This is a genomic window from Sphaerisporangium sp. NPDC051011 (assembly GCF_040653595.1).
GTDB lineage: Bacteria > Actinomycetota > Actinomycetes > Streptosporangiales > Streptosporangiaceae > Sphaerisporangium.
The window spans coordinates 229,255-342,887 of the sequence record NZ_JBFAGG010000002.1 but is presented as its reverse complement, the minus strand read 5'-3'; the positions used below and the strand labels follow the sequence as shown (position 1 = coordinate 342,887).

The 113,633-nt window shown below is 70.8% G+C and carries 105 protein-coding genes, 1 tRNA gene, 1 pseudogene and 1 riboswitch (2 of these 108 only partly in view); of the genes and pseudogenes, 61 read left to right on the top strand and 46 right to left on the bottom strand.

Annotated features, from left to right (window positions below; all coding sequences use genetic code 11):
- Positions 1-211, top strand: the 3' end of a protein-coding gene (locus tag AB0H21_RS05720; protein WP_358512257.1) for a DUF1360 domain-containing protein. Its footprint begins 332 nt before the window's first position; 211 of the gene's 543 nt are visible here — the last part of the coding sequence; its start codon lies off the left edge, out of view; the stop codon is at positions 209-211.
- Between the two features lie 255 nt (positions 212-466).
- A complete protein-coding gene (locus AB0H21_RS05715; protein WP_358512255.1) occupies positions 467-616 on the top strand; it encodes a GPGG-motif small membrane protein in 150 nt (49 codons plus the stop codon).
- Between the two features lie 188 nt (positions 617-804).
- Here AB0H21_RS05715 and AB0H21_RS05710 read toward each other — a convergent pair whose 3' ends face one another.
- Positions 805-1,539, bottom strand: coding sequence for a metallophosphoesterase (locus tag AB0H21_RS05710; protein ID WP_358512252.1), 735 nt, complete (start codon positions 1,537-1,539; stop codon positions 805-807).
- Positions 1,536-1,817 (bottom strand): BON domain-containing protein, encoded by a 282-nt coding sequence (locus tag AB0H21_RS05705; RefSeq protein ID WP_358512249.1) that lies wholly within the window; start codon positions 1,815-1,817, stop codon positions 1,536-1,538. Before AB0H21_RS05705 ends, AB0H21_RS05710 begins: the two co-directional genes overlap by 4 nt.
- Before the next feature lie 329 nt (positions 1,818-2,146).
- Here AB0H21_RS05705 and AB0H21_RS05700 point away from each other — a divergent pair, with 329 nt between their 5' ends.
- The 5 genes from AB0H21_RS05700 to AB0H21_RS05680 all read left to right on the top strand — a co-directional run bounded on the left by AB0H21_RS05700 (position 2,147) and on the right by AB0H21_RS05680 (position 7,096).
- Positions 2,147-2,443, top strand: a complete 297-nt coding sequence (locus tag AB0H21_RS05700; protein WP_358512246.1) for a hypothetical protein — start codon at positions 2,147-2,149, stop codon at positions 2,441-2,443.
- Positions 2,444-2,475: 32 nt separating this feature from the next.
- Positions 2,476-3,474: an SDR family oxidoreductase gene (locus AB0H21_RS05695; protein WP_358512243.1), complete on the top strand. Its 999-nt coding sequence runs from the start codon at positions 2,476-2,478 to the stop codon at positions 3,472-3,474.
- 281 nt (positions 3,475-3,755) lie between these two features.
- Entirely contained in the window at positions 3,756-4,934 is a 1,179-nt protein-coding gene (locus AB0H21_RS05690) for an ROK family transcriptional regulator (protein ID WP_358512240.1), read from the top strand.
- 229 nt (positions 4,935-5,163) lie between these two features.
- On the top strand, positions 5,164-6,321 hold the full coding sequence (locus tag AB0H21_RS05685; RefSeq protein WP_358512237.1) for a DUF5931 domain-containing protein: 1,158 nt from the start codon (positions 5,164-5,166) through the stop codon (positions 6,319-6,321).
- A 142-nt stretch (positions 6,322-6,463) separates the two neighbouring features.
- Entirely contained in the window at positions 6,464-7,096 is a 633-nt protein-coding gene (locus tag AB0H21_RS05680; RefSeq protein ID WP_358513022.1) for a response regulator transcription factor, read from the top strand.
- Between the two features lie 34 nt (positions 7,097-7,130).
- Here AB0H21_RS05680 and AB0H21_RS05675 read toward each other — a convergent pair whose 3' ends face one another.
- From AB0H21_RS05675 to AB0H21_RS05665, 3 genes are all read right to left on the bottom strand, one after another.
- A complete protein-coding gene (locus AB0H21_RS05675; protein WP_358512235.1) occupies positions 7,131-7,421 on the bottom strand; it encodes a YiaA/YiaB family inner membrane protein in 291 nt (96 codons plus the stop codon).
- A gap of 140 nt (positions 7,422-7,561) precedes the next feature.
- Positions 7,562-7,774 (bottom strand): hypothetical protein, encoded by a 213-nt coding sequence (locus AB0H21_RS05670; RefSeq protein WP_358512232.1) that lies wholly within the window; start codon positions 7,772-7,774, stop codon positions 7,562-7,564.
- Positions 7,775-7,819: 45 nt separating this feature from the next.
- Positions 7,820-9,109, bottom strand: coding sequence for a PP2C family protein-serine/threonine phosphatase (locus tag AB0H21_RS05665; RefSeq protein WP_358512230.1), 1,290 nt, complete (start codon positions 9,107-9,109; stop codon positions 7,820-7,822).
- A 362-nt stretch (positions 9,110-9,471) separates the two neighbouring features.
- Between AB0H21_RS05665 and AB0H21_RS05660 the strand changes: the two genes are divergently transcribed.
- From AB0H21_RS05660 to AB0H21_RS05650, 3 genes are all read left to right on the top strand, one after another.
- On the top strand, positions 9,472-9,822 hold the full coding sequence (locus tag AB0H21_RS05660; RefSeq protein ID WP_358512227.1) for a type II toxin-antitoxin system RelE/ParE family toxin: 351 nt from the start codon (positions 9,472-9,474) through the stop codon (positions 9,820-9,822).
- Positions 9,823-9,824: 2 nt separating this feature from the next.
- Complete coding sequence (locus AB0H21_RS05655; RefSeq protein WP_358512224.1) at positions 9,825-10,172, top strand: helix-turn-helix transcriptional regulator; 348 nt, start codon at positions 9,825-9,827, stop codon at positions 10,170-10,172.
- Between the two features lie 75 nt (positions 10,173-10,247).
- Positions 10,248-10,559 (top strand): type II toxin-antitoxin system Phd/YefM family antitoxin, encoded by a 312-nt coding sequence (locus AB0H21_RS05650; RefSeq protein WP_358512221.1) that lies wholly within the window; start codon positions 10,248-10,250, stop codon positions 10,557-10,559.
- 16 nt (positions 10,560-10,575) lie between these two features.
- Here the strand turns inward: AB0H21_RS05650 and AB0H21_RS05645 are convergent, their stop codons facing one another.
- Complete coding sequence (locus AB0H21_RS05645; RefSeq protein ID WP_358512219.1) at positions 10,576-12,225, bottom strand: ABC-F family ATP-binding cassette domain-containing protein; 1,650 nt, start codon at positions 12,223-12,225, stop codon at positions 10,576-10,578.
- A gap of 149 nt (positions 12,226-12,374) precedes the next feature.
- Here AB0H21_RS05645 and AB0H21_RS05640 point away from each other — a divergent pair, with 149 nt between their 5' ends.
- The 4 genes from AB0H21_RS05640 (at position 12,375) to AB0H21_RS05625 (ending at position 14,787) form a co-directional block, all read left to right on the top strand.
- Positions 12,375-13,226, top strand: coding sequence for a metallophosphoesterase (locus AB0H21_RS05640; RefSeq protein ID WP_358513021.1), 852 nt, complete (start codon positions 12,375-12,377; stop codon positions 13,224-13,226).
- A complete protein-coding gene (locus AB0H21_RS05635; RefSeq protein ID WP_358512215.1) occupies positions 13,223-13,912 on the top strand; it encodes a 4'-phosphopantetheinyl transferase superfamily protein in 690 nt (229 codons plus the stop codon). The genes AB0H21_RS05640 and AB0H21_RS05635 overlap by 4 nt, the downstream gene beginning before the upstream one ends.
- Positions 13,913-14,036: 124 nt before the next feature.
- Positions 14,037-14,366, top strand: a complete 330-nt coding sequence (locus AB0H21_RS05630) for an antibiotic biosynthesis monooxygenase (protein WP_358512212.1) — start codon at positions 14,037-14,039, stop codon at positions 14,364-14,366.
- Between the two features lie 61 nt (positions 14,367-14,427).
- Entirely contained in the window at positions 14,428-14,787 is a 360-nt protein-coding gene (locus AB0H21_RS05625) for a hypothetical protein (protein ID WP_358512209.1), read from the top strand.
- On the opposite strand, the gene AB0H21_RS05620 is transcribed toward AB0H21_RS05625, so the two are convergent.
- The 4 genes from AB0H21_RS05620 to AB0H21_RS05605 form a co-directional block, all read right to left on the bottom strand.
- Complete coding sequence (locus AB0H21_RS05620; protein ID WP_358512203.1) at positions 14,777-15,019, bottom strand: hypothetical protein; 243 nt, start codon at positions 15,017-15,019, stop codon at positions 14,777-14,779. The two genes, AB0H21_RS05625 and AB0H21_RS05620, sit on opposite strands and share 11 nt — an antisense overlap.
- Positions 15,020-15,190: 171 nt before the next feature.
- Entirely contained in the window at positions 15,191-16,234 is a 1,044-nt protein-coding gene (locus AB0H21_RS05615; protein ID WP_358512200.1) for an SAM-dependent methyltransferase, read from the bottom strand.
- An 85-nt stretch (positions 16,235-16,319) separates the two neighbouring features.
- Entirely contained in the window at positions 16,320-16,916 is a 597-nt protein-coding gene (locus AB0H21_RS05610; protein WP_358512197.1) for a DUF305 domain-containing protein, read from the bottom strand.
- 247 nt (positions 16,917-17,163) lie between these two features.
- Positions 17,164-17,901: a lytic polysaccharide monooxygenase gene (locus tag AB0H21_RS05605; protein ID WP_358512194.1), complete on the bottom strand. Its 738-nt coding sequence runs from the start codon at positions 17,899-17,901 to the stop codon at positions 17,164-17,166.
- A 409-nt stretch (positions 17,902-18,310) separates the two neighbouring features.
- Here AB0H21_RS05605 and AB0H21_RS05600 point away from each other — a divergent pair, with 409 nt between their 5' ends.
- The 3 genes from AB0H21_RS05600 (at position 18,311) to AB0H21_RS05590 (ending at position 22,334) form a co-directional block, all read left to right on the top strand.
- Positions 18,311-19,546 carry a hypothetical protein gene (locus tag AB0H21_RS05600; RefSeq protein WP_358512192.1) on the top strand — a complete coding sequence of 412 codons (1,236 nt, stop codon included), beginning with the start codon at positions 18,311-18,313 and terminating at the stop codon, positions 19,544-19,546.
- Entirely contained in the window at positions 19,543-20,766 is a 1,224-nt protein-coding gene (locus AB0H21_RS05595; protein ID WP_358512189.1) for a pitrilysin family protein, read from the top strand. Before AB0H21_RS05600 ends, AB0H21_RS05595 begins: the two co-directional genes overlap by 4 nt.
- Before the next feature lie 701 nt (positions 20,767-21,467).
- Positions 21,468-22,334, top strand: coding sequence for a nucleoside-diphosphate kinase (locus tag AB0H21_RS05590; protein ID WP_358512186.1), 867 nt, complete (start codon positions 21,468-21,470; stop codon positions 22,332-22,334).
- Here AB0H21_RS05590 and AB0H21_RS05585 read toward each other — a convergent pair.
- Together AB0H21_RS05585 and AB0H21_RS05580 are read right to left on the bottom strand one after the other, a co-directional pair.
- Positions 22,317-23,495, bottom strand: a complete 1,179-nt coding sequence (locus AB0H21_RS05585; RefSeq protein ID WP_358512183.1) for a peptidogalycan biosysnthesis protein — start codon at positions 23,493-23,495, stop codon at positions 22,317-22,319. The genes AB0H21_RS05590 and AB0H21_RS05585 overlap by 18 nt on opposite strands.
- Positions 23,495-24,385 (bottom strand): GNAT family N-acetyltransferase, encoded by an 891-nt coding sequence (locus AB0H21_RS05580; RefSeq protein ID WP_358512180.1) that lies wholly within the window; start codon positions 24,383-24,385, stop codon positions 23,495-23,497. Before AB0H21_RS05580 ends, AB0H21_RS05585 begins: the two co-directional genes overlap by 1 nt.
- Positions 24,386-24,715: 330 nt before the next feature.
- Here AB0H21_RS05580 and AB0H21_RS05575 point away from each other — a divergent pair, with 330 nt between their 5' ends.
- The 4 genes from AB0H21_RS05575 to AB0H21_RS05560 are packed head-to-tail and all read left to right on the top strand — an operon-like array spanning position 24,716 to position 31,061.
- On the top strand, positions 24,716-25,810 hold the full coding sequence (locus tag AB0H21_RS05575; RefSeq protein WP_358512177.1) for a hypothetical protein: 1,095 nt from the start codon (positions 24,716-24,718) through the stop codon (positions 25,808-25,810).
- Positions 25,807-27,684, top strand: coding sequence for an aminotransferase class I/II-fold pyridoxal phosphate-dependent enzyme (locus tag AB0H21_RS05570; RefSeq protein ID WP_358512174.1), 1,878 nt, complete (start codon positions 25,807-25,809; stop codon positions 27,682-27,684). Before AB0H21_RS05575 ends, AB0H21_RS05570 begins: the two co-directional genes overlap by 4 nt.
- 16 nt (positions 27,685-27,700) lie before the next feature.
- Positions 27,701-29,839, top strand: coding sequence for a DUF4910 domain-containing protein (locus tag AB0H21_RS05565; protein ID WP_358512171.1), 2,139 nt, complete (start codon positions 27,701-27,703; stop codon positions 29,837-29,839).
- Entirely contained in the window at positions 29,832-31,061 is a 1,230-nt protein-coding gene (locus AB0H21_RS05560; RefSeq protein ID WP_358512168.1) for an MFS transporter, read from the top strand. The genes AB0H21_RS05565 and AB0H21_RS05560 overlap by 8 nt, the downstream gene beginning before the upstream one ends.
- 11 nt (positions 31,062-31,072) lie before the next feature.
- Here AB0H21_RS05560 and AB0H21_RS05555 read toward each other — a convergent pair whose 3' ends face one another.
- Both AB0H21_RS05555 and AB0H21_RS05550 read right to left on the bottom strand, forming a co-directional pair.
- On the bottom strand, positions 31,073-32,248 hold the full coding sequence (locus tag AB0H21_RS05555; RefSeq protein WP_358512165.1) for a hypothetical protein: 1,176 nt from the start codon (positions 32,246-32,248) through the stop codon (positions 31,073-31,075).
- A gap of 209 nt (positions 32,249-32,457) precedes the next feature.
- The gene (locus AB0H21_RS05550; RefSeq protein WP_358512162.1) at positions 32,458-32,601 is read right to left on the bottom strand and encodes a hypothetical protein; all 144 of its coding nucleotides are present in this window, start codon (positions 32,599-32,601) and stop codon (positions 32,458-32,460) included.
- A gap of 753 nt (positions 32,602-33,354) precedes the next feature.
- On the opposite strand from AB0H21_RS05550, the gene AB0H21_RS05545 reads away from it, so the two are divergent.
- The 4 genes from AB0H21_RS05545 (at position 33,355) to AB0H21_RS05530 (ending at position 37,864) form a co-directional block, all read left to right on the top strand.
- A complete protein-coding gene (locus tag AB0H21_RS05545; RefSeq protein ID WP_358512159.1) occupies positions 33,355-34,680 on the top strand; it encodes an MFS transporter in 1,326 nt (441 codons plus the stop codon).
- 279 nt (positions 34,681-34,959) lie between these two features.
- Positions 34,960-35,721: a hypothetical protein gene (locus tag AB0H21_RS05540; RefSeq protein ID WP_358512156.1), complete on the top strand. Its 762-nt coding sequence runs from the start codon at positions 34,960-34,962 to the stop codon at positions 35,719-35,721.
- A complete protein-coding gene (locus AB0H21_RS05535; RefSeq protein WP_358512153.1) occupies positions 35,718-36,947 on the top strand; it encodes an argininosuccinate synthase in 1,230 nt (409 codons plus the stop codon). The genes AB0H21_RS05540 and AB0H21_RS05535 overlap by 4 nt, the downstream gene beginning before the upstream one ends.
- Entirely contained in the window at positions 36,944-37,864 is a 921-nt protein-coding gene (locus tag AB0H21_RS05530; RefSeq protein WP_358512150.1) for a methionyl-tRNA formyltransferase, read from the top strand. Before AB0H21_RS05535 ends, AB0H21_RS05530 begins: the two co-directional genes overlap by 4 nt.
- A gap of 80 nt (positions 37,865-37,944) precedes the next feature.
- Here AB0H21_RS05530 and AB0H21_RS05525 read toward each other — a convergent pair whose 3' ends face one another.
- Positions 37,945-38,328, bottom strand: coding sequence for a RidA family protein (locus tag AB0H21_RS05525; RefSeq protein WP_358512147.1), 384 nt, complete (start codon positions 38,326-38,328; stop codon positions 37,945-37,947).
- Between the two features lie 156 nt (positions 38,329-38,484).
- Here AB0H21_RS05525 and AB0H21_RS05520 point away from each other — a divergent pair, with 156 nt between their 5' ends.
- The 5 genes and pseudogenes from AB0H21_RS05520 (at position 38,485) to AB0H21_RS05500 (ending at position 42,106) form a co-directional block, all read left to right on the top strand.
- Complete coding sequence (locus tag AB0H21_RS05520; protein WP_358512144.1) at positions 38,485-38,676, top strand: hypothetical protein; 192 nt, start codon at positions 38,485-38,487, stop codon at positions 38,674-38,676.
- A pseudogene (locus AB0H21_RS05515) lies at positions 38,658-38,780 on the top strand (twin-arginine translocase TatA/TatE family subunit); the annotation flags it as partial. The gene AB0H21_RS05520 and the pseudogene AB0H21_RS05515, both read left to right, overlap by 19 nt.
- 125 nt (positions 38,781-38,905) lie before the next feature.
- Entirely contained in the window at positions 38,906-40,066 is a 1,161-nt protein-coding gene (locus AB0H21_RS05510; RefSeq protein ID WP_358512141.1) for a DUF262 domain-containing protein, read from the top strand.
- Positions 40,063-41,169 carry a DUF3696 domain-containing protein gene (locus AB0H21_RS05505; protein WP_358512139.1) on the top strand — a complete coding sequence of 369 codons (1,107 nt, stop codon included), beginning with the start codon at positions 40,063-40,065 and terminating at the stop codon, positions 41,167-41,169. The genes AB0H21_RS05510 and AB0H21_RS05505 overlap by 4 nt, the downstream gene beginning before the upstream one ends.
- Entirely contained in the window at positions 41,150-42,106 is a 957-nt protein-coding gene (locus AB0H21_RS05500) for a hypothetical protein (protein ID WP_358512136.1), read from the top strand. Before AB0H21_RS05505 ends, AB0H21_RS05500 begins: the two co-directional genes overlap by 20 nt.
- Before the next feature lie 159 nt (positions 42,107-42,265).
- On the opposite strand, the gene AB0H21_RS05495 is transcribed toward AB0H21_RS05500, so the two are convergent.
- The 4 genes from AB0H21_RS05495 to AB0H21_RS05480 are packed head-to-tail and all read right to left on the bottom strand — an operon-like array spanning position 42,266 to position 49,153.
- Complete coding sequence (locus AB0H21_RS05495; protein WP_358512134.1) at positions 42,266-43,507, bottom strand: cytochrome P450; 1,242 nt, start codon at positions 43,505-43,507, stop codon at positions 42,266-42,268.
- Positions 43,508-44,653 (bottom strand): acyl-CoA dehydrogenase family protein, encoded by a 1,146-nt coding sequence (locus AB0H21_RS05490; RefSeq protein ID WP_358512131.1) that lies wholly within the window; start codon positions 44,651-44,653, stop codon positions 43,508-43,510.
- Positions 44,637-45,821: an acyl-CoA dehydrogenase family protein gene (locus AB0H21_RS05485; RefSeq protein ID WP_358512128.1), complete on the bottom strand. Its 1,185-nt coding sequence runs from the start codon at positions 45,819-45,821 to the stop codon at positions 44,637-44,639. Before AB0H21_RS05485 ends, AB0H21_RS05490 begins: the two co-directional genes overlap by 17 nt.
- Positions 45,818-49,153: an amino acid adenylation domain-containing protein gene (locus AB0H21_RS05480; RefSeq protein ID WP_358512125.1), complete on the bottom strand. Its 3,336-nt coding sequence runs from the start codon at positions 49,151-49,153 to the stop codon at positions 45,818-45,820. The genes AB0H21_RS05485 and AB0H21_RS05480 overlap by 4 nt, the downstream gene beginning before the upstream one ends.
- A 300-nt stretch (positions 49,154-49,453) precedes the next feature.
- Between AB0H21_RS05480 and AB0H21_RS05475 the strand changes: the two genes are divergently transcribed.
- The 13 genes from AB0H21_RS05475 (at position 49,454) to AB0H21_RS05415 (ending at position 65,250) form a co-directional block, all read left to right on the top strand.
- Positions 49,454-51,850 carry an amino acid adenylation domain-containing protein gene (locus AB0H21_RS05475; protein WP_358512122.1) on the top strand — a complete coding sequence of 799 codons (2,397 nt, stop codon included), beginning with the start codon at positions 49,454-49,456 and terminating at the stop codon, positions 51,848-51,850.
- A 416-nt stretch (positions 51,851-52,266) separates the two neighbouring features.
- Positions 52,267-52,689 (top strand): hypothetical protein, encoded by a 423-nt coding sequence (locus tag AB0H21_RS05470; RefSeq protein WP_358512119.1) that lies wholly within the window; start codon positions 52,267-52,269, stop codon positions 52,687-52,689.
- Positions 52,686-53,705 carry a BtrH N-terminal domain-containing protein gene (locus AB0H21_RS05465; protein ID WP_358512116.1) on the top strand — a complete coding sequence of 340 codons (1,020 nt, stop codon included), beginning with the start codon at positions 52,686-52,688 and terminating at the stop codon, positions 53,703-53,705. The genes AB0H21_RS05470 and AB0H21_RS05465 overlap by 4 nt, the downstream gene beginning before the upstream one ends.
- 28 nt (positions 53,706-53,733) lie before the next feature.
- Positions 53,734-55,089, top strand: a complete 1,356-nt coding sequence (locus AB0H21_RS05460; protein WP_358512113.1) for a DegT/DnrJ/EryC1/StrS family aminotransferase — start codon at positions 53,734-53,736, stop codon at positions 55,087-55,089.
- Positions 55,086-55,988, top strand: coding sequence for a transketolase (locus tag AB0H21_RS05455; RefSeq protein ID WP_358512110.1), 903 nt, complete (start codon positions 55,086-55,088; stop codon positions 55,986-55,988). Before AB0H21_RS05460 ends, AB0H21_RS05455 begins: the two co-directional genes overlap by 4 nt.
- Positions 55,985-56,968: a transketolase C-terminal domain-containing protein gene (locus tag AB0H21_RS05450; RefSeq protein WP_358512107.1), complete on the top strand. Its 984-nt coding sequence runs from the start codon at positions 55,985-55,987 to the stop codon at positions 56,966-56,968. The genes AB0H21_RS05455 and AB0H21_RS05450 overlap by 4 nt, the downstream gene beginning before the upstream one ends.
- A gap of 19 nt (positions 56,969-56,987) precedes the next feature.
- The gene (gene lysW, locus AB0H21_RS05445) at positions 56,988-57,152 is read left to right on the top strand and encodes a lysine biosynthesis protein LysW (protein WP_358512104.1); all 165 of its coding nucleotides are present in this window, start codon (positions 56,988-56,990) and stop codon (positions 57,150-57,152) included.
- The gene (gene lysX, locus AB0H21_RS05440; protein WP_358512101.1) at positions 57,149-58,018 is read left to right on the top strand and encodes a lysine biosynthesis protein LysX; all 870 of its coding nucleotides are present in this window, start codon (positions 57,149-57,151) and stop codon (positions 58,016-58,018) included. The genes lysW and lysX overlap by 4 nt, the downstream gene beginning before the upstream one ends.
- Positions 58,006-59,049 carry an N-acetyl-gamma-glutamyl-phosphate reductase gene (gene argC, locus AB0H21_RS05435; RefSeq protein ID WP_358512098.1) on the top strand — a complete coding sequence of 348 codons (1,044 nt, stop codon included), beginning with the start codon at positions 58,006-58,008 and terminating at the stop codon, positions 59,047-59,049. Before lysX ends, argC begins: the two co-directional genes overlap by 13 nt.
- A gap of 12 nt (positions 59,050-59,061) precedes the next feature.
- Positions 59,062-59,913 carry a [LysW]-aminoadipate kinase gene (locus tag AB0H21_RS05430; protein ID WP_358512095.1) on the top strand — a complete coding sequence of 284 codons (852 nt, stop codon included), beginning with the start codon at positions 59,062-59,064 and terminating at the stop codon, positions 59,911-59,913.
- The gene (locus tag AB0H21_RS05425; protein WP_358512092.1) at positions 59,913-61,055 is read left to right on the top strand and encodes a M20/M25/M40 family metallo-hydrolase; all 1,143 of its coding nucleotides are present in this window, start codon (positions 59,913-59,915) and stop codon (positions 61,053-61,055) included. Before AB0H21_RS05430 ends, AB0H21_RS05425 begins: the two co-directional genes overlap by 1 nt.
- Positions 61,052-64,351: an amino acid adenylation domain-containing protein gene (locus tag AB0H21_RS05420; protein ID WP_358512090.1), complete on the top strand. Its 3,300-nt coding sequence runs from the start codon at positions 61,052-61,054 to the stop codon at positions 64,349-64,351. Before AB0H21_RS05425 ends, AB0H21_RS05420 begins: the two co-directional genes overlap by 4 nt.
- Positions 64,348-65,250 (top strand): thioesterase domain-containing protein, encoded by a 903-nt coding sequence (locus AB0H21_RS05415; RefSeq protein WP_358512087.1) that lies wholly within the window; start codon positions 64,348-64,350, stop codon positions 65,248-65,250. The genes AB0H21_RS05420 and AB0H21_RS05415 overlap by 4 nt, the downstream gene beginning before the upstream one ends.
- A 95-nt stretch (positions 65,251-65,345) precedes the next feature.
- Here AB0H21_RS05415 and AB0H21_RS05410 read toward each other — a convergent pair whose 3' ends face one another.
- Both AB0H21_RS05410 and AB0H21_RS05405 read right to left on the bottom strand, forming a co-directional pair.
- Positions 65,346-66,044, bottom strand: coding sequence for a response regulator transcription factor (locus tag AB0H21_RS05410; RefSeq protein ID WP_358512084.1), 699 nt, complete (start codon positions 66,042-66,044; stop codon positions 65,346-65,348).
- 385 nt (positions 66,045-66,429) lie between these two features.
- On the bottom strand, positions 66,430-66,789 hold the full coding sequence (locus tag AB0H21_RS05405; RefSeq protein WP_358512081.1) for a VOC family protein: 360 nt from the start codon (positions 66,787-66,789) through the stop codon (positions 66,430-66,432).
- Positions 66,790-68,753: 1,964 nt separating this feature from the next.
- Here AB0H21_RS05405 and AB0H21_RS05400 point away from each other — a divergent pair.
- Both AB0H21_RS05400 and AB0H21_RS05395 read left to right on the top strand, forming a co-directional pair.
- Positions 68,754-69,494 (top strand): sulfotransferase family protein, encoded by a 741-nt coding sequence (locus AB0H21_RS05400; RefSeq protein ID WP_358512078.1) that lies wholly within the window; start codon positions 68,754-68,756, stop codon positions 69,492-69,494.
- 1,042 nt (positions 69,495-70,536) lie between these two features.
- Complete coding sequence (locus AB0H21_RS05395; RefSeq protein WP_358512075.1) at positions 70,537-71,685, top strand: PLP-dependent aminotransferase family protein; 1,149 nt, start codon at positions 70,537-70,539, stop codon at positions 71,683-71,685.
- Positions 71,686-71,814: 129 nt separating this feature from the next.
- Here the strand turns inward: AB0H21_RS05395 and AB0H21_RS05390 are convergent.
- The 3 genes from AB0H21_RS05390 to AB0H21_RS05380 all read right to left on the bottom strand — a co-directional run bounded on the left by AB0H21_RS05390 (position 71,815) and on the right by AB0H21_RS05380 (position 74,253).
- A tRNA-Lys gene (locus AB0H21_RS05390) sits at positions 71,815-71,891 on the bottom strand.
- Positions 71,892-72,070: 179 nt separating this feature from the next.
- The gene (locus AB0H21_RS05385; RefSeq protein ID WP_358512072.1) at positions 72,071-72,709 is read right to left on the bottom strand and encodes a hypothetical protein; all 639 of its coding nucleotides are present in this window, start codon (positions 72,707-72,709) and stop codon (positions 72,071-72,073) included.
- A gap of 301 nt (positions 72,710-73,010) precedes the next feature.
- Positions 73,011-73,151: riboswitch (cyclic di-AMP (ydaO/yuaA leader) on the bottom strand.
- A 178-nt stretch (positions 73,152-73,329) separates the two neighbouring features.
- Complete coding sequence (locus AB0H21_RS05380; protein ID WP_358512069.1) at positions 73,330-74,253, bottom strand: LysR family transcriptional regulator; 924 nt, start codon at positions 74,251-74,253, stop codon at positions 73,330-73,332.
- Positions 74,254-74,263: 10 nt separating this feature from the next.
- On the opposite strand from AB0H21_RS05380, the gene AB0H21_RS05375 reads away from it, so the two are divergent.
- Complete coding sequence (locus AB0H21_RS05375) at positions 74,264-74,986, top strand: SDR family oxidoreductase (protein ID WP_358512066.1); 723 nt, start codon at positions 74,264-74,266, stop codon at positions 74,984-74,986.
- 477 nt (positions 74,987-75,463) lie between these two features.
- Here AB0H21_RS05375 and AB0H21_RS05370 read toward each other — a convergent pair whose 3' ends face one another.
- The gene (locus AB0H21_RS05370; protein ID WP_358512063.1) at positions 75,464-75,862 is read right to left on the bottom strand and encodes an OsmC family protein; all 399 of its coding nucleotides are present in this window, start codon (positions 75,860-75,862) and stop codon (positions 75,464-75,466) included.
- A gap of 29 nt (positions 75,863-75,891) precedes the next feature.
- A complete protein-coding gene (locus AB0H21_RS05365; RefSeq protein ID WP_358512060.1) occupies positions 75,892-76,167 on the bottom strand; it encodes a hypothetical protein in 276 nt (91 codons plus the stop codon).
- Between the two features lie 257 nt (positions 76,168-76,424).
- Between AB0H21_RS05365 and AB0H21_RS05360 the strand changes: the two genes are divergently transcribed.
- Positions 76,425-76,802: a phage holin family protein gene (locus AB0H21_RS05360; protein ID WP_358512057.1), complete on the top strand. Its 378-nt coding sequence runs from the start codon at positions 76,425-76,427 to the stop codon at positions 76,800-76,802.
- Positions 76,803-76,934: 132 nt separating this feature from the next.
- Here AB0H21_RS05360 and AB0H21_RS05355 read toward each other — a convergent pair whose 3' ends face one another.
- Complete coding sequence (locus AB0H21_RS05355; RefSeq protein ID WP_358512055.1) at positions 76,935-77,945, bottom strand: LacI family DNA-binding transcriptional regulator; 1,011 nt, start codon at positions 77,943-77,945, stop codon at positions 76,935-76,937.
- A gap of 178 nt (positions 77,946-78,123) precedes the next feature.
- On the opposite strand from AB0H21_RS05355, the gene AB0H21_RS05350 reads away from it, so the two are divergent.
- Positions 78,124-79,026, top strand: coding sequence for an amidohydrolase (locus AB0H21_RS05350; RefSeq protein ID WP_358512052.1), 903 nt, complete (start codon positions 78,124-78,126; stop codon positions 79,024-79,026).
- Positions 79,023-79,532, top strand: coding sequence for a cysteine dioxygenase family protein (locus AB0H21_RS05345; RefSeq protein WP_358512050.1), 510 nt, complete (start codon positions 79,023-79,025; stop codon positions 79,530-79,532). Before AB0H21_RS05350 ends, AB0H21_RS05345 begins: the two co-directional genes overlap by 4 nt.
- A gap of 27 nt (positions 79,533-79,559) precedes the next feature.
- On the opposite strand, the gene AB0H21_RS05340 is transcribed toward AB0H21_RS05345, so the two are convergent.
- On the bottom strand, positions 79,560-80,630 hold the full coding sequence (locus AB0H21_RS05340) for a glycerophosphodiester phosphodiesterase (RefSeq protein WP_358512047.1): 1,071 nt from the start codon (positions 80,628-80,630) through the stop codon (positions 79,560-79,562).
- A 120-nt stretch (positions 80,631-80,750) separates the two neighbouring features.
- Here AB0H21_RS05340 and AB0H21_RS05335 point away from each other — a divergent pair, with 120 nt between their 5' ends.
- Complete coding sequence (locus tag AB0H21_RS05335; RefSeq protein WP_358512044.1) at positions 80,751-81,794, top strand: LacI family DNA-binding transcriptional regulator; 1,044 nt, start codon at positions 80,751-80,753, stop codon at positions 81,792-81,794.
- A 234-nt stretch (positions 81,795-82,028) separates the two neighbouring features.
- On the top strand, positions 82,029-82,625 hold the full coding sequence (locus AB0H21_RS05330; protein WP_358512041.1) for a TetR/AcrR family transcriptional regulator: 597 nt from the start codon (positions 82,029-82,031) through the stop codon (positions 82,623-82,625).
- Between the two features lie 85 nt (positions 82,626-82,710).
- Here the strand turns inward: AB0H21_RS05330 and AB0H21_RS05325 are convergent, their stop codons facing one another.
- Positions 82,711-83,076 carry a hypothetical protein gene (locus AB0H21_RS05325; protein WP_358512038.1) on the bottom strand — a complete coding sequence of 122 codons (366 nt, stop codon included), beginning with the start codon at positions 83,074-83,076 and terminating at the stop codon, positions 82,711-82,713.
- 71 nt (positions 83,077-83,147) lie between these two features.
- Positions 83,148-84,398 (bottom strand): MFS transporter, encoded by a 1,251-nt coding sequence (locus AB0H21_RS05320; RefSeq protein ID WP_358512035.1) that lies wholly within the window; start codon positions 84,396-84,398, stop codon positions 83,148-83,150.
- A gap of 115 nt (positions 84,399-84,513) precedes the next feature.
- Here AB0H21_RS05320 and AB0H21_RS05315 point away from each other — a divergent pair, with 115 nt between their 5' ends.
- Positions 84,514-85,506: a DUF5937 family protein gene (locus AB0H21_RS05315; RefSeq protein WP_358512032.1), complete on the top strand. Its 993-nt coding sequence runs from the start codon at positions 84,514-84,516 to the stop codon at positions 85,504-85,506.
- Positions 85,507-85,543: 37 nt separating this feature from the next.
- Here AB0H21_RS05315 and AB0H21_RS05310 read toward each other — a convergent pair whose 3' ends face one another.
- The 3 genes from AB0H21_RS05310 to AB0H21_RS05300 all read right to left on the bottom strand — a co-directional run bounded on the left by AB0H21_RS05310 (position 85,544) and on the right by AB0H21_RS05300 (position 88,660).
- Positions 85,544-86,419: a carbohydrate ABC transporter permease gene (locus AB0H21_RS05310; RefSeq protein WP_358512029.1), complete on the bottom strand. Its 876-nt coding sequence runs from the start codon at positions 86,417-86,419 to the stop codon at positions 85,544-85,546.
- Entirely contained in the window at positions 86,416-87,303 is an 888-nt protein-coding gene (locus tag AB0H21_RS05305) for a sugar ABC transporter permease (RefSeq protein ID WP_358512027.1), read from the bottom strand. Before AB0H21_RS05305 ends, AB0H21_RS05310 begins: the two co-directional genes overlap by 4 nt.
- A 64-nt stretch (positions 87,304-87,367) precedes the next feature.
- Entirely contained in the window at positions 87,368-88,660 is a 1,293-nt protein-coding gene (locus AB0H21_RS05300) for an extracellular solute-binding protein (protein ID WP_358512024.1), read from the bottom strand.
- A 299-nt stretch (positions 88,661-88,959) separates the two neighbouring features.
- On the opposite strand from AB0H21_RS05300, the gene AB0H21_RS05295 reads away from it, so the two are divergent.
- The 3 genes from AB0H21_RS05295 (at position 88,960) to AB0H21_RS05285 (ending at position 92,690) form a co-directional block, all read left to right on the top strand.
- On the top strand, positions 88,960-89,580 hold the full coding sequence (locus AB0H21_RS05295) for a pentapeptide repeat-containing protein (RefSeq protein ID WP_358512021.1): 621 nt from the start codon (positions 88,960-88,962) through the stop codon (positions 89,578-89,580).
- 783 nt (positions 89,581-90,363) lie between these two features.
- On the top strand, positions 90,364-90,507 hold the full coding sequence (locus AB0H21_RS05290) for a hypothetical protein (RefSeq protein WP_358512018.1): 144 nt from the start codon (positions 90,364-90,366) through the stop codon (positions 90,505-90,507).
- Positions 90,508-90,638: 131 nt separating this feature from the next.
- Entirely contained in the window at positions 90,639-92,690 is a 2,052-nt protein-coding gene (locus tag AB0H21_RS05285) for an ATP-binding cassette domain-containing protein (protein WP_358512015.1), read from the top strand.
- Positions 92,691-92,739: 49 nt separating this feature from the next.
- Here the strand turns inward: AB0H21_RS05285 and AB0H21_RS05280 are convergent, their stop codons facing one another.
- Positions 92,740-93,162: a MerR family transcriptional regulator gene (locus tag AB0H21_RS05280; protein WP_358512012.1), complete on the bottom strand. Its 423-nt coding sequence runs from the start codon at positions 93,160-93,162 to the stop codon at positions 92,740-92,742.
- A gap of 81 nt (positions 93,163-93,243) precedes the next feature.
- On the opposite strand from AB0H21_RS05280, the gene AB0H21_RS05275 reads away from it, so the two are divergent.
- Positions 93,244-94,173 carry an aldo/keto reductase gene (locus AB0H21_RS05275; RefSeq protein ID WP_358512009.1) on the top strand — a complete coding sequence of 310 codons (930 nt, stop codon included), beginning with the start codon at positions 93,244-93,246 and terminating at the stop codon, positions 94,171-94,173.
- A 60-nt stretch (positions 94,174-94,233) separates the two neighbouring features.
- Here AB0H21_RS05275 and AB0H21_RS05270 read toward each other — a convergent pair whose 3' ends face one another.
- Positions 94,234-94,890 (bottom strand): TetR family transcriptional regulator, encoded by a 657-nt coding sequence (locus tag AB0H21_RS05270; protein WP_358512006.1) that lies wholly within the window; start codon positions 94,888-94,890, stop codon positions 94,234-94,236.
- 70 nt (positions 94,891-94,960) lie between these two features.
- On the opposite strand from AB0H21_RS05270, the gene AB0H21_RS05265 reads away from it, so the two are divergent.
- Entirely contained in the window at positions 94,961-96,277 is a 1,317-nt protein-coding gene (locus AB0H21_RS05265; protein ID WP_358512003.1) for a GH1 family beta-glucosidase, read from the top strand.
- Positions 96,278-96,308: 31 nt separating this feature from the next.
- Here the strand turns inward: AB0H21_RS05265 and AB0H21_RS05260 are convergent, their stop codons facing one another.
- Positions 96,309-97,208, bottom strand: a complete 900-nt coding sequence (locus tag AB0H21_RS05260; RefSeq protein ID WP_358512000.1) for a hypothetical protein — start codon at positions 97,206-97,208, stop codon at positions 96,309-96,311.
- Between the two features lie 383 nt (positions 97,209-97,591).
- Between AB0H21_RS05260 and AB0H21_RS05255 the strand changes: the two genes are divergently transcribed.
- On the top strand, positions 97,592-99,028 hold the full coding sequence (locus AB0H21_RS05255; protein ID WP_358511997.1) for an aldehyde dehydrogenase: 1,437 nt from the start codon (positions 97,592-97,594) through the stop codon (positions 99,026-99,028).
- A gap of 342 nt (positions 99,029-99,370) precedes the next feature.
- On the opposite strand, the gene AB0H21_RS05250 is transcribed toward AB0H21_RS05255, so the two are convergent.
- From AB0H21_RS05250 to AB0H21_RS05240, 3 genes are read right to left on the bottom strand one after another with little or no spacing between them, the layout of a single operon-like run.
- Positions 99,371-100,507 carry an acetate kinase gene (locus tag AB0H21_RS05250; protein WP_358511994.1) on the bottom strand — a complete coding sequence of 379 codons (1,137 nt, stop codon included), beginning with the start codon at positions 100,505-100,507 and terminating at the stop codon, positions 99,371-99,373.
- Positions 100,504-101,277, bottom strand: a complete 774-nt coding sequence (locus AB0H21_RS05245) for an alpha/beta fold hydrolase (protein ID WP_358511991.1) — start codon at positions 101,275-101,277, stop codon at positions 100,504-100,506. Before AB0H21_RS05245 ends, AB0H21_RS05250 begins: the two co-directional genes overlap by 4 nt.
- Positions 101,244-101,519 (bottom strand): hypothetical protein, encoded by a 276-nt coding sequence (locus AB0H21_RS05240; RefSeq protein ID WP_358511989.1) that lies wholly within the window; start codon positions 101,517-101,519, stop codon positions 101,244-101,246. Before AB0H21_RS05240 ends, AB0H21_RS05245 begins: the two co-directional genes overlap by 34 nt.
- A gap of 249 nt (positions 101,520-101,768) precedes the next feature.
- Between AB0H21_RS05240 and typA the strand changes: the two genes are divergently transcribed.
- Positions 101,769-103,622: a translational GTPase TypA gene (gene typA / locus AB0H21_RS05235; RefSeq protein ID WP_358511986.1), complete on the top strand. Its 1,854-nt coding sequence runs from the start codon at positions 101,769-101,771 to the stop codon at positions 103,620-103,622.
- A 102-nt stretch (positions 103,623-103,724) separates the two neighbouring features.
- Here typA and AB0H21_RS05230 read toward each other — a convergent pair whose 3' ends face one another.
- The 4 genes from AB0H21_RS05230 to AB0H21_RS05215 all read right to left on the bottom strand — a co-directional run bounded on the left by AB0H21_RS05230 (position 103,725) and on the right by AB0H21_RS05215 (position 107,131).
- Positions 103,725-104,963 (bottom strand): family 16 glycosylhydrolase, encoded by a 1,239-nt coding sequence (locus tag AB0H21_RS05230; RefSeq protein ID WP_358511983.1) that lies wholly within the window; start codon positions 104,961-104,963, stop codon positions 103,725-103,727.
- A 146-nt stretch (positions 104,964-105,109) separates the two neighbouring features.
- Positions 105,110-105,997 (bottom strand): polysaccharide deacetylase family protein, encoded by an 888-nt coding sequence (locus tag AB0H21_RS05225; protein WP_358511980.1) that lies wholly within the window; start codon positions 105,995-105,997, stop codon positions 105,110-105,112.
- Positions 105,998-106,029: 32 nt separating this feature from the next.
- A complete protein-coding gene (locus AB0H21_RS05220) occupies positions 106,030-106,335 on the bottom strand; it encodes a hypothetical protein (RefSeq protein ID WP_358511977.1) in 306 nt (101 codons plus the stop codon).
- 172 nt (positions 106,336-106,507) lie between these two features.
- Positions 106,508-107,131: an XRE family transcriptional regulator gene (locus AB0H21_RS05215; protein ID WP_358511974.1), complete on the bottom strand. Its 624-nt coding sequence runs from the start codon at positions 107,129-107,131 to the stop codon at positions 106,508-106,510.
- A gap of 85 nt (positions 107,132-107,216) precedes the next feature.
- Between AB0H21_RS05215 and AB0H21_RS05210 the strand changes: the two genes are divergently transcribed.
- Positions 107,217-108,059 (top strand): DMT family transporter, encoded by an 843-nt coding sequence (locus AB0H21_RS05210; protein WP_358511972.1) that lies wholly within the window; start codon positions 107,217-107,219, stop codon positions 108,057-108,059.
- Positions 108,060-108,181: 122 nt separating this feature from the next.
- On the opposite strand, the gene AB0H21_RS05205 is transcribed toward AB0H21_RS05210, so the two are convergent.
- Positions 108,182-108,775 (bottom strand): sigma-70 family RNA polymerase sigma factor, encoded by a 594-nt coding sequence (locus AB0H21_RS05205; RefSeq protein ID WP_358511969.1) that lies wholly within the window; start codon positions 108,773-108,775, stop codon positions 108,182-108,184.
- A gap of 285 nt (positions 108,776-109,060) precedes the next feature.
- Between AB0H21_RS05205 and AB0H21_RS05200 the strand changes: the two genes are divergently transcribed.
- Positions 109,061-110,134 carry a PLP-dependent cysteine synthase family protein gene (locus AB0H21_RS05200; RefSeq protein ID WP_358511966.1) on the top strand — a complete coding sequence of 358 codons (1,074 nt, stop codon included), beginning with the start codon at positions 109,061-109,063 and terminating at the stop codon, positions 110,132-110,134.
- 110 nt (positions 110,135-110,244) lie between these two features.
- Here the strand turns inward: AB0H21_RS05200 and ftsY are convergent, their stop codons facing one another.
- Together ftsY and smc are read right to left on the bottom strand one after the other, a co-directional pair.
- Positions 110,245-111,420 (bottom strand): signal recognition particle-docking protein FtsY, encoded by a 1,176-nt coding sequence (gene ftsY / locus AB0H21_RS05195; RefSeq protein WP_358511963.1) that lies wholly within the window; start codon positions 111,418-111,420, stop codon positions 110,245-110,247.
- Between the two features lie 112 nt (positions 111,421-111,532).
- A protein-coding gene (gene smc, locus AB0H21_RS05190; RefSeq protein ID WP_358511960.1) for a chromosome segregation protein SMC crosses the window boundary here: on the bottom strand, positions 111,533-113,633 show its 3' portion. 1,580 nt of this gene lie beyond the right edge of the window; only the last 2,101 of its 3,681 coding nucleotides appear in the window; its start codon lies beyond the right edge, outside the window; the stop codon is at positions 111,533-111,535.

Below are 113,633 nucleotides of genomic sequence, written 5' to 3'. Positions count from 1 at the left end.
CGCGGTCGGCGAGCTCCTGACCTGCCCGTTCTGCCTCGCGCAGTGGGTCGCGACCGCGTACGCCGCGGGCATGGTGTTCGCGCCCGGCTTCACCCGGCTGGCCGGCGCGACCATGTCCGCCGTCGCCGTGTCCGACTGGCTGCAGCTCGCGTACGCACGGCTGATGCAGGTGGCGGAGGGGGAACCGGAGAGGGGAGGGGACTCCGAGTGATGAGCGAACTCTCCCGGAACATCGCCCCCCGCCCGGACACGACGAGCCCCCGGGCGCTCCCCGGGCCCAGGTACGCCCTTCCTGTGTCCTAGCCACGGCGGCTTTCGAGTTGCGCGGGACGGACGACGCGCGGGGCGGGGCGTTGTTTGCGCTGTTCAGGACGTTGGTTGGGGGTTACTTGCCCATGAACCCCGCGAGGGGAAGAGTTGATCCGCAACCGCGTTAATGCCTGATTTGTCAGGGCAGTTGGTGCGCATGGGAACAATTCTCTGGATCATCGCCGTCATACTGGTCATCTCCGGGATCTACGTCATCCTGGCCCGTCGCGATCTCCTCTGGGGGATCGTCCTGATCGTCCTCGGCTTCCTCGTCGGCCCGGGCGGTGTGAGCATCTTTCACCCATAGCGGTACCACGACGACCGGCCCCGGATCCGGGGCCATGAGAACGCGGAAACGGCGGACCTGCGTACCCCCGTCCGCCGTCCGCCGTCCGCGGTCGTGGTACCCCGGCGACCGGCCCGTGAGAACGGGCTCCACGAGAAACGGGCCTCGTCAAGGATCCTCGGCGGGGCCGGTGAACCGGTGGCGTGACCTCAGCAGCCCTCGGGGTCGTCGCCGCCCAGGCCGTACACCGCGTAGGCCCGGCGCAGCACCGGCAGGGCCACGTTGCGGACGCGGACGCCGCCCGGCGTCACGCCCTTCTCGACCCCGGCGTGCGCGTGGCCGTGGATGAAAAGATCGGCGCCCTCGGCGTCGACCGCCTCGGCCAGCAGGTAGCTGCCGAGGAACGGGTAGATCTCCGGCGGCTCGCCCGCCAGGGTGTCCTTGATCGGCGAATAGTGGCTCAGCACGACCCGGTGGTCGGTGTCGAGGCCCTTCAGCGCCTTGTGCCAAAGGTCGGCGATCTCGCGGGTGTGCCGGACGAACGCCTTCATCTCCGTCTCGCCGAACTCGCTGGCGCACTTCCCGGCGAACCCGCCGCAGAACCCCTTGCCCCCGACGACGCCAAGGCGCGCCTCCCCGCACGGGATGACCATGGAGTCGTCTTCGAGAACCTGGATGCCCGCGTCGCGCAGCAGGGCGATGATCTCGTCCTCGGCGTCGGACTGGTGGTCGTGGTTGCCGAGCACGGCGACCACCGGGACGGGCAGGTCGCGGAACTCGTCCGCCACGATGCGGCCCTCCTCGGGCGTGCCGTGGCGGGTCAGGTCCCCGGCGAGCAGGAGCACGTCCGCGCGCTCCTCGATGCCCGCCAGCCGGGGCCGGTATCTGCCGCGGATGTCCTCGCCCAGATGGACGTCACCGACGGCGGCGACTCTGATCTTCACAGGGTCTCCTCCTCCCCCGGTTCCCGTACTTCGACGACGGTCACCTCGTTGCGCACCGTGAACCCCGGCGCGTTCTCGCCGGCGACGGCCGCGACGTGCGCGCGCCGCTCGGCGCCTTCCACCTGGCCGCGCAGGAAGAGCTGGTCGCCGCGGATGTCGACGCGGATGCCCAGCTCGTAGGTGCGCTCGTCCTCCGCGAGGGCGCGCTGGACGCGCGCGGCGACGTAGTGGGGAGCGTCGTGGTGCGAGGCGACGGAATGCGGAGCCTCGTGGGACATCTCTACCCCCTCCGATCGAGTCCTGGTCTCGCCGTGCCCGTGATGGCACCGGTGAAACCGGGGATAGGTTTGGTCCTCGCCTTTCAGGATAGAACCGCGCCTTGGCAATGTGTCCAGGACATACGCGCCTCCGGACACCGGCGGCGCGTGCGGGCCGTCCGACCTTCACCCCGAAGGCGTGAGCGCTCACGTCGCCCGATCCGGCGCCCGGACGGGAACGGCGGGCCGTCCATGGCACCGGGCGCTCGCGGGCGGGGGCGATCCCGCGGCGTACAGGAAACGACGTGCGTGACCTGCGAAGACATGCGAGCGAAGACTCGGGAGCACACATGACGTCAGATTTGTCGGGTATGGGGAGTGTCCACCGGGAAGGAGGACACAAGGAGCAGGAAACTCCTGAACAGCGGTCCGAGACCGGCAGGCCGATGGCGGCCGCGACGCCCCGGGATGTCATCCACATACGCCTCGCGTCGTTCGTGCTGTTCGTCGCGATCGCCCTGGGCGTGCTCTCGCTGATCGCGGGGGCGACCGTCCCCGCCGTGATCATCGGCGTGGTCGTGGTGGCCGCCGTCGTGGACGTCGCCATGGCTCTCCGGCGGCAGCGCCGTCTCGGCACCGGACCCTGATCCACCGGCTGAAGGGCACGAACATGTCGAGCTTGAGCGGAAAGGTCGTCGTGGTGACCGGCGCCAGCGGTGGCGTCGGCCGCGCGGTGGCACGCATACTCGGAGAGCGGGGCGCCAGGGTCGCGCTCATCGCGCGAGGGGAGACGGGCCTCGCGACCGCCGCGGCCGAGATCGGCGGCGAGGGCGGGACCGCATTGGTCTTCCCCGCCGACGTGGCCGACCAGGAGCAGGTCGAGGCCGCCGCCGACGCCGTCGAGAAGGACCTCGGGCCCATCGACGTGTGGATCAACGTCGCGTTCTCCTCGGTGTTCGCGCCGTTCCTGGAGGTCGAACCCGAGGAGTTCGAGCGGACGACCGCCGTCACCTACCTCGGGTACGTCTGGGGCACCCGCGCCGCGCTGCGGCGGATGCGGCCCAGGAACCGGGGCGTCATCGTCCAGACCGGGTCGGCGCTGGCGTACCGCGGCATTCCCCTGCAGTCGGCGTACTGCGGGGCCAAGCACGCCATCAAGGGCTTCACCGAGTCGATCCGCACCGAGCTGATGCACGACCACAGCGACGTGAAGATCACCATGGTGCAGTTGCCGGCCGTGAACACCCCGCAGTTCGACTGGGTGCTGTCCCGGCTGCGCCGCCACCCCCAGCCCGTGCCCCCGATCTTCCAGCCGGAGGTCGCCGCGCGGGCCATCGTCCACGCGGCGGAGCACCCCGCGCGGCGGGAGTACTGGGTGGGCGGCAGCACCGCCGCCACGATCATCGGCGAGCGGCTCGTACCGGGGCTGATCGACCGCTACCTGGGCAAGACGGGCTTCTCATCCCAGCAGACCGACGAGAAGAAGCCGACCGGTGTCGCCAATCTTTGGGAGCCCGCGGACCAGGATCGCGACTACGGCGCCCATGGCAGCTTCGACGCGCGCTCCAAGGACCGCAGCGTCCAGGTGTGGCTCTCCCAGAACCGCACCCGGCTGACGGCCGCCTTGGGCGGCGGCGCCGCGACGGCCCTCGCCGTCCGCGCCCTGCGCCGCCGCTGACCGACCCACGAGAACTCAAGCACCCCTGCGATGACGGACCCCGCCTCTGCCCGGCCCGGCACGGGGGCGCCGTCCACAGGGTCATCCGTGCGGCCAACCATGGCATGACATTTCGGGATTCGCCGCGCCGCCGAGCCGGTGTCGCCGTCCCTACGGACCCCGGAACGCGCTCCGCCGGGAGGGTGATGGAAGGGCCGGTACGGTCGCCGAAGACCCGGTCACGAAAAGTGGTGGGACGACCTGCTTTGACGTTCGCGAAGGGATCCGTGTTGACTGCGGGCATGTCGAGTGAACCGAGCGGGCCGGCCTTCGGCGCCGGGGCGCTGCTGTCGATCCTGCGGGACGGCCAGGCCCGCACCCGTGCCGAGCTGATGCAGATGACCGGCCTGGCCCGATCCACGGTCTCACAGCGTCTGGACGCGCTGATGCACCACCGCCTGATCACGCCCGCCGGCGACGCCATCTTCTCCGGCGGCAGGCCCGCCACGGCGTTCGCCTTCAACAGCGGCGCCCGCGTCGTCCTCGCCGCCGACCTCGGCGCCACCCATGCCCGGATCGCCGTCACCGACCTCGGGACCGAGATCATCGCCGACCGGACGGCGGACCTGCCGATCGACCGCGGCCCCGAGCCCACGCTGAGCTGGCTCGTCGAGGCGTTCACCGAACTGCTCGCCGCCCACGACCTCACGCCCGACCAGATCGCCGGGGTCGGCGTCGGCCTTCCCGGCCCGGTGGAACACTCCTCCGGGCGGCCGGTGAACCCGCCCATCATGCCCGGCTGGGACGGCTTCCCCGTGCCGGAGTGGCTCGGCTCGCGGCTCGGCGCGCCGGTGCTGGTCGACAACGACGTGAACATCATGGCGCTCGGCGAGCACTGGGCGGGGCAGCCCGAGGTGGACCACCTCATCTTCGTCAAGATCGGCACGGGCATCGGCTGCGGCATCGTCTCCGAGCGCCGCCTCCACCGGGGCGCGCAGGGCGCGGCGGGCGACATCGGGCACATCCGGGTCACCACGGCCGACGACGTCGTCTGCCGGTGCGGGAACATCGGCTGCCTCGAAGCGCTCGCCAGCGGCTCCGCCCTCGCCGGGCAGCTCCGCGCGGCCGGGCTGCGGGCCGAGGGCAGCCGTGACGTGATGGAACTGGTGCGCGCGGGCAACGTCCAGGCTGTGCGGCTCGTCCGCCAGGCAGGGCGGGAGATCGGCGACGTCCTGGCGTCGATCGTCAACTTCTTCAACCCCGCGGTGATCGTCGTCGGCGGCGACGTCTCGGAGGCGGGCGAGCACGTGCTCGCCGGAGTGCGCGAGGTCATCTACAGCCGGTCGCTGCCGCTGGCCACGCATAACCTCAGCATCCGTTCGAGCCGCCTCGGCGACCGCGCGGGCGTGGTCGGGGCGGCCGTGATGGTGATCGACCACGTCCTGGCCCCCCATACGGTCGACCGGACGATCGCGGGCTGAGCCCGGCACTCGCGTCACCGGCAGGCCGTAGGCCTTCCGAAAGCCCGGTAGGGCACGGTAGTGAGGAAAGTCCCCTGAACGCGAACCTCCCCGATTCCCTGCGCTTCCCCACCGCGGTCGCCGCCACCGCGCTCATCCGGCTGCTGATGTGACCCCGCCACGACGGGGACACATCGCCCTATAGTCGGGTCGACCGGCGACCACGCCGTACGAGCGTGATGAGGCTTATATGGGGATCGAGCACTCGTTCTGGCGTGCCATCGCGGTCTACCGGATCGCCTCGCTCGCCTACGCGGCGCTGCTGCTGGCGAGCGCCGGAGGCTACGCGCGTCCCGTGGTGGGATGGCTGATCATCGGCGTCATGGCGCTCTGGACGGCGGTCACGTCCCTCGCCTACGCGACCGCCAGGTCCCGGACGCTGCTGGTGCTCGACGTGCTGGTCACGCTGGGCTGCCTGCTCTCCTCCCCCTACATCCAGGGGCCCGGGGCCGGTCCGGCGGGGGTCATGCCGATCACCGCGACCTGGATCGGCGGCCCGGTGCTCGCCTGGGCGGTGCACGCGGGACGCCGGGCGGGCGCGGTGGCGGCGATCATCCTGTCCCTCTGCGACATCTGGCTGCGGGGCTCGGGCGGGTTCGGCCATCTTTCCGTGCCGATCAATGGATCCGTCCTGCTCGTCCTGTCCGGCGCCGTGGTCGGGCACGTCGCCCGGCTCACCAAGCAGGCCGAGGAACGCCTGCAGCGGGCCACCGAGATGGAGGCGGCGGGCCGGGAGCGGGAACGGCTGGCCCGGGGCATCCACGACTCCGTCCTGCAGGTGCTCGCCCTGGTGAAGCGGCGGGGGCTGGAGATCGGCGGGGAGGCGGCGGAGCTGGGACGGCTCGCGGGCGAGCAGGAGGCGGCGCTGCGCGAGATGGTCCGCGGCGAACCCCCGGCGGCCGGGCCCGAGGAGAGCGGGCTCACCGACGTGGGCGCCCTGCTGCGCCGCTACGGCTCGGCGACCGTGACCGTCTCCACCCCCGCGACGCCGATCCCGATGCCGTCCAGGCGGGCGCGCGAGGTGGTGGCGGCCGTCGGCGCGGCGCTGGACAACGTCCGGGCGCACTGCGGGGACGACGCCCGGGCGTGGGTGCTCGCGGAGGCGGACGACGCGCGCGTCACCGTGACCGTGCGCGACGAGGGCCCCGGCATCCCCGCCGGGCGGCTCGCGGAGGCCGAGGCGGAGGGGCGGCTCGGCGTCGCGCAGTCGATCCGTGGGCGGATCGCCGGGCTGGGCGGCGTGGTCGGCATCGTGTCGACTCCGGGCCAGGGAACCGAGGTCGAGATGACCGTCCCCGTGCCCGGCCCCGGCCCCTCCCGCCGCCTCCGCGCCAGGCTCCGCCGCTGATCGCCGGCCCGGAAGCACGCCCGCGCCCCAACCCCCTGATCCAAGCTTCTGATCCAGGGCCCGATGACCTCCCGGTCCGCGCACCGCCTAGGCCCGGCACGCCGGTCCCCGTACAGTTACGATCGTGAAGACGCTGCGGGTGATGGTGGTGGACGACCACCCGATGTGGCGCGACGCCGTCGCCCGGGATCTCGCCGAAGCAGACTACGAGGTGGTGGCGACCACCGGCGAGGGCCGTCAGGCGCTGCGCGTCGCCGCCGCCGTCCGTCCCGACGTGGTGATCCTCGACCTGCGCCTGCCCGACCTGCCCGGGGTGGAGGTCGCCCGCGGCCTCGCGGCCTGCGACCCTCCCCCGCGCGTGCTCGTCCTGTCGGCGAGCGCCGAGCAGGACGATGTCCTGGAGGCCGTCAAGGCGGGCGCCTCCGGCTACCTGGTCAAGTCGGCCGGGCGGGAGGAGTTCCTGGACGCCGTCCGGCGCACCGCCGAGGGCGAGCCGGTGTTCACGCCGGGCCTGGCGGGCCTGGTGCTCGGCGAGTACCGCCGCCTGGCCGGGCGCACCGGCCCCGACGCGGGCGGGCCGCGCCTGACCGACCGCGAGACCGAGGTGCTGCGGCTGGTCGCCAAGGGCCTGTCGTACAAGCAGATCGCCGAGCGCCTCGTGCTCTCCCACCGCACGGTGCAGAACCACGTACAGAACACCCTGAACAAGCTTCAGCTCCACAACCGCGTCGAGCTGGTCCGCTACGCGATCGAGCGAGGTCTCGACGAGGAGTGACCCGCCGGGCCCCGTCCGGCGGGTCGTCCCGGCCTCAGAGGTTTTCGACCTTGTAGGGGTCGTGCTCGGACAGCAGCCTGTCCAGCCGCGCCTGGTCCACGCGGCTGGACATGGCGCCGAGTTCCTGCCGGTCGCGTACGCACTTGGCGAGCATGAAGGCGGAGGTGACGGTGTAGAGCACGGCGATGGCGAGGAAAGCGCGCACCCAGGCGTCCACCGGGAGGTAGGCGACCCCGATCGCGACACTGCCCACCGCGATCCCGAAGGAGATGACGCATTGGGCGTAGTAGGCGGAGGTCAGAGTGGGGTGAATCGGCTTGCTCATACCGTCGATGGTCCCGCTCCCCCGGCTGCCGCGGCCTGAGTACGCGTACCCGTCCACGCCTGAGTACGGCCCCGCCCCGCACCGGCACTCGACTCAGCGGGCCCTGTTCCAGGCGGCCTGGGCGGGGCGACCCCGTCGTCTCAGTCGGGTCTGACCTTGGGGGCGGTGTCCTCGCGCTCGGTCTTCCACTCCGCTCCCGTGATCATCACGTACGCCATGCAGCCGATGGCCAGCAGCAGGCCCACGAAGAACAGCAGCCACGCCTGGGAGATACCGCCGTAGAGGGCGAGGGCCAGGAAGACGATCAGCCCCGCGGCTCCGAGGACCGTGCGGACGTTGTACCGACGTTTCATGCTTTCAGCCCTACCCATGTGAGCCGCGTCAACCGCGGGAGCGGGTCACGCGGGGCGACTCTCCGCGCAACAGGACGCCCGCCGGACGTCCGCGCCCGTGACCATGTCCCCCAGCCCCCTGTGCCCGGAGTCCCCGTGCCACTCGGCCACCAGCACGGTCGCGTCGTCCTGCAGCCCGCCCTTGTGGTATTCCAGCACGCTACGGATCAACCGGCGGAGCGTCTCCGGGATCGGCAGGCCGTCGGCGCTGCGGCGGATGATGAAGTCGACGAACCGGGCGAGGCCGAACTCCTGGCCGTGCGGGCTGCGCGCCTCGGTGATGCCGTCGGTGTAGAGGAGCACCCGGTCGCCGGGCTCCAGTTGCTGCTCGCACACCGTGATCGGCATGCCGAGGTCGAGGCCCAGCGGGTGGCACGGCGGGCAGCGCAGGGTGAGCGTGTGGCGGCCGCCCCTGATCAGCACCGGCGGGTGGTGGCCGCGGTTGACCCAGCTCAGCATGCCGGTGGAGGCGTCCAGGTCGGCGAGGATGGCGGTGACGAAGCGGGTCTCCCTGCCGAACTCCTCCAGCAACGTCTGCTCGGCCGCCCTGCTGCTCTCGGCCAGGCCGTCCCCTTCCACGCGGCGGTTGCGGCAGACGGCCACCGCGAGGTTCGCGGTCAGCCCGGCGGACACGTCGTGGCCCATCGCGTCGAAGATCGCCAGATGCGCGGTGTTCCCCGCGATGGAGTAGTCGAAGGCGTCGCCGCCGATCTCGTACGCGGGTTCCAGCGCCCCGGCGATCACCACGTCCGCGTTGGCGAAGGTCAGCGGGGGCATCAGGTTCCACCGCATCTCGGCGGCCACGTTCATGCAACGGGTCCGGGCGAGGTGCGCGTGGGAGTCGCTGTATCGGCGGGTGCAGACGATCATCAGCGCGACCAGGGCCGACAGCGACCGCATCGCCTCCAGGTACGTCTCGTCGGCGTCCGGGGTGGTGATCCGGATCACGCCGAGGCGCTCGGTGCCGTTCAACAGCGGCACCCACCAGGAGATCGGACCGCCCTCCCCGCTCGCCACGGACAGGAACCGCACCTCCTGGAAGGCCCGCCCGGCCAGCGTGGCGTCGATCTTGAGCTCGCTGAGCTCCTCGGGCGTCCGGCCGCTCGTGGCCGGACCGGTGCCGATCATCGGGCGCAGGACGTCCTGCTGCAGGTCGGTGAGGAAGATCACCGCATCCCGCAGCCCGGCGTGCGCGGCGTACTCGGCCGCCAGCGCAGGAATCTCGTCGAACCCGGCCAGGTGGCTCGCGTCCAGCAGGCCCGTCAGCATGCGCTCCATGCCGCGGTGGTCGTCCATCGAGCTCACCCCCCCGCCCGGGACATCGATGGACCTTCGGGACAATCTTTCCACTGGCCCCACCCGCTGGCGAGACATAAACCAAACCAGGGACGCCGCTTTACCGGGTAATGGCCATCTTTACCCTAACGCCGCTTGGACGCAGGGCGGGGGCCGACCCGCGTCGGAGGAGCGGCCTTCCTAGCAGGGTTGGTCCGCCACGGAGATAGCGCCTCTTCGGTTCCAGTGTGAGCTGAACTGACCAACATGTTCGGTTACCCAATGGAGTTGTTCAATTTCACGACGTCCTACTCGGACGGCGGTAGCCTACTGTCCATGTTAAGGCTATCCTTGATTTCGGGAGGGCTCTCTTGGCGTGGACGGTGAAGGTCACAGAGGAGTACGCCGCTTGGTTCAGGATGCTCCTCAAGGAGGAGTTCGACTCGGCGATTCAGGTCGCTCAGGCTGTAGCCGCTCTCCGGGAGGAGGGGCCGACGCTGGGCAGGCCGCTCGTCGACCGGCTCAAGGGAAGCTCTCTGCACCATCTCAAGGAACTGCGTCCGGGATCGCGGGGGCGATCGGAGATCAGGATCATCTTCGCCTTCGACCCCACTCGGGCCGCGCTGTTGTTGCTGGGCGGAGATAAGGCGGGCAACTGGGATCGGTGGTACAAGGAGAACGTCCCCCTGGCCGTACAGCTCTACATCGACTACACCAGCGACGAAGAGGAGTGAACATGCCGAAGAGGACTTTGGGGGACTGGGCCGACCTGGAGCGGGAACTGCACGAGGCCGGTGTCTCCCCTTCCGTGATCGAGGAAGGTGCCAGGAAGCTTCTCGCCGAGGCCCGCGGCCGTCAGCTTGCTGAGGTACGCAAGCAACTTGGGCTCGGACAAAAAAACGTCGCGACCGCCATGGGCGTGAGCGTTGCCCGTGTCTCCCAGATCGAGCACGGCGAGGTAGCATCCCTTGAGGTCATCGCTCGCTACGCAGAGGCGCTCGGGGCCCGCTTGGATCTGGTCGTCGACTTCGGCGATCGGACGGTACGCCTGCCTGTCAGCGAGAAGTCGCTGGATGCCGCTTGAGTGGGGCCCTGGTTCTGTCGCACGCAGCTCTCACGGCCACCTTCCTCCGGGGACACGGCGAGCCACACTCGACGTATGAAGGTCATCACTCGGTGTGAGCTCAGGAAGAGCTTCGCGGCCGTCATGGATGCCGTGGAGGCCGGCGAAACTTACCGCGTCACCCGCAACGGCATAGAAGTCGCCGAACTCCGGCCACTTCCGCGCAGGCAGCGCCTGACTGCAGAGGAACTGGTCGCCCGGCATCGCCGCCTGCCGCACGTGGACCACCAGCAGATGCGCCAGGAAGCCGACGAGCTCTTCGGCTCCGAGGACCGCGTCGGCGATGACGATCCCTGGGAGCGTCCCGGGCGGGAAAGCCGTCCGATTCCGGAGAGGGAGAAACGGTGAACGCGGGCGCGGATGGCTACCGTCCGGCCACGGCCTCCTCCACCCGGCCGTCCGCGACGGCGAGGTGGCGGGTCGTGTCGACCGCCTTCAGCATGCGGCGGTCGTGCGTGACCAGCAGCAGCGTGCCGGGGTAGGACGCCAGCGCCGACTCCAGCTGCTCGATCGCGGGCAGGTCGAGGTGGTTGGTCGGCTCGTCCAGGACGAGCAGGTTGACGCCGCGCCCCTGGAGCAGGGCGAGCGCCGCGCGCGTCCGCTCGCCCGGGGAGAGCGTGGCGGCGGGCCGCAGCACGTGGGCCGCCCTCAGCCCGAACTTGGCGAGCAGCGTGCGCACGTCGGCCGGGGGCATGTCCGGGACGGCGGCGCCGAAGGCGTCCAGCAGCGGCTCGTCGCCGAGGAACAGCGCGCGCGCCTGGTCGACCTCGCCGACGACCACGCCGGGCCCGAGGGCGGCGTGCCCCTCGTCCAAGGGGACGCGGCCGAGGATCGCGGCCAGCAGCGTGGACTTGCCCGACCCGTTGGGCCCGGTGATCGCGACACGCTCGGACCAGCCGATCTGCAGGTCCACGGGGCCGAGGACGAACGCGCCGCGCCGGACCACCGCGCCGCGCAGGGTGGAGACCACCGCGCCCGCCCGGGGCGCGACGGCGATCTCCATGCGCAACTCCCACTCCTTGCGGGGCTCCTCCACGGCCTCCAGGCGCTCGATGAGCCGCTCGGTCTGGCGCGCCTTGGCGGCCTGCTTCTCGGTCGCCTCGCTGCGGAACTTACGCCCGATCTTGTCGTTGTCGGGAGCCTTGCGGCGGGCGTTCTTGACGCCCTTCTCCATCCAGGCCCGCTGCGTCCTGGCCCGCGCCTCCAGCGAGGCCCGCGTGTCGGCGTACTCCTCGTACTCTTCGCGGGCGTGGCGCCGGGCGACCTCCCGCTCGGTGAGGTACGCCTCGTAGCCGCCACCGTAGACGTTGACCTGCTGCTGGGCGAGGTCGAGCTCGACGACCCTGGTGACGGTCCTGGTGAGGAACTCGCGGTCGTGGCTGACGACGACCGTGCCGGCCCGCAGGCCGGTGACGAACCGCTCCAGCCGGTCCAGGCCGTCCAGGTCGAGGTCGTTGGTCGGCTCGTCGAGCAGGAAGACGTCGTACCGGCTGAGCAGCAGGGACGCGAGCCCGGCCCGCGCGGCCTGCCCGCCGGACAGCGCGGTCATGGGCCGGCCGAGGTCGATGTCGAGGCCGAGGTCGGCGGCGACCTCTTCGGCGCGCTCGGCGAGGTCGGCGCCGCCGAGGGCGAGCCAGCGCTCGAGCCCGGCGGAGTACGCGTCGTCGGCGCCGGGCCGGCCTTCCACCAGGCCCTCGGTGGCGGCGTCCAGGTCGCGCTGCGCGGCGGTGACGCCCGTGCGGCGGCCCAGGAACTCGGCGATGGTCTCGCCGGGCCTGCGCTCGGGCTCCTGCGGGAGGTAGCCGATGGCCGCGGTCAGAGGGCTCGCCTGGACGGAGCCGCGCTCGGGGGCGGCGAGCCCGGCGAGGATGCGCAGCAGCGTGGACTTGCCCGCGCCGTTGACGCCGACCAGGCCGATGACGTCCTCGGGCGCGACGACGAGGTCGAGCCCGGAGAACAGCACGCGCTCCCCATGCCCGGCGGAGAGGTCCTTGGCGACGATCGTGGCGCTCATGCCCAAACGGTATCCGTCCCTGCGCGCCGGGGCACGCACACCCGGACCGTCCCGGCCCCCGTACGCCCGACCAACGCCCCCGTACGCCCGTCCGGCGCGCCCGGGCACGACCGCGGGAAGGCGGCGCCGGTTACGATCTCCTTGTGACGATGAGCGGCATGGCCAACGGCAAGCTCATGGCGATCAGCGATCTGCACGTCGCCTATCCGGAGAACCGCAAGATCGTCGAGAAGCTGCGGCCGGAGTCGGACTCCGACTGGCTGCTCGTGGCCGGCGACGTCGGCGAGTTCGTCGCCGACGTCGAGTGGGCGCTCGGCCTTCTCAATGAGCGTTTCGCCACCGTCGTGTGGGCGCCCGGCAACCACGAGCTGTGGACGCCCAAGGACGACCCGGTGACGCTGCGCGGCGAGGCCCGGTACCGCCACCTGGTGGAGGTCTGCCGCGGCCTCGGCGTGCTCACCCCCGAGGATCCCTACGCGGTCTGGAGGGGCCCGGGCGGTCCGGTGACGATCGCGCCGCTGTTCGTGCTGTACGACTACACGTTCCGGCCGCCGGACACCACCAAGGAAGAGGCGATGGCGTGGGCGCACGAGACCGGGGTGGTGTGCACCGACGAGTTCCTGCTGCACCCGGACCCGTACCCGAGCCGGGACGCCTGGTGCCGGGCCCGGCTGCGCGAGACGAGGGCCCGGCTGGACGCGCGTGACCCGGACATTCCCACGGTCCTGGTGAACCACTTCCCGCTCGTCCGGCAGCCGACGGACATCCTGCGCTATCCGCAGTTCGCGCAGTGGTGCGGCACGGTCGAGACCGCCGACTGGCACCTGAAGTACAACGCGGCCACGGTGGTGTACGGCCACCTGCACATTCCGCGTACGACCTGGTACGACGGCGTCCGGTTCCAGGAGGTCTCGCTCGGCTACCCGCGCGAGCGGCGCATGTACGGCCGGGAGGACGCCCCGCCGCTGCGCGAGGTCTTCCCCTCGGGGGACGCCTCGTGATCGAGCGCATCCTCCCCCCGTACGTGGCGTACGCGGAGCTCTTCCACGACCCCCCGGACGTGACGCTGTTCCCGGAGGAGGAGCTGGTCATCAGCCAGGCGGTCGACAAGCGCCGCAGGGAGTTCACGACGGCGCGGGCCTGCGTCCGGCGGGCCCTGGCCGGGCTGGGCCTGCCCCCGGTGCCGGTGGTGCCCGGCGAGCGGGGGCAGCCCGGGTGGCCGAGCGGCGTCGTCGGCAGCATCACCCACTGCCAGGGGTACCGCGGCGCGGTCCTCGGCCGCGCCGGGGAGGTCACCGCGATCGGCATCGACGCCGAGCCCAACGACCCGCTGCCCGAGGGCGTTCTGGAAGTGATCTCCCTGCCGGAGGAGCGCGGCCACCTGCGCGACCTGTCCCGGCACGGGGGCACGGCCTGCTGGGAGCGGGCGCTGTTCTGCGCCAAGGAATCGGTCTACAAGGCCTGGTTCCCGCTGACCCGGAAGTGGCTGGACTTCGAGGAGGCGTCGGTCGAGATCGACCCCGAGAACGGGACGTTCGCGGCGCGGCTGCTCGTCCCCGGGCCCGTGGTGGACGGGGTGGAGATCAAGGGCTTCTCCGGGCGGGTGCTGGTGGAGGACGGGTTGATCATCACCGCGATCGTCGTCCCGGGCCCCGAGGCGCCGGCCGTGGACGCGCCGCTCCCGTAGGCGTCCCCCGATCCCACCAAGGCGGCGTAACTTCGGATCCATCCGAGTTCGCGCAGGTCAGGAGCCGGGTAGGGAACGTTGTTGGCGTTCCGCGTCTCCGGGCCGCCGAGGGGAGGGATCAGCGATGATCAGCGTCGGTCTGCTGGTGCGCGTGCACGCCCGGCCGGGCAGGGAGCACGACGTCGAGGACTTCCTGCGGGACGGGCTGGCCCTGATCGAGAACGAGGGGCGGTGCCCCGCCTGGGTGGCGCTTCGGATCAACTGCACGACCTTCGGGCTGTTCAACGCCTTCGGGGAGGAATGCGACCGGCGGGCGTACCTGGCGGGACGGCTGGTCGAGGCGTTGCGGGACCGGTCGGACGAGCTGTTCATCCGGCCGCCGACGGTCGAGCGGGTGGACGTGCTCGCCGCCAAGCTGCCGGGCGAGCGCGCCCCGGCCTCACCGCCGGTTTAGGTATTGAATAAGAAAGTTTCCTATTGAATACTGCGCTCAGCAGGCGTTCAAAGGAGACAACATGCCCCGTCGTGCCATCACCCTGTTATCCCGCTCCTCCGCCCTCCTCGCCGGGTCCGTCCTGGCGGGCGCGGCGGTGCTCGCCACCACCGCCCCCGCGCAGGCCCGGACCCTGGCCACGATCGACATCGTCATGAGCCCGGTCCGCCTCGGCGACTACTGCATGGCCAAGGTCCACCCCGACTCGCTCATCGGCCTCTACCAGTCGACCCTCGGCTGCTACAAGCGCGGCCCCGGCAGCTCCGTCACCTACGTCGGCCAGGGCGACCCGTACCAGGCCTGCCAGTACCTCACGAACGACGTCGTCGTGAGCACCAGGCGCGGCCCGAGCGACTCGCTCGTCTGCACCGTCAACCACTGATCTGACCCGCCGGCCAGGCCGGCGAGAGCGGATAGCGGTAGTCGATGGCGCCGTGGCCCGCGTCGAACAGCTCGAAACGGATCACGTCCGGGGAGACCCCGGTGTCGAGCAGTGAGCGGCGGAAGGCCTCGGCACCGAGATCCAGGTAGTACTCGTCCCTGGTCCCCGCGTCGATCCAGATCGCGCGCATGCTCCGCATGGCGTCGGCGTACTCCGGCACCATGCGGACCATGCGGACCGGGTCCCAGTCCAGCCGGCGCCGCCACGGCTCGGGGCGGATGCAGCGCCTCGCTGTCGATCACATGCTCGTCCACGCGTCCTTCGAGATCGGCCTGCCAGGGCAGCCTGGTCAATCCTCCTGATGGTGGGCGCGGCCTTCGGAAAACCGGGATCCGGGATCGTTTCACGGCTTTCGCGCGACGATGACGTCCCGGATGATCGCCTGGTCCACGCGGTGCCGGAACCGGCGGTACGGCCCGTCGTTCAGGACCTCCAGGCCGTTCTTGGCGAAGACCTCGGCGACGTCGTCGCGGCCCGCGACGTAGGTGTTCCACGAGATGCCGACGGCCCCGCCCGGGCGCAGCAGGCCCGTCCACTCGGGGAGCGCCGCCTCGAGCAGGTCCAGCGGGCGCCGGCTGAGGTGCTGTTGCTTGTCGCGGCTGCCATGCTGCACGCCGTACGGCGCGTCGGCGACGATCACGTCGAAGGAGGCGCGGGGGAAGAACGCGCCGGCGGCGGTGGTGTCGGCGTTGACGACGGTCAGCCTGCGCTTCTCGCCGGACTTGTACTCCTCCTTCGACAGCCCGATCGAGACCTCCAGCCTGCGCGCCACCAGCTTGCGGTCGCGCCGCACCGGCACGGTCTCGGCGGTGTGCTTCATGCGCTTGCGCTTGAGGTAGGTGCGGATGAACGCGGAGTACGCCTCGAAGTCCTTGCCGTCGACGTCCAGCCCCGCCGCGTCGTAGCCGTACATCAGGGCCTGGTTGAGGGTGGTGCCCCGGCCGCACAGCGGGTCCAGGACGGCGAAGGGCCTGTCGACCATCTCGCCGGCGAAGCGCGAGGACAGGATGGTCGCGTTCAGCAGCATCTTGGTGAAGTGCTCGTTGGTCTTGCCCGCGTACTTCTGGATGGTGATCAGGTCGTCGTCGAAGCGGTCGAGCGGGCGCAGCGGGACGGGCGCGAGCGTGCCGTCCGCGTTCAGCCCGAACAGCGCGTAGAGCGACGACAGGTTGGACAGAAACCTGATCTCACGCTCGGACAGTTCCGGCGCGGCGAACGTGATGTACGGGACGCCGCCGATCGTCTCGGGCGCGATGTCCTCCAGCCGCCCGCCCAGGACCGCCCGGTCGAAGACCTCCAGCTCGGCCTCCATCAGCTCGACCGAGGCCTCGGCGTAGACCCGGTTGGCGGCCGGCATGATCAGGATCCCGTAGCGGCGTGTCGTCACCGGCCAATTCTAAGGACGTCTACGGACGCCGCCGCGCCGCCCGCGATTCACGGCGAGATCAGCGCCGGTCCGGCTCGAAACGGGTTCAGGAAGGGTTCAGTTCACCGAGCATCTGCTTGATCTGCGCCGTGCGGGACAGGTCGATGCGGTGGGCGAGGTTGCGGGCGTCGGTGTTCTTCCCGTTGCCGTACTCCTCGCGGGCCATCTCGATGGCGTTGTGCTGGTGGCCGATCAGCATGTTGAGAAACGCGGTCTCGAACTGGGCGCCCTCCATCCTGCCGAGTTCGGCGATGTCGGACGGCCGGGTCTCGTGGTGGTCGTGCTCACTCTTGGTGCGCCGGTCCCCGGTGAGGGGCTTCTTCCACTCCAGCAGCCAGGCGGTCATGGTCCGCATCTCGTAGATCTGGGTGACCGCGATGGCGTTGGCGAGGTCCCGGACCTCCTGGCGGAGGGCCCGCGTGCGCCCGAGCTCGGCCATCTCGATGGCCTGGCGGTGGTGCGGGATCATCATCTGCAGGAACTCGACGTCGACGTCGTTCTTGGCGCCGGTCGCGGGAGGGTACGGCGGCAGGGAGGCCGGCGCGGGGTAGGCGGTCGACTCGGGGGCCGCCGTGGCGGCGCCGCAGCCGGGGAGCGTCAGCAGGCTCAGGGCTGCGGCGAGGGCGAGTGCGGCGCGTTTCATCGGTGACCGGCTTCCATTGGCGGATGCGGCGTTCGCGAATTCGGTGTGCGCGAATTCGGCGTGCGGGGAAACGGGCGGGAGCGAGGCGCCCTCCGAGGCCGTGGCGGCCGGGGAGGGGACGGCCTCGCTCCCGCGTTACTCCTCGGGGCCCGCTCCGTCAATGCCGTGACGGCAGCTCCACGTCGTCAGCGACGTGTAGCGATCGCCAAGGGCACGGGCGACGGGGCCGGGCCGTGCGGGAACCGGGTCAGACGACCGCCCACAGCGCGGGGACGTTCGGCGGCTCCCAGCCCTGGAGGGCGGTGTGCGGCTGGATGCAGCGGTACCGCACGCCGTTGTACGTCACCTGGTCGCCGGCCTTGTAGGTCGTGCCCGCCGCCCACGTGCCGCTCGGGACGGTGGGGGTGGGGGTGGGGGTCGGAGTGGGCGTCGGGGTCGGAGTGGGGGTCGGGGTGGGCGTCGGGTTGCCGCCGCCACCGCCGATCTGCAGGTCGACGCAGGAGTAGAAGGCGTTCGGCGTGTCCGCGATGTTCCAGATGGCCAGAAGCTTCTGCCTGCCGCTGAAGCCGGACAGGCTCACGTTGTGCGAGACCGTCGCGCCGGGCTGCTTGCCCCCGTCGTTGAACACGGCCACGCGGGTGCCACCGATGTAGTACTCCCACGTGCTGGTGGCGTGCCGGACGGTGAGCGTCCAGTTGAAGGTCACCGAGGTGCCGACGGACGTGGCCGGCCAGGGCTTGCTCTCGTCCGCGAGCTGGGCGAAGCGGCCCACACCGCCGTTGCAGCTCCACTGGCCCTTGGGGGCCTCGACGCTCTGCGGCTCCCAGATGATCTCGCCGCAGTCGGGCACCTTGCCCTGGGCGCAGAGCGCCTGCCGGCTCGGCGGGGAGGAGATGTAGCCGTGGGCGTGCGCCGGCGATGCGGCGAACACCGTGACGCCGGCGGTGAGCAAGGCCATTGCAGCAAACATGATCGTTCTTCGCATACCACGCTCCTTTGCTGGGGGGATGCCTGGAATATAAAGGAAAGTTTCTTAACGGTAAAGGCCGTGGAACGACTGTAAGGCCTGTCGTCAAGACCACATCCGCGTTCCGCTCACCTGGCGCCACCGCCGTCACTCCGACCCCCGCCAGACTGCGAACACGGGTCGCGAGGCAGCCCAGTCAGGAACGATCCACGCCTATTTCCTGTAACCCATCCATAAGGCAGGAAAGCGGGGTAATTCACTACACACAGTAATTTCCACTCACGACGCGGCGACATAGTCGCCTGTTCCGGTCCGTCCTCCGGCGTGGACGCGATCCCGGGGCGCGTCTTGTGGGGAGGGGTGGGATCTGTCAGAGTCGTGCAAAGATCCTTACCCCCTGTCGACGCATGCCGGAGGACAGAACCAGGTGATCGGGCTGACGTCGGGCGAGCTGGAGGAGATCCTGGCCACGGTGACGGGCCAGGACATGGAGACCCCGGGCGAGGTGCTGTACGTCGCCCGCACGGATCAGCCGTCCTTCGTCGCCACCCTGCTGAGCGCCTGGGAGCGGGACGGGCGCGAGCTCGGCCCGGGCCTGGCCCACGACCTCGCCCAGTACCGCGGGCGGGTCGCGTTCTACCGGGACCTGCACGCGCGGATCGGCGCCACCTTCGGGAACCCGGTCACGTTCAAGGGCCTGGAGGTCGCCGCCCACTACCCCGAGCCCCTCGTGCGTACGATGAACGACCTGGACTACTGGGTCCCCGAGCAGGACCGGGTCTGGAGCATGGTCTCCTGGCTGGTCGAGGACGGCTGGGGCGTCCACAGCGCCACGTTCCTGAAGTTCGAGGGCCGGCTGGAGTTCATGGTCAGCATGCGCCGCCTGCCCGACGACCCGTACGGGCTGCCGTACACCGTCGAGCTGAGCACGCTGGCGATGCTCGGTGACCGGGTCGGCATCCCCGCCCGCCGCGCGCTGCCTCCCCCGTGCGAGGAGCCGGTGGCCAAGAACCTCGTCGCGCTGCTGCTGGAGCGGTTCGAGCAGCCGTTCCGCGCCCGCGACCTGGTGGACGCCGCGCTGCAACTGACCGGCGCGCCCAAGAATGTGCTGAACGCGTGCGCCCTCGCCGTCCACGAGGTCGGGTTGTGGCCCGAGTACGCCGAGCTGGCGTCGCTGCTGGAGGCAGCCTCGCTGGACGTGCCCCCGCTCCCCGGCGACCTGCGCGCGCTCACCCGGATCGGCCGGGCGCGGCGCCGCGTCACGGCGGCGCGCGGCCTGCGGCGCCCGATCGACCTGGCACTGCTGGAGTTGCAGAACCGCATGATGGCGGGGCGCTCCGGCGCGCTCGGGCGGCGCGCCTGGCAGCTCACCGAACGCAAGGTGGACAGCAGGACCGCGCTGGAGGCGGGCCTGGTGTTATTCGCCCTGCCCGTCGCGGGCGACCACTACGCCGAGACGGCCACCCTGCGCGAGCGCGGCGGCACGCTGTGGGCCGACACGCCGGTGGGCGGGTTCGTGCTCGTCCACGGCGACGAGATCGACGAGGCGGCGCTGGAGGGCGCGGAGGCCACGGGCGGCCTGGACGCCGAGGACTCCGGTATCGGCGACGACGACTTCGAAGCGGCGGCCGGCGAGGACGCCGCGAAGGGGGAGGACACGTGAGGGCTCCGGTGCGCGTGGCGCTCGGCAACGGCATCCCCGTGTGGGTCCTGCACCGGCCGGGCGCGACCGCGACCACGGCGTCGCTGTGGCTGCTCACCGGCTCGCGCTACGAGCCGGAGGCCGTGGCGGGCGGCACCCACCTGCTGGAGCACATTCTCATGCAGGCGCCCCTGCCCGGCGGCGGGCGTCCGATCGACCTGTTGGAGGGGCTCGGCGGCGAGGGCAACGCCATCACCAGCCGCGACCACCTCGTGCTGTACGCCCGGGTGCCCTCGCCGGAGGCGCCCGCCGCGCTGGAGATCCTCGCCCGCGCCATGGCCGAGCCGGACCTCGGCGAGGAGATCCTGGAGTCCGAGCGCAAGGTCGTGCAGGAGGAACTGCGACTGGCCGCCGGCGACCCCTTCGACATCGTCCACGACGTGTTCTACGACGTCGCGTTCGCGGGCCACCCGCTCGCCCGGCCGGTCGGCGGGACCGCCGAGAGCGTCGGCCGGGTGAGCCTGGACGACCTGCGCGCCTTCCACACGCGGTGGGTGCGCGCCTCGTCCGCCGCCGTGATCGTCTGCGGCGACCTGACCGCCGAGGCCGTGCTGAAGGTTCTGGAGTCCGGGCCGCTGACCGCGCTGCCGCCCGGCGGCGACCCGCCGGACCACGGCCTGCCGAGCGTCAGCGGCGGGCGGCGCAACCATCCGCTGAACAACGACTCGGCCGGGGTCGTGCTGGGCGGGCCCGCCGTGCCGTACGGCCACCGCCTGCTGCCGGCCTGGCAGGTGCTGATGGACCTGATCGGCGGGGCCAGCTCGGCGCTGCTGTTCGAGGAGATCCGGAACCGGCGCGGGCTGGCGTACGACATGTGGGCCTTCACCAACGCCTACCGCGACACCGGGGTGTGGCGTGCGTTCATCGCCACCGCGCCCGAGCACGTCGGCGAGGTCGTGGAGACGGCCACCGCGCTGCTGACCGAGCGCGCCGAGCGGGGGTGGACGGCGGCGGAGGTCGAGCTGGCCACGCGGCGCACGGCGGGGCTGCTCCAGTTGGAGACCGAGCAGTCCTTCGAGGAGGCGCTGCTGTACGGCCGATATGGGCTCATTCCCGGACACGGCGACTGGACTCTGGCCGGTCAGATCGAGGCGATCCGGACTGTCACGGCCGACGACGTGCTGCTCAGCCTTCGGACGGCGCTGGAGCCGATGGTGATCACCGTCGCCGGTATTGACTAACCACTAGGACACCCGAAAACTCGGTAAATAGCGATTTGTTCGCTGGGAGTGCACCCAGTGTTCGCACTCCTCGCTACCCGATCGGCCGAACGAAGGAGAGCACATGGACCGTCGCGCCAAGGCGATGCGCCGCCCGAAGGTGTCCAAGCCCGCCAAGGGCTGAACGTGGACCGCGAGGACAAGGCCGTACGCCGGCCCAAGATCCGCACGATGAAGAGAGGCTGAGGGTGGACCGCAAGTACCAGGCCCTACGCCGCCCGAAGATCCGCAAGCCGAAGAAGGGATGACCATGGACCGCAGAGCTATGGCCGCACGCCGCCCCAAGGTCTCCAAGCCCAAGAAGGGATGACCATGGACCGCGGAAGGTCAGTGTCACGTCGTCCGAGAATCTCCAAGTCGAAGTAGGGGGGCCCATGGACCGCATGATGCTCCAGTCACGTCGCCCCAAGATCAACAAGCCGAAGAAGGGATGACCATGGACCGAGCCATGGTGACGCTGCGCCGCCCGCGCGTGCGTCCGAAGAAAGGCTGATCATGGACCGTCGCAAGATGGCGTTACGCCGTCCGAAGATCAACGCGAAGAAGGGCTGACGGCATGGACCGCAACCGCAGAGCCGCCCGCCGGCCGCGCGTGACGCGTTCCCGCTAGTCCCGGACCCGACCCCCACAAGACCGGTCAGTAACCTTCCAAGGAGTGATGGGTGACAGCGATCGACTGGCAGCGGACCGTTCTCGTTCTCCTACCACCCGACGCGCTGGAACGTCACCTGTGCTCCTCAGTCCTGGACCTGCTGGAACGTCACGCGTTCACTCCGGTGCGCTACGACGTTCTCTGGCACCGGCCGCCCAACCAGGACGCCTGGCAAGAACGCAACATCTCTTCCGTATGGGAGGCCTACTTCTACCGGCAGGTCGACCTGGTGTTCGATCTCGGACCCACCCTCGCTCTGCTGGTAGAGGACGGGCAGGCGGACGTCTCGCCCGAGCCGCCCCACAAACGGCTGCGCGCGCTCAAGGGCGCGAGCCACCCCGCCGAGGCCGCCCCGGGCACGATCCGCCGCGACTTCCGCGCCATCAACGTGATGCTGGACATCATCCACACCTCCGACAGCCCCGAGGACTCCGAGCTGGAGGCGTCCGTCTTCTTCGGCCCCGGCCTCGGACGGCCGCTGGAGGGCGGCCAGACCGAGCTGCGCGAGCTCGTCGGCCTGCTGGAGGCGGGCATCCCCCGGGAGACCCGGGAGTACGACGACGTGCGGGCGGGGCTGCGCTCCAAGATCACCGCCGCCGTCTGGAACGACCTGACCGCCGAGGCGCGCAAGCTCGCCCCCGGGCTGGCCGCCGACCCCCGCCCCGGCGCGGGCGCCGAGCTGGCCGCGCTGCTCCCGGGCGGCGCGTCACACCCGCTGGCCGAGCTGGTCTCCTGCGAGTTCCTTCCCGACCACCCGCAGGTGGACCTCAAGCGCGCGGCGGCGCAGATGGCCGTCTACGGGCTCACCCTGGACCGCTGGGAGCACGCGGTCCTGCGGACGTCCATGACCTTCCCGCCACTACGCAGGGATTCCTGACCCCCCGAACCGCCGTGCCGGAGGCGCGGCAATGAGCACAGTGGTCGTCGCGTTCGCCACCACTCGGGCGAGCGCGGGGTCCGTGGCGCGCACCCAGCCCGGCGTCGGGACCGCCTCGCACCCGCGTGACAGCTTGGCGCGCCAGGACGCGTGGCCGTACTGGAGCCGCCGCGCCCCGGCCTCGGAGGCGACGCGCACGGGCTCGTAGAAGACGGTCGCGAAGTAGGCGTGGCGCGCCTCGTGGCGGCCGTAGTCCATGCCGGTGCTCACGCAGACCCAGACGCCGCCGTGCCGGATGAACAGGCTGTGCCCGACCAGCTCGCCGTCGCCCGGATCGTCGGGCGCGGCCAGCTCGGCGCGGAACAGCAGCGGGGTCGGCACGCCGGCGAACCCCTCCAGGCGGGCGCGCACCTTGTCCCGGTCGGCCGGACGTCCGTCGTTGTACTTGGCCGAGTGCGCGCGCTTCGACGTCACCACGTCCTCGGGGACTGAGGTCATCGGGACCGCGCGCACCCGCACGCCGGCGTCCGCGAGCGCGCGCAGCTCGCGGCGCACCTCACCGCGCCGCTTGCGCGGCAGGGACGCGAGGTAGCCGTCGAAGCCGTCCCCGGGCACCGGCAGCTCGCACGAGTAGGACAGCTCGACGCGGGAGAAGCCGTGGCGGGGCAGCACGTCCTGGAGCGCGGCCGTGGACGGCGGCGTGTAGAGGAAGGCGACGGCGCGCAGCCCTCGCTCCCCCGCCCAGGCGACGATCGCCTCGACCAGCTCGGCCAGGGCGCCGGGGTCCCCGGCCAGCGGGCCGAGCGGGTGGCACTCGTAGCCGGGCAGCATGAGCACGAGGCTGGGGTACCAGCTCTCCGGGGGCGGGGCCTGCCAGGTGGCGCGGTCCGCGCGCGTCTCGGGGCTCAGCGGCAGCTCGCCGGGGTCGCCCGCCAAGATGTACGGCAGGTCGAAGATCTCGCCCTCGGGAACGCCGCGCAGGACGCTGCCGTACAGCGCGAGCCGCGCCTCGCCGTCCTCGCGCAGGACGAAGGTGAACAGATCGCCTGGAACCCGGCCGCGCATGGCCTCCAGCCACTTCTCCGTGGCGAACAGCGGGGCGCCGGCCGTCAGCCGGTTCCAATCCTCAGGACGGCCGGGGACGGCCTCGAACGCGCGCATCAGACGCGCGACAGGCAGGCGTCGAGGGGCAGCGGCGACAGGCCGTGTTTGAGCTTGAAGGCGTGGTTGCTGCGCCCGCCCTCCAGGACGAGGCGGCCCTCGCGCAGCGCCTGCGCGACCGACTCGGTGTAGAGGATCGGGTAGGGGCTGTAGTTGGCCCGCGTGTCGTAGTCGACGCCGCAGGCCCAGGCGTGGAAGCGGGTCTCGTCGCGTAAGCAGACCGCCACGCCGACCAGCTTGGCGTCCTCGCGCACCTCGACCAGGCAGGCGTGGTCACCGAGCGCGGTGACGAAGTCCGCGAACAGGCCGGGCGGGTAGAACGCGCCGGTGCCGTGCCGGGCGGTGGTGGCGGCGCACAGCTCGGCGACCTCCATCAGGTCGCCCTCCCCGGTCTCCAGCACGCGGATCGTCGCGCCCGCGTCCTGCGCCCGGCGGCCGTTGCGGCGCAGGTTCGCCCGGCCCCTCGTCCTCGCCCCGGCGATGTAGTCGTCCACGCTCGTCATGCCGCGCAGGTCGACGGTGAAGCGGTACTCGATGTGCTCGGCGGGGAAGCCCTCGGCGATCAGGGCGTCGCGCAGCGGCGAGGTCCGGGGGACGTTGATGAAGCCGTACCAGTCGGCGCCCAGCTCACCGGCGAGCGCGCGCATCTCGCCGGTGACGGCGGCGACGTGGGGCTCGCCGGGCAGCCAGGCGTCGTAGCAGTGCCAGACGTGGCTGAGCAGGCCGCGGTCGCCGTCCGAGACGGGGTAGCGGGGGCGCAGGTGGCCGATCGGGTCGACCCCGCGCAGGAGTGAGACGGGCAGCACGGCGACGGCCCGCCCGTGGTCACGGACGACGAAATAGAAGAACGCCTCGACGCCGGTCAGCGGATAGCGCTCGTAAGCACGCAAATACCGCTGGTGATAAAACACCGGCGCGCCCGCCCTCGATACAACATCATCCCATTCATCCTCGTCAACAGCATCGACGGACTTATGTACTTCGACGGTCAATGACGCGCTCACGGCACCCCCGGCATGGATTCACGGCCCATCGACTACGACGCTTGACGCGAATGGCGTAAATGACCCCATACTAAGCTGACACCACAGCAGTGAGGGAGAAAAGCCGTGGCCCACGTCGTCTTCCATGACAAAGTCGGCGGCTCGGAGACTCTGAGCGCAACCCCTGGACGGCCGCTTACTGAGGTCCTGACGGCGTACGGCATTCCCGTAAACGCCGTGCTTACGACTCAGAACGGGAAAATCGTTCCCGAAGAGACCACGACCGTCGGGGCAGACGACGTGATCGAGATCCGGCAGGTCCGCCACTACGACCTGGACGTCACACGCAAGCCTCAACGTACCGTTTACGGCACCCCCGATCCCGTTTACGTGAAAACGGTCATGTTCGACGTAAACGGACAGCTCGAGCATCGATCCGAGCAGTTCGACCGCGAGGGCTTCATCCGGTACGTCGAGGAGACGTTCGTCCAGAGCATTCACAGCCACGCGGTGCTCCGGCCCGGCGAGAAGGTCGTCATCGGCCTCTCCGGCGGCCGGGACAGCGTCGCGTTCGTCAAGCTGCTGGAACGCGTCGGCGACCGCGTCCCCCGAGTGCCCATGACCTCGGTCACGATCACCGGCCTGCCCGACTGGGACGAGCCGGCGACGTTCGAGGCCGCCCGCGCCTCCGCCGCCGGGCTCGGCATCGACCAGGTCATCGTCACCGCCGAGGACATCGAGCGCGTCTTCAAGATGCGCCGGCCGTTCGTCGAGGCCATGAACAGCGTCGTCTCCGGCGAGCACCGGCACTACAACATGGTCGTCGGCCACCACGTGCTGCGCCGCATGCTGGAGAACTACGCCCAGGAGAACGGCGCCGGCACGGTCGCGTTCGGCTTCAACGGCGACGACCTCGTGGCCAGCATGGTCACCTGGATCACCAGCGGCTACCGCATGGGCGGCATCCCCGTCCGCGAGATCGGCGGCCTGCGGTACATCTTCCCCCTCTACCGCATCACCAAGAAGGAGCTGATGCTCTACCTGGAGCTCGTCGCCCCCGAGCTCAACCGGCAGGGCACGCCGGGCCGCTTCACCACCGGCCCGCAGGACCGCTCGATCGCCTACGCGCTCGCCGACCACCTGTACGGCCTGTGGCCGGGCGTCGACTACTACCTGTTCGAGTCGTTCGCCAACATGCAGCGCTACATGTTCCCGTTCGTGGAGCAGAAGTGCCGCATGTGCGAAGGGGTCTACATCCTCCAGGAAGGAGTACAGAACCCGCCGGACCTCTGCGACGTGTGCGAGTTCTTCGGCAAGATGGGCTTCTCATGACGCGGTGGTACACCGAGTACTTCACCGCCGACTACTGGAGCTTCGCCCGCCACGAGTACACCGCCGCGCGTACGGCCGGTGAGGTCTCGTACCTGGTCAAGACGCTGGAGGAGCACGCGCCCGGGCGGCGCGTGCTCGACCTCGGCTGCGGAATCGGCCGGCACGCCGTCGCGCTGGCCGAGCACGGCTTCGAGGTCGTCGGCGTCGACGTCAGCCGGTGGGCGCTGGACCAGGCCGAGGAGTCCGCGCGGCGGGCCGGCGTCCCGCTGACGGTGGTCCTCGCCGACCTGTTCGGACGGGCCGACCTGCCGGAGGCGGACGCGGCGGTCTGCCTGCAGAACTTCGGCTGGGGCACCGACGACGAGCAGCGCCGGTTCCTGCGCCGGGTCCGCGAGCGGCTCGTCCCCGGCGGGGTGCTCGTCCTGGACCACTCCAACGTGACCGGCATCCTGACCCGGTACCAGCCCACGGCGCGGTTCGAGGCCGAGGGCGTCGTCTACGACTTCTTCCGCTCCTACGACCCGGTGACCGGCCGCAACCAGGGCGAGCTGCGCGTCACCTACCCGGACGGCACCGTCGCGCGCCTGCTCGACGACGTGCGCCTCTACCAACCGCCCGAGGTCGCGGGGATGCTCCGCGACGCGGGCTACGAGATCGTCCGCGCGGACGCCGACTTCGCCGCCGGGTCCGAGATCCGGATCGACACCCGGTACGTCCAGTTCGTCGCCCGCGCGGCCATCACTCCCGAGCCGGCCGTCCTCGACTACACCCGCGTCACCCCGGCCCCCGGCGACCTCGACCTCCGCTGGGCCCCCGACGAGATCGAGTTCGTCCGGGACGTGATCGACCAGGTCTGGGCCGAGGTCACCCCGGACGGCCGGCCCACCACCGCGACCGCCGACCCCGTCCCGGACGGCCGTCCCGCCTCCGTGCCCGCCGACCTCGTCCCGGACGGCCGGTCCGCCTCGGCGGTGGCCGACCTCGCGCGGCATCTCGCGGTCACCGACCCGTACGGCGGCGAGCGCGCGGCGCCCGTGCTGAGCGCGCACTTCGGCGCCCGCATCACCCCGGACCGCGTGGTCGCGGGCGCGGGCACCACCACCCTCCTGCACGCCCTCGGCGCGCTCGCCGCGCCGGGGACGCTGCTGTGCACCCCGTACTCTCACCCGGACCTGCCCGGCTGGGCGGCCCGGCTCGGCGCGACCCTGCGCCCCTTCGACCCGGCCGACGACGACGCGCCCGGCACGATCTCGCGGCTGCGGCCCGCGCTCGTGCTGGTCGAACGTCCCGGCGTCGTCGGGGAGCTTCTCCCGCCGGACCGCGTCCGCGCCCTCGCCGAGGCGGCCCGGAACGCCGGCGGGCTGCTGGTGCTGGACGAGGCCTGCGCGACGTACGCCGGGCCGGAGGCCAGCGCGGTGCCACTCACCTCCGAGGTCGAGGGGCTCGTCGTGCTGCGCGGCCTGTCCAAGGGGTACTGCTGCGGCGGGCTGCGCGTCGGGTTCGCCATCTGCTCGGCGGACGCAGGGGCCGCGCTGCGCCGGGTCGCACCGCCGCTCGCGGCCTCCGCGCTTCCGCTGGAGGTGGCGATGCGCCTGCTCGAACGCGGCGACGTGCTCCAGCCCCTGCGTACGGCCCTCGCCACCGCCAAGCCCGAGCTCGTCGCGGGGCTGCGCCGTCTCGGCGTGACCGTGGAACCGGGACACCCGGCGCTGCCGTGGGTCACCGTCGAGGGCGACGTCCCGCCCGGCCTGCTCGGCAAGCCCGTACGCCCGATCTTCGGCCCGCCACGCACCCGCGTCAGCGTCCCCCTGTCGGCGGAACGCCGTACCGCCTTCCGCGCGCTGGTGGACCGGGCGGCCCCGGCGGACGGATGAACGCCGTGGCGGGCCGGTGAGCGTCCGGGGGGTCGTCGACCGGATCCACGCGTCCTTCGACACGGCTGCGGCGATGGCGGACGTCGCCGCGGTGTGCGGGTTCGACCGCTACCAGGCGTCGTCCGGCGTCATGGCGGCGGCCGAGTACGTCGCCGCCCGGGCCGAGGAGGCGGGTCTCGCCGACGTACGGCTGCTGAAGTTCCCCGCGGACGGTGGCCGCCGCTGGTGGAGCTTCCGCGCCCCCACATCCTGGACACCCCTGCACGCCGAACTGACCGCCGTAACCGGACCGTCCGGAGTGGTTTCGGAGATCGGCGCGGCCGGACCGTCCCCCTGGGGGTCGGCGACCGGGCCCTTCACCGTGTCCGCGCACTCGGACGAGCCGTTCACCGTCGCCGCATACCCAGACGAGCCCTTCACGCTGGCCGCGCATTCCGCGCCGACCGGGCCGGAGGGGGTCGAGGTGCCCGTGGTCCGCGCCGGCTCGGGGACCGCGTCGCTGCGCGGGGCGCTGGCCGTGCACGACGACCCGGCGATCCCGCTGGCGCGCGCGCTGGCCCAGGCCGAGCGGGAGGGCGCGCTCGGGCTCGTCACCGACCAGGTCTCCGAGGACGGCCAGGTGGGCAGGGTCGAACTGCGGGGCGGCACCTCGCTGCTCGCCTTCAGTGTCCCCCCGGGACGGCTCGCCGGGCTGCTCGCCCGGGGGCGCGCCCGCGTCACCGTCACCGCGCACGACACCGCGCCCATGCCCCTGGTCACCGGCCTGATCCCCGGCGACGAGGCCACCGAGACCCTGCTGTACGCCCACCTGTGCCACCCGCGCCCGAGCGCGAACGACAACGCCTCGGGCGTGGCCGCCCTGCTCGGCATCGCGCGGGTGCTGGCGGGCCCTGCCGGTGAGGCGCGGCGCGGCTTCGGCGCCCGCTCACGCCGGGGCATCCGGTTCGTCTGGGCCCCCGAGTTCACCGGCATGGCCGCCTACCTGCACGATGTCGCGGCCTCCGTCCCCATGGCCGCCGTCAACGTGGACATGGCGGGCGAGGACCAGCGGCTGTGCGGCGGGCCGCTCATCGTCGAGCGCGCACCCGACCACCTGCCCGGGTTCGTCAGCGCGCTCGCCGAGCACGTCGTCACCCTGCTCCCCCAGGCCGCGCGCTCCTACACCGGGGCCGTGGCGTGCGACACCTGGGCCTGGCGCGCCACGCCCTTCGTCGGCGCGTCCGACCACAGCCTGCTGGCCGACCGCTCGATCGGCTGCCCCGCCGTCACGCTCGGGCACTGGCCGGACCGGTTCAACCACAGCTCGGCCGACACCCTCGACAAGGTGGATCCGGAGGAACTGCGCCGCACCGCAACCGTCGCCGGAGCCACGATCGCCGTCCTGAGCACCGCCACCCCGGCCGACCGCCCCGAACTGGAAGCCATCGCCACACGCTGGGCGGCGTCCCGCCTCCTGGAGTGCCTCCCCAGCCGCGCCCCCTCTGCCGACATATCCGAAATGTCGGCAGATGGAACCGAGCGCCACACGGCCGGCGAGGCGGACCTTGATGCTCGGCACGGAGTGCTGGAGGCGGGGCGGGCGGGCGCGTTGTTGTGGCATCGTACGGACGTGGCGATGGCGGCGCTCGGGTTGATCGACGAGCTGTGCGGGGACCGCGGCGGGTCCGCGTCCCGGCGATGGATCCAGGACCTCGCCACCCACATCGCCACCTTGTTCCCAGCGTTCCCAGCGTCCCCTGCCCCGGCGGACGCGCGCGCGGGCGGGACGCCGTCCATACCGCGGCGGACCTGGGAGGGGCCGTTCAATCTGCGCGGGCTCGCCGAGGCGGCCACGCCGGATGGGCGGGAGTGGATCGGGGGACGGCTGGCCGAGGAACGGGCGCGCGGGTACGCGCTCATGCTGGCGCTGGCCCATGCCGTGGACGGCGCGCGCGACCGCGAGGCCGTGGCCCGGTACGCCGAACACGCCACGGGCCTTCCCGTCGAGGACGGGTTCGCCGGGCGGTTCCTCGACATCCTGGTGGAGGCGGGATGGGCCGCCGAAACGGCCACCGTCGACGAAGGGAAAGCGGGGCCTGATGGGGGCGCTGTAGGCGGGGTAACGGCGGGATCGGCCGCCAGGGATGGAGGTACCGGTGCGCCGGCTCATGCGTGACCCCAGATTCGTCCTGCTCTTCGCGGGCCAGGCGATCAACATGTTCGGCGACCGGGCGCTGCTCGTCGTGCTGGCCATCTGGGTGAAGGAACTGACCGGGTCGGACGCGCTGGCCGGCGTCACGTTCGTCCTGCTGTCGCTGCCGTCCCTGCTCGCGCCGCTCACCGGACTGCTCGTCGACCGGTTCCCCCGCCGCCTCACGCTGATCGTCAACGACCTCGCCGCGACCGTCCTCGTGCTGTGCCTGCTGCTGGTGCGGGACGCGGGCGACCTGTGGATCGTGTTCGCCGTCACGCTCGGCTACGGCATCTCCAACCAGATCTTCAACGCGGCGCGCGGCGGCCTCGTCCACTCCATGGTGCCCAAGGAGCTGCTCGGCGACGCGAACGGCCTTTTCGGCTCGGTCGGCCAGGGCCTGCGCATCATCGGCCCGCTGCTCGGCACGGTCATCTTCGTGACGGCCGGGCTCAGCGGGGTCGCGCTCCTCGACGCGAGTACGTTCGTCGTGTCGGCGATCATCCTGATGATGCTGAAGAGCACCCCCGACCTGGTACGTGCCCGGGACAAGGTGCCGGGGCGGCTGATGGGCGACCTCACGGCGGGCGTCCGGCACATCCTGCGCGACCGCGAGCTGCGCGGCGCGGTCCTCGCGGTCGGCCTCGCGCTCGGCGCGGGCGGGCTGCTCAACACCGCGATGTTCGCCGCCGTGGACGAGGGCCTGCACCGGTCGACGGCGTTCATCGGCATCGTCGCCACGTTCCAGGGCGCGGGCTCGATCGCCGGGGGCGTGAGCACCGGAATGCTGATCAGGCGGTACGGCGAGGCGCGCGCGGCGGCCATCGGGTTCGCGTTCGGCGCGGTCGGCATGGCGCTGGTCATCCCGACCCACGAAATCGGCATGTGCGTGGGCGCGGTGCTGGTCGGCGTCTCGATCCCGGTGTTCCTGGTCGCGACCACGACGCTCGTGCAGCGCCGCACGGAGGGCGAGCTCCAGGGGCGGGCCCTGACCGCGATGGAGGCTCTGATCGACATCCCGTTCATCGCGTCGCTGGGCCTCGGGTCGCTGATCATCCAGTTCGTGCCGTTCCGCTTCATCTACGCCATCAGCGCCGTGGCGTTCATGAGCGTGGCGGTGTACGTGCTGGTGTCGCGCCGCGGCGGGGCGGCCTCGGACCCGGAGGTGCCGGCGGCCACGACCGCGTCGGAGCCGACCGCCTCCTGAAGGCGCGCGGGTCAGCGCCAGGTCGCGAGCGGGACGAGCATCTCGTCCGGGGTGAGCGCGCCGTGCTCGAAGGCCATGCCGGGCACGGGGAGGGGGAAACGGGGCGAGGTGGCGATGGCGACGACCTCGCCGAACCGCTCCCCCACGGCGGCGGGAAGACCGGTGGACCCAAGAACGGGCAGGCCGCTGGACCCCGGACCGGACAGGCCGGTGAGCCCGAGGGCGGGGAGGTCGGCGGCAGGGACCACCAGGGCGTGGCCGTCCATGGCCTCGCGGAGCCGTTCCAGCACCTCGGCGGCGCGGCCCGCGCGCGGGTGGAGCCAGCGGGTCCGGCCCGCGCCTCCGGCGGGGAGGCGGCACAGCTCGGGGGTGTCGACGCGGGCCCAGGCGACCTCGAGCGCGGCGTCGGGCTCGCAGGGCACCTGGCCGTGGTCGGAGTGGGCGAGGACGGTCCACCCGCGCCGGGCCCAGGACAGCGCGTGCCGTTCCAGCGCCTCGACCGCGCGCGCCGCCCGGTCGTCGTAGCCGTGCCGGTGGACGTGGTCGTCCAGGTTGACGTACGTCCAGAGCAGGAGGGGACGGTCGTCGCGGTGGGCGGCCAGGACGTCCTCGACGTCGCGGGCCACGGCCTCGACCATCCGCCCGGGGTCGGCCGCGTCGGCGGACAGCGCCCGGGGGTCGGGTCGCGGGCCGCGCGAGGCGCCGGCGAGCAGCGCGGACGCCCAGGGGCTGTCGATCGCGCCGATCTCCCGCGCCTTGGCCACGGGCCGCGCGCGCGAGGCGGCGACCTGGAAGACCGTGGGCAGCGCGGCCAGGACACCGGGCGAGACGGGACTCCCGGCGGTGACGGGGATGCGAGGGGCGCGAAGGCCGTCGGCGGCGCGAGGGCCGTACGGGGTGGCCGGACCATGGGGCGCGCCGGGGATGCCCGGAGCATCGGGCCCGGCGGGGGCGTCGTGGGGGCCGGCGAGGATCGTGCCGAAGATGACGTCGGCGAGGGCGTCCTCGATGGGGGAACGGTAGGCCGCGCCGACGACGAGGTGATCGGTGAGCGGGGCTCCGGTGACAGCGGTCATCCAGGCCGTCGCGGAGGTGCTCGGGAACGTGGAGGTCAGGCATTCGAGGGCGGCGTCGCGCCACCCCGCGTGGGCGGCCCGCCACGACAGGCCGTCGACCGCGAGTACCACGATTCCCCGGGCGGCACGGTCGAGCTCGGCCAGAATCCGCCCGGGTATCGCACACAACGATTGCTTCGGATGCGGGGCGATGCCGCCCGCGTCCGCAATCGCGCATTCATTGATCAGTGCGATATCGTCCAGCAAGGGAGTCGATCTCCGCACAGTCGATTAACCGGCGCGAAGATCGACGCCGGCCGCTCGGTCGAACCGACGCTTCGTCACATATTCGGGACGCAGTCGGTGCAGGTCGTGCGGAACTTGATCGCCAGCTCCGCCTGGCGCGCGGCCAGCATGTTCTGCACCAATTCCGGCGTGAGCAGAACGGGGGTTTCGGTCGTCTTCTGTACGAGCTTGGGCGTCATCCCTACCTCCTACGGGAAATTGACGGCTGCCCAAAATGTCGGGCGAATGTAGCGTAAAATACGCCTAGATAGCTGTCAACAGGAAAATGTACGGTAAACGACCCCATAAAGCCCTGACGGCGTGACGTGGGACATCTCCGCAGGACACGCCCCACACGCCCCGAAGCCACCCCCACGATGCCCCGCCGCCGGGCCCCCGCGAATAGGCACCGGCCTTCGGTCCCGGCACGGCCGGAACTCACGGTTACCAGATGTGATCCGTTATTCGCCGGGCCGCGCGGCCCCTCCGCCGCCCGCCCTCAATAGGGAACGTCCGCATCCCCCGTCCGTGCGGTCCGAAACCCCCGGCCACGCGCCCCCGGACCCGTCCGTTTCCGTCCGACGATACGGGACGCCCCGGTCACGGACCAGAAGGACAGGACCAAAATGACAGGGCCAGAAGGACAGGGGCGCCCTGGGGCCGGACCGGAAAGAGCCGGCTCCCGCACGCCGTCCCTGCTCGGCGCGCGCCCGCCCGGCGCCGTGGCCGTGGCCGCACGACCGCCGTGCCCGCGGAACCCCCGCTCCCTTGACCCCGCGGCCGCGTGACGGCGGGCCCGGCGTGAATGTCCACGTCCGTGTATCCGGTGTAAGCGTAGGGATTATCGGGCCGGAAAAATGTGAAACACAGCGGTAATTGACGCCCAACGCCGCCTTGTGATCACAATACTGCACGATTAGCAACGCCACGCCTATCGACCCACGGAGGATCCGTTGTCCACGGAGAGTCAGTCAGACTCCGACGCGCCGGAACTCGCCGCACCACGAGACCGGGGACTCTGGTCCAACCACGACTTCACCAAGTTCTGGGTCGGCGAGACCATTTCTCTGATGGGCGTGCAAGTCACCGCGCTGGCGTTGCCTCTGACCGCCGTACTGGCGCTGAACGCGGGCCCCGAGGAGACCGGCGGCCTGCGGTTCGCCCAGTTCGTGCCGTTCCTCTTCCTGTCGCTGCTGTTCGGCGTCTGGGCCGACCGGCGCAGGAAGCGGCCCCTGATGATCGGCGCGAACATCGTCAGGTGCGTGCTGATCGGCCTCGTGCCGCTGCTCGCCTGGATGGAAGCGCTCAGCATGTGGTCGCTGTACGCACTGGCGATCGGCATCGGCATCTGTACCGTCCTGTTCGACGTGTGCTGGATGTCGTACGTGCCCACGCTGGTCGACAAGAAGCACCTGGTCTCGGCCAACGGCAAGGTCAACTCAAGCTTCTCGGTAGCCGATCTGGCCGGCCCCGGCATCTCCGGCCTGATCGTGCAGATATTCACCGCGCCGTGGGCCCTGATCATCGACTCGTTCTCCTACTTGGTCTCGGTGATCACCCTCTCGTCGATCCGCCGGCCCGAGCCGGAGCCGTCGCCCGGCGCCGAGCGCCATCTGGGCAAGGAGATCCGGGAGGGCATCGTCTTCGTGACGAGCAACCCCTTCCTGCGGGTCATCGCCGCGATCGGGTCCGCGTACAACTTCTGCTACATGTTCATCGACGGCCTCTTCGTGCTGTACTGCATTAAGACGCTTGGATTCGACCCCTTCACGCTCGGCCTCACGCTGAGCCTGAGCTCGGTCGGCGGCCTGCTGGGCTCGCTCGCGGCCGGCACCTTCATCAAGCGCTACCAGTACGGCCGCGTCTACATGGTCGCCGTCGTGATCGGGTACTGCGGCCCGCTGCTGGTGCCGCTGGTCACCGGGCCGACCTGGCTCGCCGCGGTCGTGATCGGCGGAGGGTTCGTGTTCACCCGGTTCGGCCTGTCGGTGGCCAACGTCGTGGCGCTCAGCCTCAGGCAGGCCGTGACCCCGCAGCACCTGATGGCGCGCATGACGGCCGGAATGCGCACCCTGCTGTCGGGCCTGGGCACCCTCGGCGCCCTGGCCGGCGGGTTCGTCGGCGCGAGCATCGGCCTGCGCGAGGCGATCTGGGTGGGGGCCATCGCCTCCGCCGCCGCCACGCTGCCGCTCTTCTTCTCCATCATCCCGCGGCTGCGCAAGCTCCCGGAGAGCCCCGAAGAGGCCCTGGAGTTCGCCACCGCCCAGCGCACGGCCTGACCCGCACGCGGCGCCGGTCGGCACGAGGCCCGCGCCCGGGACCCCCGCCCGGGCGCCACGGGTCCCTCTCGCCGTGCGCCGGCGCCGCCACGGGCTCCCTGTTTCACGACGGCTCTCGTAAGAGATTTCGATAGACGCGTTTCATAACTATCAGTATTGCCTTCCTGCACGGAGCGCGGCTTATGCTGCACTCCGGATCCGGCCGCCCGCCATCGGGAATCCAGTCCCTTGTCCATAAACCCATGATTCAAGCCACAGCGATACTCCAAGGAGGCGGCCATGTCGGACGTCGACACGCTGCTACTCGATCTGGAAACGCATCTCGCCACGAGTGTGAGCGAGGAATCCATTGCGCGGGCGCGGCGTAATTTCTCCTACCTGGGCCACGCCAAGGTTCCCTTTCTCGTCCCCGACTCCGTGAAGAAGGCCATCGCCGCCGAGGTCAACGAGCTCCTCGAGGTCGGCAGCGTGCGCCGCGAGGTCAGCTTCAAGGAGACCGACTTCAGCCCCCGCCGGATGCGCAACGTCCGGCGCAAGGAGATCGCCGAGTTCGGCACGGTCATCCCTGAGATCTACAAGTCGGCCAAGCTGCTGCAGGGCCTGGCGCAGATCGCCGGCGAGCCGGTGCACCCCTGCCCGTACGAGCCCGAGCAGTACGTGATCACCTGCCTGGAGAAGGACGGCGACACGCACGGCTGGCACTGGGACGACTACAGCTTCGCCGTCGTCTGGGTCATCGAGACCCCGCCGATCGCCGACGGCGGTTTCGTGCAGTGCGTGCCCGGCACGACCTGGAACAAGTCCGACCCGCAGATCAACCGGACGCTGGTGAAGCACCCGATCTACTCGGTCGAGCTCTTCCCCGGCGACCTGTACCTGATGCGGACGGACACCACTCTGCACCGCGTGTACCCCGTGGCGAACGGCACGCGCAAGATCATCAACATGGGATACGCGTCCACGCAGAACCTGACGATGGAACTCTCCCACGAGACCATGGACGGTCTCTGGGCCGAACCGGAAACCGTGGAGGTCTCGTGACCAGCAACGCCGGGAAATCGCCCGAGCACATCGTCCTCGCCTTCTCCGGCGGACTGGACACCTCCGTTGTGCTGGTGTGGCTCCAGGAGCGCTACAAGTGCCCCATCACCGCGTTCGTCGCCGACCTCGGCCAGGGTGAGGAGCTGGAGACCGCCCGCCGCAAGGCGCTAGCCCTCGGCGCGGTCGACGTGAAGATCGTCGACCTGCAGGAGGAGTTCGCGAGCGACTACGCGTTCCCGATGTACCGGGCCGACGCGATGTACGAGGGCCAGTACCTGATGGGCTCGTCCATCGGCCGCCCGCTCATCGCCGCCGCCCAGCTCCGGGTCGCCGAGGAGGTCGGCGCCGACGCCGTGGCCCACGGCGCGACCGGCAAGGGCAACGACCAGGTCCGGTTCGAGTACACCTACGGCGCGCTGCGGCCCGACATGAAGGTCATCGCCCCCTGGCGTGACTGGGAGTTCTCCTCGCGCAACGACCTGCTGGCGTACGCGAGCAAGAACAACATCGAGGTCGACCTGTCCAGCGGCGAGCGGCCGTATTCGATCGACACCAACCTTCTGCACACCTCCTACGAGGGCGTGGCGCTGGAGGACCCGGCGCTGCCGGTGCCCGCGGGCCTGCTCACCCGGGTCAAGGACCTGCTGGACGCCGAGCCGGAGCCCGAGGTCGTGCGGGTGTCCTTCGAGAAGGGCAACCCGGTCGCGGTCAACGGCGAGGCGCTGTCCCCCGCCGGGGTGCTGCGCGAGCTCGGCGCGATCGGCGCGCGGCACGGCGTCGGCCGCCTCGACATCGTCGAGAACCGCATCTTCGGCATGAAGACCCGCAACGTCTACGAGGCGCCGTCCGGGACGATCCTGTGGCACGCGCACCGGGCCGTGCAGTCGCTGGTGCTCGACCCCGAGGTGCTGCACCTCAAGGACGAGTTCATGCCGCGCTACGCTAGCCTCGTGTATCGGGGTCTGTGGTTCGCGCCGGAGCGTCTGATGCTCCAGCACGCCATCGACTGGAGCCAGGACGTCGTGACCGGCGAGGCCAGCCTGCTGCTGTACCGCGGCAACGTCCAGGTCGTCGGCCGCACGTCCCCGCACAGCCGCTACGACATCGCGTTCGCCACCTTCGAGGCCGACGACGTGTTCGAGCAGCGCGACGCCGCCGGGTACATGAAGGTCAACACGGTCCGCTTCCGGGCCGGGCGGCGCGCCGCCGGCGGAGCCGCCCAGTGAGAGTCCTGTTCATGGGGTACGGGGAGCTGGGCGCCAACATGCTCGGCGGCCTCGTCAGGCGCCACGACGTGGTGACGGTGCTCACCCACGTGGCCGAGTTCGGCGGACTGGGCGAGCCCGACGTGGAGCAGCTCGCCGGCAAGCTGGGCATCCCCCTCATCCACTCCTCCACGGCGGCCGAGCCGGAGCTGTGGCAGAAGGTGGAGGAGCTCGCGCCGGACGTGATCGTCTCCACGAACTGGCGGACCCGCGCCCCGATCGAGCTGCTGCGCGTCCCGCGGCTCGGCGCGCTCAACGTGCACGACGCGCTGCTGCCGGAGTACGCCGGGTTCGGCTCGGTCAACTGGTCCATCAGGGACGGGCGCACCGAGATCGGCCTGACCGTGCACTTCATGGACGCGGAGCTGGACACCGGCCCCGTGGTGGCCAGGGCGCTGGTCCCCATCGGCCCGCACGACACCGCGGGCATGGTGCTCCAGAAGCTGATGAGCGAGTACGTGCCCGTGACGCTGCGCGCGCTGGACCTGGTCGGGGCCGGGCACACCGGCGAGCCGCAGCCGACGACGGGGGGAACCTTCTACCACAAGATCGGGCTTGAGGACACTCGGATCGACTGGCGCGATTCCACCACCGAGGTCTACAACCTGGTCCGCGGGCAGAGCGACCCGTTCATCAACGCCTGGACGACGCACAACGGCGCCCGGTTGTTCGTCAAGGTGGCCCGCCCGCCCGAGCGCGGCTACTGCGGTACGCCCGGCCGGATCATCAGGGCCGCCGAGGACGGGGTCGCGGTCGCCTGCGGGCGTCGCGGCGACCCGGACGCGCGCGGGCTGATCCTGCTGCAGGTGAAGACGGAGGACGGCCCGCCCGTCCGCGCCGTCGACTACTTCAGGAAGGTACGCGGCTACCTGGAATAGCCCGGTGTATCCGTGAGAGGCGGCCGCCCCGCACCGGGGCCGGCCGCCTCTGCCTTTCCCTGCCGTCTCACGTCGCCGGGTCAGTCGGCGGCGACCGCCTCGACCTCCAGCAGCCAGATCGGGTCGTAGATGCCGGCGATGATGATGGTCATGGCGAACTGGTGGCCGGCGAAGTGCTCGTTGCGCACCCGCGACAGCGCCGCGCGGTACTGGCGGTCGCTGAGGTAGATGGTCAGCTTGACCAGGTTGGTCACGTCCATGTCCGCGGCCTTCAGCAGGGACACGATGTGACCGAACACGAGCCGGGCCTGGTCTTCGAAGTCGGCCGGGACGTGGCCGTCGGCGGTTTCCGGGATCTGGCCACTGATGTAGAGAAGCCGTGAGAAACCGGTCAGCTCCTTGGCGTTCGCGTAGTAAGGACCGGTGCCAGGGACCTCAGGGGAGGTGATCGTCCGCATCTCCATGGCCAAGAGTGTGACACAAACGCGCACCCCTCGAAGCGCCCATCGGCCCTGCTCCGGCAAACCTTCCGGCAACGCGAAACGGCGGGTACGGGGCCGATCCACCCCATACCCGCCGCCCAGCGTTCAGCCCTTGTTCGGGTGGAGGATCACCGGTAGATGCGTGATGCCGTTGAGGAAGTTGGAGCCCAGGTGACGGGGCTCACCGGCGAGCTCGAACCACTCGACCTGCTCGACCAGCTCCTCCAGCAGGAGCTGGACGCCGGTCTGCGCGGGCGAGTTGCCGATGCACCGGTGGGAGCCGAAGCCAGCCAGAGAAACCGTGCTGGTGCATATTGGCGCTCGTGGTGATCGCCCTGCTGGTCTTCAGGCCTGACAAGCTTCCCGGCACGGCGGCCCAGGCGGGCCGCATGTTGCGGCAGCTCCGGCAGATGGCGAACAACGCGAGGAACGACCCACATGAGTGGTTCGAGGCAATGCTCAGCTGGGGCGTCGCCGATCGTGACTGCCATCTCCAAGCAGCCGACGTTCGCCGGGCGATCGTCGGTGGGGCGGGCAGCGGCCTAACTAGGATGGCTACATGACTTCGGAGGGAACGCAGACGGCACCGGATGTGGTAGAGGATGTCTTCGAGGGCATGGCCACCGGTATCGAAGTGGAGGACTCCAGCAGCGTCGAGGAAGTGATCCACCGGCCGTGGAATCCCGAACAGGTTCGTGTAACGACGAGCGTGTTCTCCCTGCGTAACATCCTCGACCTGATCGACGAACGTTCCCTTGAGCTCGCGCCGGACTTTCAACGTGGCCAGGTTTGGCGCACGGACCAGAAGTCCCTGCTCGTCGAGTCCCTGCTGTTGCAGATTCCGCTCCCGGCGTTCTACTTCGCCGAGGACAGCGACGGCGCGTTCCGCGTCGTTGACGGAGTCCGGCGACTGTCCACGCTGTACGACTTCGTGCGCGGCTCGGACCCAGCGTTCCGACTCCAGGGCGTTGAGTATCTCAAGGACGTAGAAGGGCTGCGTTTCCAAGACCTCGCCGTACAGCTGCAACGCCGGATCAACAACACACAGCTGGTAATCAATGTGATCGACCCGGGGACACCTCCCGAGGTCATGTACGACATTTTCAAAAGGATCAACACCGGAGGCACGCCGCTCAACGCGCAGGAGATCCGGCACTGCATGAGCCGGCCGCGTAGCCGCGACATCCTCAAGCGTATGACGCACACCGACGCGTTCGCCAAGGCCACCAACGGCCTGACCGATCACATCAGGATGAACGACCGCGAGATGGCCCTGCGCTTCGCAGCGTTCTGGCTGCTTGGCATGGACGCATACATGGAGAATCCGGTGATGGAAGCCTTCCTGATGGACGCCACTCGCCTGCTGGACGATCCGGAAGCGGCGTCGGACGCGAAGGTACAGGAGTTGGAAAGCGCCTTTGAGGCGGCGATGACCAGCGCGTACCTGATCTTCGGTGAGCACACATTCCGCAAGTGGCCCCATGGCGCAAGCGGACGGAGTCCGATCAACCGGGCGCTGTTCGAAACCTGGTCGATCGCAGTAACCGGCTACAGCGCCCAGGATCTCGCCGCGCGCCGTGAGGACATCGTGGCAGCCGCTCGTCATCGGATGACCACTGATGTCGACTACCTCAACGCCATCACTTCTTCCACCGCTGACCGGCGGAGGGTCGCGTATCGGTTCGAGGCTGCCGCCGAGGATGTGAGGGCAGGACTGTGATCCGCTCCCTGGATATCACGCATTTCAAGTGCTTTCGGGAAGCATCATTCACGATGCGTCCGCTCACTGTTCTGACCGGCGTCAACGGTGGCGGGAAAAGCACCGTGCTGCAGTCCCTGCTGACGGCCCGGCTGGCAGCCACCTCACCGGGGCGTACGATCCGGCTGAACGGACCATTTGGGCTCGCTCTGGGCGAGGCCCGTGACGTCCTGCATTGGGCCGCGCCGGAACCCGAGATCGGTGTGCAGCTTGGCGGTCCGGCAGGCGAGCAGTGGGAGTATCGGTTCAGCTTGCCGGAAGAGGAGCACGCCCTGCACCTGGATGTTAGACACGCTCCTTCTGGCCAGGTGCCAGGCATCGGCAACTCACCAGCCGGCTTCACCTACCTCTGCGCGGAGCGCCTCGGTCCGCGCGACACTCTGTCGATCTCCGCCGAGGATCCGGATGAGATCGGAGTAGGGGTGCAGGGTGAGTTCACCGCCCAGGTACTGGCCCTGCGTGAGACGCGGGCAGTGAGTGCCCGCAGGGTGGTCCGTGAAGCACTTCGTCACCCGGAGGCTGGTAGTCCGCAGCCCCGGTTTCAGGCCCAGGCGTGGGCATCTGACGTCATCCGTCCCATCCGAATCACCGCACAGCTGGCCGTAGGGATCATGGCGAGTACGATTCGCTTCGAGGAGTCCGACTATGACCGGGAGCAGGTGCGCCCGGCGAACAGCGGGTTCGGTGTCTCCTATGCACTGCCAATCATCGTCGCCGGCCTGCTCACCGAACCCGGTGACATGTTCCTCGTCGAAAACCCTGAAGCCCACCTGCATCCCGCAGGACAGTCCAAGCTCGGCCGGTTCCTTGCCCTAGTGGCCGGCAGTGGGGTTCACGTCGTGGTGGAGACTCACAGCGACCACGTGCTCAACGGCGCCCGACTGGCTGTGGCCCAGGACCGCTCTCTTCCTGCGGCGGACATGATCGTGCACTACTTCGACCATGACCAGACCCTGCCGATCCAGGTCAACGACAGAGGGGAACTGGACCACTGGCCGGCCGGGTTCTTCGACCAGATCGAGAGCGACCTGGGGAGGCTGGCACGTGCCCGGCGAGCCCGATGACGACTATCGAGTGGTGCTCGACGAGGGGAGCCTCGATTGGCGCCACCTGTCGAAAGCCGAACTACGAGATGTCCTGGTGGTCTTCGGGGACCTGCTGGAACCGCTGGCCGATGGTCGGCTGGCCGCGTTCATGGACCCGGCCTACTCAACCGAGTGCTTGCCCGACCTGACCCTTGGCGACCTCATCTACACCCCGCATCCCGCGGTGCCCCGTGACGAACGTGTCCGCCTCGCCAAACTGCTCGACAAATGCCGAGCCCTGGAACCGCAGGAGGAAGACCTCCCACAGTTCGTACGGGTAAACAAGGACGGATGGAAAGAGGCATCGTGGGGAATGACCCATACTCTGGTCCGCGCCGCAACCGGCCGAGCGATGTCCTGCCTCGTCGTGCCGGTAACCCCTGGCCCCTCGGGATGGACCACTGTCAACCGTGAGACGGACCAGGTGGACATCCACATCCTGAGCGACCCGACGGAGGCGACTGGATTCTGGCGGGAGATCTACACCCGCGAACTCACTCCCGAGGACCAGTTCTTCACCCTGTCAGGCCTGGCCTTCCCCGAGTTACTCTTCGCCCCCTCTTTGAGCTTCCGTCGTTTCAAGAGCGCGTATACCGAGGTGCTCCCCTGGCTGGTCCGGCTGCTCGGCGCCCTCAATGACCACTTCGCCGATGACCTGACTGATCACGCCGGCGACCACAACCAGGTCATGGCCCGGTTCTCCGCCCTGGGTCTGGACATCTCTCCCGAGAGTCCGCTGACCCGGAGGAACACCAAGGCATGGGCGGAGCGTCTGGTCACCTATAGGGATACGGAATACCGCTGTGAGTGGCACGGCAAGCGGCTGTGGGACCGTGACCGCGTACACTTCTCTCTCCCTATCCCTGAGCAGGATGGACGGATTTTGATCGGCATCTTCGTCGACCACCTGAGCTAGGGGCTCGCAAGCAAGGATGCGGCTGTGAGGCACCACCGGACCGGGCTGAAGACCCGTGCAGCCGTATCCCCCCACAGACCGCTGGGGCCCCGGCAAACCATTCGGCGACGTGAAACGGCGGGTACGGGGCCGATCCACCCCATACCCGCCGCCCAGCGTTCAGCCCTTGTTCGGGTGGAGGATCACCGGTAGATGCGTGATGCCGTTGAGGAAGTTGGAGCCCAGGTGACGGGGCTCACCGGCGAGCTCGAACCACTCGACCTGCTCGACCAGCTCCTCCAGCAGGAGCTGGACGCCGGTCTGCGCGGGCGAGTTGCCGATGCACCGGTGGGAACCGAAGCCGAAGGCGACGTGCTGGTTCGGGCTGCGCACCGGGTCGAAGGTGTAGGGGTCGGCGAAGATCTCCTCGTCCCGGTTGGCCGAGCCGATCCAGGCGGCGACCAGCCCGCCCTCGGGGATGACGTGGCCGCCGAGCTCGACCTCCTGGGTCGTCCGGCGCAGCAGGTGGTTCACCGGGCTCGACCAGCGCAGGGTCTCCTCCAGCGTGAGCGGCAGCGTCGAGCGGTCCGCCTCACGGATACGCCGCCACAGGTCGGGGTTCTCGGCCATGGTGAGCACCAGGTGCGAGGACGCCTGCGGGATCGTCGGGTTGGCGCCCATGATGAAGGCGTAGCAGTTGACGAGGACCTCCTCGTCGGTGGCGGGACGCCCGTCGACCTCCATGCCGAGCAGCAGCGAGATCAGGTCGTCGGTGCCGGGTTCGTCCCTGCGGTCCTGGATCAGCTCGATGAACATCGAGAACAGGAACACGTGGGCGGCCCGCAGCGTCGCGGCCTCGTCGCCGATCGAGAACGCCGGGTCCTCGGGGGCCATGCTGGCCACCGTCCAATGCGCGGCCTCGGTCCACTTGTCCTGCGGGATGCCCATGAGCTCCCCGGCCACCAGCATCGGCAGCATGGTGACCAGCTTCGCCATGTCGGTCTGTCCCTCGGCGATGGCCCCGGCGACCAGCTTGGCGACCCGTTCGCGGATCTTCGGCTCGTGCCGGCGCATCACGCGGATGGACAGCGCGCTGATCGTGGCCCCGCGCACCTGGCCGTGGCGCGGCGGGTCCATCAGGTGGATGGCCTGGCCCGCGGCGGTGTCCCGCTCCAGGACGCTGAGCATGGTGCTGTGCTCGGAGCTGAACCGCCGGGTGTCGCGCAGGATGTCCACGACGTCGCGGTAGCGGGTCACCGACCAGAAGGGCGTCCCGTCCGGGGCCTCCTGGCGCCACACCGGGGCGGTCTCGCGCAGCGTGCGCCAGGCGGCGTGCGGGTCGCCCGAGCGGTAGAGCTCGGTGCCGTACAGATCGATCTCGTCCAGGGATACGGATTTCGCGCCCGCGTCGGTCAAGCGCATCTAGCTCTGCCTTTCATCTGAGGGAGCCGCCGCGTCCGAGGAGGCCGCGGCCGGGTGGATCGCGGCCAGGCGGTGCCGGCCCGCCTCCTGCCAGAGCGCGCCGGGCGGCCCGAGGCGGGTCGCCGCGGACCTGATCACCTCGAAGAAGCGGTGCACGGGCGCGCCCAGGGTGAGCCCGCGCGCGCCGTGCGCCTGGACCGAGATCCTGATCGTGCGCAGCGCCACCTCGGCGGTCCAGGCCAGCGCCTCGGCCGCCTCCCGGGAGAAGGGCTCCCCCGCGTCGGCCTGCCAGGCGGCCCGGTACACGAGCAGCCGCGCGGCCTCCAGGTCGATCCTGGCCTTGGCGAGGGGGAAGGCGACGGCCTGGTTGTCCAGTACGAACCGGTCGAACTGCCGCCGGTTCGCCGTGTGGGTGACGGCGAGCGCGTGCGCGCCGAACCCGAACCCGAGCAGGTACCCGGCTTGGCGCACGCGGTGCCTGGCCAGCAGTCCGGCCGGATCCGACAGCGGGCGGCCCGCGCCGAGGCCGCCGACGACCTGGCCGGACGTGACGGTGACCTCGTCCAGGGACAGGGCGGCCGGGCTCTCCACCGGGCCGCTCCACGGGTAGGCCGGCCCGGCCGCGCCCCGCCACACCGTGGACGGCAGGACGGCGAGCAGGACCTCGCCGTCGCCCTCCTCGGCGCGGAAGGCGGCGCAGCACGCCTGGTCGGGGTGGACGTCCTCGACCGTGACGGCGCCGGACGGACGCCAGCCGCCCTCGGACCGCCGGGCCCGGACCGCCGTCGGGCGGCAGACCTGGTCCAGCCCGGCCGCCACCACGACCTGCTTGCCGGCCACCACCGCGGCCGCGACGTCGGCGCCTGGCGCGTCCTCGCCGGCCTCGGCGAGCGCGTCCACCACCAGCATGCCGCCGGAGTAGACGTCGGGCAGCGCGCGGCGGCCGAGCTCGACGGCGATCGTGACGCCGCAGGACAGGCCGAGGTCGAAGCCGCCGAGGTCGATCGCGGCGGCGAAGGCGAACCCGTCCATGTCGGCGAGCGCGGCCAGCGCCGAGGTGCCGTCGCGGCCCGGCTCGGCGACGCTCAGGCCCTCGCGTACGGTTCCGGCGATCCGTTCCAGGACGGGATCAGATTTCAGATCCACCGCCGGCACCCCCGATCACGTCAGGCCGGTCGAAGGCCGAGCTCGCGACCAGCTCCAGCATCATTTCCGAGGTCCCGGCCGAGAGGGTCAGGCCCGGGCTCTCGCGGTACCCGGCCTCCAGCACGGCGGCCTTCTCCGGGCTCAGCGCGCGCAGCCCGTACCCGTGGCCGTGCACGAGCGCGGCCCAGATCGCGACCTGGGCCGCGGTCTCGCTGGTGTGGTACTTGCTGATGGCGGCCGACGTCGGGTCGAGCGGGCCGCGGCCGAGCTGGCTGATGGTGCTCCAGGCGAGCAGGCGGCCGGCGTCGACGGCGGCGCCGTACCTGCCGACCTCCTCCAGCAGCGCGTCGTCGGTCGTCTCGGGGATCAGGCCGGTGAGCGTGGCGTCGTACCAGCGGGCGGCCTTGAGCGAGTAGTCCAGGCCGGTCCGCTCGATGGCCAGGCAGCGGGTGAGCAGGGACCAGCCCTCGCCCTCCGCGCCCAGCAGCGCGTCCGCGCCCACCCACACGCCGTCCAGCTCGACGCGGTCGTACTGCTCGTCGGCGAGGCTGGCGATGTGGCCGCGGGTGACGCCCTCGGCGTGCAGGTCCACCAGGAACAGGCTGATGCCCTCGTACTTGGTGGTGCCGGTCCCGGTGCGGACGGCGCACAGGCCGATGTCGCTCATGCCGCTCTTCAACCCGAACACCTTGGTGCCCGAGAGCCGGTACCCGTCGCCGTCGCGGACGGCGGCGGCGCGCAGCGAGGCCAGGTCGGACCCGACCTCCGGCTCGGTGTACAGAACGGTGGCGAACAGCTCGCCGCTCGCCAGTTTGGGCAGGTAGCGGGCCTTCTGCTCGTCCGAGCCCGCCTCCAGCAGGAACAGGCCGACGATCTGGACGCTGAGCACCTGCAGCATGTCGGGCATGCCGCCGCGCACCAGCTCCTCGATCACCGCCGCGGCCTCCAGGTGGCTGACGCCGCGCCCGCCGTACTCCTCGGGCCAGCTCGCCGCGAACAGTCGGTGCGCGGCGATGGCGCGGTACAGCGGGCGGACGTCGGGCTCGCGCTCGCCCGCGGCCGTCACGCGGGCGAGGTCGTCGAGGGCCGCCCGCACGGGGGGCGTGCCGAGGACCTCGCGGACCTCGGCACGTAGCGCGCGCTCGGCGTCGCTCTCTCCGAAGTTCATGCGGAGCCGTCGCCCTCCTGGTCGCCGAGGAGCTTGGCCACCTCGTCCTCGGGCATCTGCTCCAGCAGCGCCAGCAGTTCCTCGTCCGACATCGACTCCTGCTTCTGCGCGTCCACCACGCCGCCGAGGTGGGCGACGGTGGGCGAGCGGAAGAACTCGGCCAGGCCGAGGTCCACGCCGAACCGGTCGCGGATCCGCGACACGAGCTGGGTGGCCTGCAGGCTGTTGCCGCCGATCTCGAAGAAGTTGTCGTGGATGCCGACCTTGCTGAGCCGCAGCAGCGGGGCGAAGATCTCCTCCGCCAGCACCCGCTCGGTCTCGTTGGTGGGCTCGGCCGAGACGCCGCCGGTCCTGGCGCTCTCGTCGGGGGCGGGCAGCCTGCGCGCGTCCACCTTGCCGGCCACGGTCAGCGGGAGCTGCTCCAGCAGCACCACGTACGCGGGCACCATGTGCCGGGGCAGGTGCTCGGACACGTACCCGCGCAGCAGCGTCACCTCCGGGCTGGTCCCGGCGGCCGAGCTGACGTAGGCCACCAGGTGCTTCTCGCCGACCTCGTCGGTCCACGCCTGCACCGACACCTGGCCGACGTCGGGGTGGGAGGCGAGCACGGTCTCGATCTCGCCGAGCTCGATGCGCTGGCCGCGGATCTTCACCTGGGCGTCGATGCGGCCGAGGCACAGCAGGTTGCCGTTGCGCAGCCGCTTGACCAGGTCGCCGGTGTGGTACAGCCGGCCGCCCTGCGCGGTGCCGAACGGGTCGTGCACGATCTTGGCCTGGGTGAGGAACGGGTCGTTGAGGTACCCGGGGGTGAGGCCGACGCCGCCGATGACCAGCTCGCCCGCCACGCCGTACGGCAGCAGCTCCATGTGCTGGTCGACGACGTGCGCGACGTGGTTGGCGTACGGCAGGCCGATCGGCGGGCCGGACTCGAAGTGGCCGATGCACTCGTAGTACACCATCGCGACCGTGCACTCGGTGGGGCCGTAGCCGTTGAACAGGCGACGGCGCCGGTTCCACCGGTTCACCAGCTCGCCGTTGAACATCTCGCCGCCGACCATCACCAGGCGGGCCGCGGTGAAGCGCTCGGGGGTGAGCAGGGCCATCACCGGCGGCGGCAGGTCGATGATCGTGGTGCGGGTCTCCTCGATCAGCTTCTGCAGCGCCTCCATGTCCAGGCGCTCCTCGTCGCGGACGAGGTTGATGCGCGCGCCGCGGCACAGCGCGGTGAAGATCTCGAACACCGAGACGTCGAAGGTGAGCGACGCGAACGCAACGATGCGGTCGCTCGGCACGATGTCGAACATCTCCGAGATCGCGTCGACGAACTCGACGACCGAGTGGTGCTCGATGAGCACGCCCTTGGGCCTGCCGGTCGTCCCGGAGGTGAACAGGACGTACGCGACGTCCTTCAGTCCGGGCCCGTAGTCGAGGTTCGTGTCGTCGTACCCGGCGAGGGTGTCGGCGAGCTCGTCCAGGACCAGCACCTTCGGCCCGCCCTCGGGCAGGTTGCCGGCGACGGAGCTGTGCGAGAGCACCACGGCGGGCGCGGCGTCCGCGAGCATGCCGGCCACGCGCTGCGGCGGGTGGGAGCTGTCGATGGGGACGTAGGCGGCGCCGGCCTTCAGTGTCGCGAACATCGACACGATCAGGTCGTGGTCGCGGGGCATCGCCAGCGCGACCCTGCCGCCCCGCTCGACGCCGTTCTCGGCCAGCAGGCGGGCCAGGCGGTTGGCGCGGCCGTTCAGCTCGCCGTACGTCATCTCCGTGCCGCCGACGACCACGGCCACGGCGGCAGGGTCCCGCTCCACCTGGAGTTCGAACTCCTGCGGCAGCGTGGTCGTGGCGTTCGGGCGGGTGGGGCCGTTCCACTTGGTGAGCAGTTCCTCCCGCTCGGCCGGCGTGATCACCGGCACCCGGGAGATCGGCGTGTTGAGGAACGGGATGAGCGCGCGCAGGGCCTGCTTGTAGTGCCCGGCCAGCGCGTTCATCGTGTCGGCGTCGAACAGGTTGGTGTTGTACTCCAGGGTGAAGATCAGCCCGTCGGTGGTCTCCATGAGGCCCCAGGTCATGTCGAACCGGGCGGTGTCCAGGTCCGGGGACTCGGGGACGACGGTCAGGCCGGGCAGCCGGGGCGGCTCGGCCAGGTTCGACAGGCCGAAGCCGATCTGGAACAGCGGGGTGCGGGCCGGGTCGCGGGGCGGGCGCACGACGTCCACCACCCGGTCGAAGGGCAGCTCGCCGTGGGCCATCGCGCCCTGGACGACGTCGTGCACGCGGCCGATGAGCTGGCGGACGGTGGGGTCGCCGGACAGGTCCGTGCGCAGCACCAGGATGTTGATGAAGTAGCCGATCATCCGCTCGACCTCGGTGCGGCTGCGGTTGGCCGCGGCCGAGCCGACGGTGAGGTCCTCCTGGCCGGTGTGGCGGTGCAGGACGATGAGGAACGCCGCCAGGTACACCGCGAAGGTGCTGGTGCCGGTCTCCCGGGCCAGGCCGTGCAGATCCTCCATCAGGTCGATGGGCGTCGAGTGGTGCAGGGTGGCGCCGTCGAAGGTCGCCTCGGCGGGGCGCGGGCGGTCGGTGGGGAACTCGACCACGGGGGCGCCGGTCAGCCGGTCGCGCCAGTACCCGTTCAGCTCCTCCAGCACCTTGCCCTGCAGCCAGTCGCGCTGCCAGGTGGCGTAGTCGGCGTACTGCAGGGCGGGCGGCTCGGGCGCCTCGATGCCCTCGACGCCGGTCCTGATGCCGTAGAACGCGGCGAGCTCCTGGCAGAACACGCCCATCGACCAGCCGTCCCAGATCACGTGGTGGACGACCAGCACCAGCAGGTGGTCACCCTCGTCGATCCGGTACAGCATGACCCGCCACAGCGGCGCGGCCGTCAGGTCGAACGGCTCACGCGCGGCGTCGGTCGCCAGCTTCCTGGCGGCGGCCAGCCGCTCGTCGGCGGTGGACCCGGCCGGCTCGATGACCGGCACCTCCACCGGCACCGTGGCGTGGATCCGCTGGAGGCCCTCACCGTCGCGGTCGTGAAGGCTCGTGCGCATGGACTCGTGCCGGCCGACCACGTCGGCGAAGGCCGCGCGGAACGCCTCGACATCGAGGTCGCCGCCGATCCGGAACGCGCCGGGGACGTTGTAGGTGGACTGGCCGGGGGCGAACTGGTCCAGGAACCAGAGCGATTCCTGGGAAAAGGACAGCGGCGCGGTGTCCCCGCTCTGCCTCGGCTGCATGACGGCGGCGCTCCGCTGCTTCTCCGACTTCAAGCGGTTCAGCAGTTCCGTCCGATGGTCACCGGGTTGCCGCGCAAAATCGTCATGTAGCTCGCTCATGCTCATCCCATTTCCGCACCGACTTTTCCAGGGTTCCACGATCCACACTAGGGATCGGCGCGCAGAACCGGCATCCGTGAGCGCGTGAAGTTCGGCGAAACGGTGCGCTTAACCGAAAGGCGGGATCGGCCAAGAAACTTGCAACGTCATCCGGTGAGAGGTGAAACCAGGCTGCCTTCATACCAATGGATCACGTATTCCAAGGTTCATGCGCCATGGCGTACGGTGACGGTTCCGAAAGCAGTACGAGGGCGCGCGACGCGCTCGGCGGAGATTCCCGTGCGGGGGAAGGTCACAGCCATGCCAGATACCGATCACTTCGAGCTATGGACGGACGAGCCCCGGCGCGCGGGCCGGCCCGCGCCGGACGGCACGGTCGAACTGGCCCTGCCGGAGGCGGACGCGGCGGCCGTCCGCGCGCTCGCCTCACACGGCGGCGCGAGCCTGGGGGCGGTGGCGCTGGCCGGGTTCGCGGCCGTCCTGCACCGGTACACCGGCCGGGCGGACATCCCCATCCAGATCGGCCCAGAGACCGGCCCAGAGACCGGCCCTGAGACCGGCACAGAGTCCGGCGCCGAGACCGTCCAGGCGGACCTGTCGGGTGATCCCGGCTTCGCGGAGCTGCTCGGGCGGCTCAAGCTCGACCAGCGGCAGGCGGCGTTCACCGCGGACGGCCTGTCGGTGACGCTCGACGGCTTCGGCGACCCCGACGGCGCCGGTACGGAGCCGCGCGTCCTGGCCGGCCACGACCGCGCGCTGTACCACGAGGACACCGCCCGGCGCCTGGCCGGCCACGTCGCGACGCTGCTGGCGGGCGCCGCCGCCGACCCCGCGCTGCCCGTCTCGCGCCTGCCGCTGCTCACCGCCGCCGAGCGGGAGACCGTCGACGGCTGGAACGCGACCGAGGTGGACTACCCCACGGCGCACACCGTGCCCGAGCTCATCACCCTCCAGGCCCGCGCCACCCCCGACGCGGTGGCGATCCGGTTCGAAGGCACCTCGGTCACCTACCGTGAGCTGGAGGAACGCACCAACCGGCTCGCCCACCGCCTGCGCACGCTCGGCGTCGGCCCCGACTCCGTGGTCGCGGTGCACCTGGAGCGGTCGGTCGAGCTCGTGGTCGCCCTGGTGGCGACGCTGAAGGCGGGCGGCGCGTACCTGCCGCTCGACCCGCAGTACCCGCCGGCCCGGCTGATGTTCATGGCCGGGGACGCGGGGGCCCGCGTGCTGCTCACCCGCCGGTCCCTGGCCGCCCGGCTGAACGTCCCCGACCTGCGCCCGGTCTGCCTGGACGACCCGGCCGAGGGGCTGGACGACCTGCCGGCCGAGGCCCCGGAAGGGGCGCCGGGCCTCGCCGACCTCGCGTACGTGATCTACACCTCGGGCTCCACCGGGATGCCCAAGGGCGTGATGAACACCCACGCGGGCCTGCTCAACCGGCTGCTGTGGATGCAGGAGGCCTACCGGCTCGGCCCCGGCGACGCGGTGATGCAGAAGACGCCCTGCGGGTTCGACGTCTCGGTGTGGGAGTTCTTCTGGCCGTTCATCGCCGGCGCCCGGCTGGTCGTGATCAAGCCGGACGGGCACAAGGACATGGAGTACCTCGGCGAGGTCGTCGAGGCGGAGCGGGTGACGTTCCTGCACTTCGTGCCGCCGATGCTCGCGCTGTTCCTGGAGTTCGCCGACCTGTCGAGGTGCGGGTCGATCCGCCAGGTGGTGTGCAGCGGCGAGGCCCTGCCCGCGGACCTGGCGCGCCGGTTCTTCGCCTCGGGCCTGTCCGCCGGACTGGACAACCTGTACGGGCCGACCGAGGCGGCCATCGACGTCACCCGGTGGACCTGCGGCCCGCAGGACGCGATCACCCCGATCGGCGCGCCGATCGCCAACACCACCGTCCACGTCCTGGACGCGCACGGCAACCGGATGCCCGTCGGCATGGCCGGTGAGCTGCACCTGGGCGGCGTCCAGCTCGCCCGCGGCTACCTCAACCGGCCCGAGCTGACCGCCGAGAAGTTCGTGGCCGACCCCGAGGACCCGGACAGGCGGCTGTACGCCACCGGCGACCTGGCCCGCTGGCGCGCCGACGGCGTCGTCGAGTTCCTCGGCCGCATCGACCACCAGGTCAAGCTGAACGGCTCCCGGATCGAGCTGGGCGAGATCGAGGCCGCGCTGCTGGACCACCCCGGCGTCGCGCAGGCCGTGGTCGTGCTCGGGGAGGACAACCGGGGCGAGCCCGCGCTGGTGGCCTACCTGGTGTACCGGGGCGACCCCGAGCCGGGTGGCCGGGTGCGCGCCCGCCTGGCCGAGCGGCTGCCGGAGTACATGCTGCCCACGATGTACGTGGCGCTGACCGAGATCCCGCTGTCCCCGAACGGCAAGGTCGACCGCGGCGCCCTGCCCAAGCCCACCGTCCGGGACCTCGGCACCTCGGAGGCCGAGTTCGTCGCGCCCCGGGACGACGTCGAGCGCCTGCTCGCCGACCTGTTCGGCAAGGTGCTCGGGCGCGGCCCGATCAGCATCAAGGACAGCTTCTTCGACCTCGGCGGCCACTCCCTGCTCGCGGCCAGGCTCACCGCGCGGCTGCGCAGGAGCTTCGGCATCGACGTGCCCATGCGCATGCTCTACGCCGGGCCGACGGTGGAGAGCCTCGCGGTGGCGCTCGTGGAGGCGGCGCTCGTCGCCGAGAAGGACAAGTGAGACGGCGCGGCGCGGTCGCGTTGTCATCACGGCGTTGAATCGCGCCGCCAAATCTCATCGCGGCGTGCCATCGGCGGCGCACGGCATCAACGGGTGGCGTCGGCGGGAGTCCCGCTCCTGTGGATGTGTACCCGAGTGCCCGACTTGTAGATTCGCGGCAAGTGGAGCATTCTCCCCGGCGGGGTTGAATCGTTGACGGAGGTTACGTGGACATGGTTTCTGAGGTGAAAACCGGTGTCCTGCCGTTATCCGTCGTCACCATGACGAGCCTGCGGCCCGTCGACTTGACGGATCATTGGAACAATCGCGGGATTTCGGCGGCCGGAGAGACCGGATCAGGTGGTTTCAACGTGTGGCGTAATTCGTTTCCGGCCGAATACCTGCCGCCACCGGGCGCGCAGGTGGAGGTGGACGGGGTGCCATTCCGTTTCGGCGGACCGGATCCCGCCGGCGACAACATTCGCTGCGCGGGCCAGTACGTCGAACTCCCCGAGGGCCGATACGACTGGATCCACCTGCTGACCGCCGCCGAACGGCGGACCGAGGACACCGTGGCGCTGCACTTCTCCGGCGGCGAGGTGGACTTCGAGTCGCTGCGCGTGTCGGACTTCTGGGCGCGGGCGCACGCGGCGTTCGGCGAGGCCAAGGCGTTCGAGACGCCGGTCATGCACTACCCGCACCACGTGCAGCCACGGGTGGAGGCCCTGATGTGGAGCCAGCGGGTCCCGGTGACCCGGCGCGCGCCCCTGCGCGGCCTGCGGCTGCCGCGCAACATCGCGATCCACGTGTTCGCGATGACCCTGCAGACGCCCGGCGAGCCCGTGGCGGAGCGGTCATGAGCACGACGCCGACCGCCCCGCCCGCGCTGTGGTACCGCGACCTGATCAGCTGCCTGCAGTCGACGCTCGCCGCCGCGCTGCTGCGCGAGGGCCGCGACCCGGTGGACGCGCTCGGCGCGCACTGGGAGTTCCTGTTCAAGCCGGGCGACGTCACCTCCGAGGAGTTCTACTACCCCTGCCGGTACCCGGGCGACCTCGGCCGCAGCCTGGCGCCGCACCACGGCCTGTCCACCACCTGGCACCGCCCGGCCGACCCCGGCGACCCGCTGGAGGACGTGCGGCGCGCGCTCAAGGACGGGCACCACCCGGTCATCGCGGTGGACAACTTCCACCTGCCGTTCCGTCCCGCCTACCAGGACGTCCACGCCGCGCACCTGATCGTCGTGTACGGCCTGGACGAGGCGGCCGGGCAGGCGTACGTCAGCGACGCGATGCCGCCCGCGCACGCCGGGCCGATCCCGGTCGAAGCGCTGCTGGCGGCGTGGACCTCGGCCAACCCCAAGGACGTGCAGGACGCGTTCTTCAGCGACTCCGCCATCGGCGGCCGCTACCTGACCGTCACCGTCAGGGACGCCCCGGCGACCACCCCCGCGTTCGTCCGCGAGGTCCTCACGGCCAACGTCGCCGGGTTCGAGGCCGACCGGGACACCGCGGGCTGGGGCGGCCTCGCCGGCGTGCGGGACTTCACCACGAGCCTCGCCGACCGGGCCCGCGCCGGCGACGCCCGCGCCCTGGAGGAGGCGTACCCGTTCGGGTGGGGCATGCAGGCCCAGGCCGCGCTGCACGCCGAGTTCCTGCGCTCCTGCGGGACGCGCTGGGAGCTGCCCGCGCTGCGGGAGGCGGCCCGGCTGGCGGAGCACGTCGCGCACGCCTGGACGGGGGTGCGGATCACCGCCGCGCACGGCAGGCGCGATCCCGCCGCGGCGGCGCCCGACCTGGCCCGGCACGGGGGACGCCTCGTCGCCGCGTACGAGGCCGCCGTCGCGGGACTGCGCGAGGCGGCCGGGTTCCTGTGACGGCCTTCCCAGCCCTGGAGGGGACACCTTGACCAGCCCAGAGACCATGCCCGGCGCCGCGGCGCCCGGGCGAGACCGCGGCGCGGCCGGCGACAGGGATCGGCGGCTGGCCGCGTTCGGCGGCAGGCCCGCCGTGCCGAGAGAGCTGCGCAACCCGCCCTGGCCGGTGATCACCGACGACGACCGGGCCGCCGTGCTCGGCGTGCTCGACGGGGCGGCCCTGGTGTCGGACACCGACGGCGAGACGGCGGTGTCGGTCCTCGAGCGCCGCTGGGCCGAGCGGACGGGGGCCGCGCACTGCGTGGGCACCTCCAACGGCACCACCGCGCTCCAGCTCGCGCTCGCGGCGCTCGGCGTCGGCCCGGGCGACGAGGTGATCGTCCCGGCGCTGAGCTTCATCGCCAGCGGGCTGGCCCCGCTGCACCAGATGGCGATCCCGGTCTTCGCCGACATCGACCCGGTCACGTTCAACATGGACCCGGCGGCGGTGGAGGCCCTGGTCACCCCGCGCACCGCGGCGATCCTGCCGGTGCACCTGCACGGTCACCCCGCCGACATGGACGCGCTGAACGCGATCGCCCGCCGCCACGACCTGGCGGTGCTCGAAGACGCCGCGCAGGCGCACGGCGCGTACTACAAGGGCCGCCCGGTCGGCTCGCTCGGCGACGCCGCCGCGTTCAGCCTCCAGGTGACCAAGAACCTGCCGACCTGCGGCGAGGGCGGCCTCGTCACGATAAATGATGACAAGGTGGCGGAGACGGCCCGGATGACCCGCCAGTTCGGCGAGGTCATCGAGGCCGGCCGCGACCGCGACTACATCTCCTACATCCTCGGCTGGAACCACAAGCTGAGCGCGGTGCAGGCGGCGTTCACGCTGTCCCAGCTGGAACGCTTCGACGCCTACGACGCCGCCCGGCGCGAGAACGTCACCGCCCTGCTCGCCCGCCTGGCCGAGCTGCCCGGCCTGATCGTCCCCACCTGCGCCGGGGACGTCACGCACGCGTGGCACATCCTGCGCTTCCGCTTCGACCCGGCCGCGGCGGGCCTGCCGGACGTGCGCCCCGAGGCGTTCCGCGCGGCGCTGCACCGCCTGCTGCGCGCCGAGGGCGTGCCCGTGTCCCGCTACCAGTTGCTCGCGCTGCCCGAGCAGAAGGTCTTCACCGACCGGATCGGCTACGGCTCCGGCTACCCGTGGACGGCGGGCGACCCGGTCGCCGACGCCGAGCACCCCGTGGCCACGCAAGTCATCGCCGACTCGCTCACGCTGCAGAAGCGCCACCTCAACCCGGACGCCGGACCCGCGCTGCAACGGTACGCCGACGGCTTCGAAAAGGTCTGGGCGAACCTGGACATGGCCGCCGCGATCGCGAAGTCGGCCCGGTGACCGCCGTCGCGGGCGCCGACACCGGCGCCGAGACGAGCCCGCCGGTGGCCGTGGAAACGGCCCCGGAAACGGGCGCCGCACCGGACTCCGAGCTCCTCCGGGAGACCGCCCTGCGGATCCGCCGCCACATCGTCGACATGTGCGCGGGCCCCGAGGGCGGGCACCTCGGCGGCTCGCTGTCCAGCACGGACATCCTCACCGTCCTGTACTTCTCGGTCCTGCGCTGCGACCCCGCCGCGCCGCACGACCCCGATCGGGACGTTTTCCTGCTCAGCAAGGGGCACGGCGCGATCGGCCTGTACGCGACGCTCGCCGAGCGCGGCTACTTCCCCGTGTCCGAGTTGGAGACGTACGCCCGTCCCGGCGGGCGCCTGATGGGCCACCCCGTGCGCGCCGTCCCCGGCGTGGAGATGCCGACCGGCTCGCTCGGGCACGGGCTCGCCCTCGGCCTCGGCTTCGCGCTGTCCGCCCGGCTCGCCGGCCGGACGAACCGGGCGTTCGTGCTGATGGGTGACGGCGAGCTGCAGGAGGGGTCCTGCTGGGAGGCCGCCATCGCCGCCTCCGCCCAGGGCGCCGACAACCTGGTGGCCGTCGTCGACAGGAACGGCCTCCAGCTCACCGGCGAGACCGAGGGGATCGCCCCGCTGGAGCCGATGGCCGAGCGCTGGCGGTCCTTCAACTGGGCGGTCCGCGAGGTGGACGGCCACGACCACGAGGCGCTGCGCGAGGCGCTGGCCTCGGCGCCCTGGGACCCGGGACGCCCGAGCCTCGTCGTCGCCCGCACCGTCAAGGGCCAGGGCCTGCCGATGGTCGCGGGCAAGGTCCACAGCCACTACGCCACCCTGTCCGAGCGGATGCACGCCCGGGCGGTCCGCGCGCTGCGGGCGGGTGAACGATGAGCGCCGCGGCCACCCGGACGGTGTACCGGGACGCGCTGGTCGAGCGGATGGGCGCCGACCCCACGGCGGTGTGCCTGGACACCGACACCGGCCTGTTCTCCGGCGTCGACTTCGGCGACGCCGCCGCCCGGTACATCAACCTGGGCATCGCCGAGCACACGCTCATGGGCGTGGCGGCGGGCATGGCGGCCTCCGGCTGGCGTCCGTACGTCAACACGATGGCCGCGTTCGCGGGTGCCCGCGCGCTGGAGGCCGTCAAGATCGACATCGCGTACAACGCGCTGCCGGTCCGCATCATGGCCACGCACAGCGGCGTCTCCGCCGGGCACCTCGGCCCGACGCACCACGCGCTGGAGGACCTGGCCGTGATGCGGGTCCTGCCGAACATGACCGTGGTCGTCCCGGCCGACGGTGCCTCCACCAGCGCGCTGCTCGGCCAGGTCGCCGAGCTGCCCGGCCCTGTGTACGTCCGGCTCGGCCGCAAGCCGACCCCGTCACTGCCCGAGGACACCCCGCCGCCGGTGCTCGGCCTGATCCAGCGGCTGCGCGACGGCGGCGAGGTGGTGCTGGTGTGCGCCGGCCCGCTGCCCGTGCTCGCCGCGCTGGAGGCCGCCGAGACGCTCGCCGCCGAGGACGGGCTGGACGTGGGCGTGCTGCACGCGCACACGCTCAAGCCGTTCGACACCGCGACGCTGACCGCCGCGACGGCCGGCGCCCGGCTGGTGGTCACGGTCGAGGAGCACTGGCCTGCCGGCGGCCTCGGATCGGCCGTGGCCGAGGAACTCGCCGAGCACGCGCCGCGCCCGCTGCTGCGGATCGCCATGCCCGACCGGTTCGTCGACACGGTCGGCGGCCAGGAACGGCTGATGGCCGACAACGGCATCACCGCCGAAGGCGTCACGGCCCGGGTGCGCGCCAAACTCGCCGGGCCTGCGGGAACGGCCACCGTGCCCGGCACACAGACCCGCCCGAGTCCATGACGGAGAAGAGGAGAACCCCATGATCGCCTGCCCCGAGTGCGAGGCCACGGTCGACCTGCCCGACGCGCCACGCCTCAACGAGATTCTGGAATGTGGTGACTGCCACGCGGAGCTGGAGATCCTTTCTCTGGAGCCGACGCTGGTCGGGCTCGCCCCCGAAGTGGAAGAGGACTGGGGAGAGTGACCTCGCCCGGCACCCTCGCCGTGGTCGCCTCCCGGATCCGCACCGACGAGAAACGCATCTTCGACGCGCTGGACCGGCGGGCCGTCTCGTACGTCCACGTGGACAGCCGGACGATGTGGAGCTCGGCGGACATCGCGCCGCTGCCGTGGGATCGGGCACTGAACCGGGAGATCGGGCATGTCCGCGCGGCGTACGCGGCGCACAGCCTGGAGGCGGTGGGCACCCTCGTGGTGAACAGCGCCCGCGCCACCGAGGTGTGCGGCGACAAGTGGCGCACCTCGATGGCGCTGCGGTCCGCGGGGCTCCCCGCCCCTCGGACCGCGCTGGCCCTGACCCCCACGGCGGCGCTGACGGCGATCGAGGAGATCGGCTACCCGGCGGTGCTCAAGCCGCTGGTGGGCTCGTGGGGGCGGCTGGTGACCTTCGTGCCCGATCGGCAGGTCGCCGAGACGGTGCTGGAGTACATCGCCGCCCTGCCCTCCCCTCACTCGCACGTGGTCTACGTCCAGGAGTTCGTCGACAAGCCGGGACGCGACATCCGCGCCCTGGTGATCGGCGGCGAGGTGCTGGGCGCCGTCTACCGGCGCAGCGAGGAGTGGCGGACGAACGTGGCGCGCGGCGCGGTGACCGAGCGGTGCGAGGTCACCGACGACATGGCCAAGCTCGTGTACGGCGCGGCGAGGGCGACCGAGGCGGACATCGCCGGGGTCGACCTGGTGGAGGACGAGGACGGCAGGCTGCTGATCCTGGAGGTCAACGACACCGTCGAGTTCTCCGGTTTCCAGCACGCGATGGGAGATCGGGTGGACGTGGCGGGAAGGATCGTGGATCACGTGCTGACCGGGGTGCACAAATGGCGCGAGTGACCATCGTCGGCGGTTCCGGCTACATCGGCGGCGAGCTGGTACGGCTGCTGCTCGGCCACCCCGAGGTCGAGGTCGCCGCAGTCACCTCCACCCGGCTCGCGGGACGCCGGGTGGACGGCGCGCACCCCAACCTGCGCGGCCTCACCGACCTGACGTTCACCGACCCCGAGAAGCTGGACGAGTGCGACGCGCTGTTCCTGGCGACTCCGCACAAGGAGACCATGGGCCGGATGGCCGGCTTCCTGAAGCTCGCGCCGCGCGTCTTCGACCTGTCGGCCGACTTCCGGCTCCGGGACCCGGCCCTCTACCGGCGCTACTACGGCCTGGCGCACGAGGCCGCCGACCTGCTGCCCGAGTTCGTGTACGGCCTGCCCGAGCTGCACCGGGACGAGCTGCGCACGGCCGACCGGGTGGCCGTCCCGGGCTGCATGGCCACCGCGGCGATCCTCGCCCTGCACCCGCTGTCCGCCGCCGGGCTGGTGGAGCCGGAGGTGACGATCGACGCGCGCACCGGCTCCAGCGGCTCGGGCGCGTCGGCGGGCTCGGAGAACCTGCACGCCGAGCGCAGCGGCGCGATGCGCGTGTTCGCCCCGACCCGCCACCGGCACGAGGCGGAGATCGGCCAGGAGACCGGCCTGTCGGCCCGGATGAGCGCCACCGGCGTGGAGGCGGTGCGCGGCGTCCAGGTGATGTGCCGGGCACGGCTGGTGCCGGGCGCCGACGAGCGGGCCGTGCGCTCGGCGTTCCGCGCCGCGTACGCCGAGGAGCCGTTCGTCCGCGTGGTGGCGCAGAAGCGCGGCCTGTACCGACTGCCCGAGCCGAAGATCCTCAGCGGGTCCAACTTCTGCGACGTCGGCTTCGCCGTGGACGACGACGAGCCGGCCGAGGGCCAGGGACGGGCGGTGGTGCTGGTCGCCGCGCTGGACAACCTCGTCAAGGGCGGCGCGGGCAACGCGGTGCAGTGCATGAACATCCGGTACGGCTGGCCGGAGCGCGCCGGGCTCACGTTCGCCGGGCTCCACCCCAACTGACGGAAGGCGGGCATGACCGACATCACTGTGGTCAAGTGCGGGGGCAACGCCGCGGTCGAGGCCGACGAGGTGTGCGCCGACGTGGCCGCGCTGCGCGAGCGCGGCGCCGAGCTGATCCTGGTGCACGGCGGCTCGGCGGACATCGAACGGCTGGCCGCCCGGCTGGGCGTGCCCAGCCGGCAGGTGGTCGCCCCCGACGGCGTGCCCGCCCGCTACACCGACCCCGCCATGCTGGAGGTCGTCACGCTGGCCCTCGCCGGCATGGCCAAACCCCGGCTGCTCACCTCGCTCGCCGCCCTCGGAGTGCCCGCCGTCGGGCTCACCGGCCTGGACGCCGGTCTGCTGCGCGCCCGCAGGAAGGCCGCGCACCGCGCCGTCGTGGACGGCGTCCGCGTGATGGTCAGGGACAACCAGGTCGGGACGATCACCTCCGTGAACGCCGGCCTGCTGCGCACGCTGCTCGCCGCGGGCCTCGTGCCGGTGATCTCCCCGCCGGCGCTCGCCGAGGACGGCCGCCCGGTGAACGTCAACGCCGACCGGGTCGCGGCCGCGGTGGCCGCGGCGGTGGGCGCCACGCGGCTGGTCATGCTGACCGGCGCGCCCGGAGTCCTCGCCGACGTCGCCGACCCGGACTCCGTGCTGCCCGTCGTCGAACTCTCCCCGCACGACCCGCCCGCCCACCGCGCCGGCGGGATGGGACTCAAACTGATCGCCGCCCGCGAGGCCCTCACGGCGGGGGTGCCCGAGACGCTGATCGCCGACGGACGCCGGCCCCGGCCGGTGACGGCCGCGCTGGACGGCGCCGCGACCACGGTCGTCCTGGCGGGACGGGACCGCATCGACACCATGGAGACGAGCCCCTGATGAATCATCGGCCCAGCGCAGGCCCGGTTGGCGAGACCTTCGCGATCGGGCTGCTCCGCCGCATGCTGGAGATCGACTCCCCGTCGCACCACGAGGCGGTGCTCGCCCGCACCCTGGTCACCATCATGCGGGAGCTCGGCTTCAGCGCCTACGTCGACGAGACCGGCAACGCCGTCGGCGAGATCGTCCGGGGCGACGGGCCGACCGTGATGCTGCTCGGCCACATGGACACCGTCCCCGGCACGCTGCCCGTCCGCTCCATCAGCGGCAGCCTGTACGGCCGGGGCGCGGTGGACGCCAAGGGCCCGCTCGCCGCGATGATCTGCGCCGCCGCGGGGACGCCCGAGTTCCGCGGCAAGGTGGTGGTCATCGGCGTCGTGGAAGAGGAGACGCCCTCCTCGCGGGGCGCGATGGCGATCCGGCAGAGCCACAACCCCCCGGACGCGCTGATCGTCGGCGAGCCGAGCGGCTGGTCGAGCGTCGTCATCGGCTACAAGGGCAAGCTGGACATGCGCTACCAGGTGACGGTGCCGCCCACCCACCCGAGCAACCCGGTGCCCAAGGCGACGGAGCTGGCGGTCCGCTGCTGGAACTCACTGGTGGACCTGCTGCCGCCGCAGCCCGGCCACGCCGTCTTCGACCAGCCCACCGCGACACTGGTGTCGATCAACGGGGGCCTGGCCGCCGCCGAGATGGAGATGAGCGTACGCACCTCGCCGGACTTCGACTCGGCCGCCCTGGTCCGCGACCTGCGCGAGCGGCTCGGCGGCGCGGGCGAGCTGACCGTCGTCAATTCGGTGGCCGCCTGCCGCACCCACCGGCGCGACCCCGTGGTCCGCGCGCTGTTCGCCGGCATCGCCAAGCAGCAGGGACGCGCCACGGCCAAGCTGAAGACCGCCACCTCGGACATGAACACGCTCGCCGAGGTGTGGGACGTGCCGATGGCCACCTACGGGCCCGGCGACAGCTCCCTCGACCACTCCGAGGACGAGCACATCGTGCTGGCCGACTACCTGCGGGGAATCGCGGTTCTCTCCAGCGCCCTCAACGACCTGTCCGACCTGCCATACCACGAAGCGCGGAGATCGACCCTGGCCGGACCGACCAGCAGTGCTCCCGTGCAGACACGGAGGAACCGATGACCGAGATGCTCAAACGCCTGGCCAGGCTGCCCGAGGACAAGCGCGCCCGTTTACTCGCCCAGTTACGCGCGGGGGCCGAGCCCGCCTCGAACCTCGGGCCGGCGGCCCGGCAGGGCACGGGACCGGTGCCGCTGTCCTTCAACCAGGAACCCCTGTGGACGCACCACCGGCTCTCCCCCGACGAGCCGACGTACAGCATGCCGTTCTGCTACCGCCTGCGCGGCGAGCTGGACGTGGAGGCGCTGCGCGGCGCGCTCACCGGGCTGGTCGCCCGGCACGAGTCGCTGCGGACCAGCGTGACCGAGCGCGACAACACCCCGGTTCAGGTGATCGCGCCCGAGATGCCGGTCGAGATGCTGATCGTCGAGGCGTCGAGCGAGCAGGAGGTGGAGTCGCTGCTCAAGATCGAGGCGCGCATCCCCTTCACGATCGAGACGCCGCCGCTGTGGCGGATCCGCCTGTACCGGCTGGCCTCCGACGACCACTACCTGCTGTTCAACGTGCACCACATGATCTTCGACGGCTGGTCGACGACGGCGCTGGTCCGGGACCTGGCCGAGCTGTACCGCGCGGGAAAGAACGGCGTCGAGCCGGATCTGGCCGAGCTGCCGGTGCAGTACGCCGACTACTCGATCTGGCAGCGTGAGTGGCTGGCCGGCAAGCGGCTGGAGGAGCTGAACACCTGGTGGCGCGAGCGGCTCGCCGACGCCCCCACCCTGGAGTTCCCGACCGACCGGCCGCGCCCGACCCAGGTGACGTTCAATGGCGCCGGGATGCAGACGAGCCTGCCGCCCGAGCTGGACCGCGCCGTGGACGGGCTCGCCCGAAAGCTCGGCGTCACGCCGTTCAACATCTTCACCGCCGGGTTCGCCGCGATGATGCAGCGCTACAGCGGCCAGGACGACGTCGTGATCGGCTCGCCGAACGCCAACCGGCGCTTCAGCTCGCTGGAGACGGTGACCGGCTTCTTCATCAACCAGCTCGTCCTGCGGTTCGACCTGTCGGGCGACCCGACCTTCCGCGAGGTCATCGACCGGACGCGGACCGTCGTCCAGGACACCTTCAGCCACGGCGACATCCCGTTCGGTAAGCTGATCGAGGCCGTCCGGCCGCCGCGCGACCCGTCGCGTCAGCCGCTGTTCCAGATCGCCTTCGCGGTGACCGACTTCGCGCCGCCCATCCAGCTGGAGGGCATCGAGGTCGGCATCGTCGGGACGCACACCGGGACCTCCCGGTTCGACATGGCCTGGGGCCTGACCCGCAACGGCGAGCAGACCACCATCGAGTGCGAGTACAACACCGACCTGTTCGACGCCGAGACCGTCGAGCGGTTCGCCGCCAACTACGGGCAGTTCCTGCTCAACGCCTGCGCCACGCCGCAGACCCCGCTGTCGTGGATCGAGGCGCTGGACGAGCGCGAGTACAACCGCGTCCTGTCCTTCGGCGACGGCCCCAAGCGGGAGGTGCGCCACAACACGATCACCGCCGAGTTCGAGGCGCGGGTCGCCGAACGCGCCGGGGAGACGGCGCTGGTCGTCGACGAGGTCCCGGTCACCTACGCCGAGCTGAACCGCAGGGCCAACCGGCTGGCGCACCACCTCATCGACCTCGGCGCCAAGCCCGGCCAGGTGGTGGCGCTCGCGCTGCCGCGCTCGGCCGACCTCGTGGTGTCGGTGCTGGCGGTGCTGAAGTCCGGCGCCGCCTACCTGCCGCTCGACCCGACCAACCCGAGCGCCCGCATCGCGCAGATCCTCGGCGACGCCGACGCGCTCGCCGTCCTGACCGACTCCTCGCTCAGCGAGCGGGTCGCCGAGGCGGGACGCCAGCTCGTCGTCCTGGACGAGATGGGCGACAAGCTCAACGCGGCGCCGGACACCGACCCGCAGCCCACGGCCGGCCCCGACGACGTCGCGTACATCATCTACACCTCGGGCAGCACCGGGCAGCCCAAGGGCGTGCTGATCGAGCAGCGCAGCGTCGTCAACTTCATCGACACCGTCCAGGAACTGTTCGAGCTGACCCCGGACGACCGCGTCCTCGGCTTCGCCTCGCTCAACTTCGACGTGTCGGTGTTCGAGATCTTCTCCGCGCTGCTCACCGGCGCCCGCCTGTACCTGGCGGTCGACGAGGAGCGGCTGTCCATCGAGCGGCTCCAGGCGCTGATGGAGCGGTCGGGCATCACGGTCATCGACCTGCCCCCGGCCGTGATGAACCTGCTGGAGCCGGAGAGGTTCGACGCCCTGCGCATCGTGTTCGTCGGCGGCGAGGCGTTCTCCGCCGAGCTGGTGAACCGGTGGAACCCCGGCCGCCGGCTGTTCAACGGCTACGGCCCCACCGAGTGCACGGTCACGATGATCGTCGAGGAGTGCCCGGGCACCTGGGAGACCACCCCGCCGATCGGCCTGCCGATGACCAACCACGTGGCGCACGTCCTGGACCAGCACCTCAACCCGGTGCCGTGCGGCGTGCCGGGCGAGCTGGTCATCGGCGGCGAGGGCCTGGCCCGGGGCTACCTGAACCGGCCCGAGCTGACCGAGGAGAAGTTCGTCGCCGACCCGTTCGGCACCGCCCCCGGCGGGCGGCTGTACCGCACGGGCGACCTGGTCAAGCGACTGTCCGACGGGCGGATCGTCTTCATCGGCCGCATCGACCAGCAGGTGAAGATCCGCGGCCTGCGCATCGAGCTCGGCGAGGTGGAGGCGGGCATCGCCACCTTCCCCGGCGTCGCCCAGGTGGCCGTCGAGCCGTGGGCGGACGCCGCCGGCGAGCGTCACCTCGTGGGGTACGTCTCCTCCGGCAAGGACCTGCTCGACATGAACGCGCTGCGCGAGCACCTGGCCGGGCGGCTGCCCGCGTACATGATCCCCTCGTACTTCGTCGACCTGCCCGAGCTGCCGCTGAACAGCAGCGGCAAGGTGAACCGGCGCGCGCTGCCGGACCCCGAGCCGCTGGCGGGCAGCGGGCCGGTGGCCCAGCCGAGGACCGAGACCGAGCGCGTCCTGGTCCAGGAGATCATGGGCCCGCTGCTGCGCAACGAGCGCGTCGGCGTCGGCGACGACTTCTTCCAGCTCGGCGGCAACAGCCTGCAGGCCGCCCAGCTCATCTCGTCCATCAACCGCCGCTTCAAGGTGCGCATCTCGCTGGCGGACTTCTTCCTGTCCCCCACCCCGGCGCACATCGCCGGCATCGTCGACTCCCAGCGCATGGACGACATGAGCGAGGACGAGCTGCTCACGATGCTGGAGTCCATGTCGGAGGACGAGGTCAACGCCCGTCTCGAAGGGGAGAACCGATGACCTCCACCGATTCCCAACCCAACGAGGACAAGCTGAGCAAGCTGTCCCCCGAGCGCCGCAAGCTGTACGAGCAGATGCTCGCGCGGCGGGCGCAGGCGGCGGCCGTGCGCGACAGCCAGGCCGTGGTCATGCGCCCCGGCACCGAGCCGCGCACCCTCGTGCTGATGAACCCGAGCGGCGGCGCGCTGTTCTGCTACGTGCCGCTGACCCGGGCGCTGCGCGAGGGGTTCCCCGTGCTCGGCTGCCTGAGCAGGCCCGGCGACCGCGCCAAGCCGATCGAGCGGCGGCTGGTCGACGTCGGCGCCCGCATCCTGGACGAGCTGGCCGCGGAGCTGGACCCGTCGACGTGCGTGTTCGCCGGGTGGTCGTTCGGCGGCTGCCTGGCCTTCGAGGTCGCCCGGCAGCACGCCGAGCGCACCGGGGCTCGGCAGCCGGTCATGATCTTCGACGCCGAGTACGCCGTGGACCTCGGCGTGGCCGTGCCCGACGAGGAGGAGCTGCGCCGGCAGTTCGTCTACGACGTGTCCCGGCTCCAGGGCGTGCCGACCAGTGAACTGGGCTGGCTGGTCAAGCCGCTGGACAGCCTCAGCCCGATTCCGGACATGCTGGCCAGGGCCGGCGTGTCGCTGGACCTGTCGGAGGAGGAGACGGCCGACCGGTACCACATCTTCGCCGGGGCCGCCGAGGCGCTGTACCGTTACCACCCGCCGGCGCCGTACGACGGCCCGGTGTACGCGCTGATGGCCGGGGCGCACGCGGCGACCACCGAGGCGTGGCGGCGGCAGTCGACCGGCGAGTTCCACCACCTGGCCCTGTCCGGTGACCACTACAGCGTGTTCGACGAGCGGAACCTGCCGCGCGTGGCGCACGCGGTGGAGGAGGCGCTGGCCCGGGTCTGACGGGTTTCACGCGGAAGGCCCCTCACCCCGGCGGAGGTGAGGGGCCTTCCCTGCGGCCTGTTGAGCGTTTCAGTCGCCTGCCATGCCTGGCCAGGTCAGTTGTTGGCCAGGTCGTACTCCGTCTGCATCATGCCGGCGCGATAGGCGAACGACACGAGTTGGGCGCGGTCGCGCAACTGAAGCTTGTTGCGCAGCCGGTAGATGTGCGTGCGGACCGTGGCCACGGAGATGGACAGGGTCACTCCGATGTCCTCGGTGGACATCCCGCGCGCGGTGAGCAGCAGCACCTCGCGCTCGCGCTCGGTGAGCGCGGCCGCGTACGGCTGCAGCATGTCGTCAGGCTCGGTCTTGTGCTGGCGGAACCAGTCCAGCAGGCGCTGCGTCATCCGCGGGGTGAGCATCGCCTGGCCGCTGGCGACGGTCCTGATCGCGGCGACGAGGTCGTCGCGGCTGGTCTCGCGGGTGAGCAGGCCGCTGGCGCCGGCGTGCAGCACATTGGTGAGTGTGTCGTGAGTCAGCGTGTCGTCGTGCTCGTTGGTGGCGAACACTACGACTCTGGGGACGGGGTCGAGTTCCTCCCGCAGCAGGCGGCGGATCAGCTCGATGCCGAGCATGCCCTGCAGGGTGAGGCCTGTGACCACCACGTGTGGCCGATACGTGCGGACCAGCATGATCGCGCGTTGCCCGCTGTCCGTGGTGTCCACCACGGTGATGTCGGACTCCGCGTCCAACAAGGTACGCAGACCGTCCCTGACCAGGGTGGTCTCGTCGCAGATCAGGACCCGATAGTGCACGGTTATAACACCTGCCCTGAACTGGTCTGTTCGACGACGACCTCGGTCGGTCTCTCTCGCTTCCCGGGTACTCGCAGCAAAGCGAACCTCACTAATTCCTTTTCGCGCAAGTTCCTTTTCGAGAGCCGTTCACCTGCCGGCGACCATCCCGTGCGCGGTGTCCCCCCACATAACCTGCGCGGAATACCTTGTCATTCGAAGAATTCAAATGACGTCGCACGACCTCGCCCAAGTCCGAACAAACCCCCAGCAAAAGGGATCTCCATGCCCGCCCTAACGAGAAGCTTGCATCTGCGACTGAACTCTGTCAAGCCTGGTTCTTTAGTTAGTCTCAAGAGCAGTCGGCTATTGCGCTGCGTAAGTGGAGCTAAACGCTACGTAATCGTCATCGCTCCGCAGCGCTGCGGAGAACACAGAATTCGTTCCCCTCGGGGTCGGCCAGCACCACCCAACCCTGACCGTTGGGCCTACGGCGATCGGCCACCAAACGCGCGCCGATTCCGATCAGACGGTCGACCTCGACGTCGCGGAGGACATCCGGCCGCAAGCAGAGATGCACGCGATTCTTGACGGTCTTCGACTCGGGGACCCGGGCGAAGTAGAGCACCGTCTCATTCGGCAGCGTCACCGTCGCGTAGAAGGAATCGTAATCATCGACGGGCTGTCCCGTGACCTCGCTCCAGAACCGCGCCAGCTTGACAGGAACCGCGCAGTCGAAGGTCACATTTTGCAATAGGGATGGCACCCGGAGATTATCCCGGCGACGGACGTCGCATGTCAATCTTGACGACAGGACCGAATTCACGCATTTCGGTCGCCTCTAAGCCGGGATCGACCCCACCTACTTAACCGCAATAGGGGATGTCCGAAAACCGGCGTGCATGACACTCGCGGCGCGCACGCACGGCGCGCGGGCATCCCCGGGTCGCGATCCGGGCGACATTCCCCGAGGTCGCGCTCAGGGCCGGGTCCGAGGCTCCATGGTCGCCGCGTTCACAACCGTCCATAGGAGGACGTTCCAGGTGGCCGCCCCTTTTTGGCCACGACCTCAGGGCCGGGCCGCATTCCTGGGCGGGCGGCGCGCGGGTACGGAATCGATCAAGCGACCTTGGCGACATGTGCCAATATGTTCGATCATGGCACCGATATCCCAAATGGCGCTTACTGGGGGTTCCGCCGCCCGGACGTGTCCCCGGGCGACCATGATTTACGGCGCCCACCCCGCCCGCCTCGCCCGGCGAGCCGCGCGAAGGCCGTACCGCCGACCGGCTTCTGAACAGGCATTCCACCGTACGACTCCCGTACGGTCCCGGCCCCACCGGCGATGCCCGCCGCCCACCGGCCGGTGGTATCGGTCCGCGAACGCGGTCTGCCTCCCCACGAGAACATTCCGCCACCCCAGTGATCCGACCTCTGCCCCCTATGCGCCGGCCCCCATCCCACCACCTCGCCGCAGGTCGTACCACGTACAAATGCGCACGTCGACGAGCGCCCACACCGCGCATTCCCCGCACCGCGAATCGGACACAGAGGATTCCGCGCCATGAATTCCTAACCCGTTACGACCGTCCAGGCGACCGTGCCCGGCGATCTCCCCGATTCGGTTCGCCGGTATGCACGCCGCCTGAATACGGAGGACCCGAACCCGGTCCACCGCCGGAAACGGACGGCCTCACCACCCGTGCACGCAGGCATGGAGAGGAATGCGACGCGAGGCCTCCGGCCGTCCGGCCTGAAATCCTCCTGACAAATGAGCGGCCTTTTCCCAGAGCGTCCGAAAATGATTCCCCCGGCGGAACCGGCGGCCGGCGGCCTTCCGAGTTCTCCGGGCGCCGTCACACCGATTTCCGCGAGGCATTCGTTAGGTGAACACGGGCGCGAACGGAGGCGCACAGAGTAACGGAATTCACGGCATCCGCGAGCCACCTCCGCCGGCGCCGTTCACGGCATCCACCCATTCACCGCTCCGGCCGCCCCCGAAACGCCGTCGCGCTGAATCCAGAGCGTTCCGCCGAACCCGGCGGCGCGCCGGCGGCGGGCACCGTGCATCGTATTCCCGGCATGAACGGCCGAATACGACCGCGCGTTCCAGGCGAATGCGGGGACGCGCAGGACGACGCGATGATCCGGTCCGTTCCGCCGTGCGGGAGTCGCCCGGCGGGAGATGTTCTCCGGAGACGCGGCGCGTGTTCACACCCGCGACGGCGACCGTCCGCGAGAACGCGCGAAGATTGCCGGCCCCCGCGTCCGCTCGGATTGCCGGAGGCATTGCCGTGTACACGCGCGAACAGTCCGCGTAATCGCCACGAGGAGGCCCGGGTAATCGCCACAAGGAGACGGCCCTTGGCCTATCCGGCGCAATGTCCGGGGAAACCGGTGCCCGTCGGGCAGGCAGATGAGCATTCGGCGTCCTGATCCCCGGAGACCGCGCCGTACCGGGCCCGCCCACCGAATTCCGCAGGTGTCCGCGCGGGATACGGAAATCGGCGGATCCGGACCCGGCCGCCTCCTTCCAAGCCACGCCCACCAGGCACGGACAGGCGAGTCTTCGCAGGTCAGTGCATCATGGCCCGGCCATCCACGCTCTCACGCCGGAGCCGCGTGAAGCGCCGATCGGTGCACTCGAACCACCCGCGACCCACATGCGGAAATCGACAGCGAACCGTCATATCCTTTCCGCACGACCACGAACAGGCGGAGGCCAGCGTAATGAACGACGGAACCCAGGAAGCGCCCCGGATTTTAGCATTGTGGAGCGCGCCGCGTTCCCGGTCGACCGCATTCCTGAGAATGATGGCCGCCCGTGGCGACTACACCGTGGTGCACGAACCGTTCTCGCATGTCGCCGATTTCAGCGAGGCGCAGGTGGGCCCCTTCACGGCGCGCACAGAAGCCGAGTTGATCGCTACCCTGCGTGAGCTGGCCGCCCGTGAGCCGGTCTTTTTCAAGGACACCACGGACTTCCACTACCCCGGGCTGCTCGCCGACGAGCGCTTCCTCACGGAGGCGACCCACACCTTCATCATCCGTCACCCCGAACAGGCCATCGCCTCCCACTTCAAGCTCAACGCCGAGCTCGGCCGGGACGAGATCGGGTTCGCCTGGCTCGCCGAGATCTACGACGCGGTCGCGGCCAGGTCGCAGACGCCTCCCGTCGTGATCGACTCCGAGGACCTGATCGAGAACCCGGTCGGCACGGTCAAGGAGTACTGCGCCCGCGTCTCGATCCCGTTCGTCCCCGACGCGCTGAGCTGGCAGCCCGGGGTGCGCGACGACTGGCGCAAGACCCAGCGCTGGCACGAGTCGACGAGCCGCACCGACGGCTTCGTCCGCACCGACGGCGCCGACACCGACTTCGTCCGCGACAACCCGAAACTCGCCGCCTACCTCGACTACCACCTCCCGTACTACGAGCACCTGCACGCCGCGCGGATGCGCGTGCCGAGCTGACCGGCAGGCCCGGCCGGCCCGTGCCGAACCGCCGCCCCCGCCGAGTCGCCTGTGCGGTGTCCGCGCGCGATCACCGAGCCGCCCGCTTCGGTGTCCACCTGCGATCGGCGGGGCCGTCTCCTTCCCCGCTCACCACAGTCCCTTGATTCGGCGCCGGGTCGGCGGGGTGTGGAACGGCGAATCCGGCGCCACCGTACGGCGGGTCATCCGGTCGCCGTTCGCGGCCCTGTGGCGGTGAGCACGCCTGCCACAGGGCCGGCGGAATCTCCAGCCGGTTCGTCGGGAATTCGTTTCCCGCTCCGGCGCGGCATCCGGCACCTGCGCGAACACAAACCGAATTATGTTCAGTTTCGCCGTCAGTGGGGATTGGCCCGCCCGTCATCGCCCACTTGCTCCCCCTCATTCGCCTTTCTTCCGATCGCACGGATCACCCGCCCACAGGGCGTACACGCGCCGCCGCCGTCCGTCCAACCGCCCGCCCATGACTGGTCCGCTGACCAGTGGTCGAGGGCAGTTGTGGAGCCTGTGCAGCGGAAACACCACCACCCCCGCGCCGGGCATATCACACCGGGCATATCGCGCCGGGATGGTCCGCTCTCCCGAAGTCAGGCGGCGGGCGATTCCCGGGCCTTGAAATGAGGGCCTGGACGGCTCCATTCTCCCGCCCCTCACAGGCACGCCGCCGCACCGCCCCCGTCCAATGAATTGACACGTCCACGGCCCGCCGGGAAGCCCCGCGATGCTTCCGTCTCGTCACCATGCCGATTTCCACGCTGTGATGCCCAATAGACACGGCCCGTCGCCGCCCCGGCGGCATCGTCTGTCGTCTTCCCACCATTTCCCGAGTCCTCCTCACATTCCGTGACACCGCGCCGATTCCACTTTCCCCTGCTGATCCCACCTATACGTGCGCATGGTGAGGTGAGCGCGCGCGGCGGGGCCTTGACTGCGGCGGAGCGTCCCGATATGACTCAGGTGATCACTCTGCTCCCGGCGGCCACCACCCGCCGCCGGCCGCCGTCCACGAGATTGGGCCCGGGTCATGCAGGCACCGCGACAGCTTCCGCCGATGTGGACACCGGGCATCGTCCAGGGCGTTCCCCCGGACGGAGTCCTCGACCTCGCGGACGGGTATCTGGACCCCGAGCTGCTCCCCACCGGGATGATGGCCAGCGCCTACGCCGAGGCGCTGGACGAGTACGGGCCCGCGGCGCTGACGTACGGGGCGAACGCGGGGGTGGCGCCCCTGCGCGGCGCGCTGGCCGAGCGGGCGAAGGTCGCGGGCGGATACCCGTGCGAGCCCGAGAACGTCCTGATCACCGCCGGGACCTCACAGGCGCTGCACCTCCTGGCGACAAGGCTCGGCGCGCCGGGCGACGTCGTGCTGTGCGAGTGGGCCAGCTACCACCTCGCCAAGCGGATCTTCTCCGACTGCGGCTTACGGACCGTGCCCATCCCTGAGGACGCCGAGGGTCCCGACCCCGCTGCGCTCTCTGACCTGTTGCTCGACCTGCGGGCGGACGGCGACCGAGCGGCGTTCGCGTACCTCATCCCCACCTTCCACAACCCCACGGGGCGCGTGATCGGCGGGCGACGACGCGCCGAACTGCTGGAGGTCGCCCAGGATCACGGCCTCCCGATCGTCGAGGACGACGCCTACGCCGAGCTCTGCCTCGACCCGATCGACCTGCCCGCCCCGCTGGCGGCGATGGCCGGATACGACGGGGTCGTGCGGCTGTGCAGCTTCGCCAAGACCCTCGGCCCCGGCCTGCGGCTCGGCTGGATGCTCGCCGACCCCGCCCTGGTCACCAGGCTCGCCGGCGGAGGCCTGCTGTCCAGCGGAGGCGGCGTCAACCACCTCACGTCCCTGGCGGTCACGCCTCTCATCCAGCACGGCGCCTACGACCGGCGCCTCCTCTGGCTTCGCGACCAACTGAAGGCCAGGCGCGACGCCCTCGTCTCCGGCCTGCGCGCGGGAGGAGCCGACGCCTTCGCCGTCCCCCACGGCGGCTTCTTCCTCTGGCTGCACGGCCTGAACGCCCAGGCCATCGAACCCACCGGCGTCCGCGCGATGGACGGCGCCCTCTTCGGCCCCCTCGCCGAGCCGGGCCTTCGCCTCAGCTTCAGCTTCAGCTCCCCCACGGACCTGGAAGAGGCCGGCCACAGACTCGCCTCGGCCTACCGAGCCTGACAGCCAGGCGGTGTTACCGCCGCGTTGCCGCACCGGCCCACCGCCAAGGGTGTCGCGCCTTTACAGGCCCGGAAATGACTGTGGGCACCCTCCGCCAGCAGAGGATGCCCAGGTCATCGGCATTAACCGTGGTGCGCCGCCAGGGACTCGAACCCCGGACCCGCTGATTAAGAGTCAGCTGCTCTAACCAACTGAGCTAGCGGCGCATTGACTACGGCGACTTTAGCAGCACCCGCGCGGGTGCGCACATCGAGTGGACGGCGTATCGGGTGGCTCGCGGTGGCCCAGGCTTCAGGGGGTCGCCACTCTCAGCCTCGCTCTTCGCGTCCGGGACCGCCCTACCGGGGCCTTCGTGACGGGGGCTTCACGCCGAGGGAGTCGTGGCTCAGTCGCCGGCCAGGACGACCGGGGTGCGCGGCGGGGTGGCGGGGTGGTGGTCGTAGGACGCCCAGGCACCGCTGGAGAAGGGGACAGGGAAGTTCTTCTTGCCCTTGCCGTCGCCCCACTTGGTGACCACGTAGTCGACCTTGATGTGTCCGGCGTCGAAGCCCTTCACCGTGAGGGTGGAGTCGCTGAAGGTGCCGCCGGTCAGTTCCGCGAAGGTCTTGCCGTCGATGTCGAGCATCACGCCGCTGCTGGAAGGGATGCCGGGGCCGCGGTCGCCGATGAAGAAGGGCGCCTTCTTTCCCTTGTACATCACGTATCCCTCGGTGCCGAGCGGCCAGCTCGGGCTCGCGAAGAGCCCCTTCTGCATCGGCTTGCCGATCGCGGGCATGCCCGTGTCTCCCATACGGCCGGAGGCGTCGTCCCAGAAGTACGAGGCCTTCGTGGACCCATGGAGAAGGACGGGCTTGCCCTGGAAGGCCGGTTCGGTGACCGCGCCGTCGGCGGGCACGGGGGCAAGGACGCTCTGCGCGTCGGCGTCGGCGATGGCGGTCGCGCCGAAGGCCGTCACCGCGGCGAGGCAGGCGCCGGCGATGCAGGAAGCCGGTCGCCAGGTGGGGGGGACAGCGAATGAAGTCATGGGGAGGTCGGATCTTTCATCAGAAGACAAGGACCGCGACTCCGGGCCGAGGGCGGCACCGATGCGGGAGTGGAAGGCGCTGTCTGATCACTGGATCGGCGAGACCATGTCAATCGCCGGGATCCGCGCGTTTCCGTGCTAGTGCAGAAAGTTGTGGCGTCAACCACCACGTCACAGAGGGCGAGCTACTCGCCCGGTGAGACGGCTGCTCCGAGCCGATTTGTCCGCCGCTTCTGACGGCGAGATCCGGGGCTTAGGGTAGCCCGGGGGATGGGTGCCGCGGAGTGGGGTGCTCCACTCGATCTCCTCTCCAATCACGCCTACCGGGTTAGCTGACGGGTTCGGGATTGGAGTCGCTCCCTACCGCTCGCGCGGATTCACCCCAAGGACTTGGGTCCCCGGTTCCCCTCGGCCCCGTTGCGGGCTTCGGAGATTCGACGTTCGGGGCGGCGGCCTTCGGGCTGAAGACCAGGTCACCGCCCGTCTTGGGTTAAGACCTTACCCACCAAGTCAGGACAAAGCCAACATTACCCCTCGAAAGCATTAGAAGATCTACCTTTCCCACCCAAACCTCGCATTTCAGGCATGGATGAGCGACGCTACGGGCACAGAACAGCCGGTCAAAGACGTGTTGCTACGCGGATCAGGTCGGCGACTGCGCGAAGCCGGCTCTGTGGCGGCCAAGCGATCACCGTTGTCACGGGCGGGGCATCCAGGACCGGAACGGCGGCGAGATCCCGGCGCAGGTCGGTGCTGGTGGACTCGGGCACGATCACGGTGGTACGGCCGAGCGCGATCAGCTGGAAGAGCTGTGTCAGGTTCCGTACCTCTGCCCCTGGCCCCTCCGGGTAGTTGCCGCCAGGACCGGGCCAGCGAGCCATCGGGAGTTCCTGCAATGCGGTGACCTCGGCCATCCGAACCTGAGAGCGGCCGGCAAGTGAGTGAGAGGTGGGCAGGATCGCCACCTGTCCCTCGGTATACAGAATTTCGGTGTCGAGTCCGACCGTCGAATCGAATGGCAAGTGCAGCAGAGCCACATCGGCTTGCCCGTTCTGCAGCAATTTCTGTTGCTGATGCGCCTCGCAGAGCAACAGATCGACGGTCGCTGCGCCGGGCTCCGCGCGGTAGGCATCGAGCAGTTTGACCAGCAACTCGCCGGCGGTGCCGGATTTGACGGCGAGGACGAGGTGGGGGCGCCTTTGCGCAGCCTGCTGAGTACGCCGCTCAGCTGCGGCCACCGCGCTGAGGATCGTGCGCCCCTCCGACAGAAGCACGGCCCCGGCCTCGGTGAGCGTGACCTTGCGGCTGGTGCGCTCCAGCAGCGTGACGCCGAGCTCTCGTTCGAGCCGGGCGATGGCGCGGGACAGGGGCGGCTGGGCCATCTCCAGACGCTGGGCGGCCTTGCCGAAGTGCAGTTCCTCGGCGATCGCGACGAAGTACCGCAGCTCGCGTATCTCCATGGATTCACAGTACGGTCGATTGATGTCGCTCGGATATTGCTGCAGTACCGAGATGGTGTTGGTGCCTGATCGAAGTGCAGCCATGCTCGGTGTCATGAGCGAGAAGACAATCGCACTGGTCACCGGCGCGAACAAGGGAATCGGGTACGAGATCGCGGCCGGGCTGGGCGCATTGGGCTGGAGCGTCGGTGTCGGCGCTCGAGACGAGCGGCGCAGGACGGACGCCGTGGCGAAGCTGCGCGCGGCAGGTACCGACGCGTTCGGCGTGCCCTTGGACGTCACCGACGACGAGAGCGTGACCGCCGCGGCGCAGCTGATCGAGGAGCGAGCGGGACGCCTTGACGTGCTGGTCAATAACGCCGGCGTCGCAGGCGACTGGCCAGAGGCACCTACGACCATCGACCTGGAGACCGTGCGACGGCTGGTGGAGACCAACGTCATCGGCGTCATCCGGGTCACCAACGCGATGCTGCCGCTGCTGCGCCGCTCGGCGCACCCGCGGATCGTCAACCAGTCCAGCCATGTCGCCTCGCTGACCCTGCAGACCACACCCGGTGTCGGGCTCGGGATCAGCGGGGCTTACTCACCGACGAAGACCTACCTCAACGCCGTCACCATCCAGTACGCCAAGGAGCTGAGCGGCACCAACATTTTGATCAACAGCGCCTGCCCCGGCTACGTGGCCACCGACCTCAATGGGTTCCGCGGTACTCGGACCCCTGAGCAGGGCGCGTTGATCGCCATCCGGTTGGCGGCTCTGCCCGACGACGGGCCCACCGGTCAGCTGTTCGACGACGATGGCGTCGTGCCATGGTGATGTTCTGACGTGTTGCTGCTGGGCTGCGGCTCAACGCGCCCCACCAGCGCCCGGTGAGCAGCCGTCCCCCACGGCCTGAGCTTGTTCTTTCGCCTCCGGGCCCGTACGTGACCGCCCGGATGGGGAATCGGCGGGCTCCTGGAACGGTACGGAGGAGAGATGTGTCCCGTGCGCGGGGGTGGGTGGGGACAAGTCGGGGCCGGGCAGTCCCCCGCCTGCCCGGCCCCGATCTCAAACGGTCCAGCGCCGATGCCTTCCCCCAAACGCATCGGGCGGTCCCGCTGAACGGACGCGGTCCCCCACCGCGTCCTTTTTGAGAAAAGCTCTTGTCCGCACCCTTGCGAGTGCCAGGTCCCATCCCTCTTGACCTGCCTTAACACTACATACGGGGGCCTGAGCTGCTCGTCATCGCAGGGTATAGATTCGGTCTAAGTCCCGGGGTTGACCGGGTACGGATGGACCCGCAGGCGCAGGCGGCTATTCGGGCAGTTCGACCTTGACCTCGACGCCCTGCTGCAGGGTGCGGCTGACCGTGCAGTGCCGCTCGTGGACCCGCTGGGCGACGGCGCGGAACACTTCGTCCGCCTCGGGGTCGCCTTCGGGAAGCTCGACGTCATAGGTCACCGTCACGGTGCCGAGCATGTTCGATTCGATCTTCGCGGCCTCGACGGTCATCGCGAGCCGGACGAGCCGGTGCCCGCGCTGGGCCGTGAGCGGCTCGACCGTCACGATGTTGCACCCGCCCACCGCCGCGAGGAGCAGTTCGACGGGGGTGAAGACCCCATTCTCGTCCCCGCCGCCGATGGCGACCCGCGCTCCGCGGTCGTTGCTCGCCACGAAGCCGTCTTCTGTACGCTCCACATTCACCGTTGCCATGGATGGAGCCTAGAGCCGACTCCGACGTGTCAGGCGTCCGGGTGCTTGGAGAGGTAGGCGATGTAGACCGGCCGCAGCGCCTCGCCGAGTTCGCCTTCCCCCGAGGCCATGGCGTCGCTCAGCAGCGCGGACACGCGGCTGAGGTCGTTGGCCGACTCGTCGGAATGGCCGCTCGCGGCCTCGGCCGCGGGGATGACCTTCAGCAGGTCCCACAGGAAGCCGAAGTCACCGTGCGCGACCGCGTAGCGCACCGCCCTGTCGTGAAGCTCCTTGGGCGGCAGCGACTCCAACTGGTCCCGGTCCATTGAGTATCACCCCCTTTCACCCCTTTCCCCGCGATCAGGGGGATATGCAGATCACCGCAAAGAACGATCACCCGCCGATGTTCGCCCCGCGTCCCCCGCCGGTCAAGGGCCGATGAAGAGATCGGCAAAGGGGCCGGTCAGCCGACCAAGGGGCCGGTCAACCGGCACGCGCCGGGTCCGGAGAACACGGCCGAGCTGGGGCACCCGGGCCCTCCAGCCCTACCGCTCCCAGGACAGGTCATGGGAACATCACCTATGTGAAGATCATCCTCAAGATCCTTGTGGTCGCGGGCGCGCTCTGGGCCGCCACCCGCCTGATCGACGGGATCGCCGTCGCCCAGACCACCACCGCCAAGACGGTGGGCACCCTCGTCGCCGTCGCGCTCATCTTCGGCATCGTCAACGCCGTGCTGAAGCCGATCATCAAGACCATAGGCTGCGCGTTCTACGTACTCACTCTGGGCCTGTTCGCCCTGGTGGTGAACGCGCTCCTGCTGCTGCTCACGAGCTGGATCGCCGAGCAGATCGAGCTGCCGTTCCACGTGGACGGCTTCGGGGCGGCCTTCCTCGGCGCGATCGTGGTGGGCGTGGTCAGCTGGATCCTCGACATGCTGCTCGGCCTCAACGAAGACTGAGAAGACTGAAAGAAGACCGAACGAAGAGCGGAGGAAGACCACAGGAAGACCGCACGAGGACCGGACGAGAACCACACGAAGCCCGGTCTGACACCCGACGAAGTCCCGGCGGAAGACCGGCGGCGGACCGTCTCAGCGACGGCTGAGGACCGAGCCGCGTTCGCGCAGTTCGGGGGCCTGGATGATCCTGCGCCTGCGCACCTGCCCGTCCGCCGCGGCTGCCACCAGCCGGACGGCGGCGCGGACGATGCCGTCGATGTCCCAGTTCACGGTGGTGAGCCCGGGGGTGAGCAGACCGGACATCGGGTGGTCGTCGTACCCCATGATCGAGACGTCCTCCGGCACGCGCAGGCCGGCCTCCGCGGCGGCCGCGTAGACGCCGTAGGCGATGAAGTCGGAGAAACAGAAGGCCGCGGCCGGGCGGGAGGCCCCGGAGAGCAGCGCGCGGGCCGTGTCGGTGATGGCGGGCAGCCCGTGCGGGGCGTTGACGACCTCGATGTCCAGCCCGAGGCGGTCGGCCTCGGCGATCACGTGCAGGTCTGCGGGGCGGTCGGGCGTGCTGGGCCGGGTCGGGGTGAGGACGGCGATGCGGTGGTGGCCGCGGTCGCGCAGGTACTCCAGGGCCAGCGTGACGCCCCTGCGGTTGTCGAAGACCACCTCTCCGGCCGTCTTGGCGTCGACGAGCGCGTCGCCGATCGCGACGACCGGGACCGTCTCGGCGAGCTGGCCCCACATCTGCGCGGCGGGGTCCACCGGCTGGACGATCATGCCGTCGACGCGCTGGTCGCGGAGCTGCCGGGCGAGGGTGCGCTCGCGGGCGGGGTCGCCGGCGGCGTCGAGGATCAGCGCGTAGCGGTCCTTGTCGCGCAGGGCCCTGCCGATGCCGACGGCGAGCGACTGCTGCCAGAGGTCTTCGAGCGAGCCGCACAGCAGGCCGATCATGCCGGTGCGGCCGCTGGCGAGGGCGCGGGCGATCGGGTCGGCCTCATAGCCGAGCTCGGCGGCGGCCTGGCGCACGCGCGCGATCGTCTCCTCGGAGACCTGCATGCCGCGCAGCGCGTACGAGACGGCGGCGGGTGACAGGCCGGTCGCCTGGGCCACCTCGCGGATCGTCGCGCGTTTGCGCGGCTGGGATCGCGACATCACTTCAGCTTATGCGGAAACCCCGGCGCCCGAGGGCATCCGGGTGCCCGGGGGTGTTGACGCGGCACGGGTGAAGCGGTTCACTGAATCGTATCACTGAAGCGTTTCACAGCATCCCAGAGGTAATGCCGACAATATCGATAGGAATTGTCGGATATAGTGGGCGCAAGGAGGTGACATGGGCATCGACGTGCATCAGCACATCTGGACGGCCGGGTTCGTCGACTCGCTGCGCGGTCGCGCGAAGCCGCCGTTCCTGGACGGCTGGACGCTGTACCTCGACGGCGAGGCGCCGTACGAGGTGAACCCCCGCGACCACGACCTGGACCACCGGCTCGCCTTCAACCGCGAGCACGGCCTGGACCTGGCCCTCGTGTCGCTGTCCAGCCCGCTCGGCATCGAGCACCTGCCACCCGAGGACGCCTGGCCTCTGATCGACGCCTATCACCAGGGCGCGCTGGAACTGCCCGCCTCTTTCCGCGCGTGGGCCTCCACGTGCGTCGCCGAGATCGACCCGTCCCCGACCGCCAAGGCCCTGGACTCCGGCTTCGCCGGGCTGCAGCTCCCCGCGACCGCCCTGCGCGACGCCGCCGGGTACGCCCGCGTGGCGCCGCTGCTCGACCTGCTGGAGGATCGGGACCTGCCGCTGTTCGTCCACCCGGGCCCCGCCGCGGCGGCCGACGACGCCCCCGGCTGGTGGCCCGCGGTCGTCCCGTACGTCCAACAGATGCACGCCGCGTGGTACGCCTTCCGGGCGTTCGGCCGGCCGAGGCACCCCCGCCTGCGCGTCTGCTTCGCCCTGCTGGCCGGCCTCGCCCCCCTGCACGTGGAGCGCTTCATCGCCCGGGGCGGCTCGTCCCGGGGCACCGTCGACCCGGACGCGTTCCTGGAGACCTCGTCCTACGGCCACCAGGCCATCGACGCGATCACGCGGGTGGTCGGCATCGAGGTCGTCGTGCTCGGCTCGGACGCGCCCTACGCCTCCCCGCCGCGGACGCTGCTCGGCGAGGCCGCCGACCACACGATCGCGGTGACCAACCCCGCACGCCTGCTCGACACGAAAGGAGCCGTGCCCAGATGAGCTGGGAATCCCTGCCAGAGCGATTCCTCGACAAGCGCGAACTTCGCGCCCTCGTCGAAGACCTCGCGGACCGGCCGGACCTGTGGTCACACCACATCGCGTTCGGCGAGACCGGAGAGGCCCGTCATTACGCCTCCCTCCACCGCGACTCCTTCGTGGACATCTGGGTCATCTGTTGGCGTCCCGAGGACGACACGGGCTGGCACGACCACGACGTGTCGTCCGGAGCGGTCCGGGTGATCGCCGGCACGCTGCTGGAGTCCAACCCTCGCATCGGCGGCGCGCACGTCGAGACGCTGGTGTCGGAGGGCGAGTCGCTGGCGTTCGGGCCCGAGCACATCCACCGCATCAACGGGCAGGCCGAGCACAGCGTGTCGATCCACGCCTACTCTCCCCCGCTGTGGCGGCTCGGGCAGTACTCGATCAGCGAGGACGGCGTGATGCGCCGCGCCTCGGTCAGCTACGCCGACGAGCTGCGCCAGGTGGACGCCGAGGCGCTGGTCTGAGCTCTCGGGGCCCCTCGGAAGGCACCGTCACGTGAGGGCGTCGCGGGCACGGCTCGCGACGCCGGGGTCGTCGGTGAACACGCCGTCGACCCCCAGCCCGTACAGGCGCGTGAGCCAGCCTTCGACGTCGCCGTGCGCGGCGGCGTACCCGGGGGCCTTCGGGTCCCCGGTGCGGAAGCCCGCGGGCAGGTAGGCGTTCTCCGGCCGGACGGTCCAGACGTGGATGGGCAGGCCGGCGCGGTGGGCGTCGGTGACCAGGGACGTCGGCGCGCCGCGCCCCTCGTCCCCCGGCACGACCAGCCGCACGTGCACGCCGATGCCGTCGGCGTACCCGGCGATCTCGCGCAGGCCCTCGGGCGTGGCCAGGTCGCGGTACGTGCGCGGGTCCCCCGCGACGACCAGGTCGCGGGGAGCGCCGGTCGCCTCCATGAGCTGGATCAGCCGCAGGCGCGTCGTGCCGCGCAGCGCCCGCAGGTTGGCCGTCTCGAACGACTGAATGAACACCGGGTCGGTGCGTTCGGTCCAGCCGTACTTCGCCAGGGTGGCGAGCATAGGCTGCTCCAGCGGGAGCCCGATGGACGTGAAGTACCCCGGATGCTTGGTCTCGGGGTAGACGCCGACCCCGGCGCGCCGGGCGAGGGCGACGATCTCGTCGAACGTCGCGATCGTGGACGTGCCGTCGAATGCGGCGCTGCGGGGACGCAGCTCGGGCAGGCGCTCGACGGCGCGCAGCGTGCGCAGCTCCTCCAGGGTGAAGTCCTCGGTGAACCAGCCGGTGAGCCGCCGCCCGTCGATGGTCTTGGTCGTCCTGCGCGCGGCGAACTCCGGGTGCACGGCGACGTCGGTGGTCTGGGAGATCTCGTTCTCGTGCCGGGCGACCAGCACGTGGTCCTTGGTGGAGACCAGGTCGGGTTCGATGTAGTCGGCGCCGTCCCGGATCGCGGTCTCGTAGGAGGCCATGGTGTGCTCGGGACGGTACGCGCACGCGCCGCGGTGCCCGATGACGAGGGGATGAGGGACGGGCCCGGACGCGCCGGGCGCCGCGACGCCGCCCGACAGGGAGACGACGCCGGCCACGATCCACACAAGAGCGATCACGCTGCGATGTTAAGCCAGGTAACGGCCGCGTCCTCGTCAACGACACGTAAAGAGCAGCAGCCCTCAGCGGCCCGCGGGCGCGACTGACAACGTTGTCAGGCCTCGCCGAAATGCGGGATGATGCACACCGTGGCAGAGACCAGGCGCGGGCGTCCCACCATGAACGACGTCGCCGCGGCGGCCGGTGTCGCCCTCAAGACCGTCTCGCGTGTGGTCAACGAGGAGCGCGGGGTCAACCCGGCCACGGCCGAGCGCGTCCGGCAGGCCATCGCCCTGCTCGGATACCGCCGCAACGACGGCGCCCGCGTCCTGCGCCGGGGCCGCACGGCGAGCATCGGGCTCGTCATCGAGGACGTCGCCGATCCGTTCTACTCCCTGCTGAGCCGGGCCGTCGAGGACGTCGCGCTCGGCAACGGCTCCCTGGTCTTCACCGGCTCCTCCGGCGAGGACTCCCTGCGCGAGCGCGAACTGGTCCTCGCCTTCTGCGCCCGCCGCGTGGACGGGCTGATCATCGTGCCCGCCGGGGACGACCACGGGTACCTCGTCCCCGAGCTGACCGCGGGCATCCGCGCCGTCTTCGCCGACCGCCCCGCCGGGCCGGGGCTGGACGTGGACACCGTGCTGTCCGACAACGCGGGCGGGGCCAGGGCCGCGACCGCCCACCTCGCCGCCCACGGCCACCGGCGCATCGCCTTCCTCGGCGACAACGCGGCGATCTTCACCGCCGAGGAGCGGCTGCGCGGGTACCGCGAGGCGCTCTCCGCGGCCGGGCTGGCGTACGACCCGGCGCTGGTCGCCATGGGCGCCCCCGACCAGGAGCGCCTGCGCGCCGACCTCGCCCGCCTGCTCGCCCTCCCCGGCCCGCCGACGGCCCTGTTCACGGGCAACGGCCGCACCACCGTCACCGCGCTCCGCGTCCTCGACGCCCTGGACGCCCGCCCGACCGCCACCGCGGGCATCGCGATCGTCGGCTTCGACGACTTCGAGCTCGCCGACCTGCTCAGCCCGGCCGTCACCGTCGTCGCCCAGGACCCGGCGGGCCTCGGGCGCGCCGCCGCCGAGCTCCTCTTCCGCCGCCTGTCCGGCGAGACGGGCCCCACCGAACGCCTGCGGCTGCCCACCCGCCTCGTCGCCCGCGGCTCGGGCGAGCTGCCGCCCTCCTGATTCCTCCGTGCGGCCCTCGTGGGGCACGGGGCTGGGGGCCGTTTGGGGTGTGCGGACCGGTCCGGGGGAGATCGTGTTGACCCGTACGCCCTGAGGGCCGAACTCCTCTGCCGGCGCCTTCCCGAACGCCGTCTGGTCGCCGCGGCACGGACGGTCACACTTGCAACATTCACGATGCAAGTCGCCGTCCAGTCGTCTCTTTCCAGGTACTGTTTCTCTGGGAAGGAGACTCGCGTGGAACAGCAGGGCCGCCCGCTCCGTGCGGACGCGCAACGGACCGTACGGGCGATCCTCGAGGCCGCGGAGCGCACGCTCAGCAAGAACCCGGCGGCCTCGATGGAGGAGATCGCGGAGGCGGCCGGTGTCGCAAGGACCACGGTCCACCGTCGCTTCGCCAGCCGGGACGCCCTGGTGGACGCGATGACCCGATGGGCGGCCCAGCAGTTCCACGCCGCCGTGCTCGCGGCCCGCCCCGACAGCACGCCACCCCTGGTCGCCCTCTACCAGGCCACCGCGAACGTCCTGCGGGTGAAGATCGGCTGGGAGTTCGCGATGAGCCGGTCGGCGTCCGATCCCGACGTGGAGCGCATCCACGCGGAGGTGCGCGAGGTGTGCGCGCGGTTGCTGAACCGGGCCAGGGGCGCGGGGCTGCTCCGGGCCGACGCCGACCTGGAGTGGGCGCGCCGTTCCTACTACGCGCTCATCCACGAGGCGATGCGGGACGGATCCGAGGGCGGCGACGCCGACGCGCTCGCCACGCTCGTCGTCGACACGCTTCTCCATGGCGTCGGGGCCGGCCCCTCCGGTCTCACGGGCACGGTCTCGCCGTAGCACTGACGCGGTCGCGACCGCCCGCCCCGCCGCGGAGTTCCTCAAGCGCGACGCCCCGGTCCCGGAATCAGCCGGGGTCGGGGCGTCACTTCCAGACGAGGTCCTCGCCGTCCAGCCAGTAGCCGCCATAGTCGTAGAAGTACTTCGCGGCGGCCCAGTTGCCGGTCGCCCAGCCGTCGCCGACCCGGTAGAGCCGCCCGGTGTGGTGCGTGCGCCAGTGCGGCAGGCACGCGCTGGCGTACGTGCCCGTGCCGCGGAAGGACACATCCGGGGCTCCCCCCGGCCCGGGGCCGGTCATCTTCTCGTACCTGGCCACCGTCCCCTTGGTCGCCGCGTGACAGCTCGCCGCCCTCGCGCCGGCGGGCGTGGGGTGGACGGTGAACGAGGGTGCCATGGCGACACCGGCGGCGCCGGCGCCGGCGAGGATGGCCAGACGGGTGCGTAGGCGCATGGAAGGATTCCTTCTCGGTGGGATGCCGTTCGCTCCGAGCATGCCCACCGAGTGATGGTCACTCAAAGTAGTCAATTGGTTACTCTATGCTGTCTCCATTCGGACGCGGAGGCCTTCGGCCCCGGACGCAGGTGACGGGCCAGGGCGAGCGCGGCGAGGACGCCGCCCGCGCCGGTCAGCGCGATGGCCAGGTGCGCGGGGACCAGCTCGGCGAGGCCGCCGGCCAGGGCCGCGCCGAGTCCCTGCGTGGTCATCTGGCCCGACGTGAGCAGGCCGAACGCCTGCCCGCGCACGTCCTCGGGGGCCGCCTCCACGAACCTGCGCTGCAGGCCGAGGGTGTAGGCCAGGCATGACCCGGTCAGCACGGCGAGCGCCAGGCACCACGCCGGTCCCGGCCCGGCGGCGAAGCCGAGCATCGGCACGCCGAGCCCCGCGGCGAGCGGGAAGGACAGCCGCTCCCGCAGACCGGGCGCGGCGAACCGCCCGACCGCGAAGTCCCCGATCGCCACGCCCGCCGCGAACGCCGCCAGCACCAGGCCCGCCTGCGAGGGCGCGCCGCGCTCGCTCAGGTACGGCACCACGACGGCCTCGGCGCCGGAGACGAACATCATCGGGATCCAGTTCGCGAGCAGCAGCCCCCGCACGCCCGGGTCGGCGAGCAGGCGGCGGTTGACGCGCAGCGTGACCCCGACGGGGTTCCCCCCGGCTCCGGCGCCCGCCCGGGCCGGATGGTCGGGAAGGCCGAGGCGCAGCACCACCGCGCTCGCCGCCGACAGCACGGCGGTGATCAGCAGGGCTCCCGCGGGCCCGGTCAGGGTGAGGACGGTACCGCCCACGGCGAGGCCGCCGATCTGCGCGCCGGCCGACGTCACGGAGAGGACGGAGCGGCCGAGCACGAAGGCGTCGCCGGGTAGCAGCTCGGGCAGGGTCGCGGTACGGGCTGCGCCGAAGACGGGGCCGAGCGCGCCTGTGGCGACGACCAGCAGCAGCATCGCCCACACCGGCAGCCCGGCGAAGGCCAGCGCCAGGCAGACGGCGACGCGCACCACCTCGCCGACGATCATCAGCCGGCGGGGACGGACGCGGTCGGCCAGCGACAGCAGGAAGATCCCGCCGACGACGTACGGCAGGAATCCGCTCATGTACGCGAGCGCGGACAATCCCGCCGAACCCGTGCGCGCGTACACGAGCACCGAGAACGCGAGCATCTTGACGGTGTCGCCCGCCACCAGCAGCGCGAAGCTACCGAAGAGCACGCGGAACTCCCGCACGGCGAACACCTCGCCGAACGTCGCCCGCCGCCCGGACTCCTCGACCACCACTCACCCTCCCCCGCCGTCGCACGGCCGTCTTCGGTGACGATGCTGGGGGACGGCCGGAACACCTGGCTAAGCTTTCCGAAATAAGCGAAAGGTCCGATCGGCCCGGGGGTTCGGCGTGGGCAGGGTGCTCAGTATCGAGGTCAGCCCGCAGGACGTCATGGCCAGCAGGTTCGCCATATCTCCGCTGATCGAGACCCTGCACGCGCTCTGGCTGCTGTCCCGGCGTCGCTCGGCGGGCATGCACCGGCGGTGGGTCGAGGACGGGCGGCGGCCGTACGAGCGGCTGGTGCGCGAACGGCCGGCGCTCGCGGCCCTGGTGGCACTGTTCCGCAATGGGGACTACAACGCGGACTTCATCGCGCCGCCGCCGTCCGGGGTGAACGTCGCGTTCGACGACGAGATCGCCGCGATGCGCGCGACGCCCCCGGAGCAGGCCCACGTGGAGATCGCCAGGAACCTGCGCGGCGCGCCGCCCCCGCCGCCGGACGTGCGGGCGATCCTGGACCGCCCGGACGTCGTGGCACTGTTCGCGGACGCCCTGGAGGCGGTCTGGCGTGAGATCGTCGCGCCCGGCTGGCCTCGCGTCCAGGCGATCCTCGAACGCGACGTCGTCCAGCGCGCCGGGCGCCTGGCGACGTACGGCTGGGCGGCCGCCCTCGATGACCTCAGCCCGCGGGTCGCCTGGCGCGCGGACGGCGGCGCCGGTCATATCCAGGTGCGCATGGACAATCCAGGCGGGGACGAGCGCCACCGGCTCGACGGCCGGGGGCTGCTGTTCGTCCCGAGCGTCTTCGGCGCCGGCGTCGGCGCCTACCTGGAGGACCCGTGGCCGTACGCCCTGGTGTACCCGGCGCGCGGGATCGCCGTCGAGTCGCGGCCGTCGGCGGGGCTGGCGCGGCTCATCGGCCGGACCCGCGCCGAGATCCTGCTGCGAACCCCGGCGACCACGACGCAGCTCGCGGCCCTGCTCGGGCTGAGCGTCGGCGGCGCGGGCGGCCACGTGGCCGCGCTGCGCGAGGCCGGGCTGATCACCGGCACCCGGGTGGGCCGCTCGGTGCTGTACCGCCGCACCGCGCTCGGGGACGCGCTGGTGGACGGCAGTGCCTAAGGCCGCGCCTCCGGCGCGGTCCGGGGCCCCCGAATGGTCAGCCCTTGAGCGCGCCCGCCATCAGGCCGCGCATGAAGAAGCGGCCGAGCAGCACGTAGACGAGCATCGTCGGGACCGAGGCGAGGATCGCGGCCGCCATCTGCTGGCTGTACGGGACGGTCTGGGCGCCCGCGATGTTGTTGAGCATGACGGTCGTCGGCCACGAGGTCGGCCCGGTCAGGAACACCGCGAAGAGGAAGTCGTTCCACATCGAGGTGAACTGCCAGATGATGACGACGGCGAGGGCCGGCCCGGAGACGGGGATCACGATCGACCAGAAGGTGCGCAGCATGCCGGCGCCGTCGACGCGGGCGGCCTCCATCAGCTCGTCCGGGATCGTCACGTAGTAGTTGCGGAAGATCAGCGTGCAGATGGGGATGCCGTAGACGACGTGCGCGAGGATCAGCCCGGGGATGCCGCCGTAGATGTCCAGGTTCACCATGAGCTGGACGAGCGGGATCATCACACCCTGGTACGGGATGAACATGCCGAACAGGAACAGCGTGAACACCACATCGGCGCCGGGGAAGCGCCACTTGGACAGGACGAACCCGTTCATCGCGCCGAGCGCCGCCGAGAGCAGCGACCCCGGGATCGTCAGCAGGAAGCTGTTGGCGATGCCCGGCTTCAGCTTGTCCCAGGCCACCTGCCACGCCTCGGTCGTCCAGACCTTGGGCAGGCTCCACGCCTGGCTCGGGTCGGCCTCGGTCAGGGGCTTGAAGCTGGTGACCAGCAGCACGTAGATCGGGATCAGGAAGACCAGGACGAAGCCGATCAGCAGCACGAACCTGACGTAGACCGGCCAGCGCGGCCCGCGGACGACCTGCGGCGCCGCCTTCTGTGCCTGCGGCGGGGCCGCGACAGCGGTGGTCATGGGCGCTTCTCCCTGCGGGCGTTCCAGATCAGGTACGGGACGACGAAGACGGCCACGCTGAGCACGATGTAGGCGGCGATCGTCGCGCCCTTGGCCGGGTCGTGGGCGTCGAAGACGGCGACCCACATGAACACGGCGGGCACGTCCGTGATGATCTGTTTGCCGGACACCGAGACGATCAGGTCGAAGACCTTGAGTGAGATGTGCCCGAGGATGATCAGCGCGGACAGCGTGACCGGGCGCAGGAACGGGAAGACGACGTACCGGTAGACCTGCCATTCCTTGCAGCCGTCGACCCGCGCGGCCTCGCGCAGTTCCTCCGGGACGCCCCGGAACCCGGCCAGGAACAATGCCATGACATATCCGGACATCTGCCAGATCGCGGGGATGGCCATGGCCGCCATGCCCCAGTCCTGGCCCCGGAACCAGTCGTTCTCCAGGAACCCGAGCCCGACGCTGCCGAACAGCCGGTTCAGCCCGACCGCCTGCTCGCCCTGGCCGCTGTTCATCAGCCACCGCCACACGACGCCCGTGGCGACGAACGAGATGGCCATCGGGAACAGGTAGATCGCGCGGAAGCCGCCCTCCCCCTTGATCCCCTTCTCCATCAGGAAGGCGAGCAGCCAGCCGAGCGCCAGCGCGCCGCCCACGAACACCACCGTGAAGACGACCGCGTGCCTCACCGAGATGCCCCAGCGTTCCTGGTCCCACAGGGAGACGAAGTTCGTGAGCCCGACGAACTTCCCTGCCGAGATCTCGTCGTGCCGGTCCGTCATCGCCAGCCGGAAGTTCCAGCCCAGCATGCCGTACACGAAGACCGCGATCGCGATGATCGACGGCGTGACCAGGAGCAGGCCCGGCAGCCATCTCTTGACGCGCGACACAGATACCCCCAAGAGGCTCGCGCCCGCGCGCGGAGGCGACGCGGGCGCGAGCCGGACGATCAGCTCACTGGTTGTTGGTCTGCGCGGCTTCCACCAGCGCCTGCTGCAGCTTGGCCGCGTCCTTGCTCTGCAGGAACAGGCCCACCGCCTCGGTGATGGCCGTCTTCCAGGCGTCGTTGGCGACGACGCCGTGCTGGATCGACCCGGCGAGCTTGTCGCTCGCCCACTGCGCGAGGTCCCACTCCAGGTAGTCGGTGTAGAGGGACTTGTCGGCGTCCTTGCGGGCGGGGATGGAGCCCTTCTTGGGGTTGAAGGCGTCCTGGCCCTCCTTACTGGCGGCGACCTTGAGCCACGCCAGCGCGCCGTCCCGGTTCGGGGCGCCCTTGGGCAGGGTGAAGCTGTCCGACAGCCACAAGAAGGTGCCATCGGTGCCCGGCGAGGCCGCCCAGTCGAAGTCCTCCTTCGACTTCTTGCCGAGGCCGCCGTCCGGCGGGTTGTGGAAGTAGCCGTAGGCCCAGTCGCCCATGATGTTGAACGCGGCGGCGCCGTCGGCGACCTGCTTGGAGGCGGGCTGCCAGTCGTCCTGCGGCGGGCCCGCGTACGACAGGATCGTCTTGTAGTCCTCCAGCGCCTTGGTCACGGCCGGGCCCGACCAGTCCGCGCCCTTGACCCACAGGGCGTTGTAGGCGTCGGTGCCGAGCGAGCCGAGCAGCACGCTCTCCAGCAGGTGGACGTCCGTCCACTCCGAGCCGATCGACAGCGGGATCTTCCCGGTCTTCTTCACCGCCTCCAGGGCCGTGATGAACTCCTCGATCGTCTTCGGCGCCCCGGCGACGCCGGCCTCCTTGAGTACCTTGGGGTTGAACCACAGGACGTTGGAGCGGTGGATGTTCACCGGCACCGAGTAGACGTTGCCCTCGTAGGTGAGCTGGTCGACGAGTTGCTGCGGGAAGACGTCCCTCAGCTTCAGCTCGTCGTACAGGGAGTTCAGCGGCTCCAGCTTGCCGGCCTTGATGTAGCCCTGGAGCTCGGCGCCGGCGTGGCCCTGGAAGGTGTCCGGCGGCTGGTCGGCCTGGAGCTTGCTGGAGAGCAGAGCCCGCGCCTTGTCACCCGAGCCGCCCGCGACGGCGGCGTCGAAGAACGTCAGGCCGGAGTTCTGCTTCTCGAATATATCGCGCATGGCCTTGAGCCCGTCGGCCTCGCCGGGGCCCGTCCACCACGAGAAGACCTCGACCTGTTTCTTGGCCGCCGCCTGCCCGTCGCCGGTGCCCTTCTGGTCGCCACCACCGCCACAGGCGGAAAGGGAGAGCACGCCTGCCACGGTGACCGCGACGGCCGACATCCACCGTCGTCGCATTCTGTCCGGTCCCTTCGGGGGGTAGAGGGGACGCTGTCCATGCGCTTCTTCCCATTTGGGACGCCTGGTGACAACGTTGTCAGTTTTACGCAATCAACCCACTTGGCGGGCGAGGACGTCAAGGCCGCGCGCATAACGTTGCCATATAGCCACACAGCCACTCAAGCTCACACACCCAAGCAGCCACATAACCACACACTCGCACAGCGGGACGGCGCCCGTCACCCGGTTCCCGGACGGGACATGGAAGTATCGGCGCATGACCGCCATCGCTTCCTCCCCCGTCCCGCGGCGGCGCCGTGGCTGACCGCAAGCGCGGGCGCCCCGTCCCCGAGACGCACACGTCCGTCATCGCCGACGACTGGGAGACCCTCGACCTCTCCGGGCAGAACCAGGCCAACGTGGCCTTCATCGACGTCGACCTCGCCGAGGCGACCGGCGAGGGCGCGGTGTTCAGCGAGTGCGTGTTCCGGGGCACGCGGTTCAACGCCGCGCAGTTCTCCGACAGCGCCTTCCTCAACTGCCATTTCGTTCGGTGCTCGTTCTTCGACGCCACGTTCACCGGGTGCAAGCTGGTCGGCAGCGTGTTCGACGGCTGCTCCTTCGACCTGCTGAAGGTCCGGGGCGGCGACTGGTCGTTCACCGACCTGTCGGGGGCGAACCTGAACGGCGCCTCGATCTCGGACGCGCGCATGCGCGAGGCCGACCTCACGGGCGTGCGGCTCGTGGAGGCCTCGCTGCGCGACGTGGACCTGTCGGGGGCGTCGCTGCCGCGGGCCGACCTGACGCGGTGCGACCTGCGCGGCAGCGACCTGTCGTCCCTGGAGCCGCTGACCGTGCAGCTCAGGGGCGCCGTCGTCGACCTGCGCCAGGCGATGATGATCGCCACCGCCCTGGGCCTGGACGTCCGCACCGACTGACACGCCGCCCCCGCCCGGAGCGGCGGAGGAGGCGAGCCCGGACCGGGGCGCACGGCCACCGACCCGGGCTCGCGGACCGCGTGGCCCCGGGCTCCGGTCTCCACCCCTCCGAGGCGACCTCACCCGTACCGCCGGCCACGCGGCGTCTCACTCGTGCGGTCTTCGTCCACGGCCGGGCGCACGCGCCGTGACGGGCGTGTCGTCACGGAGGTCGAGGGGTGGCGGCGGGTGGCGGGGGATGGCGGGGGTGGGGTGGACGATGACGGCGGGCGCGCCATTACGCAGTGTTCCACCAAATAGCGGAGCGCGCTCGGCTCATGCCGGGATTCGACTGCAATCCATCCCATACCGTCCAACATGACGACATAGCCGCGTTTTTGTTGACGCATCAAGGGCAGGCGAAGATCGCGGTGAGGAGCACCTCAACGCCGCGCCCCTGACTCCCGAGAGGGCCATCCGGATGACACGATGCGCCCACCTTTGTTGTGAAGAAATCGCTACAAGTCCCTCCAATTCCCTCCTTCCGAAATTATCGTCTGATTGACTACTCTGCTCTGACCAAGGGACGAGATCGGCAGTGCCGCGAGAACGGGCACACCCCGACCCTCGCCATCAGACCCAGCTGTATGTCCGAAATATACGATCAGCCCCGACCTGATTGCACGAAGAGTGATCAACGCAGGCCAAGGCTGCGCATCGCCGTCACGGAAGGTAAGATTCCACGAGCACCGGCCACCCAGGCGCGTCCGAGGCCGGTGAGCCATCTCACATCGGGAGACTCAGTTGGAAACCGTCGACCTCGAAGACCTGGGCCTCGAACTCCTCCTGATCATCGCGCTGCACGAGGAGGCCGAGCGCCTCACCGCCCGGCTCCCCGGGCCCTCGGACGGCGCGATCGAACGGGGCCGCACATACCGGCGAACGTGACCACCCCGCCGCGTCATTGGCCATCGGCCGGACATTAGCGGCGCTGCCCAAGTAATTGCTCGTTTCAACTTGAATGCCGTGGTTTACCGGGCCGTCTTTAAACTGTCGGTGGCGCCGGTCACACTGCGAGCATGGCCGATCTCCCCCAGGAAACCTCCGCTCCGAGCGGCTCCGATCCCGCGCGGTCCCCTGTGTCCCCGCCTCCTGACGCCAGGGACGGCTCCCCGACCCCGCAGTCGCCGCCGAACGGCGCCCTCCCCCGATCCTCCGCCGCGGCACCACGCGACGACGAGGCGATCGACCTCGGTGAGGTCACCGTCAGCGACTGGCACGCCCACAACGAGACCATGGCCGGCATCGGTTTCCTCACGGTGGCCCGCAGGCTCCCCGCCCTCATCGCCCAGGCCGTGCGCATGGCGTGGCAGGCCAGCCCCCGCGACACCCTGGCGACGATCTCCCTGAGCACGCTCGGCGGCGTGTTCACCGCCTTCGGGCTGCTGGCGACCACCGGCGTGCTGCAGGCCCTCTTCTCCTCCGGGCCCACCCCCGACCGCGTCCGTGCCGCCCTCCCCAGCCTGCTGCTCGTGGGCGTCGCCGCGGCGCTGCGCACCGCCCTCCAGGCCGGGGCCGGGTGGGCACAGTCCCGCCTGGAGCCTCAGGTCAGCCGCATCGCCGAGACCCAGCTCTACGACCTGACCAGCCGCGTCGACCTCATCGCCTACGACGACGTCGCATTCCACGACTCGCTCCAGCGCGCCCGCACCCGCGGCGTGAGCATGGTGGACAGCGTGGTCAACTCGGCGATCGACGTGCTCACCGGCGGCATCGGCATCGCAGCCGCCGCCGGTGTGCTCGGCATCCTCCACCCCGTGCTGCTGCCCCTGCTCGTGCTGGCCGTGATCCCCGACGCCTGGGCCGCCGTCCGCTCCGCCCGCGAGCGGTACACCACGATGTACGCCCTGGTGCCGGCCCGGCGGCGCAAATGGATCCTCAGCGACCTCATGGCCGACCGGGACACCGCCGCCGAGATCCGCTCGTTCACGATGCGCCGCTTCCTCATGCGCCTGTACGACGCGGTGACCGACGCCGAACAGGCGGTCGTCCTGCGGCTGGCGCGGCGGCAGATGCTCGCGCGCGTGGTCGGGGAGGCGCTCGGCGGGGTCGGCACGGGCATCGTCTACGTCGCGCTCGGGCTGCTGCTCGCCGTCGGCGCCGTCCCGCTCGCGGTGGCGGGCACGGCCGTCCTCGCCATCCGCTCCGGGCAGAGCTATCTGTCCACGCTCATGTACGCCACCAACCGCCTGTACGAGGAGGGCCTCTACTTCACCGACTTCCTGGAGTTCTGCGCCGACGCCCGCGCGCGCCTGACGTCCGACCGGCCCGACCCTGCACCCGCCTCGTTCGAGCGCATCACCGTCGACGACGTGACCTTCCACTACCCCGGCAACGAGCGCCCCGCCCTGGACCACGTGTCGATCCACATCGATCGAGGCGAGGTCGTCGCGCTCGTCGGTGAGAACGGTTCGGGCAAGACGACTCTGTCCAAGATCCTCGCCGGGCTGTACGACCCCGGCGAGGGACGGGTCCGGTGGGACGACGTGGAACTCGCCGGCGTCGACCCCGAGGACCTGCGGCGCCACATCGCCGTCATCGCCCAGGACCACACCCGCTGGCCGCTGACCGCCAAGGACAACATCACCATGGGTCTGGACAAGGGCGTCGAGGCCCTGCACGCCTCCGCCCAGGTCGCCGGGGCCGACCAGGTCATCGCCGAGCTGCCGCACGGCTACCGCACGCTGCTCGACCGCCGGTTCAAGGACGGCCACGAGCCCTCGGGCGGCCAGTGGCAGCGCATCGCCGTGGCGCGCGGCTTCTACCGCGATGCGCCGCTGCTGATCTGCGACGAGCCGACGGCCGCGCTGGACGCCCGCGCCGAGCACGCCCTGTTCGAGCGCGTCCGCGGGCACGCCGACGGCCGCACCGTCCTGCTCATCACCCACCGCCTCGCCAGCGTGCGCTACGCCGACCGCATCTACGTCCTGGACCACGGCAAGGTGATCGAGCGGGGCACGCACGACGAGCTGATGGCCCTCGGCGGCCAGTACGCCGACCTCTACACCATCCAGGCCAGCGCCTACGGCCCCACGGGCGATCACCGGAAGGAGGCCCCCAGCCAGGCCTGAACATGTCTCAACAGGTCGTGACAGGTCTGAACGGAGCCCCGGGCGCGGGTTAGCGGGAGGCGTCGGACTCGACCGTCTCGGCCGCCTGGCACGAGGCCGGGTCCCCCGCGAGCGCCAGTACGTCGCGGTAGTACCGGATCTTCCACTTGATCGCGTCCTGCTGCTCCCTGAGCTCGGCGATCTTCTGCTCGACCTCGCGGTCGTGGCTCTCCAGCAGCGCGATGCGCTCCTCGATGGTGCCATCGCCGCTGCGCACGAGCTGGGCGAAGCGGATCATCTCCGCGAGCGACATGCCCGTGCCGCGCAGGCAGCGCACCATGCCGAGCCAGCTCAGGTGCGAGTCGTTGAACCGCCTCTGGCCGGCGGCGTTCCGCTCGATCGGCTCCAGCAGGCCGATGCGCTCGTAGTACCGCAGGGTGTCCAGGCTGAACCCGGTCTCCTCCGCGACCTGTCCCGGTGTGTAGACGCTCACGGGGTCGAGCATGTCACCTGGAGTGGGCTCAAGGTCAAGGTGGTTGACCTGGAGCCCACTCCAGCGTGCAAGGTGTCGCGCATGACACGAATCGCACTCGGCACCATCCCATTCGGCACGACCGTCGACGAGGCGGCGTCCTTCGCGATCCTGGACCGGTTCGTCGAGGCCGGCGGCACGGTGCTCGACACGTCGAACAACTATCCGTTCTGGATCGACGGCGCCATCGGCGACGAGAGCGAGACCACCATCGGCAGGTGGCTGGAGTCCCGGGGCCTCCGCGACCACGTGGTGCTGAGCACCAAGTGCGGCGCGCGCCCGGCGGTCCCCGGCGACCGGACGCTCGGCTCGGCCGAGGGCCTGTCCGGCGAGGTCGTCCGCGCGGCGATGGAGGCCAGCCTGCGGCGGCTGCGCACGGACCGCGTGGACGTCTACTGGGCGCACATCGAGGACCGCGCGACGCCCCTCGAGGAGCAGGTGGACGCGTTCGGCGCGCTGGCCGCGGAGGGCAAGGCACTGGCCGTCGGCGCTTCCAACCACGCCACCTGGCGGGTCGAGCGGGCGCGCGGCCTCGCCCGGGCCCGGGGCGTGACCCCGTACACGGACCTGCAGCTCAGGCACTCCTACCTGCGCCCGCGGCCGGGCGTGCCGCTGCCGGAGTCCGCTCACGTGCAGGTGGGCGAGGAGGTGCTGGACTACGTCGCCGTCGAGGGGTTGCGGCTGTGGACCTACACGACCTTGCTCGCCGGCGCCTACACCCGGGCCGACCGCCCCATTCCCCCGCATTACGACCATCCCGGGACGACCCGGCGCCTGGCCGTGCTGCGCGAGGTGGCCGGCGAGCTCGGCGCCACGCCCAACCAGGTGGTCATCGCGTGGCTGACCGCGCAGGGCATCGTGCCCATCGTGGGGGCAAGCACGCTCGCCCAGGTAGACGAGCTGCTCGGCGCGCGCGATGTCAAGCTGGACGACGGGCAGCGCGCCCGCCTGGAAGACCCGGCACTGGCCTGACCCCCGGCCCGCCCCGGCGGGCGCTCCGGGCCGGGCGCGGTCACCGGGCCGGCGGTGGCGTCAGTGGCCCGGCAGGTGGTCGGCGAGGTAGCCGCGCACCAGGCGCTTGCACTCGGAGATCAGCTCGGGGTCGCCGCCGGGGTGGGCACGGAAGGCGAGCTTCAGCACGGCGTCGGCGGCCTCGACCGCGACGATGAGCGCGCGGTCGAGGCCCGGCCCGGCGGGCGCGCCCAGCAGCTCGATGGTCAGCGCGCGCAGCCGATCGGCGACGATGACATTGTTCTCCAGCGCGGCGTCCAGCAGGCGCTCGCTGCCCTTGAGCGCGGGCCCGCCCGGGGTCGGCAGGATCTCGCCGAAGTCCATGATGGCGAAGCCGGGCGTGCTGCGCTTCATCGCCACGAACTCGTCCACCGTGAGGTCCACCGCGCCGGTCCAGTCGGAGATTCCGGCGGCGGCGAGCCGGGCGGTGATCCGGGCGAGGAACGCGTCGAGGTTGCGCAGCGCCAGCGCCCGTACGAGCCCCTGCTTGTCGGGGAAGAACTGGTAGAACGTGCCGATCGGAACGGCCGCCCTGCGGGCCACCTCCTTGGTGGTCAGCCCGTCGTAACCCACCTCGTCGAGCAGGCGGGCGCACTCGTCCAGCATGCGCTCGACCCGCTCGACGCTGCGGCGCTGAGCGGGGCGGCGGCGGAGCGTCGCGGCGGAGACGTTCGTCATTCCCCCATCATCCCTCTGTTGACTTGCCACCGGCTTAACATGAGGTCCACTCATTCCACCGGAGGTCATCATGTTCCTTTGGGGCACCGCGACCGCGTCCTACCAGATCGAGGGAGCCGTGGCGGAGGACGGCCGGGGCCGGTCGATCTGGGACACTTTCGCCCACGAGCCGGGCAAGGTCAAGGACGGTCACACCGGTGACATGGCGTGCGACCACTACCACCGCTGGACCGAGGATGTCACGCTCATGGCCGCTCTGGGCGTGAACTCTTACCGCTTCTCCATTTCGTGGCCGAGAATTCTCCCATCGGGCCATGGAACGGTCAACGAGGCCGGTCTCGGCTTCTACGACCGGCTGGTCGACGGCCTGTGCGCCGCGGGCATCGTCCCGGCGGCCACGCTGTTCCACTGGGACCTGCCCCAGGCGCTGGAGGACGAGGGCGGGTGGTTGAACCGCGACACCGCGAGCCGCATGGCGGAGTACGCCGCCATCGTGGCCGCCCGGCTCGCCGACCGCGTGCCGATCTGGATCACCCTCAACGAGCCGTTCGTCCACATGGTGTACGGGTACGCCCTCGGCACCCACGCCCCGGGCAGGACCATGTTCCTGGACGCCCTGCCCGCCGCCCACCACCAGCTCCTCGGCCACGGCCTCGCCGCGCAGGCGCTGCGGGCGCACGGGGCCGAGCGGGTGCTGGTCACCAACAACTGCACGCCCGTCTGGGCCGCGTCCGGTGCGGAGGAGGACGTGCGGGCCGCCGAGGCGTACGACACGCTGCACAACAGGCTGTTCAACGACCCGGTGCTGCTCGGCCGCTACCCCGGCCTGTCGGCCTTCGGCCTGGAGACCATGCCCGCCGTGCGGGACGGCGACCTCGCCACCATCGCCCAGCCGCTGGACGGGCTCGGGATCAACTACTACAACCCCACCCGCGTGTGCGCGCCCGGGGAGACGCCCATTCTGCCGTTCGAGGACGCCGGGATCACCGGCCACCCCACCACCGCCTTCGGCTGGCCGGTGGTGCCGGACGGCCTGCGCGAGCTGCTCACCGGCCTCAAGGCCCGGTACGGCGAGGCGCTGCCGCCGGTGTACGTGACCGAGAACGGCTGCTCACAGGAGGACGAGCCCGGCCCGGACGGGGTGGTGGACGACCAGGCGCGCATCGCCTACCTCGACGGGCACATCGCCGCCGTGGCCGCCGCGATGGCCGAGGGGGTGGACGTGCGCGGCTACTACGTCTGGTCGCTCCTGGACAACTTCGAGTGGGCCGAGGGCTACAACCAGCGCTTCGGCCTCGTCCACGTCGACCACGCGACCCAGCGCCGCACCCCGAAGGCGTCCTACCACTGGCTGCGGGAGAGGATCGCCGCACGCGCGACCCCCTGACGCGCCGGAAGGCCCCGCTAGAGCGACCGGGCTAGAAGACCGACACGTGCACGTGGTCGTAGTGGTTGGCGGTGACGCCGCCGCGGTCGGACATCGTGCGCCAGCCCGCGCCCGTGCGGATGTCGTAGTAGCGCTGCCGCCAGATGATGTACATGATGCCGAGCGAGCGTCCGTTCTCGATGCACCACTGGGCCAGGGCGTCGCCCCGGGCCTGGGAGGCGGCGTCGGGCATGCGGCCGCCCGTGCTCATCATGAAGTCGCAGGCGCGGCCCTTGCCGTGCTCGCCGGGGTCGCCGGGCCGCAGGCACCCGACGCCGAACGGCATCGGGAAGTGCTGCATGATGACGTTCCTGATGCTGATCATGCGCAGGGTGAGGCCGCTGCCGGCGTCCGGGGTCTGGAAGCCGAACTTCTTCAGCAGCTCGTCGACCTGCCGCTTCTTGGCCTGGAGGTCCTTGATCTCGTCCCTCAGGTCGGCGAGCTTCTTGTCGGCGAGCTTCTTGGCGGCCTTCTGGTCCTTGATCAGCCGGCCGATGTGGCTGACGCGCTGGTTCTTCTCGTCGGCGAGGTAGGTCACGGTCGCGACCTGGCTGAGGATCGTGTCGGGGTCGCCGCTGTAGGTGAAGACCCTGGGCCCGTCGATGGCGCCGGACATGTACGACTGGGCGTAGAACTGGGCGATCTGCCGCTCGGCGGTGGCCAGGTCCGAGCGCAGCTTCTTGACGCGGTCACCGGCCTTGGCGGCGGCGCGGCGCACGTCCTCCAGGCTCTGGATCTCGCCGCGGTACGCCTTCTGCAGGTCGGCCGCCTGCTTGGTGAGCTTGTCGAGTTGCGCCTGGGGGCTCGGCTTGGCCTCTGCGGACGGTATGACGAGCACCGAGAACAGCCCGAACAGCGCGGCGGCCAGCCCCGCCACACGGCCTGAACGCATCAGCCCTCCCACTTCCGGACACCCCGAGACTCTAGAAGCCGATCTTCGGAGCCGCCACACGATCGGAAGAAGCTACACACCGTTGGCGAACTATCTACCACTTTAGGAAGTTGCAAGAGCTCGGTTTCCGAAGAATTGGGCCCGACCGGATTCCGGACATCTCATGATTTGCCGGTAGATCATCGGGCACGACGGGCGGCGGGGCGGACGGGCGACCGATCCTATCGGCGGTGGCTCGCCGGAGTAGCCGAGTCTTGCCAACCCGGCCAGAACATGATTCGGTCTCAAGCGTCCGGCCGTCGCGCGGGCCCGCCCCCCGCACGACGGGACCGGACGACCGAGCACCCGCCCGATCCGACCGTCCGACCGTAGGAGGCAGGCCCATGCTCCAGTACGACCGTCTTTTCATCGGGGGCGACTGGGTTGCTCCCTCGGGCACCGCGACGATCGACGTCATCTCCCCGCACACCGAGGAGGTCGTCGGACGCGTGCCCGACGGCACCCCCGCCGACATGGACCGCGCGGTGGCCGCCGCCCGCCAGGCCTTCGACCACGGCCCCTGGCCGCGGATGACCATGCCCGAGCGCGCCGAGGTGGTCGGCCGGCTGGCCGCCCTGTACGCCGCCCGCCAGGCCGAACTGGCCGACGTGATCACGCTGGAGATGGGCTCCCCCATCGCGTTCTCGCAGATGGCCCAGGCCCCGCAGCCGCTCGGCATGCTCCAGTACTTCAGCGAGCTCGGGAAGACTTTCGCGGTCGAGGACGAGCGCCCCGGCGTCTTCGGCCCGGTCGTGGTACGGCGCGAGCCGGTCGGCGTGGTCGCCGCCATCGTGCCGTGGAACGTGCCGCAGTTCGTGATCATGACCAAGCTCGCGCCCGCGCTGATCGCCGGCTGCACGGTCGTGATCAAGCCCGCGCCCGAGACACCTCTGGACTCCTACCTGCTCGCCGAAATGATCAAGGAGGCGGGCGTCCCGGACGGCGTGGTCAACATCGTCGCCGCGGGCCGCGAGGCGGGCGAGCACCTCGTCGCCCACCCCGGCGTCGACAAGGTCGCCTTCACCGGCTCCACGGCCGCCGGACGCCGCATCGGCGCCATCTGCGGCGAGCAGCTCAAACGGTGCAGCCTGGAACTCGGCGGCAAGTCGGCGGCGATCATCCTGGACGACTGCGACCTGGGCGCCGCCATGGGCTTCCTGTCCATCGCGACCCTGATGAACAACGGCCAGGCGTGCGTCGCGCAGACGCGCATCCTGGCCTCCACCTCCCGGTACGACGAGGTCGTCCAGGCGATCTCCGACATGGTCGCCGGGCAGCGCGTGGGCGACCCCGCCGACCCGGCCACCGGCATCGGACCGCTGGTGGCGCGGCGGCAGCAGGAGCGTGTGGAGGGCTACATCAGGGCCGGCATCGACGAGGGCGCCAAGCCGGTCGTCGGCGGCCTCGACCGCCCACGCGACCGCGGCTGGTACGTCGCCCCGACCGTATTCGCCGGCGTCTCCAACGACATGCGGATCGCCCGCGAGGAGATCTTCGGCCCCGTGCTCTCGGTGATCCCGTACACCGACGAGGACGACGCCGTCCGCATCGCCAACGACAGCGACTACGGGCTGTCCGGCTCGGTCTGGACGGCCGACACCGAGCGCGGCATGGACATCGCCCGCCGCGTCCGCACCGGCACCTACGGCGTCAACATGATGAACACCATGGACCCGTCCACCCCGTTCGGCGGCTACAAGGACAGCGGCATCGGCCGCGAACTCGGCCCCGAGGGCCTCGCCGCCTACCTGGAGTACAAGTCCATCGCCCGTCTCGGCTGACTGTTCGGGGCGCGGCGGTGTTCTGGAGGAGGAGGGAGGAAGGGGTGAGGAACGAGCCCCTTCCGAGTGACGACGGAAGAACGCCGCCTCCGGGGCGCCTCGAACCGCCGTGCCGGAGGCGCGGCCATAGGCACGGCCGGGACGACGCGCCACGAGCGGAGGGAGGAAGGGGCCCGTCCTTCACCCCTTCCTCCCTGACGGCGGTGGACCGCCGGCTCGATGGCGCCCTCTCGTCCGTGCGAACGGAGAGCGCCACAAGCAGGTGCGAGATCGCCCCCGTCAGGAGAGGGACGCGAGCTCTCCTGGTGGATCTCATACCTCCTTCGTGGAGGTAGACGACATTTATTGGGGTTTGGTTCGCGCCACTATGGCGAAAGTTTCCCGGGCGATCTCCAGTTCCTCGTCGGTCGGCACGACGGCGACCGTGACGGCGGAGTCGTCGGTGGAGATGACGCGGGTGCCCGTGGCGGTCACGTTGCGCAGCGGGTCCACCCGGATGCCGAGCGACTGGAGCCCGGCGAGCACGCTGCTCCTGACCAGCGAGGAGTTCTCGCCGACCCCGCCGGTGAAGGCGATCACGTCGACCCGTCCGAGCACGGCGCAGTAGGCGCCGATGTACTTGCGCAGCCGGTGGCAGTACACGTTGTAGGCCAGCGCGGCGTCCTGGTCCCCGGCCTCGACGCGCGCGATGACCGCGCGCATGTCGTTGTCGCCGCACAGCCCGAGCAGCCCGCTACGCCGGAAGAGCATCGACTCGACCTCGTCCGGGCTCATGCCCGCGCGGATCAGCATGAAGATCGCCGCCGGGTCCATGTCCCCCGAGCGGGTGCCCATGACCAGCCCCTCCAGCGGCGTCATGCCCATGGAGGTGTCGACGCACCGCCCGGCCGAGACCGCCGAGGCGCTGGCGCCGTTGCCGAGGTGCAGGACGATCACGTTGGCGGTGTCGGGCTGCCCGACGAGCCCCGCCGCCACGCGGGAGACGTAGGCCGTCGAGGTGCCGTGGAAGCCGTACCGGCGCACGTCGTGGCGCTCGGCGATCTCGCGGTCGATGGCGTAGGCGCGGGCGGCGGGCGGGATCGTGCTGTGGAAGGCGGTGTCGAAGACCGCGACCTGCGGCACGTCCGGCCACCACCGGCGCGCCCACTCGATGCCCGCGAGGTTGGCGGGGTTGTGGAGGGGCGCGAGCGGGACCGCCGCCGCGATCTGCTCGACCACCTCGTCGGTGATGAGCGCGGGCGCCCTGAGCCGCGGTCCGCCGTGCACCACGCGGTGGCCGATCGCGGTCAGCCCGGCGGACTCCACCGCGCCGTCCCGCGCCACCCGGCTCAGCGCGGCCTCGTGGTCCCGGACGTCCGAGCCGGGCTCGCCGATGTTCTCGATCTTGACCGCCTCGGCGCGCGCCGGCCCCTCGGCGTCGCCGGGGTCGATGAGCTGGTACTTCACCGACGACGAGCCCGAGTTGAGCACGAGGATCACGGGGCCACCTCGCGCGCGGCGCCCGGGCGGGAGATCCACCGGCCGATCCGCCGGACGAGGTCGGGGGTCGCGGCCGACTCGGCGTGGCCGTACCCCGGCTCGATCCACAGCTCCTTGGGCTCGCGGGCCGCCTCGAAGAGCTGGTGGGCGTGCTCCAGAGGGAAGAAGTCGTCGGCGTCGCCGTGGACGATGAGCAGCGGCACGGGCGAGACGCGCCCGGCGGCCTCGTACGGGGCGAGCGGCACCGGGTCCCACGAGGTGGAGCGGATGCGCGTGCGCTTGGCGAGGCGCGCGGCCAGGCGTCCGGGCGCCTTCTCTATGGCCCAGTGGACCTGCCGCATCGGCCGCGTGCCCCGGTAGTACCAGCGGGCCGGGCCGCTCACCGCGACGACGGCGTCCGCGCCGCCGTGCAGGGCCGCGTGCCGGACGGCGACGGCCGCGCCCATCGAGAACCCCACGGTCGCGACCCGCGAGTAGCCGACGGAACGGGCGTGCGCGATGGCGGCGTCCATGTCCAGCACCTCGGCGTCGCCGACCGTTGAGAGGCCGCCCGACCTGCCGTGCCCGCGGAAGTCGAACGCGACCACGCCGCCGAAGTCGCTCAGCACGTGCGCGATGCGCCGGGTCGTGGGATCGCGCCAGGAGCCGGTGAAGCCGTGGGCCAGGATGATGCCGAGGCTCGCGTCGCCGCGCGAGGGGGTGTGCGCCGCGTCGATCCGCACACCGTCCTTCGTCATCAGCGTCGCGGAGAAACTAGCGGCGAGTGGCATGAGTCGAGCTTATGCGCGAGCGCCTCCGCGCAGGAGACCCAGCCCGCCGGTGCCGGCATGGCCGTGCGCGTCTCCGCCTTGGCCGAGATCGGCATGACGAACCCGGCCGCGAACGCGGCGACCACCACCGCCCATACGGCGAGACGGCATCGTGCGCCCATGTGCCGCCTGCACGCGAACGGGCCGAAATCCTCGACGACCTGTTCGGTGGCGGCGAATCGCGTCTGTCCTTCGTCCACCATGCCGACTGTCTTCCCGAGGCGGGGGGTGTTAGTCGCGCGTGCTCTTTCCTTGACCGGGAACGCGCGACGAGATGGGGGTCCGGAGCCGGGCGTTCGACCTGGTCATCCGGGTCACGACCCATTTGTGAAATCTATGCGAATTGTCCACCGGCGCGCGGACCCGGCACGTGGCGGTGAGGACGATCAACTAAAATGGATTGGGCCGCAGAGTCCGCGGCCGGCCTCCACGAACCAGAGCGAGATTCCATCATGCCTTTGAACAGCCGCGACGACCTGCGGAACCTCGCGATCATCGCGCACGTCGACCACGGCAAGACCACGCTGGTGGACGCCATGCTCTGGCAGTCCGGGGCCTTCCGCGCCAACCAGGACGTGGACGAGCGGGTCATGGACTCCAACGACCTGGAGCGCGAGAAGGGCATCACCATTCTCGCCAAGAACACCGCGGTCAAGCACGGAGACCTGACCCTCAACATCATCGACACCCCCGGCCACGCCGACTTCGGCGGCGAGGTCGAGCGCGGGCTGTCGATGGTCGACGGCGTGGTCCTGCTGGTCGACGCCTCCGAGGGCCCGCTGCCCCAGACGCGCTTCGTACTGCGCAAGGCGCTGATCGCCAAGATGCCGGTCATCCTCTGCATCAACAAGGTCGACCGCCCCGACGCCCGCATCTCCGAGGTCGTCGACGAGGTCTACGAGCTCTTCATGGACCTGGACGCCACCGAGGAGCAGATCGACTTCCCGATCGTCTACGCCTCCGCGAAGGCCGGCCGGGCGAGCCTCAAGCGCCCGCAGGACGGCGGGATGCCCGACTCCGAGGACCTGGAGCCCCTGTTCGAGACGATCGCCTCGACGATCCCGGCGCCGGTGTACGACCCCTTGGCCCCGCTCCAGGCCCACGTCACCAACCTGGACGCCTCCAGCTACCTCGGGCGCATCGCCCTGTGCCGCGTCCACCAGGGCACGATCAAGAAGGGGCAGCAGGTCGCCTGGTGCCGCACCGACGGCAGCATCCAGCGGGTCAAGATCAGCGAGCTGCTGATGACCGAGGCCCTGGAGCGCAAGCCCGCCGAGCAGGCCGGGCCCGGCGACATCATCGCCATCGCCGGCATCCCCGACATCATGATCGGCGAGACGCTGGCCGACCCGGACGACCCGCGCCCGCTGCCCCTGATCACGGTCGACGAGCCCGCGATCTCGATGACCATCGGCACCAACACCAGCCCGCTGGTCGGCAAGATCAAGGGCTCGAAGGTCACCGCCCGCCTGGTGAAGGACCGCCTCGACAAGGAACTGGTCGGCAACGTCTCGCTGCGCGTGCTCGCCACCGACCGTCCCGACGCGTGGGAGGTCCAAGGCCGCGGCGAGCTGGCGCTGGCCGTTCTGGTCGAGCAGATGCGCCGCGAGGGCTACGAGCTGACGGTCGGCAAGCCGCAGGTCGTCACCCGCGAGATCGACGGCAAGGTGCACGAGCCGGTCGAGCGGCTGACGGTCGACGCGCCCGAAGAGTACCTCGGCGCGATCACCCAGCTCCTGGCCATCCGCAAGGGCCGCATGGAGCACATGACCAACCACGGCACCGGCTGGATCCGCATGGAGTTCGTGGTCCCGGCCCGCGGCCTGATCGGCTTCCGCACCGAGTTCCTCACCGAGACGCGCGGCACCGGCCTGGTCCACCACGTCTTCGAGGCCTACGAGCCGTGGTTCGGGGAGCTGCGCACCCGCAGCAGCGGCTCACTGGTGGCCGACCGCGCGGGCGCGGTCACGGCGTTCGCGATGCTCAACCTCCAGGAGCGCGGCACGCTGTTCGCCTCGCCGGGCACCGAGGTCTACGAGGGCATGATCGTCGGCGAGAACAGCCGCGCCGACGACATGGACGTCAACATCACCAAGGAGAAGAAGCTCACGAACATGCGGTCCTCCACGAGCGAGGAGACCGAGAAGGTCATCCCGCCGCGCACGCTCTCGCTGGAGCAGGCGCTGGAGTTCTGCCGTGAGGACGAATGCGTCGAGATCACCCCGGAAACCGTCCGCCTGCGCAAGGTCGTGCTGGACGCCGCGAGCCGGGCCCGCACCGCCGCCCGCGCCAAGCGCGGCAACTGACCCGCGAAAAGGGCCCTCCCCCACCGGGGAAGGGCCCTTCGGTCGTCCGGGGACGCGCGGGTCGGCTACGCGCCCGCTTCCGGCCTACGGGAGACGCGAGGGTCAGCTACGCGTCCACCTCTGGGCGGCGGTGCCGTTGCAGTCCCAGATCTGCAGCCGGGTGCCGTTGGCGGAGCTGCCGTCGGTGGCGTCGAGGCACCTGTTCGACTGCGGGTTGACGATCTGCCCGGTTCCGGAGTTGTAGGTCCACTTCTGGGCGCCGGTGCCGTTGCAGTCGTACAACTGCACCTTGGTGCCGCCGGCCGTCGAGCCACCGGTGACGTCGAGGCACTTGCCGAGGGCGCCCACCGAGCCGTCGCCGTTCCAGGACCAGTTCTGGGCGCCGGTGCCGTTGCAGTCGTAGAGCTGGACGGCCGTGCCGTTGGCGGTGTTGGCACCGGCCACGTCGACGCACTTGCCGCCGATGCCGGTGATCCTGCTGTTCGAGCCCGTCGGCTGGGCGTAGACGCGGACGTAGTCGACGGTCAGGCTCTGCGGGAAGGTGGTGGAGCCGTCGGGGTTGCCGGGCCAGTACCCGCCGACCGCCAGGTTCATGATCATGAAGAACGGGTGGTCGAACACCCAGCGGTTGCCGCCGAGGTCGGCCGGGGTCCGGCGCTGGTACTCGTTACCGTCGACGTACCAGACGATCAGGTTCGGGGACCAGTCGACGGCGAAGGTGTGGAACGCGTCGGCGAACGCGCCGCCGATCGAGTACCCGGCGCCGATGCCGCCGGCACCGGAGTAACCCGGGCCGTGGATCGTGCCGTGGACGGTGCTGGGCTCGCGGCCGATGTTCTCCATGATGTCGATCTCACCGCTGTTGGGCCAGCCGACCGACCCGAGGTCGTTGCCGAGCATCCAGAAGGCGGGCCAGATGCCCTGGCCGCGCGGCAGCTTCATGCGCGCCTCGAACCGCCCGTAGGCGCGGGTGAAGGTCGCGGAGGTGAGCAGGCGGGCGGAGGTGTACTGGCAGGTGCCGTAGTGGCACTGGTAGTTGGCCGGGTTCTCCTTACGGGCGGTGATCACCAGGTTCCCGGCGCCGTCCATGGCGGCGTTGCGGGTGCTGTCGGTGTAGTACTGCAGCTCGTTGTTGCCCCAGCCGCTGCCGCCGATGTCGAAGCGCCACTTCGACGCGTCGACGGCACTGCCGGCGGCCCCGTTGAACTCGTCGGACCAGACGAGCGGGCCTGGGGCGGGGGCGGCGCTGGCGGTGCCGCTCATGGGGACGAGCAACGCCAGCACCGCGAACAGAGCGGCACCGATGGAGAGAAGCGTTCTGGAACTGGGGGGGCGGACCATACGGGTCACCTCATCGGATCCGTGGATGTAGCATTACGGAAACTTTCGGGCAACGATATTGTCCATGTCAAGAGAGCGCTCTCATGAAATTTCGGACCTCGTCGTGGGCACGGCGATGTCCGTGGATAGGCCAGTGCGCGGCCCCCTCAGGAGCGCTTGCGCTCCCCCTCGGCGGCCTCGCCCGCGTACCGCTTGCCGGCGGCCAGCTCGCGGCCCCCGTACAGCTCCGAGACCGTCACGAAGGTGTAGCCCTTCTCCGCGAGTTCGTGGAGGAGGCGGGGCACGGCATCGGCGGTGGTCCTGTGGATGTCGTGCATCAGCACGACCGAGCCGGGCCTGGCCTCGGCGGCGCGACGAGCGATGACGGCGCTGTCCTTGTCACGCCAGTCCATGGTGTCGACGTCCCACAGGATCTGCGCGAGACCGGCGCTCCGCGTGGCGTCCCCCACCTTGGCGTCCGTGGCGCCGTAGGGCGGGCGCATCAGCCGCATCGTGACGCCCGTGACCGCCCGCACCGACTCCTGGGTGCGTTCGAGCTGGACGGACAGCGCCTCGCGGGACAGCGACGGCAGCGAGGGGTGGTCCCAGGAGTGGTTCCCGATCTCGTGCCCCTCGGAGATCATGCGCCGCAGGTACGGCTGCGTCACGGGGTTGACCATCTGCCCGACCACGAAGAACGTCGCCTTCGCGTGGTAGGCGGCGAGCATGTCGAGCACCTTGCCGGTGTAGTCGAAGGGCCCATCGTCGAAGGTCAGGGCCACGCACTTGACCCGGTCGCAGCGGATCGACCGGCGGTTCGGCGCCACGACGGGACGGGTGCCCGGCCAGCCGGGCTGCTGCACGATCACCCGCAGCGCCACGAGCGCGGGATCGGCGGCCGGGCGGACCGGCGCGGACGTCCGGACGCGGACGACCTCATTCCTCTGGCTCCTCCGGCTCGGCGCGGACACCTCCCCGCATCCCGACAGGACCAGCGCCATCGAGAGCGTGAGCGGAAACCACAGCCACAGTACTCCAGCGCGACATCCAGCCACCCGCTCGCTCCCCCCGAAACAGCGGCAGGGGGTTACGGGTACCTTTCAGCCGTTTCCCCCCGCAGAGTCTTCGCCAGCTCCTCCCACCAGGGAGGAATCTCGGCGTGCAACTCCGCGTAGCGACGTGCCACCCGAATGGCACATCCGACCGGATCCGTACCCAGATGGCGACGTTTCACCACACCCTCCTGCCAACGGTAAAAGCCATCACGGAACGTGACGACCAGCCCGATCCAGACAGAAAGGATGGCGTCGTCGCACACCACGTACGCGTCGGCGACTCCAAGCCCCTCCAGCTCAACGCGCAGCTTCGCCATGGCCGCGCGGGAGTCGGTCACCCGTCCACCCCCCGGATGACCCTCGGCCGGACGGGGACACGGCCGGGAACTCGGCCGGGGGGATGACTCTTCAGCGCAGACACACCGATGATGTACCCGTATGGGCGCCTCCTTTGCACCACACGGAGCGAGACGTGATGCGTCCGTGAGATGACGTTCACGAAAACTGTGCCTAAGGGGCGCCCCGAACACGCCGTCCCGGGGGCGCGGCCACAGGCGCATCGGGGGTTTGGCGGGGTTCGGTGACGACCATGATGAAGCGCAGGCGGCCGGCGGTCTCGTTGGCGTAGCGGTGGGGGCGGTCGGCGCTGAACAGCACGGCCTCGTCGAGCCCGACGACGTGGCTCTGCCCGTACACCGACAGGGTCAGTTCGCCCTCCAGGACGGTCAGCATCTCGCGCGTGCCGGACGGGTGCGCGTCGCCGTCGTGGTGCTCCCCCGGCGCGAGCGTCCAGTCCCACATCTCCAGGATCGCCGGGGCGTCGGACCCCACGAGCAGCCGCGCGGAGCCGCCCTTGTCGCTGCGCCACAGCGTGACGACGTCGGAGGCGTGCACCACGCGGACGACCGGCGTATCGGACACCTCGACCAGGCGGGCGACCGTGACCCCGAGGGCGTCGGCGATGCGGGTGAGCGTGGTCACGCTGGGGTTGGTGCGGCACTGCTCGATCTGGACGAGCATGCCCCGGCTCACCCCCGACCGGGCGGCGAGCGCGTCGAGGGTCATGCCCCGGTGGGCGCGCTGGGCGCGGACGTTGCTGGCGATCGCCGCCGTGATGGTCTCCGGATCCGGCATGAGTGCAGTTTAGTGACCGTTGTGTGCAGTGGATTAGTCCCAATATATTGCACTAACAGTGCAATCCAGTGAAGGGTGAACCGCGATGACGGCCGTGCTGCTCGCGACCATCTGCGCCGTCGTGTACGGCATGGCCGACTTCTTCGGCGGTCTCGCCACGCGGCGCTCGCGCGTCCTCGCCGTCGTCCTGCTCACCCAGATCGCCGGGCTGCTGTTCGTGATCCCGCTGCTGCCGCTCCTCCCGGGCACTCCCGGCATGGGCGCGCTGGCCTGGGGCATGGGGGCCGGGCTGTGCGGCGGGCTCGCCGTCATCTTCTTCTATCGTGCTCTGGCCGGCGGCGTCATGTCGGTGGTGGCGCCGACGACCGCGACCATGTCCGTGGCGCTGCCCGTTCTGGTCGGCCTGGCCATGGGCGAACGCCCGGAGCCGCTCGCGCTGGCCGGGGTGGCGCTCGCGCTCGGCGCGGTGATCCTCGTCGGGCGCGACTCCGCCCCCGCGGGCGGCAGGGCCACGCTCGGGCCGGTCGTCCAGGCGCTCGCCGCCGGCCTCGGCTTCGGCGCGTTCTTCATCCTGCTCAAGCAGGCGCCCGAGGGCTCGGGCCTGTGGCCGCTGTTGGGCGCCCGCTTCGCCTCGATCTTCCTGGTCGCCGCGCTCGCCCTGGTCAGCGGGCGCACGCTTCGGCCCGGTCCGGGGGCGATCCCCGCGATCGTCGCCGCGGGCGTCATGGACATGGGGGCCAACGTGCTCTACGTCCTGGCGGCGCAGCGCGGCCTGCTGGTCGTGGTCGCGGTGCTGGTGTCGCTCTACCCGGCCAGTACGCTCCTGCTCGCCCGCTGGGTGCTCAAGGAGCGCCTGAACGCCCTCCAGGCGTCCGGAATCGGCCTCGCCCTAGGCGCCATCGCGCTGATCGCCGTCACCACGACCTGACCCCCGCCGCCCCCGGACATACGCGGACATACGGCCCCGGACAAGGCGAAGGCCGGCCCGGCGGGGTGCCGTGCCGGCCTTGGTGAGCGCCCGTCAGGCGGTCGGGAGCTCCAGAGCGCCCGTCAGGCCGCCTGGAACTCCGGGGTGAGGCGTACGCCCTCGTCGTGGGCGTAGCCTTCGAGCATCGTCCTGAGCTGGCGGCGACCGCGGTGCAGGCGGGACATGACCGTGCCGATCGGCGTGCCCATGCGCTCGGCGATCTCCTTGTACGCGAAGCCCTCGACGTCGGCGAGGTACACCGCGACCCGGAAGTCCTCCGGGAGGGACCGCAGGGCGTTCATGACCACGCTGTCCGGGAGCTGCTCCAAGGCCTCGGTCTCGGCGGAGCGCAGCCCGGTCGACATGTGGGACTCGGCGGCGGCGAGCTGCCAGTCCTCGATGTCCTCGGCGGCCGACAGCTTCGGCGACCGCTGCTGCTTGCGGTAGTCGTTGATGAAGTTGTTCGTCAGGATGCGGTGCAGCCACGCCTTGAGGTTCGTCCCCGGCCGGAACTGGTGGTAGGACGTGTACGCCTTGGCCACCGTCTCCTGCACGAGATCCTCGGCGTCCGCCGTGTTGCGCGTGAGGCGCATCGCGGACGCGAAAAGCTGGTTGGTGACGGGCATGACGTCACGCTCGAACCACGCGCGACGCTGCTGTTCGGTCATCGAGATCATCTAATCCCCCTCAAACCTGCCTGACCCCCGTTACCCGCCCGGCATGAACCCATGCAGGTTCGGTAACCGCTTTACTCCATCTGACGGCTCATCACATGCTCATGGTTCACCCATAAGAGTGACGTTAAGGGTTGTCGCTGGTCAGGAGGGTCATCAAGCGATTGGCCGACGGTGGCCACGTCACACCGAGGCCGGACAAGTTTCATTATAGTAACAGACGTCACCCAAAACGGTGAAAAATGTGGTAAGGCTCACATGGAACCGGGCAGCCGGTACCGTGGCGACATGAAGTACGTGGACCGGCATGATCCGACGACGCGGGACTGGGTTGCCGAGGCGATCCGCACGGTGGAGGCGGACGCCAACCGCAGCTGCGACACCCACCTGCACGTCTTCCCGCTGCCCCCGCGCTGGGGCGTGGACCTCTACCTGAAGGACGAGTCCGTCCACCCCACCGGTTCGTTGAAACACCGGCTGGCCAGGTCCTTGTTCCTGTACGGCCTCGCCAACGGGCACATCGGCCCGTCCACCACCGTCGTCGAGGCGTCCAGCGGCTCGACCGCCGTCAGCGAGGCGTACTTCTGCCGTATGCTCGGCCTGCCGTTCGTCGCCGTCATGCCCGCCTCCACCTCGCCGGAGAAGATCGCGCTCATCGAGTTCTACGGCGGCAAGTGCCGGCTCGTGGACGACCCCCGGGCGATCTACGAGGAGTCCCACCGTCTGGCCGAGGAGACCGGCGGCCACTTCATGGACCAGTTCACCTACGCCGAGCGCGCCACGGACTGGCGGGGCAACAACAACATCGCCGAGAGCATCTACCAGCAGATGGCCCTGGAGCGCCACCCCGAGCCCGCCTGGATCGTCGTCGGCGCCGGCACGGGCGGCACCTCGGCCACCATCGGCCGCTACATCCGCTACCGCCGCCACGCCACCCGCCTGGCCGTCGTGGACCCGGACGGGTCGGCGTTCTACCCGGCGTGGGTCGGCGGCGAGGACGCCGGGACGGCGCGCGGCTCCCGGATCGAGGGCATCGGCCGCCCGCGCGTCGAGCCGTCGTTCCTGCCCACGGTCATCGACCGCATGATCCAGGTGCCGGACGCCGCGTCGATCGCCGCGATGCGCTGGGTGCGGGAGGTCACCGGGCTCGACGCCGGCGGATCCACCGGGACCAACGTCGCGGCGGCCGTGGAGCTCATCAAGGAGATGCGCGAGAACGGCGAGCGGGGCAGCGTGGTGACGCTGATCTGCGACGGCGGCGAGCGCTACCGGGGCACGTACGGCGACGACGGCTGGCTCGCCGAGCACGGCATCGACATCGACCCCCCGCTCGGCGAGCTACGCGCGTTCCTCGGTTCCTGAGCTCGTGCCGTGCCTATGGCGCTCTCTCGTGCACGCGGTGAGGGCGCTCCAGAGCCCTCACATGCCTATGACGCTCTCTTCATTCGCGCGGTGAGAGCGCCCTTGAGCCCTCACGTGTTGCCGAGGATCGCGTCCACGAAGACCTCGGCGTCGAAGGGCGCCAGGTCGTCGGGGCCCTCGCCGAGGCCCACCAGCTTGACCGGGACGCCCAGCTCGCGCTGGACCGAGACGACGATGCCGCCCTTGGCCGTGCCGTCCAGCTTGGTCAGCACGATGCCGGTGACGTTCACGACCTCGGCGAACACCTGGGCCTGCCGCAGGCCGTTCTGGCCGGTCGTGGCGTCCAGCACGAGCAGGACCTCGTCCACCGTGGCCTTCTTCTCGATGACGCGCTTGACCTTGCCGAGCTCGTCCATCAGGCCGGTCTTGGTGTGGAGGCGGCCGGCGGTGTCGACGATGACGGTGTCGACCTTGTCGTCGATGCCCTTGGTGACCGCGTCGAAGGCCACCGACGCCGGGTCGGCCCCCTCGTCCTTGCGGACGACCTCCGCGCCTACGCGCTCGCCCCAGGTCTGGAGCTGGTCGGCGGCGGCTGCGCGGAAGGTGTCGGCCGCGCCGAGGACGACCTTGCGGCCGTCGCCGATGAGCGCGCGGGCGAGCTTGCCGGTGGTGGTGGTCTTGCCGGTGCCGTTGACGCCGACCACGAGCACGACGGCGGGACGCTCGCCGTGACGTGCGGTGTGCAGCGTGCGGTCGAGGTCGGCGCCGATGAGCGTGAGCAACTGCTCGCGCAGCAGGCCGCGCACCTCGCCGTGGTCGCGGGAGCCGAGCACCTTGACCTTGGTGCGCAGCTCGTCGACCATCGCGCGCGTGGGCCCGACGCCGACGTCGGCGGTGATCAGCGTGTCCTCGACCTCGTCCCAGACGTCGTCGTCGAGGCGGTCGCGGGACAGCAGGTCGAGCAGGCCCTTGCCGAGCGAGGTCTGCGAGCGGGCCAGCCGGGCGCGCAGGCGCACCATGCGGCCCGCCGACGGGGGCGGGATCTCGATCTCGGGAACCACCACGGGCTCCACCGGCCGCGCCGGGGGCGGGACGGTGGTCGTGACGGTTTCGTCCTCGATCACGCCGGTGGGCGGGGCCTGTTCGCGCTCCGGAAGGGTGGGCGCCTGCGGCGGCGTGACCGGCGGCGCGTGTCGTTTCGTGGGCCGGAACAGCAGGAACATGCCCCCCGTCGCGAGCAGCGCGACGAGGATCACGATCAGAATGATGCCAAGATACCCATCCACAAGAAGCCAGTTTTCCAGACGGGCGGGCGTGGTGACGCCCGGGCTCACCCATCCTGCGGCGGTTATACCGATATTTCCCGACTTGTAGGACGAACTTTGAAGATCATTAAGTTCAGGCGGTTTCCCGCTCGCGAAGCCGCTGGCTGACCACCTGCGTGACCCCGTCCCCGCGCATGCTCACCCCGTACAGCGCGTCCGCGATCTCCATCGTCCGCTTCTGGTGCGTGATCACGATGAGCTGCGAGCTCTGCCGGAGCTCCTCGAACAGCGTGAGAAGCCGCTGGGTGTTGGTGTCGTCCAGCGCCGCCTCGACCTCGTCCATGACGTAGAACGGCGACGGGCGGGCCTTGAAGATGGAGATCAGGAACGCCACGGCCGTCAGCGACCGCTCCCCGCCCGACAGCAGGGACAGGCGCTTGACCTTCTTGCCCGGCGGCCGGGCCTCGACGTCGACCCCCGTGGTCAGCATGTCGGACGGATCGGTCAGCAGCAGGCGTCCCTCACCGCCGGGGAACACGCGCGTGAAGATCGTCTCGAACTCGCGGGCGACGTCCTCGTACGCGGCCGTGAAGACCTGCTCGACCCGCTCGTCGACCTCCTTGACGACGAGCATCAGGTCGCGCCGGGTCTTGCGCAGGTCCTCGAGCTGGGAGTTCAGGAAGGTGTGCCGCTCCTCCAGCGCCGCGAACTCCTCCAGCGCCAGCGGGTTGACCTTGCCGAGCTGCGTCATCTGCCTCTCGGCCGTCCGCGCCCGCTTCTCCTGCTCCTCGCGGACGTACGGCACCGGCTCGCCGTCGCCCACCGGCACCGGCTGCTCGGGACCGTACTCGGCGGTCAGGGCGTCGACCTCGACGCCGTACTCCTCCATCGCCCGGGTCTCCATCTGCTCCAGGCGCAGCCGCTGCTCGGTGCGGGCGACCTCGGTGCCGTGCACGCGGTTGACCAGCTTGTCCAGCTCGCCGGACAGCTCCCGCACCCGGACCCGGACGGCCTTCAGCTCGGCGTCGATCTCGCCCCGGGCCCGCTCGGAGTCGTCGCGTTCGTCGGCGGCGGCGGCCAGGGACGCCTCCAGCACCCCGAGCGCACGCCCGGCGCCGTGGACCACCGCCTCGGCGACCTGCGCCTGCGCGCGGCGGCGCTCGCGCAGCGCGGCGGCCCCGGCGCGCTCCTCGCGCTCGCGCCTGGCCGCCCGCATGAGCTGGTCGGCCCGGCCCGCGATGCCCTTGACGCGCTCCTCGGCCGTACGGACGGACAGGCGGGCCTCCATCTCGGCCTGCCGGGCGACCGAACAGGCCGAGGCCAGCTCGTCGCGCGTCTCGGTGGTCGGCTCGGCAGTCAGCTCGTCGGCGTACTCGGCCTCGGCGAGGCGCTCCTCCAGCTCGGCCACGCCCGCGAGATGGCGGTCGCGGGCCTCCTCGGCGGCGGTGACGTTCGCGGCCAGCCGCTCGCACTCCTGGCTCGCGGCGTTCGCGGCGGCGTCGAGCTGGGCCAGCCTGCGGGCCACGGCGGCCTGCCGCTGGTCGGCCTCGCGCTGCCTGCCGCGCAGGCCGTCCAGCACGCCCTGGGCGGCCTTCACCCCCGCCTGGGCGGCGTCCACGCCGGTCTGGGCCTGCGCCGCGCGTGCCTGGGCGGCCTCGACGGCCTGCTGGGCGGCCCGCTCCTCTTCGGCGGCCTCCTCCAGCGCCTCGCCCGTCCGCTCGGCGGTGGCGGCGGCCTCGGCCAAGGCGGCCACGGCCTCGTCCAGCGCGGTGCGCATCTGCAGGACGGACGCGCCGCCGCCGGATCCGCCGTAGGCGTAGTGGGCGCCCACCAGGTCGCCCGCCCAGGTGACCGCCCGAAGATCCGGGCGTTCCTGGACGAGCCGGGTGGCGGCCGGCAGATCGTCCACCACCACGACCCCCGCCAGCAGGCCCTCGGCGGCCGGGCGCAGCTCGCCCGGGACGGTGACCAGGTCGGCCGCCCACTGGGCCCCGCCGGCCGGGGCGGGCCGCGTGACGGGAGCGGCGGAGGCGACGACCAGGCCCGCCCGGCCCGCGCCCTTGGCCCGCAGCAGCTCCAGTGCCTCCACGACGGTGGCCTGCGACTCGACGGCCACCGCCTCCGCCGCCGCGCCGAGCACTGCGGCCACGGCGACCTCGGCCCCGGACCGCACGGTCATCACGGCGGCGAGCGGCCCGAGCACGCCGGGCAGGCCGGCCGCCAGCAGCGCCGCG

Bases quoted from the DNA above. Each gene is read 5' to 3' on its own strand.
- AB0H21_RS05395 (WP_358512075.1), top strand. From the start codon at position 70,537: ATGCAGGCACCGCGACAGCTTCCGCCGATGTGGACACCGGGCATCGTC.
- AB0H21_RS05685 (WP_358512237.1), top strand. From the start codon at position 5,164: ATGGGGATCGAGCACTCGTTCTGGCGTGCCATCGCGGTCTACCGGATC.
- AB0H21_RS05645 (WP_358512219.1), bottom strand. From the start codon at position 12,225: ATGAGCGCCACGATCGTCGCCAAGGACCTCTCCGCCGGGCATGGGGAG.
- AB0H21_RS05495 (WP_358512134.1), bottom strand. From the start codon at position 43,507: ATGCGCTTGACCGACGCGGGCGCGAAATCCGTATCCCTGGACGAGATC.
- AB0H21_RS05365 (WP_358512060.1), bottom strand. From the start codon at position 76,167: ATGGACCGGGACCAGTTGGAGTCGCTGCCGCCCAAGGAGCTTCACGAC.
- AB0H21_RS05255 (WP_358511997.1), top strand. From the start codon at position 97,592: ATGCTCCAGTACGACCGTCTTTTCATCGGGGGCGACTGGGTTGCTCCC.
- AB0H21_RS05335 (WP_358512044.1), top strand. From the start codon at position 80,751: ATGCACACCGTGGCAGAGACCAGGCGCGGGCGTCCCACCATGAACGAC.
- lysW (WP_358512104.1), top strand. From the start codon at position 56,988: ATGATCGCCTGCCCCGAGTGCGAGGCCACGGTCGACCTGCCCGACGCG.
- AB0H21_RS05465 (WP_358512116.1), top strand. From the start codon at position 52,686: ATGAGCACGACGCCGACCGCCCCGCCCGCGCTGTGGTACCGCGACCTG.
- AB0H21_RS05265 (WP_358512003.1), top strand. From the start codon at position 94,961: ATGTTCCTTTGGGGCACCGCGACCGCGTCCTACCAGATCGAGGGAGCC.
- AB0H21_RS05480 (WP_358512125.1), bottom strand. From the start codon at position 49,153: ATGAGCGAGCTACATGACGATTTTGCGCGGCAACCCGGTGACCATCGG.
- AB0H21_RS05585 (WP_358512183.1), bottom strand. From the start codon at position 23,495: ATGCGCGCGTTCGAGGCCGTCCCCGGCCGTCCTGAGGATTGGAACCGG.
- AB0H21_RS05230 (WP_358511983.1), bottom strand. From the start codon at position 104,963: ATGGTCCGCCCCCCCAGTTCCAGAACGCTTCTCTCCATCGGTGCCGCT.
- AB0H21_RS05510 (WP_358512141.1), top strand. From the start codon at position 38,906: ATGACTTCGGAGGGAACGCAGACGGCACCGGATGTGGTAGAGGATGTC.
- AB0H21_RS05520 (WP_358512144.1), top strand. From the start codon at position 38,485: ATGCGTGATGCCGTTGAGGAAGTTGGAGCCCAGGTGACGGGGCTCACC.
- AB0H21_RS05690 (WP_358512240.1), top strand. From the start codon at position 3,756: ATGTCGAGTGAACCGAGCGGGCCGGCCTTCGGCGCCGGGGCGCTGCTG.
- AB0H21_RS05310 (WP_358512029.1), bottom strand. From the start codon at position 86,419: ATGACCACCGCTGTCGCGGCCCCGCCGCAGGCACAGAAGGCGGCGCCG.
- AB0H21_RS05215 (WP_358511974.1), bottom strand. From the start codon at position 107,131: ATGCCGGATCCGGAGACCATCACGGCGGCGATCGCCAGCAACGTCCGC.
- AB0H21_RS05200 (WP_358511966.1), top strand. From the start codon at position 109,061: ATGAAGTACGTGGACCGGCATGATCCGACGACGCGGGACTGGGTTGCC.
- AB0H21_RS05610 (WP_358512197.1), bottom strand. From the start codon at position 16,916: ATGAAACGCGCCGCACTCGCCCTCGCCGCAGCCCTGAGCCTGCTGACG.
- AB0H21_RS05385 (WP_358512072.1), bottom strand. From the start codon at position 72,709: ATGACTTCATTCGCTGTCCCCCCCACCTGGCGACCGGCTTCCTGCATC.
- AB0H21_RS05700 (WP_358512246.1), top strand. From the start codon at position 2,147: ATGACGTCAGATTTGTCGGGTATGGGGAGTGTCCACCGGGAAGGAGGA.
- AB0H21_RS05210 (WP_358511972.1), top strand. From the start codon at position 107,217: ATGACGGCCGTGCTGCTCGCGACCATCTGCGCCGTCGTGTACGGCATG.
- AB0H21_RS05570 (WP_358512174.1), top strand. From the start codon at position 25,807: ATGACGCGGTGGTACACCGAGTACTTCACCGCCGACTACTGGAGCTTC.
- AB0H21_RS05540 (WP_358512156.1), top strand. From the start codon at position 34,960: ATGTCGGACGTCGACACGCTGCTACTCGATCTGGAAACGCATCTCGCC.
- AB0H21_RS05415 (WP_358512087.1), top strand. From the start codon at position 64,348: ATGACCTCCACCGATTCCCAACCCAACGAGGACAAGCTGAGCAAGCTG.
- AB0H21_RS05625 (WP_358512209.1), top strand. From the start codon at position 14,428: ATGCCCCGTCGTGCCATCACCCTGTTATCCCGCTCCTCCGCCCTCCTC.
- AB0H21_RS05325 (WP_358512038.1), bottom strand. From the start codon at position 83,076: ATGCGCCTACGCACCCGTCTGGCCATCCTCGCCGGCGCCGGCGCCGCC.
- AB0H21_RS05650 (WP_358512221.1), top strand. From the start codon at position 10,248: ATGAAGGTCATCACTCGGTGTGAGCTCAGGAAGAGCTTCGCGGCCGTC.
- AB0H21_RS05300 (WP_358512024.1), bottom strand. From the start codon at position 88,660: ATGCGACGACGGTGGATGTCGGCCGTCGCGGTCACCGTGGCAGGCGTG.
- AB0H21_RS05270 (WP_358512006.1), bottom strand. From the start codon at position 94,890: ATGACGAACGTCTCCGCCGCGACGCTCCGCCGCCGCCCCGCTCAGCGC.
- AB0H21_RS05400 (WP_358512078.1), top strand. From the start codon at position 68,754: ATGAACGACGGAACCCAGGAAGCGCCCCGGATTTTAGCATTGTGGAGC.
- AB0H21_RS05355 (WP_358512055.1), bottom strand. From the start codon at position 77,945: ATGTCGCGATCCCAGCCGCGCAAACGCGCGACGATCCGCGAGGTGGCC.
- AB0H21_RS05345 (WP_358512050.1), top strand. From the start codon at position 79,023: ATGAGCTGGGAATCCCTGCCAGAGCGATTCCTCGACAAGCGCGAACTT.
- AB0H21_RS05285 (WP_358512015.1), top strand. From the start codon at position 90,639: ATGGCCGATCTCCCCCAGGAAACCTCCGCTCCGAGCGGCTCCGATCCC.
- AB0H21_RS05275 (WP_358512009.1), top strand. From the start codon at position 93,244: ATGACACGAATCGCACTCGGCACCATCCCATTCGGCACGACCGTCGAC.
- AB0H21_RS05425 (WP_358512092.1), top strand. From the start codon at position 59,913: ATGAATCATCGGCCCAGCGCAGGCCCGGTTGGCGAGACCTTCGCGATC.
- AB0H21_RS05430 (WP_358512095.1), top strand. From the start codon at position 59,062: ATGACCGACATCACTGTGGTCAAGTGCGGGGGCAACGCCGCGGTCGAG.
- AB0H21_RS05605 (WP_358512194.1), bottom strand. From the start codon at position 17,901: ATGCGAAGAACGATCATGTTTGCTGCAATGGCCTTGCTCACCGCCGGC.
- AB0H21_RS05485 (WP_358512128.1), bottom strand. From the start codon at position 45,821: ATGAACTTCGGAGAGAGCGACGCCGAGCGCGCGCTACGTGCCGAGGTC.
- AB0H21_RS05640 (WP_358513021.1), top strand. From the start codon at position 12,375: ATGAGCGGCATGGCCAACGGCAAGCTCATGGCGATCAGCGATCTGCAC.
- AB0H21_RS05420 (WP_358512090.1), top strand. From the start codon at position 61,052: ATGACCGAGATGCTCAAACGCCTGGCCAGGCTGCCCGAGGACAAGCGC.
- AB0H21_RS05715 (WP_358512255.1), top strand. From the start codon at position 467: ATGGGAACAATTCTCTGGATCATCGCCGTCATACTGGTCATCTCCGGG.
- AB0H21_RS05670 (WP_358512232.1), bottom strand. From the start codon at position 7,774: ATGAAACGTCGGTACAACGTCCGCACGGTCCTCGGAGCCGCGGGGCTG.
- AB0H21_RS05240 (WP_358511989.1), bottom strand. From the start codon at position 101,519: ATGGTGGACGAAGGACAGACGCGATTCGCCGCCACCGAACAGGTCGTC.
- AB0H21_RS05655 (WP_358512224.1), top strand. From the start codon at position 9,825: ATGCCGAAGAGGACTTTGGGGGACTGGGCCGACCTGGAGCGGGAACTG.
- typA (WP_358511986.1), top strand. From the start codon at position 101,769: ATGCCTTTGAACAGCCGCGACGACCTGCGGAACCTCGCGATCATCGCG.
- AB0H21_RS05680 (WP_358513022.1), top strand. From the start codon at position 6,464: ATGGTGGTGGACGACCACCCGATGTGGCGCGACGCCGTCGCCCGGGAT.
- AB0H21_RS05705 (WP_358512249.1), bottom strand. From the start codon at position 1,817: ATGTCCCACGAGGCTCCGCATTCCGTCGCCTCGCACCACGACGCTCCC.
- AB0H21_RS05630 (WP_358512212.1), top strand. From the start codon at position 14,037: ATGATCAGCGTCGGTCTGCTGGTGCGCGTGCACGCCCGGCCGGGCAGG.
- AB0H21_RS05525 (WP_358512147.1), bottom strand. From the start codon at position 38,328: ATGGAGATGCGGACGATCACCTCCCCTGAGGTCCCTGGCACCGGTCCT.
- AB0H21_RS05550 (WP_358512162.1), bottom strand. From the start codon at position 32,601: ATGACGCCCAAGCTCGTACAGAAGACGACCGAAACCCCCGTTCTGCTC.
- AB0H21_RS05205 (WP_358511969.1), bottom strand. From the start codon at position 108,775: ATGATCTCGATGACCGAACAGCAGCGTCGCGCGTGGTTCGAGCGTGAC.
- AB0H21_RS05560 (WP_358512168.1), top strand. From the start codon at position 29,832: ATGCGTGACCCCAGATTCGTCCTGCTCTTCGCGGGCCAGGCGATCAAC.
- AB0H21_RS05375 (WP_358512066.1), top strand. From the start codon at position 74,264: ATGAGCGAGAAGACAATCGCACTGGTCACCGGCGCGAACAAGGGAATC.
- AB0H21_RS05350 (WP_358512052.1), top strand. From the start codon at position 78,124: ATGGGCATCGACGTGCATCAGCACATCTGGACGGCCGGGTTCGTCGAC.
- AB0H21_RS05475 (WP_358512122.1), top strand. From the start codon at position 49,454: ATGCCAGATACCGATCACTTCGAGCTATGGACGGACGAGCCCCGGCGC.
- AB0H21_RS05675 (WP_358512235.1), bottom strand. From the start codon at position 7,421: ATGAGCAAGCCGATTCACCCCACTCTGACCTCCGCCTACTACGCCCAA.
- AB0H21_RS05620 (WP_358512203.1), bottom strand. From the start codon at position 15,019: ATGGTCCGCATGGTGCCGGAGTACGCCGACGCCATGCGGAGCATGCGC.
- AB0H21_RS05260 (WP_358512000.1), bottom strand. From the start codon at position 97,208: ATGCGTTCAGGCCGTGTGGCGGGGCTGGCCGCCGCGCTGTTCGGGCTG.
- AB0H21_RS05665 (WP_358512230.1), bottom strand. From the start codon at position 9,109: ATGGACGACCACCGCGGCATGGAGCGCATGCTGACGGGCCTGCTGGAC.
- AB0H21_RS05245 (WP_358511991.1), bottom strand. From the start codon at position 101,277: ATGCCACTCGCCGCTAGTTTCTCCGCGACGCTGATGACGAAGGACGGT.
- argC (WP_358512098.1), top strand. From the start codon at position 58,006: ATGGCGCGAGTGACCATCGTCGGCGGTTCCGGCTACATCGGCGGCGAG.
- AB0H21_RS05370 (WP_358512063.1), bottom strand. From the start codon at position 75,862: ATGGCAACGGTGAATGTGGAGCGTACAGAAGACGGCTTCGTGGCGAGC.
- AB0H21_RS05450 (WP_358512107.1), top strand. From the start codon at position 55,985: ATGAGCGCCGCGGCCACCCGGACGGTGTACCGGGACGCGCTGGTCGAG.
- AB0H21_RS05380 (WP_358512069.1), bottom strand. From the start codon at position 74,253: ATGGCTGCACTTCGATCAGGCACCAACACCATCTCGGTACTGCAGCAA.